Here is a 112,034-nt window from a genome sequence, read left to right on the forward strand (position 1 = left end):
GCTGGATCGGCAGCTTGGGCGCGTGGGTGTGGCGGTCGCGCAGCGGGTCGAAGGGCGAGCGGTTGTACAGCTCGCTCATCCAGTGATAGGCCGCCGCTGCCGTGCCCAGGCCGGCTTCGCGGGCGTAATGGAATACGCTGCGCTGGTTGGACAGGCGGTTGACGTTGTTGTGGACGATGCCGCTGTCGATCGGCGCGACACCGGTGAGGATGCATTCGTACAGCGGCCGCGACAACGACGGCAGCTCGCATTCGACCCGGTACAGCGCGGCGCGGTCGGCTTCGACATAAGCATGCAGATGGCCCATGGCGTGGTGCGCGACCTGATGGTTGAGGCCATCGAGCAGGACCAGGATGACGTTGTAGTTCATAGGGACTCCGCAATTGTGGCTGACCTCATCGCTGGCAAGCCAGCTCCCACAGGTACTGCATACACCGGACCTTGTGGGAGCTGGCTTGCCAGCGATCGGGGCGGCAGGGGCTGCCTGACACCCCCCAAAGGTTCACTCCATCTCGATGATCACTTGCTCCTGCCACTTCTGCGGCAGGGCCTTGGAGGTCGCTTCCCACGCCGCCGCATCCTTGATCGGCTGCACGGCGCGGTACTGCTCGTTAGGCAGCAGCTTGGCCTGAACCTCGGCCGGCAACTTCAGGTGCTCGGCACGGATCGGCCGGGCGTGACCTTCGGCCAGGTTGATCTGCCCGGCATCGCTGAAGATATACTCGCGGGTCAGTTTGGCGGCGTTGGGGTTTTTCGCGTACTTGTTGATGATCGTGGTGTAACCGGAGATCACCGAACCGTCAGACGGGATCAGCACCTCGAAGCGTTTCGGGTCGATCTGCTGGCGGTAGCTCAGGCCGTTGAAGTCCCAGACCACACCGACTTCGATCTCGCCCTTCTCCAGGGTCTGGATGGTCGGGTTGGCCAGCGACAGGCGCTTCTGCTGGGCCAGCTTGGTGAACAGCTGCAGGCCCGGTTCGATGTTCTTCTCGTCACCTTTGTAGGCAATGGCTGCGGCCAGTACGCCGTTGGCGGCCTGGGCGGCGGTGCCGACGTCACCGATGGCGACCTTGTACTTGCCTTTTTCCAGGTCATGCCAGGTTTTCGGCATGTCTTGTTCCTTCACCAGTTGCTTGTTGATGATGAAGGCGATGGTGCCGGTATAGGCCAGGGCCCAGTGGCCATCCTGGTCCTTGGCCCAGCCCGGGATCTGATCCCAGGTGCTCGGCTTGTACGGCTGGGTCACGCCCTTGGCCACGGCGATCGGGCCGAAGGCGGCGCCGACGTCACCGATGTCGGCACTGGCGTTGTCTTTTTCGGCATCGAACTTGGCCACTTCCTGGGCCGAGCTCATGTCGGTGTCCATGTGCTTGAGGCCGTATTTTTTCGCCAGGTCTTCCCAGGTGCCTTTCCAGTTGGCCCAGGCATCGGGCATGCCCACGCTGTTGACCGCGCCTTCCTTGCGAGCGGCGTCCTCGAGGGCCTTGAGGTCGGTGTCGGCGGCCATGGCCGTGGTGCACAGAGCGATGCTCGAGCCTAACAGTGACGCCAGAAAAAACTGTTTCATCCGAAGCTCCTTGATGGGTGCCTTGCAAAACGCTAATGGTGTTGTTGGACGTTGTTGCGGTTCGGTTGGTCTAGGTCAGCAATACCTGAGCCAAGGTAGGCCTGTTGCATGACAATTTGATGTCCAGGCGTGCTGCCAGCCAGGGCTCGCGCCCCTGAAAATCAAGCGTAGACCACCCTGGCTGTCATCTGGCATTCATCTGGAGTGCCTAGGCTTGCACTATTCTCATAGCCCTGAAGGCGCCAAATGTGGGCGCTGCCGGTGCTGGACTAGTCCAGATAGGTAACCTTTGATGCAGCCACTGCCGCCACGCGCAGTAACAGCCATCTGTCATGCCCTGCAGGAGCAGATCGAGCATGGCCTCCTGTCGCCCGGCTGCAAGCTGCCGGCCGAACGCAAGCTCAGCGAGGTGTTCGACACCACGCGCATTACTCTGCGTGAGGCGCTGGTGCAACTGGAGGCGCGCGGGCTGATTTACCGCGAGGAGCGGCGCGGCTGGTTTGTCGCGCCCGCACGGCTGACCTACGATCTGAACGAGCGCAGTCACTTCCATGCCATGGTCCGTGAGCAAGGGCGCGAGGCGCGCACCGAACTATTGTCGGCGCGCCTGCAGCCAGCGGCGGCAACGGTGTGCGCGCGGCTGCAACTGGCGCCGTTGTCGAGTGTGATCCAGGTCTGCCGGCTACGCCGGATTGACGGGCGCGCGGTGCTGTATGCCGAGCACTACCTGAACCCTGAATACTTTCCGAGCATTCTCGAGCATGACCTGAGCCAGTCGCTGACCGAGCTCTATGCCCGCCATTACGCCATCGAGTATGGCCGGGTGCGTTTCGAGATCCTGCCGACCGCCTTGCCGGTGGCGGCGGCGCTGGCGCTCAAGGTGTCGGCGGGCAGCCCCGGCCTGCACATCACCCGGGTCAACAGCGACCAGCACGGGCGGCTGATCGACTGTGACCTGGAGTATTGGCGCCATGATGCGATCCGCATCAAGGCCGAAGCCGGTTAGGCCTTGGTGGGCGTTTCGCTGAACGGCGTGCTGGCATCGGCGGTGATCACCTGCACGCTCAGGCGCGGGGTGGCCAGGTCCAGGCCGGCTTCATCGAGCTGACGCTTGAGCGCCAGGTTGAAGGCCCGCGACACTTCCCACTGTTTGATCGGCGCGGTCTTGAAACGCGCGCGCAGGATCGCCGAGCCCGACTCGAAGCTTTCCACGCCTTGCAGTTCAAGCGGCGACCAGATGTTGCGGCGCATCAGCGGGTCGTTGCGCATCTTCTGGCCGACATCGCGGATCAGGGTGATCGCCTGGTCGATGTTCATGCTGTGCGGGATGGCCACGCGGAAGATCGCGTAGCCGAACTCGCGCGAGTAGTTCTTGATGCTCTTGATCTCGCTGAACGGGATGGTGTGGACGATGCCGTCGATATCGCGCAGGCGCACGGTACGGATGGTCAGGCCTTCGACCGTGCCCAGGTGGCCGCCGACATCGACGTAGTCGTCGATGGCCAGGGAGTCTTCGATGATGATGAACAGCCCGGTGATCAGGTCGGCGACCAGCGATTGCGCGCCAAAACCGATGGCCAGGCCGATGACACCGGCACCGGCCAGCAGCGGGGTGACGTTCATGCCCATGTTGGCCAGGGCGACGATCACCGCAATGATGAAGATCGCCACGAACAGCACGTTGCGGATCAGCGGCATCATGGTTTGCGCGCGAGCATTGGCCAAGCCCTTGCGCGAGCGGGTCAGGGCGTGGTGCACGGCGGTGTCGGCGAGAATCCACACCAGCCAGGCGGCGATCAGGGTGCCGGCCAGGCCGAACAGGCGCACCGCCACTTCATGGCCTTCGCCTTCGGCAAATCCGATCAGCGAAAAGCCCCAGACGCGCAGGCCGAGTTCGATGAACACCAGCCAGATGGCCAGGTGCACCAGGGTGTAGGTAAAGCTCTTCAAGCGTTCCGAGTACACCGCCTGACGACGGTTGGCCCGCTGCGGCTTGAGCCCGTGGCGGCGCACCAGGCCGTTGATGACCATGCACAAAATCAGCAGCACCGTGCACATCAGTGACTGGCGCAGGGCGGTGCTGGTGTCGCCGGCGGAGATGAAGGTGGCGATCAGCGAGATCGCCACCAGCACCAGCGCCGGCAGGTACCAGAAGGTCCCGAGGATTTCGATGGTGTCGCTCAACGCCCGGCGGGTCAGGCGCCGTGACAGCGGCTGGTTGCGGATCAGGTGGGCGATGGGCCGGCGAAAGCGCAGGATGAACAACCCGGTAGACAGCCCGGCAAGGATATTGGCCAGGGTTGCCAGGGTGTGCGACAGGTGATCGCCCAGGGCGCTGGCCATGCGCGGGTCGTTCATGGCCTCGCCGAAGGCGGCGAAGCTGCCGATCAGCCACAGCGGGCGAAAGGCCTGGTGGCGGAGAATGTGCAGGGCGCGATGGCGGTGCGGGCCGTCGAGCAAAGAGAAGGCGATGACGCAGATCGCCGAGAAGCAGGTACCCACCACCAGCGCGTAGGCCAGGACCATGGCCATCGACTTGCCCAGTGACGAGGGCAGGGCGAAGCTCAGGTACACGGTGATCACCAGCGCCACCAGCCAGGGCCCGAGCTTGCGCAGGGCGAAGCGCACCAGGTCCCAGGTCCGTGGATGTTGTGGCAGTTCTTCGGTGAGGCCGAAGCGCAGGCGGACCTGGTGGCCGACCCAGTTCAGGGCGTAGGCCAGCAGACTCCACAGGGCAATGATCGCGGCAAAGCCGAAGAGGATCGGCGGCCACTCGTGCCAGGGCACCAGGCGGGCGTCGAGCTCGATCTGCGCCAGCTCCAGTTCGCGGGTCCAGCGGTTGAACGGGCTGGCCTCGCCGCTGAACTGTTTTTCCAGCTCGTTGAAGGTGCTGCCGATCAGGCCCAGCACGCCTTGTTCGGCACTGGGTTGCGCCTGCTTGGTGCTGTCGCGCAGCTTTTTCAGATCGGCCAGCAGCTTGGCCCGTTGCTGGTCGTTCTCCAGGCTCTTGATCACTTCGTCCAGTGACTGGCCCAGGGGTTCTGTGGCTTCGGGCTGGGCCTTGCTGCCGCCACCGAGCAGGCCCGGCAGGCCGGCGGCGTGCGCTGGCGCAACCAAGAACAAGGGCAGAAGCAGGAGAATAACGCGGAAAAAGACAGGCACCGGACAATCAACCTCAAAACGATCAATCGCCCGAGTGTAGTGTATTTGTCAGTTGAGTTTCTCGAGGATCTTCCAGCACATGATGCCGATCATGCCCAGGGTACCGACCCACATCATCAGTACACCGATATTGCGATCGCGCATGTTGAAGCCCACGGTCAGCAGGATCAGGCCGGCGATGACCGGAAGGAACAGAGAGGCAAAGGCTGACATGCGGCAAGGTCCTTACTTGAGAGTTATGGCTCAAGCATAGCGGGATTCGCCGGGGGGAGGGTTGATCGGGGTCAGGCTGGCGGGCCTCATCGCTGGCAAGCCAGCTCCCACAGGTTCGGCATGTGGGAGCTGGCTTGCCAGCGATGCAGGCGCCGCGCAGTTACGGCAGGTCGCGGCTGCGATAGAACGCCGTCAGCACCTTGACCAGGTGCGCCAGGTCATGGCTGCCGCACAGCTCGCGGATCGAGTGCATGGCGAAGGTCGGCAGGCCGATATCGACGGTGCGCACGCCCAGGTGGCTGGCGGTGATCGGGCCGATGGTCGAGCCGCAGCCCATGTCGCTGCGCACCACGAAGCTCTGCACCGGCACTTCCTCGGCCATGCACAGGTGGCGGAAGAAGCCGGCGGTTTCGCTGTTGGTGGCGTAGCGCTGGTTGTTGTTGACCTTGATCACCGGGCCGGCATTGAGCTTGGGGCCGTGATTGCCGTCGTGCTTGTCGGCGTAGTTGGGGTGCACGCCGTGGGCGTTGTCGGCCGAGACCAGCAGCGAGCGCTGGATCGCGCGGACAAAGTCGTCGCCGTCGGGCAGCAGGCGGCGCAGGGTCTGTTCGAGCATCGGGCCGTCGGCGCCACAGGCCGAGCAAGAGCCCACCTCTTCGTGGTCGTTGCACACCAGCACGCAGGTTTCATCGCTGTCGGCAGTGAGCAGTGCCTGCAGGCCGGCATAACAGGACAGCAGATTGTCCAGGCGGGCGCCGGCAATGAACTCGCCGTGCAGGCCGATCAGGGCGGCGCTCTGGGTATCGTAGAAACTCAGTTCGTAGTCCAGCACCACATCGGCGTTCAGGCCGTGCTCACGGGCCAGTTGGTCGGTAAGCAGGGCGCGGAAATCGACGCGCTCGTCACCGGCGACCTGGGCCAGGATCGGCGGCAGTTCGGTCTGCGGGTTGATCGCCCAGCCTTCGTTGGCGGTGCGGTTGAGGTGGATCGCCAGGTTCGGGATCACCGCGATCGGCAGCTTGAAATCGACCAGCTGGCTTTCGACTTTGCCGTCACGGCGGAAGGTTACCCGCCCGGCCAGCGACAGGTCACGGTCGAACCACGGTGCGAGCAGGGCGCCGCCGTAGACTTCCACGCCCAGTTGCCAGAAGCCCTGGCGTTGCAGCTCGGGCTGTGGCTTGACCCGCAGGCACGGGCTGTCGGTGTGGGCGCCGACCAGGCGGATACCGTCGAGCAGCGGCGAGTGACGGCCGAGCTTGAAGGCAATGATCGAGGAATCGTTGCGGGTCAGGTAGTAGCGACCGCCGGCCACGGTGGCCCAGCTGTCGCGCTCGTCCAGGCGCTGGTAACCGGCGGCATCGAGGCGCTGGGCCAGGGCGGCGGTGGCATGGAACGGCGTAGGGGAGGCCTTGAGGAAGTCGATCAGGCCTTGATTCAGTGCATCGCGCATAGGTCACTCCAGACAGCAGTGGCGGCATTTTAGCGGGTGAGCTGCAAGCTGCAAGCTGCAAGAGGCGGCGCAACTCGATGCAGGGTGACTGCTTGAAGCTTGAAGCTTGAAGCTTGAAGCTTGCCGCTGGCGCCGTCAGAACGGCGCCGGACACTCGAAGCGCAGCCGCTCCCCGGAAACCGGATGGGTAAAGCTCAGCATGCTCGCATGCAGGCACAGCCGCTCATGGGCCGCCAGCGCCTCGGGATAGGCATACAGGCGATCGCCCAGCAGCGGGTGACCGATCGACAGCATGTGTACACGCAACTGGTGCGAGCGCCCGGTGATCGGCGTCAGCTCAACCCGGCAATGATCGCCACAACGCTCGACGATGCGCCAGAAGGTCAGGGCATGCTTGCCTTGCTCATGGTCGACCACGTGCCGCGGCTTGGTCGGCGGGTCGTAGCGCAGCGGCAGGTCGATGCTGCCGCTGTCCAGCGCCGGCTGGCCCCAGCACAAGGCGGTGTAGGCCTTCTCGGTTTCGCGGTCGTGAAACTGGCGGGACAGTTCGCGGTGACTGTCGGCGTCGCGGGCCAGGAGGATGATCCCCGAGGTTTCCCAGTCCAGGCGGTGGACGATCAGGGCATCGGGGTAGCCGTTTTCCTGCAGGCGGGTGATCAGGCAATCCTTGTTGTCTTCGGCCCGGCCCGGCACGGACAGCAGCAGGGTCGGCTTGTTGACCACCAGGATGGCGTCATCTTCATGCAGGATGTGAACGTTGGACAGCGGCATTGCGTGTTCCAAAATAGTTGTGGGAGCGGGCTTGCCCCGCGATGCGATGTGACTGACAGATCGCTATCGCGGGGCAAGCCCGCTCCCACAGGGTGCCGGAAAACGCTATCAGCGATCGGGCAGGGTGATGTTGAGTTCCAGGATCGAGCAGCTGCCCTGGTTTTCCAGAGCGACCTGCACATCATCGGAGCCGATGTTGACGTACTTGCGGATCACTTCCACCAGTTCCTTCTGCAGGGCTGGCAGGTAGTCCGGAGTACTGCGCTGACCGCGCTCGTGCGCCACGATGATCTGTAGACGCTCTTTCGCGACCGAGGCGGTGCTTACTTTTTTGCTGGCACGAAAGAAGTCAAAAAGGTTCATTGGTTAGTTGCCTCCAAACAGGCGCTCGAAGAATCCCTTCTTCTTCACATCAAGGAACCGATGTTCCACGTTTTTGCCCAGCAGGCGGTCAACGGTATCGCTATAGGCCTGGCCAGCATCGCTCTGGTCGTCAAGAATCACCGGTACACCCTGGTTGGATGCCTTGAGCACCGCCTGGGATTCCGGAATAACACCCAGCAGGGCCACCGAGAGGATTTCCTTGACGTCTTCGACGCCGAGCATTTCGCCCTGGCTGACGCGCTCCGGGTGGTAGCGGGTGATCAGCAGGTGCTCCTTGATCGGGTCTTCGTTGCGTTCGGCGCGGCGCGATTTGCTCGCCAGCAGGCCCAGCATACGGTCCGAGTCACGTACCGAGGAGACTTCCGGGTTGGTCACGACGATCGCTTCGTCCGCGAAGTACATGGCCAGGTGGGCGCCTTTCTCGATACCGGCCGGCGAGTCGCAGACCACGTATTCGAAGTCCTCTTTGAGCTGCATCAGGACTTTTTCCACGCCTTCCTGGGTCAGCGCGTCCTTGTCGCGGGTCTGGCTGGCGGCCAGCACGTAGAGGTTCTCAAGGCGCTTGTCCTTGATCAGCGCTTGCTGCAGGTTGGCTTCGCCGTTGACCACGTTGACGAAGTCGTACACCACGCGGCGTTCGCAGCCCATGATCAGGTCAAGGTTACGCAGGCCGACGTCGAAGTCGACGATGACAGTCTTGTGGCCGCGCAGTGCGAGGCCGGTACCAATAGCGGCGCTGGTGGTGGTCTTACCCACACCACCCTTGCCGGATGTAACCACGAGAATCTTGGCCAAGGTGTTTCACCCCTAAAGAAAAGGACGTCGAGTCCCTAAAAATACAAAAAACGGCAACATCAAAAAAAGTTGCGCAGAAAATGGCGGCAAGTATCCGTTAAAGACGGGTGATGTTCAACACGTCACCGGACAGGCTGACCTGCACCCCGGCCCCCCACAGCGGATCGCGGCGCAAGTCCTCGGAGACCTTGTATTGCCCGGCGATCGAGACCATCTCGGCGGTCAGCTGCTGGCAGAAGATCCGCGCGCGGGTGTTGCCCTTGATCCCGGCCAGTGCCCGTCCTCGCATTGCACCGTACACATGGATGTTGCCATCGGCGAGAAGTTCCGCCCCCGGGCTGACCGACGACACCACGACCAGGTCGCCGCCCTGGGCGTAGATCTGCTGGCCACCACGTACTGGCGTGGTGATGATCTTGGTCGGGCGGATGGACGGTTCCGGCGGGGGCGGCGGTGCTGGCGCAGGCTCGGGCTTCTTCACTTCCGGCTCTGGCTCCAGCGGCCGCTCACGGGCGCCGGACGGTGGCAGCACCGGCAGGTCGATGGCGATCGCTGCGGCGATGTCTTCGATACGGCTGGCGCGGATGGCCAGGGTGCGCAGGCCGTGATGGCGGCAGACGCGCATCAGCCCGGGCAGGTCGACCGCGCCTTCGCCGGCCGGGAGCTTGTCCAGGGCCAGCACCAGCGGGGTGTTACTGAAGAAATTCGGTGCCTGGGCCACCTTGGCCGCCAACTGCCGGTCGAGGCCTTCGAGGTTGTTCCGGGCAAGCTCGAGCACGGTAATGGCGAGCATGCTGCCCTTGAGCTGGAACACGGGGTCTTGGTCTGGCGTTTGGGATTGGCTCATGGTCTGCATTAGGGCGGCTTGTTACGAAAAAGTGCCCAGACTTATAACGAGAACACCGGTTGGCCGCAACCCGTGCCGAACCGTTGTAGAATGCCCGGCCCTTGTCTTTCCGGAATCTTTAATGGATCGCCCGCGTTTTCGTCGTTACTTTCTGCACCCGCGCTTCTGGCTGCTGTGGCTGGGACTGGGCCTGCTGTGGCTGATCGTGCAGCTGCCGTACCGGGCATTGCTGGTGATCGGCCGTGCCCTGGGGGCGCTGATGTACCGGGTGGCCGGCGAGCGCCGCTACATTGCGGCGCGCAACCTGGAACTGTGTTTCCCCGAACTACCGTCCGTCGAACGGCAGCGTCTGCTCAAGGAAAATTTCGCTTCCACCGGCATCGCCTTCTTCGAAATGGCCATGAGCTGGTGGTGGCCAAAGGCCCGCTTGGCGCGCCTGGCGCACATCGAAGGGCTGGAACACCTGCAGGCTGCCCAGCGTGATGGCCAGGGTGCCATTCTCATGGCCCTGCACTTCACCACCCTGGAGATCGGCGCCGCACTGCTGGGCCAGGAACATACCATCGACGGCATGTACCGCGAGCACGGCAACCCGGTGTTCGATTTCATCCAGCGTCGGGGCCGCGAGCGGCACAACCTCGATTCGCTGGCGGTGGAGCGTGAGGACGTGCGCGGCATGCTCAAGCTGCTGCGCGCCGGACGCGCCATCTGGTACGCACCCGACCAGGACTACGGTGCCAAGCAGAGCCTGTTCGTGCCGCTGTTCGGTATCGAGGCGGCGACCGTTACCGCCACCACCAAGTTTGCCCGGCTGGGCAGGGCGCGGGTGATTCCCTTCACCCAGCAGCGCCTGGCCGACGGCAGCGGTTACCGGCTGGTGATTCATCCGCCGCTTGCGGACTTCCCCGGCGAGACCGAAGAGGCCGATTGCCTGCGCATCAATCAGTGGATTGAAGCTGCGCTGCGCGAGTGTCCGGAGCAGTACTTGTGGGCGCACCGGCGCTTCAAGTCGCGGCCCCCGGGGGCGCCCAAGCTCTACGAAAAACGGCGTTGAGGCTATCGCTGGCAAGCCAGCTCCCACAGGGTCGAGCCAGCCCTGAACCTGTGGGAGCCGGCCTTGCCGGCGATAGGGGCGACACAATTGGCGGGAGGAACCCATGGCAGCAAAACCGATCACCGGCTTGATCCTCTCCGGCGGTGGCGCCCGCGCTGCCTACCAGGTCGGTGTGCTGGCCGGCATCGCCGACCTGCTGCCGCCGGGCGCGGCCAATCCCTTCCCGGTGATCGTCGGCACCTCGGCGGGCGCCATCAATGCCGTGACCCTGGCCAGCGGCGCCTTGCACTTTGCCGACGCAATCCGCCGCCTGACCAGCTTCTGGCAGGGCTTTCGCAGCCATCAGGTGCTGCGCAGCGACTGGCCTGGGGTAATCCGCCAGGCCAGCCGCTTCGTCGGCCATAGCCTGCTCGGCCTCGGCGCACCGGTGCCGGTGGCGCTGCTCGACAGCTCACCCTTGCGCAAGCTGCTCAGCGAACACCTGGACATGAACGGCATCGGCCACGCCATCGAGCAACAGCACTTGCGTGCCGTGGCGGTGACGGCCTTCGGTTACGAATCCGGCCAGGCGGTGACCTTCTACCAGGGCAGAGGCGCCATCGACCCCTGGCTGCGCCACCGGCGTATCGGCCTGCCGACCCGCCTGAGCGTCGAGCACCTGCTGGCAAGTTCGGCGATCCCGTTGCTGTTCGCGCCGGTCAAGCTCGGTGAGGAGTTCTTCGGTGACGGTGCGGTGCGCCAGTCGGCGCCGATCAGCCCGGCGCTGCATCTAGGGGCCAGCCGGGTGCTGGTGGTCGGGGTCAGCGGCAACCCGCAGCGGCCCAATGAAGGCGAGATGCGCCAGCGCATCTTCAGCGGTCAGCAACCGAGCCTGGCGCAGATCGGCGGGCACATGCTCAACAGCACCTTCATTGACAGCCTGGAAGACGATATCGAACTGCTGCAGCGGCTCAATCATCTCAGCCACCTGATGCCCGAGCACCTGGAACGCCGGCGCCTGGGCCTGGCGCCGGTCGAGGTGCTGGTCGTCGCGCCCAGCCAGCCATTGGACGAGATCGCCGCCCGCCACCGGCGTGAATTGCCGGCCGCCCTGCGCCTGTTCCTGCGCGGCCCGGGAGCGACCAAAACCAGTGGCGCCGGGGTGCTCAGCTACCTGCTGTTCGAAGCCGGTTACTGCTGCGAGCTGATCGAGCTGGGGCGCCGCGACGCGCTGGCCAAGCGCCGCGAACTGTGTAGCTTTCTCGGCCTGCCGCCGCTTGCCTAGAACAGCTTACTCGGCGATCTGCAGCTTGCGCGCCTCGGTGTAGACGTAGCGCACCTTCTCGTACTCGAACGGCGAGTTCAGCTGGCCATAACGGAAGCTGGTGGTGTAGCGCTTGTCGACACCCCGCAATATCCAGACTTCCGGATGATTGCTGCTGACTTCGGCAACGTTGAGGAAGTTGATCCAGTTCTCGGCGCTGTAGTCCACCGCCAGGCCCCCGGTATCGCGCAGGTTCGACGGACCGAGGATCGGCAGCATCAGGTACGGGCCATCCGGCACGCCATAGAAACCCAGGGTCTGGCCGAAGTCTTCGCTCTGGTGCGGCAGGCCCATCTTGCTCGCCGGGTCCCACAGGCCGGCAACGCCGATGGTGGTGTTGAGCAGCAGCCGCGCGGTGATTTCCATCGAGCGTTTGCCCTTGAACTGCAACAGGCTGTTGAGCAGGTTGGGCACGTCGCCAACGTTGCTGAAGAAGTTGCTCACGCCGGTACGCACGAAGTGCGGGGTGATGTAGCGGTAGCCGTTGACTACCGGCAGGAATACCCATTGGTCAAAGCGGTAGTTGAAGTGATAAATCCTGCGGTTCATCGACTCGAGCGGGTCATAGACGTTCAGCGCCGCCAGGGTCGAGCGTTCGAATTCGCGCTGGTCCAGGCCCGGGTTGAATTTCAGTTCCTTGAGCGGTTCGGTGAAGCCATCGGTATCGACCTTGTCGGCTTCGATGACGCTGGCGCGCGGCGCGGTTTCTTCGGCTGCCTGGGCCAGGCCGCTGGCCAGCAGCGCGCTAATAATCAGTAGGCGTTTAACCACGGAAGAACTCCAGCATGTCGTCGCTGTTGACGCGGTAATTGAGGTTGCCGCAATGGCCGCCGTGAGGGTACAGGGTCAGGCGGTCGCCAAAGGCGCTACGCAGGAAGCCCAGGTCGCCAGGACCGAGGATGACGTCGTCGGCGTTGTGCATCACGGCGATTTTCGGGCTCTTCTGCAGGTAGTCCTTGAGCGCATAGAGGCTGACCTGATCGACCAGTTGCAGCAGGCTGCCGCCGTCAGTGCGGGCACGCCACATGGGGATCACCTGCTCCGTCAGGTAGCAGTCGAAGTCGCATTGCAGGGCACGCTTGAAGAACGGCGTGAGGCTGCTGCCTTCGGTGATCGGGTACTTGGGCGGAATGATCAGGCCACGGCGGTTGATCAGGTCGGAGGTAAAGGCGATATCGGCCGCCGAGAAGCGGAACGAGGTGCCGATGACCATCGCCATCTGTTCATTGGACAGGTGCTGGCGCGACTGCTGGAAGTCGTAGAGCAGCGCATCGTTGAGGTCGATGTAGCCTTTCTGCTGGAAGTAACGGGTCAGTTTGTTGAGTACCAGCTCATAAAAAGTCGTGCTGTTGTTGACGCCCTTGACCTCGGTCTGCACCAGCTTGTCGAGGTTGCTGATCGAGGTGTAGAGGTTGACCGGCGGGTTGAGCAGCAGCACGCGCTTGAAGTTGAAGCTGCGCCGGGTTTCGTCCAGGTGGCTTACGAAGGCTGCGTCCAGGGCGCCGAGGCTGTAACCGCTGAGGTAGTACTCGCTGACCGGCAGGCGCGGGTGCTGGGCACGCACACCCTGCATCACCCGGTAGAGGTCTTCGGCGTCTTCCTTGGTTACGCCTGGGGTGGCGTGGCGCGAGGCGGCGGTGATGAAGTCGAAGCTGGTCGGCGACGACAACTGCACTACGTGGTAGCCGGCCTTGTAGTAGAGCTTCTTCAGGTATTCGTTGATGCTGCTGGAGTAGGGCGCGCCGGTACCGGCGATCAGGAAGATCAGCGGCGCTTCGTGGTCCTGGCGGGCCAGGCGGTACTTGAGTTGTTTCACCGCCCAGAAGTTGTCCGGCAGGGTGAAGGCCCGCTCCGGACGCATGTTCAGGCTGTAGTCGGACTGGGTGATGTCGTCGTCGCTGGGCAGTTCCGGGCGTAGCTCCGGCGGCGTCGTGGCGATGGTCGCCTCGAACGGGTTGGTCAACGGATAGCCATAAGTGGCGGCGTCGATGGTTTGTGCCCAAGCGCACGCACTCGAGATAAAGCCACCCAACAGGGCAGCGAGGCGCAGAGAACGAAGCATGACGGATCCCCAAAAAAGCAGCAGCAAAGTGCGTTACGCAGGCTAGGACCATGGTGGCCCTGGCAAAGTTGCCTGGCGCTCCGGCATTTATCGTCCCAGATGTTGCCGCTGTCCCATGAGGGCTCGCAACAATTGGTTCCATTTCTCTATAGGACAAAGTAGCTGAGGCTGGCGCTTTTGCCTTGCATAGACGCCCCGGACGATTATGCTGGGCGCCGATTTCAAGTTTCTGGAGTGTCGCATGTCCCGCCGTTTACCGCTGATCGCTTTGCTGGTTTTTCTGCCCTTGTGGCTGGCGGCGAGCTATGGGCTGCGTTATGTGCTGATGGAAGATGCCCACTGGGTCGCTACCTGCGCCGACCAGGCGCAACTCTGGGGCTGCCAGGCGCGTTCGGTGATGGGCTTGATGATTCACTTCAGGGTGCTGGCGTGGTCGGCTTTGGGCCTGGCGTTGCTGGCCATGCTGGTGTCCGGACGCGCAGGCTGGCGCCTGGCGGTTGCGGCACTGGTGTGCGGCATTCCGGCGTTGGTGCTGTACACCGCGAGCATTGCCGTGTTTGCCGTGGTGCTGGCGGGGTTGCGCTTGGTGCGGCGCTCCAGCTGACATTGCGGCGCTGCCATCGCTGGCAAGCCAGCTCCCACAGGATCTGTTGTGGGAGCGGCGGTGCGACGCCTCGACTTGCCCCGCGATGGCTCACTGCTGAACCCGAACCCTCAGGCTGCGCCACAACGCCGCCACCATCAGTACACTGACCCCGGCCCAGACCAGCGCCTGCTGGTTGCTCAGCCCCTCAAGGAATAACTGCGGGGCAATGCCGCCACCAATGATCAACGCCAGCAAGGCCGCTTCAGCCCGTCGTGCCGCTACCGGCCGCAGCAGGTACACCACCGCCGGCAACAGCAAGGCCGGGCTCGGGAAACTGCGGTACCGCGGGTCGAACACCAGCGCCAGCATGCTCACCGACGCAGCAAAACCTGCCGCCAGCAACCACCAGCCCGCACGCGCTTCAAGCCAGGCAAACGCCCGTTCGCGCCAGCCCTGGCGCTGCGCCAATGCCAGCGCGGCATGGGCCAGCACCAGCAGGTTCAGCCCCACCAGCAGGATCGCCCAGAGCCACTCTCCGGCAAAACGGCTGTTGATTCGCACCATTTCGCCCCACAAGCCCAGGCTGGCTGCGCCCAGCGCTGCCAACAGCGGCAGCAGCAACGCAGCGCGGGTACCGCGCACACGCCCGGCCAGCAGCAGGGTGATGCCGAACAGCACGACACCGGCACCCAGCCATTGCGGCCAGAACGTCAGGTTGCTCACCGGCCCTTCAAGAATGCCCTTGTCCTGACGGTCGGCGTCATACAGGCCCCAGTAGCCACCCACGGCGCCTTCGCTGGCACGTTTCCACGGCTGGTCGAAGGCTTCGATCAGGTTGTACTTCCAGCTCTGTTGTTCGGCCATGGCGACGAAGCCACGGATAAACCGCGCCTCGTTGACCCGGCTGGGCAGGGCGGTCTCGCGCTGGCGGCCTTCGCTCGGCCAGCCGGTTTCGCCAATGACGATATCCTTGGGCGCGAAGCGGTTGCCGAACACCTGGCGAATCTCGCCGACGTGCACCAGGGCATCGTCGATGCTCTTCGGATCGTCTTCCCAGTAGGGCAGCAGGTGGATGGTCAAGAAGTCCACCGTCGGGGCGATCTCCGGGTGCTGCAGCCAGAATTCCCAGACATCGGCGTAGGTCACCGGCACGCTGACCTGGCTTTTCACCTGGTTGATCAGCGCCGCCAGTTGCGGGCCGGTGACTTCCTTGCGCAGCAGGGTTTCGTTGCCGACGATCACCGCCTTGACCACATCCGGGTTGGCGTTGGCCGAGGCGATCAGGGCCTTGACCTCTTTTTGCGAGTCCACCGGGTTGGCGTTGATCCAGGCGCCGAGCATCACCTTCAGGCCATGCTTGCGGGCCAGGTCCGGGATGGCCTCAAGGCCGGTCATCGAGTAGGTGCGAATGCACTCGAAACGCTGGGCCAGCAGGGCCAGGTCGGCGTCCATGCGCGCCGGGCGCAGCTGGAACGGTTGGTCGAACGGCGATTGGTCCTTGTCGAACGGGGTGTAGGAGGCGCATTGCAGCTTGTGCGAAGCGCTGGCCGCATCCGGCAGCACCACCGGCTTGCCCAGGCCGTACCACAGCCCTCCCAGGGCAAACAGGCCCAGCAGGCAGGCGAACAGGTAGGGTAGGAGCGGGAAGCGCGCAGTCGAGGGCATGGATCGGACCGTCTGGGAACAAAGCCGCCAATAGTACCCGCAAATGGCGCCGGCCAAAGCCTTGGGCTACAAACTTAGCCAGGGTGGGTGTTGCTTGATGTAACGATCTGCCTTGCTGGCGATGTGATGTCGTTTCTCGTTGCCTTGAGGTCGTTACCAGAGCAGGTCAGCGACCATGCGCGGTTGATGATGCAGCTTCCGTGACGTGACGAGGGGATGCTTGGATGAAAATGCGACGACTCCTGGGGGTGGGCACCGCCCTGGTAATGGCCATTGGCGCGGGGCACGCGCTGGCCAAGGAAGTGAGCATCGGCTATGTCGATGGCTGGTCCGACAGTGTGGCGACCACCAACGTCGCCGCCGAAGTCATCAGGCAGAAACTCGGCTATGACGTCAAACTGCAGGCCGTGGCCACCGGCATCATGTGGCAGGGGGTCGCCACCGGCAAGCTCGACGCCATGCTTTCGGCCTGGCTGCCGGTAACCCATGGCGAATACTGGACCAAGAACAAGGACAACGTGGTCGACTACGGCCCCAACTTCAAGGATGCCAAGATCGGCCTGATCGTCCCCGAGTACGTCAAGGCCAGTTCCCTGGCCGACCTCAAGACCGATGACAGCTTCAAGAAAAAAATCGTCGGCATCGACGCCGGCTCCGGCGTCATGCTCAAGACCGACCAGGCAATCAAGGACTACGACCTGGCCGGTTACAAGCTACAGGCCAGCTCCGGCGCAGCGATGACCGCAGAACTGGGCCGCGCCTATGCCAAGCAGCAATCGATCGCGGTGACCGGCTGGGTGCCGCACTGGATGTTCGCCAAGTGGAAGCTCAAGTTCCTCGAGGATCCCAAAGGCGTGTATGGCGCCGCGGAAACCGTCAACAGTATCGGTAGCAAGGACCTGGACAAGAAGGCGCCGGAAGTGGCGGCGTTCCTGAAGAAGTTCCAGTGGCAGTCCAAGGATGAAATCGGTGAGGTCATGTTGGCCATTCAAGAGGGCGCAAAACCCGAAGCCGCGGCCAAGGACTGGGTGGCCAAACACCCGGAACGCGTAGCGGAATGGACCGGCAAGTAATGGCTTAAAGCCTCTGTCTGGCACCTTCCAGGGCCGCGGCAGCGAAAACGCTGTCGCGGCCTTGTCGTTTCAGGCTGTTACCGAATCGGTAAAAGAGTTTTGCATCTAAGACTAAGGTCGTCTGGAGTGCGTTCGAAGGCAGCATAAAGTGGAGTGGGTTCTACCTAATCTGTGCTGCGAGGACAAAAACAATGAACGACAGCATTTACCTCTCGATACAAAACAGCCCGCGGTTCAAGGAGCTGGTATCAAAACGCGAACGCTTCGCCTGGATTCTCTCGGCGATCATGCTCGGTCTCTATTCCGCCTTCATCCTGTTGATTGCCTATGGCCCGCATGTATTGGGTGCCAAGCTCAGCCCTGACTCGTCGATCACCTGGGGTATTCCCCTCGGTGTTGGTCTGATCGTCTCGGCCTTCATCCTCACGGCCATCTACGTGCGTCGCGCCAACGGCGAGTTTGACGAGATGAACAAGGCGATCCTCAAGGAGGCTCAGCAATGATCCGGCGTCTACTGGCAACCCTGGCCTTCGGCGTTTTTGCACCCGCCGTCTGGGCCGCTGACGCCCTCACCGGCGCGGTGCAGAAACAACCGTTGAACGTGTCGGCGATCGTCATGTTCGTCGCCTTCGTCGGTGCCACCCTGTGCATCACCTATTGGGCTTCCAAACGTAACAAGTCCGCCTCCGACTACTATGCCGCCGGCGGGCGTATCACCGGTTTCCAGAACGGCCTGGCGATTGCCGGCGACTACATGTCGGCAGCCTCTTTCCTGGGTATTTCCGCCCTGGTGTTCACCTCTGGCTACGACGGCCTGATCTACTCGATCGGCTTCCTGGTCGGCTGGCCGATCATCCTCTTCCTGATCGCCGAACGCCTGCGCAACCTGGGTAAATACACGTTTGCCGATGTGGCCTCATACCGCCTCGGGCAGAAGGAAATCCGCACCCTGTCGGCCTCGGGTTCGCTGGTGGTGGTGGCCTTCTACCTGATCGCGCAGATGGTCGGTGCCGGCAAGCTGATCCAGCTGTTGTTCGGCCTCGACTACCACGTCGCGGTGATTCTGGTCGGCATCCTGATGTGCATGTACGTGCTGTTTGGCGGCATGCTCGCGACCACCTGGGTACAGATCATCAAGGCGGTGCTGCTGCTTTCCGGTGCCAGCTTCATGGCGCTGATGGTAATGAAGCACGTCAACTTCGACTTCAATGCGCTGTTCTCCGAGGCGATCAAGGTTCACCCCAAAGGTGAAGCGATCATGAGCCCGGGCGGCCTGGTCAAGGATCCGATCTCGGCGTTTTCGCTCGGCTTGGCGCTGATGTTCGGTACCGCTGGCCTGCCGCACATCCTGATGCGCTTCTTCACTGTCAGCGACGCCAAGGAAGCGCGCAAGAGCGTGCTGTACGCTACTGGCTTCATCGGCTACTTCTACATCCTGACTTTCATCATCGGCTTCGGCGCGATCCTGCTGGTCAGCACCAACCCTGAGTTCAAGGACGCTGCCGGCGCCCTGATCGGCGGCAACAACATGGCGGCGGTGCACCTGGCCGATGCCGTGGGTGGCAGCGTGTTCCTCGGCTTCATCTCGGCGGTAGCCTTCGCCACCATCCTGGCAGTGGTTGCCGGCCTGACCCTGGCCGGTGCCTCGGCGGTGTCCCACGACCTGTATGCCAGCGTGATCAAGAAGGGCAAGGCCAACGAGAAGGATGAAATCCGCGTCTCGAAGATCACCACCATCGCCCTCGCGGTGCTGGCGATCGGCCTGGGCATCCTGTTCGAAAGCCAGAACATTGCCTTCATGGTCGGCCTGGCATTCTCCATCGCCGCCAGCTGTAACTTCCCGGTTCTGCTGCTGTCGATGTACTGGAAGAAACTGACCACCCGTGGCGCCATGATCGGCGGCTGGATGGGCCTGATCAGTGCCGTGGCGCTGATGATCCTCGGCCCGACCATCTGGGTGCAGATCCTCGGTCACGAGAAGGCGATCTACCCGTACGAGTACCCGGCGCTGTTCTCGATGATCATTGCCTTTGCCGGTATCTGGTTCTTCTCGATCACCGACAAATCCAAGGCAGCCGACGATGAACGTGCGCTGTTCTTCCCGCAGTTCGTGCGCTCGCAGACTGGCCTGGGTGCCAGCGGTGCGGTGTCTCACTAAGTAAGTAAAAGGCAGCCTTTGGCTGCCTTTCCAGCTGCACGCTCCAAGCTACAAGCCGCCAGTTGAAGCCGTGCGCGTACTGCTTTGACTTGCGGCTTGCCGCTTATGGCTTGCAGCTTTTCTATATCTTGCCGAGCAACAACAGGATCAACAGGATGATCAGCACGGTACCGATGATGCCGGACGGCCCATAGCCCCAACTTCTGGAGTGCGGAAAGACGGGTAAGCCACCGATCAACAGCAGAATCAGGATGATGATAAGTATGGTGCCCATGGCAGTATCCTTGTTTGACTTGAGAAGTAGGCGTTACGGTGCAATCCATCTCTTCGGTCATGTGTTTCATGCCCGCCTGTTAATTCCGACTCCTGCCAGTGGCTAAAAGTTTTATTGCATCTTTACTCGGCACTTTCACCCTTGTTTGCCCTGGCCATTCAGCATCCTGATACTGCGTGGGTCGCGGCGTCGCCTTCGCTACACTGGCCTGAACTTTCCAGAACAGTACAAGGCAGCCTGCTATGCAAAAGCGCATGATGATCACCGGTGCCGGCTCGGGGCTTGGGCGCGAAATAGCCTTGCGCTGGGCGCGCGAGGGTTGGCAATTGGCCCTGGCCGATGTCAACGAGGCCGGCCTCAAGGAAACCTTGGCGCTGGTGCGTGAGGCTGGTGCCGACGGCTTCGTGCAGCGCTGCGATGTGCGCGATTACAGCCAGCTCACCGCCCTGGCCCAGGCTTGTGAAGAAAAACTCGGCGGTATCGATGTCATCGTCAACAACGCCGGGGTGGCCTCTGGCGGCTTTTTCGCCGAGCTGTCGCTGGAAGACTGGGACTGGCAGATCGCAATCAACCTGATGGGCGTGGTCAAGGGCTGCAAGGCCTTCCTGCCGTTGCTGGAGCGCAGCAAGGGCAAGATCATCAACATCGCTTCGATGGCAGCCTTGATGCAGGGCCCGGCGATGAGCAACTACAACGTCGCCAAGGCCGGGGTGCTGGCCCTGTCGGAAAGCCTGCTGATCGAGTTGCGCCAGCAGGAAGTGGCGGTGCACGTGGTATGCCCGTCGTTCTTCCAGACCAACCTGCTCGACTCGTTCCGCGGCCCGACCCCGGCGATGAAAGCCCAGGTTGGCAAGCTGCTGGAAAGCTCGCCGATCAGCGCCGCCGATATTGCCGACTACATCCACCAGCAAGTGGCCGCCGGCGAGTTCCTGATCCTGCCCCATGAGCAGGGCCGCGAAGCCTGGAACCTCAAGCAGCGCAACCCGCAGATGCTCTACGACGAAATGGCCAGCATGGCCGAGAAAATGCGCGCCAAGGCCCGGCCTTCCCAGGCGTGAGCGCCGGTGTCAGGTATTCTTGGCCATCCCTGAAACAGCCTTGAGTACCTGGTGTGATCAATTACCTGTGGTTTTTCCTCGCGGCGGTCTTCGAGATCGCCGGTTGCTATGCCTTCTACATGTGGCTGCGCCTGGGCAAGAGCGCGTGGTGGATTGCCCCGGCCTTGCTCAGCCTTACCCTGTTCGCCCTGATTCTCACCCGTGTCGAGGCCGCTTATGCCGGTCGCGCCTATGCCGCCTATGGCGGTATCTACATCGTCACGTCGCTGTTGTGGCTGGCGCTGGTCGAGCGTGCCCGGCCGCTGGGCAGTGACTGGATCGGCGCGCTGCTGTGTGTATTGGGCGCGAGCATCATCGTCCTGGGGCCACGCCTGCAGAGTGCTTGAATGAGCGAAAACCAAGGAAATCTGTAGGCAAAGTCGCTTGGGAAAGTGGGATTTGTCTAATTAGCCGCCGGAGCATTGAAGGCGTCCGGTACCCCGTGCAGTCTCCGGATTCCCTGATTTGTGGAGGAGCGGAGCATGTTGGTAATAGGCCGGGAAATAGGTGAAATCATCGCCATCGACGATCACATCAAGATCAAGGTGTTGTCGGTGGAAGGCAACACGGTGCGCTTCGGCATCAGCGCGCCACGGCACATCGAAGTGCACCGGGCGGAGATCTACAAACGCATCGTCGAACATCTGGCCAAGCAGGCGGGCTGAATCAGTCGAGCAGTTCCTTGGGAACGTCGTGCTTGGCCAGCAGCTGGCATTGCTGGCTGTCGAGATCGAAGAGGATGAACGCCTGTTTTTTTGCCAGCGCCTGGCGCACTCGCAGCACGCGGGTTTCCAGCGGGGTGTCGTCACCGTTGTCGGTGCCGTCGCGGGTGACGAAATCCTCGATCAGGCGGGTGAGGGTTTCGGCTTCCAGTTGGTCGTAGGGAATCAGCATGAACAGGACAGGTCTGGCGAAAAGGTACCGCCATGCTACGCGAAACCTGTCCTGGCTGTGTAGGCGCTAGTGCTTGTTGCCGACCAGGCTATCGACTGCCGGCACGCGGGTATCGCTTTCCATCTGCGTATCGTGCTCAAGCTGATGGCTGAAGCTTTCCAGCGAACTGCCGGTGGCTTGCGAGTCGCTGGCGAACACCGGCGGGCTGAGCAGGTAGGCGGTCAGCAGGCGGCTCAGCGCCGCCAGGCTGTCGATATGGGTGCGCTCGTAGCCGTGGGTGGCGTCGCAACCAAAGGCCAGCAGGGCGGTGCGGATGTCGTGGCCGGCGGTGATCGCCGAGTGCGCGTCGCTGAAGTAGTAGCGAAACAGGTCGCGTCGCGCCGGCAGCTCGTACTCGCGGGCAAGCTTGAGCAGGTGGCGGGACAGGTGGTAGTCGTAGGGGCCGGCGGAGTCCTGCATGGCCACGCTGACTGCATGCTCGCTGGAATGTTGCCCGGGCGCCACCGGGGCAATGTCGATGCCGACGAATTCACTGACGTCCCAAGGCAGGGCTGCGGCGGCGCCCGAGCCGGTCTCTTCGGTGATGGTGAACAGCGGGTGGCAGTCGATCAACGGCTGCGCGCCGCTTTCAACCACGGCCTTGAGCGATGCCAGCAGCGCTGCGACACCGGCCTTGTCATCCAGGTGGCGGGCGCTGATATGGCCGCTCTCGGTAAATTCCGGCAACGGGTCGAAGGCGACGAAGTCACCGATGCCAATGCCCAGCGACTCGCAATCGGCGCGGGTGGTGCAGTAGGCATCCAGGCGCAGTTCGATGTGCTCCCAACTGACCGGCATCTGGTCGATGGCGGTGTTGAACGCATGCCCGCTGGCCATCAGCGGCAACACGCTGCCGCGCAGCACGCCAGTGTCGGTGAAGACACTGACGCGGCTGCCTTCGGCAAAGCGGCTGGACCAGCAACCCACCGCTGCCAGCGACAGCCGGCCGTTGTCCTGGATCGCCCGCACGCTGGCGCCAATGGTGTCCAGGTGCGCGGACACCGCACGGTCCGGCGAGCTCTTGCGGCCCTTGAGGGTGGCGCGGATGGTGCCGCGGCGGGTCAGCTCGAAGGGGATGCCGAGCTCTTCCAGACGTTCGGCGACGTAGCGCACGATGGTGTCGGTGAAGCCGGTGGGGCTGGGGATGGCGAGCATTTCCAGCAGGACTTTCTGCAGGTAGTTGAGGTCCGGTTCGGGGATCTGTTCTGGCATGCGAACTCCTGTGCTCATGGCGCCGGTCGGCTGTGGGGGAACAACAGGTCGACGAAGCGCTCGGCAGTTGGTTGCGGTTCATGGTTGGCCAGGCCGACCCGCTCATTGGCTTCGATGAATACGTAGTCGGGCTGGTCGGCGGCCTTGACCATCAGGTCCAGGCCCACCACCGGAATGTCCAGGGCGCGGGCGGCGCGGATGGCGGCGTCCACCAGCACTGGGTGCAGGCGTTCGCTGACGTCCTCCAGGCAGCCTCCGGTGTGCAGGTTGGCAGTGCCGCGCACCACCAGGCGCTGGCCGGCGGGCAGCACGGTGTCGTAGTCGACGCCGGCGGCGTGCAGGGTGCGCTGGGTTTCGTGGTCCAGGGGGATGCGGCTTTCGCCGCCGGTCGCCGCCTGGCGCCGACGGCTCTGGGCTTCGATCAGGGCGCCGACGGCGTGCTGGCCGTCGCCGACGATCTGCGCCGGATGGCGGATGGCGGCGGCCACCACCTCGAAACCGATGACCACGATGCGCAGGTCGAGGCCGGCGTGGAAGCTTTCCAGCAGCACGCGGCTGTCGAATTGCCGGGCGGCCTCTACCGCTTCATTGATTTCCTCCAGGGTGGTCAGATTGACTGCCACGCCGTTGCCTTGTTCGCCGTCCAGCGGCTTGACCACCACCGCGCCGTGGTCTTCGAGGAAGGCCAGGTTGTCGTCGGCATTGCCGGCCAGTTGCTGCGCGGGGACTTGCAAGCCGGCGTTGGCGAGCACCTTGTGGGTCAGGCTTTTGTCCTGGCACAGGGTCATACTGACCGCCGTGGTCAGGTCGCTCAGCGACTCCCGGCAACGTACCCGCCGACCGCCATGGATAAGGGTGAACAGGCCGCCATCGGCATCGTCGACCTGCACCTCGATACCGCGCCGGTACGCCTCTTCGACGATGATCCGCGCATAGGGGTTGAGCCCGGTTTCAGGGCTTGGGCCGAGGAACAGCGGCTGGTTGATGCCGTTCTTGCGCTTGACCGCGAAGGTCGGCAGGTTGCGAAACCCCAGCTTGGCGTACAGGCGCTTGGCCTGGCGGTTGTCGTGCAGCACCGAGAGGTCGAGGCAGGTCAGGCCGCGGCTCATGAAGTGCTCGATCAAATGCCGCACCAGCACTTCGCCGACACCGGGACGGGTGCACTGTGGGTCCACCGCCAGGCACCAGAGGCTGCAGCCATGCTCCGGATCGGCGAAGGCCTTGTAATGATTCAGGCCCATGACGCTGCCAATGATCGCGCCGCTGTCTTCGTCTTCGGCCAGCCAGTAGACCGGCCCGCCATGGTGGCGCGGGGTCAGCAGCTCGGGGTCGATCGGCAGCATGCCGCGGGCCTGGTACAGGGCGTTGATGGCCTGCCAGTCGCTGTCGCTCTGCGCCCGGCGGATACGAAAGCCGCGAAACACCCGCTGCGCCGGACGGTAGTCGCTGAACCACAGGCGCAGGGTATCGGACGGGTCGAGGAACAGTTGCTGGGGCGCCTGAGCCAGCACTTGCTGCGGCGCCGCCACGTACAAGGCGATATCGCGCTCGCCGGGGCGTTCGTCGAGCAAGGCGCTGGCCAGGCTGGCCGGGTCAGGGTAGGTGTGGCCGATCAGCAGCCGACCCCAGCCGCAATGCAGCGAACGCGGCTGGTCGTGGGGCTGGCTGCCATCGCCGGCCAGTTGCGCCTGCAGTCGCTCATAGGACGGCACCTGGCCGCGCAGCAGGCGCTGGCCGTAAGGTGAGGCATGGGCTTTCATCGATCAGATTCCTTGTTCGCTGAGCCACAGGTTCAAGGCGGCCAGTTGCCAGAGCTTGGAGCCGCGCAGCGGCGTCAACTGACCATGGGGATCGCTGAGCAGGCGGTCGAGGGCGGCGGGGGTGAACAGGCCGCGGTCCTGGCTGGGATCGAGCAGCAGTTCACGCACCCAGTCCAGGGTTGCGCCCTGCAGGTGCTTGAGGCCCGGCACCGGGAAGTAGCCCTTTTTGCGGTCGATGACTTCGCTGGGGATGACCAGCCGCGCGGCTTCCTTGAGCACCTGCTTGCCGCCGTCGGGCAGCTTGAAGCGTGCCGGAATCCGCGCCGAGAGTTCGACCAGGCGGTAGTCGAGGAACGGCGTGCGCGCCTCCAGGCCCCAGGCCATGGTCATGTTGTCGACCCGTTTGACCGGGTCGTCGACCAGCATCACCGTGCTGTCCAGGCGCAGGGCTTTATCCACCGCATCGCTGGCCCCGGGCTGGGCGAAGTGCTGGCGGACGAAGTCGCCGGCAGCGTCGTGATCGAGCAGCCAGGACGGCTGCACGGTGGCGGCGTAGTCGTCGTAGCTGCGGTCGAAGAAGGCCTCGCGATAGGCCGCGAACGGATCGCGTGCGCCGTCGACCTGCGGGTACCAGTGATAACCGGCGAACAGCTCGTCGGCGCCCTGGCCGCTTTGCACCACTTTGCAGTGCTTGGCCACCTCCCGCGACAGCAGGTAGAAGGCAATGCAGTCGTGGCTGACCATCGGCTCGCTCATGGCGCGGAAAGCTGCCGGCAATTGCTCGATGACCTCCCGCTCGTCGATGCGCAACTGATGATGACGGGTGCCGTAATGGCGGGCGATCAGGTCGGAGTACTGGAACTCGTCGCCGCGTTCGCCGCCGGCATCCTCGAAGCCGATGGAGAAGGTCGACAGGTCGTCGACGCCGACCTCGCGCAGCAGGCCGACCAGCAGGCTCGAATCGACACCGCCGGAGAGCAGCACGCCGACATCCACGGCGGCGCGCTGACGAATCGCCACCGCCTCGCGGGTGCTGTCGAGTACACGATCGCGCCAGTCCTCCAGGCTCAGGTCCTGTTCATCGGTGCGCGGGCCGTAATGCAGTTGCCACCAGACCTGCTGCTCGCAGCGGCCCTGGGCGTCAATGCGCATCCAGCTGGCCGGTGGCAATTTCTCGACATTGGCCAGCAGGGTGCGCGGCGCCGGCACCACGGCGTGGAAGTTCAGGTAGTGGTTGAGCGCCAGCGGGTCGAGCACCGGGTTGATGTCGCCGCCTTTGAGCAGCGCCGGTAGGCTTGAGGCAAAGCGCAGGCGTTCGCCGGTGCGCGACAGGTACAGGGGTTTGACCCCGAGGCGGTCGCGGGCGAGGAACAGTTGCTGGCTGTCGCGCTCCCAGATCGCCAGGGCAAACATACCGTTCAGGCGCGGCAGCAGGTCGGCGCCCCAGGCGTGATAACCCTTGAGCAGCACTTCGGTATCACCGTCCGAATAGAAGGCATAACCGAGGCTTTCCAGCTCGCTGCGTAGCTCGGGGAAGTTATAGATGGCACCGTTGAAGGCCAGCGACAGGCCCAACGGATTATCGACCATGGGCTGGGCCGAGCCGTCGGACAGGTCCATGATTTTCAGTCGGCGATGGCCGAGGGCAATCGGCCCCTGGCTATAAAAGCCCCAGGCGTCGGGGCCGCGAGGTGCCAGGTGATGGGTGATCCGCTCGACTGCGGCGAGGTCCGCCGGGCGTGGTGGGTGGGCAACAGGGGTGAAACGAAACTCTCCAGCTAATCCGCACATAAGTCCTTACCGGTTTTGCCGTTGGGGAAAGTGCCCGAACCGCGGGCACATGGAAACTGACCGGTGCGGATAGCGAGAGTTTTAGATCAATCGGTTATAAGCTGTAGCTGCAAGCGACAAGCTTCAAGCTGCAAGAGGGCGCCGGGTCAATCAGCTTTTAGTGTGTGGCTTGCCGCTTGCCGCTGCTTTTTTCCCCCTGATCAACTCCCGCAACATGAAGCGATTCGGGTGGCAGGCTTCGGCCACCGCGCGGGGCACTGGCAGGGGGGCGTTGTCGGCCCAGGCGGCGATCAATTCGCCTGAAAGCGGCGCGGTGATCAGCCCGCGCGAGCCATGGCCGCTGTTGATGAACAGGCCTTCGAGCCAGGGGCAGGGGGTGGCGGGAATTTGCCGGGCATCCCGGGCCAGTACCGCGTAGTCCTGGTTGAACTGCGCCTGGTCAGCCAGCGGGCCGACAATCGGCAAGTAGTCGGGGCTGGTGCAGCGAAAGGCGGCGCGCCCTTGCAGGGCATGCGGGTCGAGGCTGTGGGCACCCAGGCGTTCGGCCAGGTCGCTGGAGATCTCTTCGAGCAAGCCGAGGTTGCCGACGTGCTCGCCGGTGGTGGGCGTGAGGTCGGTATTGTGGAAGTCGAAGCTGGCGCCGAGGGTGTGTTCACCGTTGCGTGGCGGTGCTACATAGCCGTCGGCGCAGACCACCGTGGCCAGCGCCTGGCTTTGCCCAGTGACCGGCAGGCGGGTGATCTGCCCGCGAATGCGCTTGAGCGGCAGGCCGGCGCAAGGCTCGAAACGCTGGATTTCTGCGGCTGTAGCCAGTATCACCAGCGGCGCGCTGGCCAGCAGTTTGTCGCTTTCCCAGGCCTGCCACTGGCCATCGGCCTTGCGCAGTTGCAGCACTTGATGATGGGGCAGCAAGGTGATGTTCGGGTGTTGCAGTTGCGCCTGGCACAGCGCTGGCGGATGCACCCAGCCGCCTTCGGGGTAGAACAGCCCGCCACTGCCCAGGGCAACCCCGGCCAGTTGTTCAGCCTGCTCACGGTCCAGGCGTTGCAGCAATTGCGGATCGAAAGCCTCGGCCAGTTGTTGCTGGCGTTGGTCTTCCTTGGCGTCGAAGGCCAGTTGCAGTACCCCGCAGCCATCCCAATCCTGCCCGCGCTGCAGGCGTTCGAGCAGTCGCCGGGTGTAGCCGAAACCGCTGAGGATCAAGCGCGACAACGCCGTGCCGTGAGCGGACAACTTGAGGTACAGCACCCCTTGCGGGTTACCCGAGGCTTCTGCTGCCGGCGTGGCATGGCGTTCCAGCACCTTCACCTGCCAACCGCGGGCAGCAAGGCTGGCGGCGCTGGCGCAACCGGCAAGGCCGGCGCCGATCACCAGCGCCTGGCGCGGCCCGGGCACTGCGGGCGGGCGGGCAAACCACGGCGCGCTGGCGGGCGGCAGCGGTTGTTCGGCCGGCCAACCGTTGAAGGTGCCGCGCAGGATCTCCCATTTCTTGCCGATGCCAGGAATGCGCTTCATGGTAAAGCCCACGGCAATCAGGCCGCGGCGTACCCAGCCGGTACTGGTGAAGGTGCCGAGGGTGGCGGTGGGCGATGACAGCCGGCCGATCTGGGCGAACAATTCCGGGGTCCACATTTCCGGATTCTTGGCCGGGGCAAAACCGTCGAGAAACCAGGCGTCGACTTCGGCATCGAGCTGCGGCAATTGCTCCAGCACATCACCGATCATCAAGGTCAGGCGCACCCGGCCCTGTTCGAACTCGAACGGCTGGAAGCCTTCGTGCACCGCCACATATTGGGCCAGCAACTGGCTGCTGAACGGCGCCAGCGCCGGCCACAGGGCCAGGGCGCGGCTGAGGTCGGCGCGGGTCAGGGGGTATTTTTCGACGCTGATGAAATGCAGCCGCGCATCGGCCGGGGCGCACTCGGCAAACAGCTGCCAGGCGCAGAAGAAATTCAAGCCGGTGCCGAAGCCGGTTTCGCCGATCACCAGGCACTGGCCCGGCCCCAGCGCGCTGAAACGCTGGCGCAGGTCGTTCTGGTCGATGAACACATGACGGGTTTCCTCCAGGCTCTGCTCCTTGGAGAAATAGATGTCGTCGTATTGGCGCGAGTGCGGTCGGCCCTGGTCATCCCAGTCGATCTGGGCGTATTGGGTTACTTCGGTCATGTTCGGCTCAGCATTGGCAAGAGGGCCATTTTAGCTGATCGGCGCCAGGCTGTTTGACCTGTGGCAGGCTTTGTTTTGTGCCGACAAAGGTTTCGACAATCCGCTAGTCTTGCTTATCCAAGTAGGGAGCCTGGTATGTTCGAATCCGCTGAAATTGGTCACGCCATCGACAAAGACACCTATGAAGCCGAGGTCCCGGCGCTGCGTGAAGCGCTGCTCGAGGCCCAGTTCGAACTCAAGCAGCAGGCGCGGTTCCCGGTGATCGTGCTGATCAACGGCATCGAAGGCGCGGGCAAGGGCGAGACGGTCAAGCTGCTCAATGAATGGATGGACCCGCGCCTGATCGAGGTGCGCACTTTCGACCAGCAGACCGACGAAGAACTCGCTCGCCCCCCCGCCTGGCGTTACTGGCGGGCGCTGCCGGCCAAGGGGCGGATGGGCGTGTTTTTCGGCAACTGGTACAGCCAGATGCTTCAGGGGCGGGTGCACGGCCAGTTCAAGGATGCCGTGCTCGACCAGGCTATCCGCGGCGCCGAGCGCCTGGAGGAGATGCTCTGCGATGAAGGTGCGCTGATCTTCAAGTTCTGGTTCCACCTGTCAAAGAAGCAGATGAAAGCCCGGCTCAAGGCGCTCCAGGACGACCCGCTGCACAGCTGGCGGATCAGCCCGCTGGACTGGCAACAGTCGGAAACCTACGACCGTTTCGTGCGTTTTGGTGAGCGGGTGCTGCGGCAAACCAGCCGGGACTACGCGCCCTGGCATGTGATCGAAGGCGTCGATCCGCATTACCGCAGCCTGGCCGTGGGCAAGATTCTGCTGGAAGGGCTGCAGACCGCGCTCAAGGTCAATCATGCGCCGATTCACCAGGCCAACATCGCCCCGCTGGGCGAAAGCATCGACCAGCGCAGCTTGCTCGGCAGCCTCGACCTGAGTCTGCGTCTGGACAAGAACGACTACCAGGAACAACTGATTACCGAACAGGCACGCCTGGCCGGCTTGTTGCGTGACAAGCGCATGCGCCGGCATGCCTTGATTGCCGTGTTTGAGGGCAACGACGCGGCGGGCAAGGGCGGCGCCATTCGCCGGGTGGCGGCAGCGCTCGACCCACGCCAGTACCGCATCGTGCCGGTTGCCGCGCCCACCGACGAGGAGCGTGCGCAGCCGTACCTGTGGCGCTTCTGGCGGCATATTCCGGCGCGTGGCAAGTTCACCGTGTTCGACCGTTCCTGGTACGGCCGGGTGCTGGTCGAGCGGGTCGAAGGCTTTTGCAGCCAGGCCGACTGGATGCGCGCCTATGGCGAAATCAACGACTTTGAAGAACAGCTGAGCAACGCGGGTGTGGTGGTGGTGAAGTTCTGGTTGTCGATTGACGAGCAGACCCAGCTCGAACGCTTCCAGGAGCGCGAGCAGATCCCGTTCAAGCGCTTCAAGATCACCGAAGAAGACTGGCGCAACCGCGACAAGTGGGGGCAGTACGCGGAGGCGGTGGGCGACATGGTCGACCGGACCAGCACCGAGATCGCGCCCTGGACCCTGGTCGAAGCCAATGACAAGCGCTGGGCGCGGGTCAAGGTGTTGCGCACTATCAATGAGGCGCTGGAGGCGGCGTTCAAGAAGCACAAGAAATAGGACCTCATCGCTGGCAAGCCAGCTCCCACAGAAATGGTGCAAACCTGGCCTTGTGGGAGCCGGCCTTGCCGGCGATGGGGCGCGTAGCGGCCCCAGCAGGAACTCAGGGAATGAAGTACTGAATTCTTTTCCGCAATCGCGCCTGTCTCCCCATCAGCCCACCCCGTAGAATCCGGTTTCCCCCCACCAAAGGGCTATCGAGGCTGGTTATGCATATTTCTTCCGGACGCTGGGTCTACGGTCTGTCCTTGTCACTGTTGACCGCCGTGCTCTGGGGCATCCTGCCGATCAAGCTCAAACAGGTGCTGCAGGTGATGGACCCGATCACCGTGACCTGGTTTCGCCTGCTGGTTTCCGGTGGTCTGCTGCTGGCCTGGCTGGCGGCGAGCAAGCGCCTGCCGTCGTTCAAAACCCTCGGGCGCAAGGGCTGGGGATTGGTATTGCTGGCCACCTGCGGCCTGGTCGGCAACTACGTCCTCTACCTGGTCGGGCTCAAGCTTCTCAGCCCCGGGACTGCGCAACTGGTGGTGCAGATGGGCCCGGTGCTGTTGCTGGTGGCCAGTGTGTTCCTGTTCAAGGAACGCTTCAGCCTGGGGCAGGGCGTGGGCCTGGTGATCCTGCTGATGGGCTTCGGCCTGTTCTTCAATCAGCGCCTGGATGAGTTGCTCACCTCCCTGAGCGTCTACACCACCGGCGTGCTGACCATCCTGCTGGCGACCACCATCTGGGTGTTTTATGCGCTGAGCCAGAAGCAGCTATTGACGGTGTGGAATTCGGTGCAGGTGATGATGGTGATCTACCTGTTTTGCGCGGCGTTGCTGACGCCCTGGGTGCATCCGTCCGAGGCGCTGGAACTGAGCCCGCTGCAAGGCTGGCTGCTGCTCGCCTGCTGCCTGAACACCCTGGTGGCCTATGGCGCTTTTGCCGAAGCCCTGGCGCACTGGGAAGCCTCCAAGGTCAGTGCGACCTTGGCGATCACTCCGCTGATTACCTTTGTCGCGGTGGCCCTGGCAGCCTGGTTCTGGCCTGACTACGTGCACGCCGAGCAGATCAACACCCTGGGTTACATCGGGGCGCTGGTGGTGGTGCTGGGCTCGGTACTGACCGCCCTGGGCCCGTCGATCATGGCCGGCTGGCGGGCCAGGCGCGTACGCCTGGCCCGGTGACTCAGCCTTTGCCGCCCGGTTCGAGCATTTTTTCCGGGCGCACCCACTGGTCGAACTGCTCGTTGGTCAGGTAGCCCAGGGTCAGCGCCGCCTCGCGCAGGGTGGTGCCTTCGCTGTAGGCCTTCTTGGCGATTTCGGCGGCCTTGTCGTAGCCGATGTGCGGGTTGAGTGCGGTCACCAGCATCAGCCCGCGCTCCAGGTGCGCGGCCATCTGTTCGGGGTCCGGTTCGATGCCGGCAATGCAGTGCTGCTGGAAGTTACTGCAACCGTCAGCCAGCAGTTCGATGGACTGCAGCAGGTTGTGGATGATCACCGGCTTGAACACGTTCAATTGCAAGTGCCCCTGGCTTGCGGCAAAGCCGATCGCAGTGTCGTTGCCCAGCACCTGGCAGGCCAGCATCGACAGGGCCTCGCACTGGGTCGGGTTGACCTTGCCGGGCATGATCGAGCTGCCCGGCTCGTTGGCCGGCAGGCGTACTTCGGCAATGCCGCCGCGTGGCCCGGAGCCGAGCAGGCGCAGGTCGTTGGCCAGTTTCATCAGGGCCACGGCCAGGGTTTTCAGGCCGCCGGCGAGGGTGGTCAGCGGCTCATGGCCGGCGAGGGCTGCGAACTTGTTCGGCGCGGTAATAAAAGGCAGGCCGGAAAGGGCGGCAAGCTCTGCGGCGATGGCTTCGGCAAAACCGTGCGGGGCGTTCAACCCGGTGCCCACGGCGGTGCCGCCCTGGGCCAGCTCGCACACCGCCGGCAAGGCCGAGCGAATGGCGCGCTGGGCGTAGTCGAGCTGGGCGACATAAGCCGAGAGTTCCTGGCCGAAGGTGATCGGCGTGGCATCCATCATATGGGTGCGGCCGGTTTTCACCAGGTGTTGATGGCGCACTGCCAATTCGGCCAGCCCCGAAGACAGCTCGATGATCGCCGGCAGCAGCTTGTGCTGTACCGCCTGGGCAGCCGCGATGTGCATGGCGGTGGGGAAGCAGTCGTTGGAGCTCTGCGAGCGGTTGACGTGATCGTTGGGGTGCACTGGCGCTTTGCCGCCACGGCCCTTGCCGGCCAGTTCGTTGGCCCGACCGGCGATCACTTCGTTGACGTTCATGTTGCTTTGAGTGCCACTGCCGGTCTGCCAGACGACGAGTGGAAACTGGTCGTCCAGTTGCCCGTCGAGCACTTCGTCGGCGGCCTGTTCGATCAGTCGGGCGATATCCGCCGGAAGGTCTCCGTTGCGGTTGTTGACCCGGGCTGCGGCTTTTTTGATCAGTGCCAGGGCATGCAAAACCGCCAGCGGCATGCGCTCCTTGCCGATGGCAAAGTTGATCAGCGAGCGTTGCGTCTGGGCACCCCAGTAGGCCTGGTCAGGAACTTCGACCTGCCCCAGGCTGTCAGTTTCGATACGGCTCATGCTGCGCTCACTCCCTTGTGGTCTGAATTCGCAGTTTAGGTCCTTATTTGGCGTAGCGGTTCCATCGCACGTCGCCCTACTTGAGCACTGTGCCACTGTCGGCGCAGAATGCTCTACTCTGGGGTACTACCTCCTCTGTCTATTGAAGGAATTCCGATGACCCGTCTTCGCGCCCTCTGCACTGCTGTAGCGCTGGTCTGCGCCAGCGGCCAGGTGCTTGCAGATACCGCCAGTCACAACGCCAGTGCTGAAAAATTCCTCATGATGGCGCATGCCGACAAGCTCGGTACTCCGGTCTACATGCAGGTGCAGCAGATGTTTGCCCAGCGTTTCGAACAAACCAAGGCCCCAGCCTCGAAGAAATCCGTGCTCGACAGCTACCAGGCCAAGGCCAATGCCGCCCTGGACCAGGCCATCGGCTGGAACAAGCTCAAGCCGGACATGGTCAAGCTCTACACCAGCACTTTCACCGAAAGCGAACTGAAGGACCTGGTAGCCTTCTACCAGTCGCCACTGGGCAAGAAAGTCCTGGAAAAGATGCCGCAAGTGACCCAGCAATCGGCCCAGCTGACCCAGCAGAAACTGGAAAGCGCGGTACCGGTGGTCAACAAGCTGCTGGCTGACATGACCAAGGAACTCGACCCGAACGCCGGCAAGGCCGCGCCGGCCAAGAAGTAACGAGCGGAGCCTGACATGACCATGCAGCAACAGATCGAGCAAAGCCTGCAAGCGCTGGCACCTCAGCACCTGCAGGTGCTCGACGAAAGCCACATGCACAGCCGCGGTCAGCAGACCCACTACAAGGCCGTGCTGGTGAGCGAGCAGTTCGAGGGGCTGAACAGCGTCAAGCGCCACCAGAAAGTCTACGCCACCCTTGGCGACTTGATGGGCCAGTTCCATGCCCTGGCGCTGCACACCTACACGCCGCAGGAATGGCAAAAAGTAGGGGTCGCTCCGGCGTCGCCTACCTGTGCCGGTGGCAGCAAGCACTGATTTCCTCGCCAGGTTTTTGCTAGAATAAAAAACGCGCCGCTCGTCGGCGCGTTTTTTTTGTTATCCGGTCCGCCCTTTGCGAGGGTGACCACCTGGAGATTTACTGCATGTCCCAAGCTATCGTCGTCGCGGCGTTGTACAAATTCGTCACCCTGAAAGATTACGTCGAGCTGCGCGAACCGCTGCTCGAGGCCATGGAAAAGAATGGCGTCAAAGGCACCCTGCTGTTGGCCGAAGAAGGCATCAACGGCACCGTGTCGGCTTCCCGTGAAGGTATCGACGGCCTGCTGGCCTGGTTGCGCAGCGATGCGCGCCTGGTCGATATCGACCATAAAGAATCCTACTGCGACGAACAGCCGTTCTACCGCACCAAGGTCAAGCTCAAGAAAGAGATCGTCACCCTTGGCGTGCCGGGCGTGGACCCGAACCACAAGGTCGGCACCTACGTCGAACCCCAGGACTGGAACGCGCTGATCAGCGATCCTGAAGTGCTGCTGATCGACACCCGCAACGACTACGAAGTGGCGATCGGTACCTTCGAGGGTGCGATCGACCCGAAGACCACCACCTTCCGCGAGTTCCCCGAGTACATCAAGGCCAATTTCGACCCGGCCAAACACAAGAAAGTGGCGATGTTCTGCACCGGCGGCATCCGTTGCGAGAAAGCCTCCAGCTATATGCTCGGCGAGGGTTTTGAAGAGGTCTATCATCTTAAGGGCGGGATCCTCAAATACCTCGAAGAGGTGCCACAGGATGAAAGCCGCTGGCAGGGCGACTGCTTCGTGTTCGACAACCGGGTCACCGTGCGTCACGACCTGACCGAGGGCGATTACGACCAGTGCCATGCCTGCCGCACCCCGATCAGTGTGGAAGAACGTGCGTCCGAGCACTATTCGCCAGGCATCAGCTGTCCGCATTGCTGGGACAGCCTGAGCGAAAAGACCCGTCGCAGCGCCATTGACCGGCAGAAGCAGATCGAGCTGGCCAAGGCACGCAATCAGCCTCACCCGATCGGTCATAACTACCGCAAAGCTGCCGAGGCCTGATTGATGTCCGCACGCCTGCTCTATGTGATGGACCCGATGTGTTCCTGGTGCTGGGGCTTTGCTCCCGTCGCCGAGGCCCTGATCGCCCAGGCTCAGGCTGCGGGCGTGCCGACCCAGGTAGTGCTTGGCGGCCTGCGTTCCGGCAGCCGGGCGCTGGATGCCTCGACGCGCGGTTACATCCTCGATCATTGGCAGGCGGTGCACGACGCCACCGGGCAGGATTTTCAGTTCGAAGGTGCGCTGCCAGACGGTTTTGTCTACGACACCGAGCCTGCCTGCCGGGCCCTGGTCACCGCGCGCAGCCTTGACCCGCAGCGTGTCGGCGCTTTGCTCAAGCTGATCCAGCAAGCCTTCTACCAGCGTGGCGAAGATGTTACTCGCGCGCCGATGCTGGTGGAGCTCGCCGAGCAGGCCGGTTACGACCGCACAGCCTTTGCCGACGCCTTTACTAGCGCCGAACAACGCTCGGCCACGGCGGCAGACTTCACCTGGGTCCAGGACCTGGGCATCGCCGGTTTCCCGACCCTGCTGGCCGAGCGCAATGGCCAGCTGGCCTTGCTGACCAACGGCTACCAGACCCTCGAATCCCTCGAACCGCTGCTCGGCCGCTGGCTGAAGCAGGCCGCCTGTGCTTGACCTGCCGGGTTCACCCGACCCGGTACCAGGGCCGGGCCCTGTGCATGCTGATCGCTTGAGCTGGGCAGAAATCCGCCGCCTGGCCTTGCGTCATAAAAAAGCCCTGTGGATCGCCAATGGCGTGGCCGTGCTGGCGGCATTGTGCAGTGTGCCGATCCCCTTGCTGCTGCCGTTGCTGGTCGACGAAGTACTACTCGGCCATGGCGATGCCGCACTGAAGTGGATGAACCAGTTCCTGCCCGGTAACTGGCAGGTTGCTGCTGGCTACATCGGCCTGATGCTGCTGTTCACCCTGACCCTGCGCTGCGCCGCCCTGGCCTTCAACGTGGTGCAGGCCAAGCTGTTCGCGGGCCTGGCCAAGGACATCGTCTACCGCTTGCGCATTCGCCTGATCGAGCGCCTCAAGCGCATCTCCCTCAGCGAGTACGAGAGCCTCGGTAGCGGTACCGTGACCACCCACCTGGTCACCGACCTGGACACCCTCGACAAGTTTGTCGGCGAAACCCTCAGCCGCTTTCTGGTGGCCATGCTGACCCTGACCGGTACCGCCGCCATCCTGATGTGGATGCACTGGAAGCTGGCGCTGCTGATTCTGCTGTTCAACCCGTTGGTGATCTTCGCCACGGTGCAATTGGGCAAGCGGGTCAAGCACCTGAAGAAGCTGGAGAACGACAGCACCTCGCGCTTCACCCAGGCGCTGACCGAAACCCTCGATGCCATCCAGGAAATCCGCGCCAGTAACCGCCAGGGCTATTTCCTCGGTCGCCTCGGCCTGCGCGCCCAGGAGGTGCGTAACTACGCCGTCGCCTCGCAATGGAAAAGCGATGCCAGCGGGCGTGCCAGTGGCTTGCTGTTCCAGTTCGGTATCGATATTTTCCGCGCGGCGGCGATGCTCACGGTGCTGTTCTCCGATTTGTCGATCGGGCAGATGCTGGCGGTGTTCAGCTACCTGTGGTTCATGATCGGCCCGGTCGAGCAACTGCTGAACCTGCAATACGCCTATTACGCCGCCGGCGGCGCCCTGAGCCGGCTCAACGAGCTGCTGGCGCGTGCCGACGAGCCGCAGTATCCCGGCGGCATCGACCCGTTCAAGGGCCGCGACACCGTCGGCATCGAAGTGCAGGGTTTACGCTTTGCCTACAACGACGAGCCGGTGCTCGATCAGCTCAACCTGTCGATCGCCCCGGGCGAGAAGGTCGCCATCGTCGGCGCCAGCGGCGGCGGCAAGAGCACCCTGGTGCAACTGCTGCTGGGCTTGTACAGCGCCCAGGCCGGGACCATCCGCTTTGGTGGCTCGACCCTGCAGGAAATCGGCCTGGAAACCCTGCGCGAGCATGTCGCGGTCGTGCTGCAGCACCCGTCACTGTTCAACGACACGGTGCGCGCCAACCTGACCATGGGCCGCGACTGCAGCGATGATGCCTGCTGGCAGGCGCTGAACATCGCCCAGCTCGACGCCACCATCGCCGCCTTGCCGCAAGGCCTGGACAGCGTGGTTGGCCGCTCCGGGGTGCGTTTGTCCGGTGGCCAGCGCCAGCGCCTGGCGATTGCGCGGATGGTCCTGGCCGAACCCAAGGTGGTGATCCTCGACGAGGCCACCTCGGCGCTGGACGCGGCCACCGAATACAACCTGCATCAGGCCCTGACCCGCTTTCTCAGCGCCCGTACCACCCTGATCATTGCCCATCGCCTATCTGCAGTGAAGCAGGCCGACCGGGTGCTGGTGTTCGACGGCGGCCATGTCGCCGAGGACGGCGATCACCAGCAACTGATCGCCGATGGTGGCTTGTACGCCAAGCTGTACGGCCATTTGCAACAGAGTTAGGGCAAATTGGTGTGCAAGTGAGAAAAGCTCTGCAGTATTAATGGCAAATAGCCTAGGCTGTGCTTTGGTAGGTGGGATTCATCCGGCTCTGTTGCAAGGGACCTCATGAAGCGAAAACGGACTCTCGAAGCGCCAAAGTTGTTGGGCATTATCTGGCCATTTGTTGCTGTGGTGCTGTTTCAGGCCTTGCTCGGGAGCATCAGCCTGTACGCGCTGTCGGCAGTGCGTGGTTATGTGGCGGGGGAGAGCCTGTGGTCCAAGGGCCAGAAAGACGCCATCTATTACCTCAACCAGTACGCTGACAGCCGCGACGAGGCGGCCTTTCAGAAGTATCGCAAGGCGATTGCCGTGCCCCAGGGCGGGCATGACCTGCGCGTGGCCCTCGACCTGCCGACCCCGGATATCGACGCCGCACGCCGTGGCATCCTCCAGGGCGGCAACCATCCCGACGACGTTTCCAGTGTGATCTGGCTGTACCTGAACTTTCATCAGGTCAGCTATATGCAGAAGGCCATCGAGCTGTGGGCGGTCGGTGACGGATTTTTGCGCCAGCTGGATGAAGTGGCCGAGCAGATGTACAGCGGTTTTCGTGCTGGCCGTGCCGATGCCCGTAGCGTCGCGGGCTGGAAGGCGCAGATTGCTTCGATCAACGATGCCGTGACCCCGGCTGCCCGGGCGTTCAGCGATGCCCTGGGTGAAGGGTCGCGGATGTTGCTGCGGGTATTGCTGGTCACCAACCTGGCCACTGCGCTGTTCCTGATTGCCCTGGCCTGGATGCGTTCGAGCAAGCTGCTGGCTCAGCGCCAGGCCTTTGCCAATGCCCTCGAAGTGGAGAAGGAGCGGGCGCAGATCACCCTTGAGTCGATCGGCGATGGCGTCATCACCACCGATGTCGAAGGCTGCATCGCCTACATGAACCCGGCCGCCGAACAGTTGACCCACTGGCATGCGGCCCAGGCCCAGGGCTTGCCCTTGGCTGCGCTGTTCAGCCTGCTCGACGAGAATGCCGAAAAGGACAGCCTGACCCTGGTCGAGCGCGTGCTCGAAGGTGGCCTCAAGGGCGGCAGTGAACATACCAAGCTGATCCAGCGCCTGGACGGCAGCACCGTGTCGGTCACCCTGGTAGGTGCGCCGATCATGGCTGAGGGTAAGATCAGCGGCATCGTCCTGGTGCTGCACGACATGACCCAGGAGCGTCAGTACATCGCCAACCTGTCCTGGCAGGCGACCCACGACGCCCTGACCGGCCTGGCCAACCGCCGCGAATTCGAATACCGCCTGGAACTGGCGCTCAACGCCATGGCGCGCAAACCGGCGCGCCACTCCTTGATGTTCCTTGACCTGGACCAGTTCAAGCTGGTCAACGACACCTGCGGTCATGCCGCCGGCGATGAGTTGCTGCGGCATATCTGTGCTGTGCTCCAGGCCGGCCTACGCGAAGGCGACACCCTGGCGCGGCTGGGTGGTGACGAGTTCGGTATCCTTCTGGAGAACTGCCCCCAGGAGCAGGCCGAGCGCATTGCCGAGAGCCTGCGCCAGGCCGTGCAGAGCCTGCACTTCGTGTGGAAAGGGCGGCCGTTCATGACCACCGTCAGCCTGGGCCTGGTGCATATTGCCCAAGGGCCGACCACCCTCGAAGCCTCGCTGCGGGCCGCCGACATGGCTTGCTACATGGCCAAGGAGAAGGGCCGCAACCGCGTGCAGGTGTATCACGCCGATGACAGCGAGCTGTCCATGCGCTTTGGCGAGATGGCTTGGATCCAGCGCCTGCACGTGGCCCTGGAAGAAAACCGTTTCTGCCTCTATGCCCAGGAAATTGCCGCCCTTGGACCCCATGAAGGCGCCGGGCATATCGAGATCCTCCTGCGCCTGCACGACGAGGGCGGCCGCATCATCCTCCCTGACAGCTTCATTCCCGCCGCCGAGCGCTATGGCCTGATGACCGCGCTGGACCGCTGGGTGGTGCGCAGTGTATTCAAGGTCATCCGCCAGTGCCTGGACGAACAGCGCGATGGCCCGTTGGCCATGTGCGCGATCAACCTGTCGGGCAGCAGCATCGGTGATGACAAGTTCCTCGAGTACCTGCAGCGGCTGTTCAGCGAGTTCGCCATCCCGCCGCACATGATTTGTTTCGAAATCACCGAAACCAGCGCGATCGCCAACCTCGGCAGTGCCATCCGCTTTATCAACGAGCTCAAGGGCCTAGGTTGCCGGTTCTCGCTGGATGACTTTTGCGCCGGTATGTCGTCGTTCGCTTATTTGAAGCATTTGCCTGTAGACTTTCTGAAAATCGACGGGAGTTTCGTCAAGGACATGCTCGATGACCCGATCAACCGGGCCATGGTAGAGGTGATCAATCACATCGGTCACGTGATGGGCAAACGCACCATCGCCGAGTTCGTCGAAACCCCGTTGATCGAGCAGGCCCTGCAGGAAATAGGCGTGGACTACGCCCAGGGATACCTGATCGAGCGGCCACAGGTGTTCACCTGTGACAGCTTGCAGCGCAAACGGATTGCTGCAAGGCCCCTGTTGTTCAAGGCGCCGGGGACCTTTCGCTGAGATCCACCGATAATCACAAGGAACAAGGAGCTGACAGTGATTGACGCGTTTATTCGTACTGGTCCATTGATGGACCCCAGCAGTTACCCGCTTTGGGCCCAGCAGTTGATCAAGGACTGCAGCGAGAGCAAGCGTCGGGTGGTGGAGCACGAGCTTTATCAACGCATGCGCGATGGCCGCCTCAGTGGCCGGACCATGCGCCAGTACCTGATCGGCGGTTGGCCGGTGGTCGAGCAGTTTTCCCTGTACATGGCCAAGAACCTCACCAAGACCCAGTACGCCCGCCACCCCGGCGAAGACATGGCGCGGCGCTGGCTGATGCGCAACATTCGCGTCGAACTCAACCATGCCGATTACTGGCTGTTCTGGGCCCAGGCCCATGGCGTCAGCCTCGAAGACCTGCAGGCGCAGGAAGTACCTAGCGAACTCAACGCCCTCAGCGACTGGTGCTGGCATACCTGCGCGACCGATTCGCTGGTGGTTGCCATTGCTGCCACCAACTACGCCATCGAAGGCGCAACCGGTGAGTGGTCGGCGGTGGTTTGCTCGACTGGCGTCTACGCCCAGGGCTTCCCGGAAGAAGGCCGCAAGCGCGCGATGAAGTGGCTGAAGATGCACGCCCAGTACGATGACGCACACCCTTGGGAGGCCTTGGAGATCGTCTGCACCCTGGCCGGCAATAACCCGTCGGTGGCGCTGCAAACCGAATTGCGCCGGGCCATCTGCAAGAGCTATGACTATATGTTCCTGTTCCTTGAGCGCTGCATGCAGCAAGAGCAGGAACAGCGCCAGCAGCCCGCCCGGGCCCGGGCGGAGCTGGCCGAGGGCTGAGCTTACTGGGCGTTGAACGCCTGGCCGTTGATGCCGGTGCTGTCTGGACCCATCAGGTACAGGTAGACCGGCATGATCTGCTCTGGCAGCGGATTGTTTTCCGGTGTTTCCGCAGGGTAGGCCTGGGCGCGCATGCTGGTACGGGTGGCGCCCGGGTTGACACTGTTGGCACGCACCGGCGCCACACCTTCAAGCTCGTCGGCGAGGGTCTGCATCAGGCCCTCGGTGGCGAACTTCGACACTCCATAGGCACCCCAGTAGGCCCGGCCTTTGCGCCCGACGCTGCTGGAGGTGAAGATCACCGAACCATCCGCCGACAGCTTGAGCAACGGCAGCAGGGTGCTGGTGAGCATGAACATGGCATTGACGTTGACCTGCATCACGCGCATGAAGTTGTCGCCCGAAAGCTGCTCCAGCGGCGTGCGCGGGCCAATGATCGAGGCGTTGTGCAGCAGGCCGTCGATATGGCCGAACTCGGCTTCGATCATCGCTGCCAGCTCGTCGTACTGATGTGGCAGGGCAGTCTCCAGGTTGAACGGGATGACCGCGGGTTTCGGGTGGCCGGCCGCTTCGATCTCGTCGTAGACCTGGCTCAGGTTGGCTTCGGTCTTGCCCAGCAGCAAGACGGTGGCGCCATGGGCGGCATAGCTCTTGGCCGCAGCCGCGCCGATGCCGCGACCGGCGCCGGTGACCAGGATGGTCCGGCCTTTGAGCAGGTCGGGGCGGGCAGAGTAATCGAACATGGGGTTACCTCTAGGTAGGTGATGGCTTCATCGCTGGCAAGCCAGCTCCCACAAGGTTGATGGTGGCCTGTGGGAGCCGGCCTTGCCGGCGATGCAAGGCAAAGCCTTGCCAGTACGAAGGTTTCAGCAGCCGCAAAGCGCGTTATCGAGCACCTTGCGCAGCTCCAGCGGATGATCGACCACGACATCCGCGCCCCAGTTGTTGGGGTTGTCATCTGGATGAATGTAGCCGTAGCGCACTGCCGCAGTGCGGGTGCCGGCATCGCGGCCCGACTCGATGTCGCGCAGGTCGTCGCCGACGAACAGCACGCTGGCCGGGTCCAGGTTGAGGGTCTTGCAGGCGAGGATCAGCGGCTCGGGGTCCGGCTTGCTGTTCTTCACGTGGTCCGGGCAGATCAACAGCGCCGAACGCTCGCTCAGGCCCAGCTGCTGCATGATCGGCTCGGCGAAACGCACCGGCTTGTTGGTGACCACGCCCCAGATCAGGTTGCTTTTCTCGATGTCGGCCAGCAGTTCGGCCATGCCGTCGTAAAGCTTGCTGTGCACCGCGCAACCTTGCTGGTAGCGCTCGAGGAATTCCAGGCGCAGAGCCTCGAAGCCTTCGGCTTCAGGGTCGAGGTTGAAGGTCACCGAGACCATGGCCTTGGCGCCGCCGGAGACCACGTCGCGGATTTTCTGGTCCTCGATGGCCGGTAGGCCGCGCTCGGCGAGCATGGCCTGGCAGATGGCGATGAAGTCCGGCGCCGTGTCGAGCAGGGTGCCGTCCATGTCGAAAAGTACCGCTCGCAAACGCATGCTTATTCCTCGCGCAGGGTCTGGATCATGTAGTTGACGTCAACGTCGTTGGCCAGCTTGTAGTGCTTGGTCAGCGGGTTGTAGGTCAGGCCGATGATGTCCTTGACGGTCAGGCCGGCGTCGCGGCTCCAGGCACCAAGTTCGGACGGGCGGATGAATTTCTTGAAGTCATGGGTGCCGCGCGGCAGCAGTTTCATGATGTATTCGGCGCCAATGATGGCGAACAGATAAGCCTTGGGGTTGCGGTTGATGGTCGAGAAGAACACCTGGCCACCCGGCTTGACCATGCGGAAGCAGGCGCGGATCACCGAGGACGGGTCTGGCACATGCTCGAGCATCTCAAGGCAGGTGACCACGTCGAACTGCTCGGGCAGCTCTTCGGCCAGGGCCTCGGCGGTGATCTGCCGGTACTCGACGTTGACCCCGGATTCGAGCTGGTGCAGCTGGGCCACGGCCAGTGGCGCTTCACCCATGTCGATGCCGGTGACGGTGGCGCCACGCAGGGCCATGGCTTCACTGAGGATGCCGCCGCCGCAGCCGACATCGAGGACCTTCTTGCCGGCCAGCTTGACCCGCTCGTCGATCCAGTTGACCCGCAGCGGGTTGATGTCGTGCAGCGGCTTGAACTCGCTCTCGCGGTCCCACCAGCGGTGGGCCAGGGCTTCGAACTTGGCGATTTCGGCGTGGTCGACGTTGCTCATGGAACAGTCCTCTGAAACTTGGATAATTTGCTCTTGCCCGCCAGCACTGGCTGCCGGGCGCTTATTCGTTGTGCTCGCCGATCCGCTGGCCCCAGGCGCAGGCGGTGGCGTGCAGGGCCTGTTCGTCCAGGCGGGTCAGGCGCCGGTCGTCAAGCAGTGGCTTGCCGGCGACCCAGACGTGCTTCACGCAGTCCCGGCCGCTGGCGTAGATCAGTTGCGAAACCGGGTCATACACCGGCTGCTGGGCCAGGCCCGAAAGATCGAAGGCGACCAGGTCGGCAGCCTTGCCCAGCTCCAGCGAGCCGGTAATCGCCTCAAGGCCCAGGGCCCGGGCGCCGTTGAGGGTTGCCATGCGCAGCGCCCGATGGGCATCCAGGGCACTTGCCGAGCCGGCCACGGCCTTGGCCAGCAGGGCAGCGGTACGGGTTTCGCCGAGCAGGTCGAGGTCATTGTTGCTGGCCGCACCGTCGGTACCAACGGCAACGTTGATGCCGGCCTGCCACAAGCGCTCGACCGGGCAGAAGCCGCTGGCCAGCTTGAGGTTGGACTCCGGGCAGTGCACCACACTGGTGTTGCTTTCTACCAGCAGGGCCAGATCCTCGTCGCTGACCTGGGTCATGTGAACCGCCTGCAAGCGCGGGCCGAGCAAGCCGAGGCGGGCAAGCCGGGCCAGGGGGCGCTCGCCGCGGGTCTGCAGCGATTGCTCGACCTCGAAGGCGGTTTCATGGATGTGCATGTGGATCGGCGCGTCCAGCTCTTCGGCGATGACGCGGATCTTTTCCAGGTTGTCGTCGCTCACCGTGTACGGCGCATGCGGGCCCAGGGCCACGGTGATGCGCGGGTGGTGGCGCAGGTCACCGAATAGCTCGATGCCCAGTTGCAGGGCTTCTTCGGTGCTGCGCGCGCCGGGGATCGGGAAATCCAGCAGGGGCACGGCGATCTGCGCACGGATGCCGCTGTGGTGCACGCGCTCGCTGGCCACCTTGGGGTAGAAATACATGTCGCTGAAGCAGGTGATGCCGCCCTTGACCTGCTCGGCGATGGCCAGGTCGGTACCATCACGGACGAAGTCTTCATCGACCCAGCGCCCTTCGGCCGGCCAGATGTGCTCTTCGAGCCAGGTCATCAGCGGCAAGTCATCGGCCAGGCCGCGGAACAGGGTCATCGCCGCATGGCCGTGGGCGTTGACCAGCCCCGGGCTGAGCAGGCAGCCCGGCAGTTCGCGGGTTTCGCCAGCGATGAACGCCTGGGCCTGGCTGCGCGGGCCGATGAACACGATCTGCCCGTCGCGGATGCCCAGGGCATGATCCTTCAAAACCACTCCGGCAGGTTCGACCGGCACCAGCCAGGTAGGCAGGAGCAGCAGGTCGAGCGGCGTAGCGGGTTTGGGCATGACAGGTTTCCCTGGGCGACTGAAGGTGAGGGCGAAGTATACCCGAGCGTCCGCGCCTGGGGCTCGCTATAATCGTCCGCTTTTGATGTCCGAATGATGGGGTGAGGCATGCGCGATCGACTAATGGCTGCAGAGAAGGTGAAAGCCATCGATTGGCGGGATGGCACCCTTTATCTGCTCGACCAGCGCGCGCTGCCGGGCACGCAGGTCTGGCTGGCCTGCAGCGATGCCGCCGCAGTGGCCGAGGCCATTCGTTCGATGGTGGTGCGCGGTGCGCCGGCCATTGGCATCAGCGCCGCCTATGGCCTGGCCCTGGCGATTCGTCAGCGCCTGGCCGCCGGTGGTGACTGGGAGATGGCCCTGGAAGAGGATTTCGAGCTGCTGGTGCATGCCCGGCCGACCGGCGCCAACCTGTTCTGGGCCCTGAACCGCATGCGCGAGCGCTTGCTGCGGCTCAAGGAAGGTGATGACGTGCTGGCCATCATGGAGGCCGAAGCCATGGCCATCCATGAAAGCGACCGCGAAGCCAACCTGACCATGGCACAGCTGGGTGTCGACCTGATCCGCAAGCACCAGGGTAACGAGCAGGCAGTCCTTACCCACGGCAATACCGGCGCCCTGGCCACCGGCGGCTTCGGCACTGCCCTCGGGGTGGTGCGCGCCGCTTACCTGGAGGGCATGATCGAGCGCGTCTATGTCGATGAAACCCGCCCGTGGCTACAGGGTTCGCGCCTGAGTGCCTGGGAACTGGCAGGCGAGGGCATCCCGGCAACCATTACCGCCGATTCCGCCGCCGCCCACCTGATGAAAACCAAAGGCATCACCTGGGTGATCGTCGGCGCCGACCGCATCACCGCCAATGGCGATGTGGCGAGCAAGATCGGTACCTACCAGCTGGCGGTCAATGCCATGCACCACGGCGTGCGTTTCATGGTCGTGGCGCCGAGTTCGAGCATCGACATGAACCTGGAGAGCGGCGACGACATCCTCCTCGAAGAGCGCAGCGCCAGCGAGTTGCTGGCGCTTGGCGGCGAGCCGCTGGGCGCTGCTTTCGAGGCGTTCAACCCGGTGTTCGACGTGACCCCGGCCGACCTGATCGACGTGATCGTCACCGAGAAAGGCATCGTCGAGCGCCCGGACACGGTGAAGATGGCGCAACTGATGTGTCGCAAGCGTTTGCATTGAGACTTTGCCCCCGTCTGCGGCCTGCTGTAGCGGCTAACGGGCGTTCTCGACGAGCAGTAGGGTAGTAGTGCCGCAGCCTACTCCCACCCTCTGGGCGATTGTGGTAACATCCGACGGTTTCCAAGGCTGCCCCGCGGGGCTGCCTTTACTGCGCAGATCCATGGCATAACTCGTTGATTTGTCGTAAGTCGTTGCAAGGAGTCACTTTGCAGCGGCGAGCTTCGTTCGTCCCATATGGATGTGACGAGGTTTCACCAGAAAAAGGAATCAGGCTTCTCATGGGCGAACTGGCCAAAGAAATCCTCCCGGTCAATATCGAAGACGAACTGAGACAGTCCTACCTCGACTACGCGATGAGCGTCATTGTCGGGCGTGCACTGCCCGATGCGCGTGATGGCTTGAAGCCCGTGCATCGCCGCGTTCTGTATGCGATGAGCGAACTGGGTAACGACTGGAACAAACCGTACAAGAAATCCGCCCGTGTGGTCGGTGACGTGATCGGTAAGTACCACCCGCATGGTGATACCGCCGTTTACGACACCATCGTACGCATGGCCCAGCCGTTCTCGCTGCGTTACCTGCTGGTCGACGGCCAGGGTAACTTCGGTTCGGTCGACGGCGACAACGCCGCCGCCATGCGATACACCGAAGTCCGCATGACCAAGCTGGCCCACGAACTGCTGGCCGACCTGCATAAAGAGACGGTCGACTGGGTACCCAACTACGACGGTACCGAGCAGATCCCGGCGGTCATGCCGACCAAGATCCCCAACCTGCTGGTCAACGGTTCCAGCGGTATCGCCGTGGGCATGGCGACCAACATTCCGCCACACAACCTCGGTGAAGTCATCGATGGTTGCCTGGCACTGATCGACAACGCCGACATCACCATCGATGAGCTGATGCAGTTCATCCCGGGCCCCGACTTCCCGACCGCCGCGATCATCAACGGCCGCCAGGGCATCATCGAGGCCTACCGCACCGGTCGCGGCCGCATCTACATGCGCGCCCGCTCGATGGTCGAAGACATCGACAAGGTCGGTGGCCGCCAGCAGATCGTCGTCACCGAGCTGCCGTACCAGCTGAACAAGGCGCGTCTGATCGAGAAGATCGCCGAGCTGGTCAAGGAGAAGAAACTCGAAGGCATCACCGAGCTGCGCGACGAGTCCGACAAGGACGGTATGCGCATCGTCATCGAACTGCGTCGTGGCGAAGTGCCGGAGGTGATCCTCAACAACCTCTACGCCCAGACCCAGCTGCAGAGCGTTTTCGGCATCAACGTGGTTGCGCTGATCGACGGCCGTCCGCGGGTGCTGAACCTCAAGGATCTGCTCGAAGCCTTCGTTCGTCACCGTCGTGAGGTGGTCACCCGTCGTACCGTGTTCGAACTGCGCAAGGCGCGTGAGCGCGGGCACATCCTTGAAGGCCAGGCGGTTGCCCTGTCCAACATCGACCCGGTAATTGCCCTGATCAAGGCCTCGCCGACGCCTTCCGAGGCCAAGGAAGCGCTGATCAGCACGCCGTGGGAATCCAGCGCCGTGCAGGTGATGGTCGAGCGCGCTGGCGCCGACTCCTGCCGCCCGGAAAACCTCGATCCGCAGTTCGGTCTGCGCGACGGCAAGTACTTCCTGTCGCCGGAGCAGGCCCAGGCCATTCTCGACCTGCGCCTGCACCGCCTGACCGGTCTTGAGCACGAGAAGCTGCTGGCCGAGTACCAGGAGATCCTCAACCAGATCGGCGAGCTGATCCGCATCCTCAACAGCGCCGAGCGCCTGATGGAAGTGATCCGCGAAGAGCTGGAACTGATCCGTGCCGAATACGGCGACGTGCGCCGCACCGAGATCCTCGATGCACGCCTGGACCTGACCCTGGGTGACATGATTCCGGAAGAAGACCGGGTCGTGACCATCTCCCATGGCGGCTACGCCAAGACCCAGCCGCTGGCCGCCTACCAGGCCCAGCGTCGCGGTGGTAAAGGCAAGTCGGCTACCGGCGTCAAGGACGAGGACTACATCTCGCACCTGCTGGTCGCCAACAGCCACACCACCCTGCTGCTGTTCTCCAGCAAGGGCAAGGTGTATTGGCTCAAGACCTATGAAATTCCCGAGGCCTCCCGTGCCGCGCGCGGTCGACCGCTGGTCAACCTGCTGCCGCTGGACGAGGGCGAGTACATTTCGACCATGTTGCCGGTCGAGGAGTACACCGAAGGTCACTTCATCTTCATGGCGACCGCCAACGGCACCGTGAAGAAGACCCCGCTGGAATCCTTCAGCCGTCAGCGCAGCGTCGGCCTGATCGCCCTGGAGCTGGACGAAGGCGACGTGTTGATTTCCGCGGCCATCACCGATGGCGAGCGTGAGGTCATGCTGTTCTCCGACGCCGGCAAGGTCACCCGCTTCAAGGAATCCGACGTTCGCGCCATGGGCCGTACCGCCCGCGGTGTACGCGGCATGCGTCTGACCGAAGGGCAGAAGCTGATCTCCATGATCATCCCGGAAGAAGGCAGCCAGATCCTTACCGCTTCCGAGCGTGGTTACGGCAAGCGTACCGAAATCGCCGAGTTCCCCGAGTACAAACGTGGCGGTCAGGGCGTTATCGCCATGGTCAGCAACGAGCGTAACGGTCGCCTGGTGGGTGCAGTGCAGGTGCAGGATGGCGAGGAAATCATGCTGATTTCCGACCAGGGCACCCTGGTGCGTACCCGTGTCGGTGAAGTCTCCAGTCTGGGTCGTAACACCCAGGGTGTGACCCTCATCAAACTGGCCAGCGACGAGACCCTGGTGGGGCTGGAGCGGGTCCAGGAGCCATCCGAAGAGGAAGGCGACGAGGACTTCGACGCCGAGGTGGATGGCGCTGAAGTGGACGCCGATGCGGCACCACAGGCCGACGCCGCTGCCGACGAAGAGGCACAGCCGGAATAAATTAGTAGCGCAACCCTGGTGGGGGAAGGCCGCGGCAGTCGAGCACAGCTCGCTGCCCGGCCGGCTCCTGCGGACATCGAGAGCAGAGCGAGAGTGGATGTGAGCAAACGAGCCTTTAACTTCTGCGCAGGCCCTGCTGCGCTCCCTGACGCTGTACTGCAGCGCGCCCAGGCTGAAATGCTGAACTGGCGTGGCAAAGGCCTGTCGGTGATGGAGATGAGTCACCGTAGCGACGACTACGTGGCGATCGCCGAGAAGGCCGAGCAGGATCTGCGCGACCTGATGTCCATTCCTTCCAATTACAAGGTGCTGTTCCTGCAGGGCGGCGCGAGCCAGCAATTCGCTGAAATCCCGCTCAACCTGCTGCCTGAAGACGGCACTGCCGACTATATCGAAACCGGTATCTGGTCGAAAAAGGCCATCGAGGAAGCCCGTCGCTACGGCAACATCAACGTTGCTGCCAGCGCCAAGGCTTACGACTACCTGGCCATCCCTGGCCAGAACGAATGGAACCTGAGCAAGAGCGCCGCCTATGTGCACTACGCCTCGAACGAGACCATCGGTGGTCTGGAGTTCGACTGGGTGCCGCAGACCGGTGACGTACCGCTGGTGGTCGACATGTCGTCGGACATCCTCTCGCGTCCGGTTGACGTCTCCGACTTCGGCCTGATCTATGCGGGTGCCCAGAAGAACATCGGTCCGAGCGGCCTGGTGGTGGTGATCGTCCGTGAAGACCTGCTCGGCCGTGCCCGCAGCAGCTGCCCGACCATGCTCGACTACAAGGTCGCGGCCGACAACGGCTCGATGTACAACACTCCGGCGACCTATTCCTGGTACCTGTCCGGGCTGGTCTTCGAGTGGCTGAAAGAGCAGGGCGGCGTCGAGGCCATGGAGCAGCGCAACCGGGCCAAGAAGGACCGTCTGTACGGCTTCATCGACAACAGCGACTTCTACACCAACCCGATCAGCGTCAACGCCCGTTCGTGGATGAACGTGCCGTTCCGCCTGGCTGACGAGCGTCTGGACAAAGCCTTCCTCGCTGGCGCCGATGCCCGTGGCCTGCTCAACCTCAAGGGTCACCGTTCGGTTGGCGGCATGCGCGCCTCGATCTACAACGCCCTGGGCCTGGACGCCGTCGAAGCGCTGGTTGCCTACATGGCTGAATTCGAGAAGGAGCACGGCTGATGTCGGAGCAGGAACTCAAGGCGCTGCGGGTGCGCATTGACAGCCTCGACGAGAAGATCCTCGAGCTGATCAGTGACCGCGCCCGTTGCGCGCAGGAAGTGGCGCGGGTCAAGACCGCGACCCTGGCCGAAGGCGAGACGCCGGTGTTCTACCGCCCCGAGCGGGAGGCGCAGGTGCTCAAGCGCGTCATGCAGCGCAACCAGGGGCCACTGGGCAACGAAGAGATGGCGCGCTTGTTCCGCGAAATCATGTCGTCGTGCCTGGCTCTGGAGCAGCCGCTCAAGATCGCTTACCTCGGCCCTGAGGGTACCTTTACCCAGGCTGCGGCAATGAAGCATTTCGGCCATGCGGTGATCAGCAAGCCGATGGCGGCGATCGACGAAGTGTTCCGTGAAGTGGCGGCCGGTGCCGTCAACTTTGGCGTGGTGCCGGTGGAAAATTCCACCGAAGGTGCGGTCAACCACACCCTCGACAGCTTCCTCGAGCATGACATGGTGATCTGCGGCGAAGTCGAGCTGCGCATTCACCACCACCTGCTGGTGGGTGAGAACACCAAGACCGACAGCATCAGCCGTATCTACTCCCACGCCCAGTCGCTGGCCCAGTGCCGCAAGTGGCTGGATGCCCACTACCCGAATGTCGAGCGCGTGGCGGTGTCGAGCAACGCCGAAGCGGCCAAGCGGGTCAAGGGCGAGTGGAACTCGGCGGCCATCGCCGGCGACATGGCGGCGGGCCTGTACGGCCTGAGCCGTCTGGCCGAGAAGATCGAGGACCGTCCGGACAACTCCACGCGCTTCCTGATGATCGGTAACCAGGAAGTACCGCCGACCGGCGACGACAAGACCTCGATCATTGTCTCCATGAGCAACAAGCCGGGCGCTTTGCACGAGTTGCTGGTGCCGTTCCACGAGAACGGTATCGACCTGACCCGTATCGAGACCCGTCCGTCGCGCAGCGGCAAATGGACCTACGTGTTCTTCATCGATTTCGTCGGCCACCACCGCGATCCGCTGATCAAGGCCGTGCTCGAGCAGATCAGCCAGGAAGCCGTGGCCCTGAAGGTGCTGGGTTCCTACCCGAAAGCGGTACTCTGAGGCTATGAATGGCGTGCATGCAGTTTTGAACAGGGTCCAGCTCCGTGGGTGAAGTCGTGGTAAACAAGCCTGGGCCGGTCATCGGTCGCCTGGTGGTAGTCGGGTTGGGCCTGATTGGCGGGTCCTTCGCCAAAGGCTTGCGTGAAAGCGGCCTGTGCCGCGAAGTAGTCGGTGTCGACCTTGACCCGCAGTCGCGCAAGCTGGCGGTGGAACTGGGCGTGGTCGACCGCTGCGAAGAAGATCTCGCCGTCGCCTGCGTCGGCGCCGATGTCATTCAGCTTGCCGTGCCGATCCTGGCCATGGAAAAACTCCTCACCCGCCTGGCTCGGCTCGATCTGGGGCAGGCGGTGCTGACCGACGTCGGCAGTGCCAAGGGCAATGTCGTGCGCGCAGCCCGCGAGGCCCTTGCCGGGCGTTTGCCGCGTTTCGTGCCTGGCCATCCGATTGCCGGCTCCGAGCAGAGCGGGGTGGAGGCTTCCAATGCTTCTCTGTTCCGCCGCCACAAAGTCATTCTTACACCGCTGGCCGAAACCGATCCGGCTGCCCTGGCGCTGGTCGATCAGCTCTGGCGTGCGCTGGAGGCCGATGTCGAGCACATGCAGGTCGAGCGCCATGACGAAGTCCTGGCCGCTACCAGCCACTTGCCACACCTGCTGGCCTTCGGCTTGGTCGATTCCCTGGCCAAGCGCAATGAAAACCTCGATATCTTCCGTTACGCTGCCGGAGGCTTCCGCGATTTCACGAGAATCGCCGGAAGCGACCCGGTCATGTGGCACGACATCTTTCTCGCCAACCGCGAAGCTGTCCTGCGCACACTCGATACATTTCGCAGCGATCTCGACGCCTTGCGCGACGCGGTCGATGCAGGGGATGGGCATCAACTGCTGGGCGTCTTCACTCGCGCCCGTGTTGCCCGCGAGCATTTCAGTAAAATCCTGGCCCGCCGGGCCTATGTGGACGCTATGAACTCCAACGACCTGATTTTCCTGGCAAATCCTGGTGGCCGCGTGTCTGGCCGTATTCGTGTACCAGGTGACAAATCGATTTCCCATCGCTCGATCATGCTCGGCTCCCTGGCCGAAGGCACCACCGAAGTGGAAGGTTTCCTCGAGGGCGAAGACGCCCTGGCGACCCTGCAGGCCTTCCGTGACATGGGTGTGGTCATCGAAGGCCCGCACCATGGCCGGGTGACCATCCACGGCGTTGGCCTTAATGGTCTGAAGCCGCCACCGGGCCCGATCTACCTGGGCAACTCCGGTACCTCGATGCGCCTGCTCTCCGGCCTGCTGGCCGCGCAGCCGTTTGACACCGTGTTGACTGGCGATGCCTCGCTGTCCAAGCGGCCGATGAATCGCGTGGCCAACCCGCTGCGGGAAATGGGCGCAGTGATCGAAACCGCCGCTGAAGGTCGTCCGCCGATGACCATCCGTGGCGGCCACACGCTCAAGGCCTTGACCTACACGTTGCCGATGGCCAGTGCCCAGGTCAAATCCTGCCTGCTGCTGGCCGGCCTGTATGCCCAGGGCAAGACCACTGTCACCGAGCCTGCGCCAACCCGTGACCACACCGAGCGCATGCTCCGCGGTTTCGGCTACAGCGTTAAAGTCGACGGTCCTACGGCTTCGCTGGAATCCGGCGGCAAGCTGACGGCAACTCATATCGAAGTGCCAGCGGACATTTCCTCGGCAGCTTTCTTCCTGGTGGCGGCGTCGATCGCCGAAGGTTCCGAGCTGCTGCTCGAGCACGTCGGCATCAACCCGACCCGCACCGGCGTCATCGACATCCTGCGCCTGATGGGCGGCGACATCACCCTGGAGAACCAGCGTGAGGTCGGCGGCGAGCCAGTGGCTGACCTGCGCGTGTGCGGGGCTAAACTCAAGGGTATCGAGATCCCCGAGCATCTGGTGCCGCTGGCCATCGACGAGTTCCCGGTGCTGTTCGTCGCTGCCGCCTGTGCCGAAGGCCGTACCGTGCTGCGCGGCGCCGAAGAGCTGCGGGTCAAGGAATCCGATCGCATCCAGGTCATGGCCGACGGCCTGCTGGCCCTGGGCGTGAAGTGCGAGCCGACCCCGGACGGTATCATCATCGACGGCGGCGTGATCGGTGGCGGTGAAGTGCACGGTCATGGCGACCATCGCATTTCCATGGCTTTCAGCGTTGCCTCGTTGCGCGCTACGGCACCGATCCGTATCCATGACTGCGCCAACGTCGCGACCTCGTTCCCGAACTTCCTCGCCCTGTGCGCCGAAGTCGGTATCCGCGTGGCAGAAGAGGGCAAGTCGTGAACTCCAACGCACCGGTCATCACCATCGACGGACCAAGCGGTTCGGGCAAGGGTACCGTTGCCGGCCTGCTGGCTCGGGAGCTTCGGTGGAAGCTGCTGGATTCGGGCGCGCTATACCGCTTGCTGGCCTTTGCCGCCAGCAACCACGGTGTCGACCTGACCAATGAAGAGCTGCTGGTCAAGATCGCTGCCCACCTGGATGTGCAGTTCATCGCCGCCGAGCCGGGCAAGCTGCAGCAGATCATTCTTGAAGGCGAGGATGTCAGCAATGTCATCCGTACCGAAACCGTGGGTGCCGGCGCCTCCATGGTCGCCTCGCTGCCGGCGGTGCGCGAAGCCCTGCTGCAACGCCAGCGGGCGTTCCAGGAAGCGCCGGGGCTGATTGCCGATGGTCGCGACATGGGCACCGTGGTGTTCCCGGACGCACCGCTCAAGGTATTTCTGACCGCCAGCGCCGAGGAACGTGCCCGTCGCCGTTACTTGCAGTTGAAGGCCAAGGGCGAAGATGTTAGTCTGTCGAGTCTGCTAGATGAGATTCGTGCGCGTGATGAGCGCGACACCCAGCGCGCAGTGGCCCCGCTCAAACCGGCGGCCGATGCGATCCAGCTGGATTCCACGGAGTTGTCCATCGAGCAGGTGTTGCAACGCATCAAGAGCGAGATCGCCCTGCGCGATATCGCCTGATGACCAGGAAGGCAGGCAGGGGCACCAGTCAACGTCCTGTCGGCTTTCCTTTATATGAACGAAACCCACATTGTCTGGAATGTGGCTGATGGGCGTATGTCCCGCCCTAATCTACAGGAATTAAAATGAGCGAAAGCTTTGCAGAACTCTTTGAAGAAAGCCTGAAAACCCTCAATCTTCAGCCGGGTGCGATCATCACCGGTATCGTTGTCGACATCGACGGCGACTGGGTTACCGTACATGCTGGCCTGAAGTCCGAGGGCGTCATCCCGCTCGAGCAGTTCTACAACGAAGCTGGCGAGCTGACCATCAAGGTCGGTGACGAAGTTCACGTTGCGCTGGACGCGGTCGAAGACGGCTTTGGCGAAACCAAACTGTCCCGTGAAAAAGCCAAGCGCGCCGAGTGCTGGATTGTTCTGGAAGCAGCTTTCGCCGCCGAAGAAGTGGTCAAGGGCGTTATCAACGGTAAGGTTAAAGGCGGCTTCACTGTCGACGTTAACGGTATCCGTGCGTTCCTGCCTGGTTCCCTGGTTGATGTCCGCCCAGTGCGCGACACCACCCACCTGGAAGGCAAAGAGCTGGAATTCAAGGTCATCAAACTGGACCAGAAGCGCAACAACGTTGTCGTTTCCCGTCGCAGCGTCCTGGAAGCCGAGAACAGCGCCGAGCGCGAAGCTCTGCTGGAATCCCTGCAGGAAGGCCAGCAAGTCAAAGGTATCGTCAAGAACCTCACCGACTACGGCGCATTCGTTGACCTGGGCGGCGTTGATGGTCTGCTGCACATCACCGACATGGCTTGGAAGCGTATCAAGCACCCATCGGAAATCGTCAACGTTGGCGACGAGATCGATGTCAAGGTTCTGAAGTACGATCGCGAGCGTAACCGTGTATCCCTGGGTCTGAAGCAACTGGGTGAAGACCCATGGGTTGCTATCAAGGCTCGTTACCCAGAAAGCACCCGCGTCATGGCGCGTGTTACCAACCTGACCGACTACGGCTGCTTCGCAGAGCTGGAAGAAGGCGTGGAAGGCCTGGTACACGTTTCCGAAATGGACTGGACCAACAAGAACATCCACCCTTCGAAAGTCGTACAAGTCGGCGACGAAGTGGAAGTCATGGTTCTGGACATCGACGAAGAGCGTCGTCGTATCTCCCTGGGCATCAAACAGTGCAAGTCCAACCCATGGGAAGACTTCTCTGGCCAGTTCAACAAGGGCGACAAGATCTCCGGCACCATCAAGTCGATCACCGATTTCGGTATCTTCATTGGTCTGGACGGCGGCATCGACGGCCTGGTTCACCTGTCGGACATCTCCTGGAACGAAGTCGGCGAAGAAGCCGTACGTCGCTTCAAGAAGGGCGACGAGCTGGACACCGTCATCCTGTCTGTTGACCCAGAGCGCGAGCGCATCTCCCTGGGTATCAAGCAGCTGGAAAGCGATCCGTTCTCCGAGTACGTTGCTGCTAACGACAAGGGTGCAATCGTTAAGGGTGTTGTAAAAGAAGTTGACGCCAAAGGCGCCATCATCACCCTGGCCGACGACATCGAAGCCACTCTGAAAGCTTCTGAAATCAGCCGTGACCGCGTTGAAGACGCGCGTAACGTCCTGAAAGAAGGCGAAGAGATCGAAGCGAAGATCATCAGCGTTGACCGCAAATCGCGCGTCATCCAGCTGTCGATCAAGTCGAAAGACGACGCTGAAGAGAAAGAAGCTATCCAGAGCCTGAAAGAAGCTCCTGCGGAAGCTGCTGACACCACCATGGCTGCGCTGCTGCGTCAGGCAATGGCCAAACAGAACTAAGTTCTGCTGGTGTTTAAAAAAGGGCGACTTCGGTCGCCCTTTTTTGTGCCTGCGATTTCTTGTTGCGGCTGGAACCCTTGTGCCAGCGCGCTTTGCCGGGGGCAGTGGTAAAGCGCCACTATACATTTGTCCTACGCCCATTTTTTGAGAATCCGATTAAGTCAAGAACCGCCCTGTTCAAATCCCTCAGGTCGTGCTAAAAACAACGAAGCAATGATCTAGCTGCTTGATAAAGAAGGGAAAAATATGACGAAGTCGGAGCTGATCGAACGTATTGTCACCCATCAAGGGCTGCTCTCATCCAAGGATGTCGAGCTGGCCATCAAGACCATGCTTGAGCAGATGTCCCAATGCCTGGCTACTGGCGACCGCATTGAAATCCGCGGCTTCGGCAGCTTCTCCCTGCATTACCGCGCCCCCCGCGTAGGCCGCAACCCGAAAACCGGCCAGTCCGTCAGCCTGGATGGCAAGTTTGTGCCACACTTCAAGCCAGGCAAGGAGTTGCGGGATCGGGTGAATGAGGAAGAAGGGCACGTTTAGGTTGTCGGATGAGAGGAAGTCGCTGTGCGGAACTTTAAACTCTTGGTTTTGGTCGTATTCTTGCTATTGATCATGGCGGTGGTGGTGGTGTTTGTGTTGGAAAATCAGCAGTTAATTCCGCTTAAATTTATCGGGTGGGAATTACCACAGTTGCCTTTATCGGTTTTGGTTCTTGTTCCCCTGATGGTCGGGCTCGGAATAGGTCCTTTGCTAACGCTGGGTGTGCGATTCTTTTCAAGAAGGAATTCTGGGGTGTACGCAAGCTCAAAAAATTTAATTTAGTCCTTGTGGAAATATTTGAATGGCCTGGTGCTTTGTAGTGGGAAGTGTCTTGCTCTAGCTTTTGCTTAATGTGAATCGCCTGGCTAAAATATGACGTAAGCTATTTTTTGAAGCGCTGGAATAAGAAGGCAGTACAGCCGAATAGGACAGATTATAAATGTATAGAAATGCCAGTGGTTCTAGGCCTGATGATGTTGATCTCTTTGAGGTGCTTCGTGGGTTGTACGCGCAAAAATGGTTGATCCTGTTCGTAACAACCATTTTTATTGTGATCGCGGCTGTTTATGTTTTTTTTGCCAAGCCGGTTTATGAGGTCAAGCTATTTGTTATTCCGCCAACAGCCAGTGGGATCGCCAATTTTAACTATGGTCGAACCGAGGGGTCAGGGCTGGAGCCTTATACAGTTAAAGATGTATATGATGTTTTTTTGCGGAGCTTGCAGGCTGAGTCGCTTCGGTCAGATTTTTTTGAAGCGTACTACCTCCCTGCGTTAGCGGAGGGGAGGCGGAATAAGGCAAGAGAGAAGCTGTATGATGACTTTTCGGATGACGTGTTTGTTAGTCAAAAAAGTAAGCAGTCCCCCGACCTGTATGTGCTGACTGTGCGTAATACTGACCCTGCGACTGCGGTGGCATGGGCTCGTACTTATGCTGAAAAAGCGAAGGATGTCGCTACATTGGAGCTGATAAAAAATGTAATTGACGAAGCAGCCGTCCGTGCTCGCAATTTACGTCAGCAGATTAATACAGTGCGTGAAAGTGGCCAGAAAACTCGAGAGAATTTGATCATTCAGCTTAAAGAAGCGTTGCGCGTGGCTGAGGCTGTCGGCCTGGAAAAGCCACCCATTATAGGTGGGGCGCTATCAGCTGAGTTGACAGCAAGTATGAGCGGGCAGTTGGTCTATATGCGAGGCGCACAGGCATTACGTGCCGAGATCCATAATCTGGAACAGAGAAAATCGGATGATCCTTTCCTGGAGAGTCTCCGTGGACTTCAAGAGAGGTACGCATTTTATAAGGGCTTGGATGTCGTTCCCAAAGATGTGTCTGTTTATCGGGTGGATGGAAGCATCGAGCAACCTAGTAGTCCGGTAAAGCCGCGAGTAAGTCTTCTTCTTGCGCTTGGCCTCTTGGTCGGCTTTATTGTGGGGGTGGCGTGTGCACTTGCCCGGTACTTCTATAGAAAAAGGCTGGTTATAGCAGGCTAGGTCTGCAACGAGTGCGGGCAGGAGAGAGGATTCGCTGTTGTAACCAAGAGGGCCGATGGCAAGAAGGACTTCGGTCTCGATTGTTAGTAGACGACTGATACGCCCCTGGCGTTTAAAAGTAGGGGCGATTCATGGAAAAAATAATAATTTTAGTTGCTCAACTGGCGATTATTAGTTCTTGGTTACAGTATGCCTCGGTTTGAATGGTCCCCCCCCCCCCGTCACCCGTTGTGCGTTCGGATGAGTTGGGGGCTTGGTAGGGGCCGTCGGGTGCAAAAAACACTATTGTGTTGTTTGTGATTACGAAATCAAGGGCTGATAAAGCACTCGGTGAAGCAGTGGGTCGGAGTTGATCGAGTGTCGATCGTGATGCCTTAAATTGGATTCGCTCAAGGCTAATGTATAGAGCAGGGGCGTTATTTAAGGATGTAAATTAAGTTAAAGTTTCTTAGTTTGAGAAATGGAGTGAGTTGTAGTGCCTGGAGGCTCTGAAATATCCGGGTATTTCCCGGCTGGCGAGCCGTCAGCATTTCTCAGAAACAAGGCATGTCGAAATTTCACCTGTCTCCTTCATTTTCACGATTCTTGGTCGCGTCAAGGTGCTCTGTAGTAGCCATTTCCCGAATTACAGGTGCGCCTCTCCTGTGCTCGACAGCAAATGTCGACACGCCATCCACGGGGTCGACAGGGCGAACAGCGTTACAATCGGCGCAGTGTTCTTGGTCAACCCCCCGAAAGTGTATCTCTATCCTAGGCCCGTGGGCTTTTGAAAGTCCATCGACGGCTTGGCTGCTCTGGTTGAGTTGGATATCGAAGTCGCAGTGTTCGACCCGGTGCTTTTTGTTTTCCTGAGTCACCACCGCAACCGGGTGAAAATCCTCTACTGGGAGCGCAACGGCTTCTGTCTTTGGCTCAAGTGCTTGGAGTCTGGGCGTGTTAAACATCACCCGATGCCGCCTCCGAGGCCATTGTGTAGGCGGTCAAGGAACTGAGCTGGTTGCTCGATGGCCTTGGCCTCTGGCGCAACCGGCCTCATCTAGGATTGACTCCAAGGCTCGTCGCCTGAACGGTATGCCAACGCCCAAATCTACAGTCTGGTCAAGATAGCCAAGGTCAACTGCCAGGAGCCCCGTAGGGTGGCTGCACCATGCACTGGAGCGATTACCGCATGCTCTCGGGTGTTGGCTATGAAGCGTTGCTGTCGTGTAACTGCTCACCAGAAATGCCGGAGTAAACAGGAAGCAAATCTGGCGATAGGTGAGGTTCATGGCTCGGATACTCCACTGCTCCCGATTTGCCTGCAGGCTGGGAGCGGCTAAAAGCTCATGACAAGAATATAAAAATGCCGCTAAGCACGGTATAATTTCTCGTCATGCACCATGGTCGAGAGCTGCTGCTTGAAAGGAGGCTCACAATGCCGGAAGGATTCTGCGTCGGCTGCCTGAGTTTCTATTAGCTAGCTTCCTGGCTGCGGTTTTTCCTCCATCGCCCCCGATTCTTGTCAGGCCTGGGCTCGTGTTGATATCTGGGCATGGGACGGTGTGCGGCAGTGATACGTTTACAAACACAGTTCTGCATTGGCACCGGTTAGCTGGCCGAGCTCAGGATGTTCTAGAGGAACAATGAATGATACCGTTTAATAAACCACCCTACACTGGAAATGAAGACGATTATGTGCTTGCCGCGATGCGCAGCGACAAGATGTCGGGGGATGGTGAGTTCAGTAGGCGTTGCCAGCAGTGGTTTGAAAAACGCTTCAATTGTCAGAAAACGTTGTTGACGCCTTCGTGTACTCAGGCGTTGGAAATGGCCGCGCTATTGATTGATATCCGGCCGGGTGATGAAGTGATCATGCCTAGCTATACATTCGTGAGTACCGCGAATGCGTTTGTGCTGCGCGGAGCCAATATTGTATTTGTGGATATCCGTAAAGATACTATGAATATGGATGAGAAGCTTGTCGAGGCTGCTATTACAGATAAAACTAAAGCTATTGTGCCTGTACATTACGCTGGTGTTTCCTGTGACATGGATGTCATCATGGACATCGCAGAGCGGCACAATCTATATGTTATCGAAGATGCGGCCCAGGGCATGATGTCGACCTATAAAGGGAGACCGCTAGGGACGATTGGGCATATGGCCGCGTTTAGCTTTCATGAAACAAAGAACTATACAAGTGGTGGTGAGGGTGGACTGCTTTTGATTAATGACCCGTCGTTCATTGAGCGAGCGGAGGTTATTAGGGAAAAGGGAACCAATCGTAGTCAATTCTTTCGTGGCATGATCGACAAGTATACTTGGGTTGATGTGGGTAGCAGCTACTTGCCAGGTGAATTACAGGCAGCCTATCTGTTTGGTCAGTTAGAAAAAGCGGATGTTATCAACGAGGCGCGCCAATCTATTTGGCAGCGCTATTACACTGGGCTGACTGCGCTGTGTGAAGAAAATCTGATTGAGATGCCAATCGTTCCCACAGATTGCGTGGCGAACGCTCATATGTTTTACATCAAGGTCAAGGACATCGACTGTCGTACCCAAGTCATTGATTTGCTTAAAAAACAAGGCGTTGGTGCGGTTTTTCACTATATCCCCTTGCACTCGGCACCCGCGGGTAAAGATTTGGGAAGATTTCACGGCTCTGATCGACATACCACTAATGAGAGCGAGCGGTTAGTTCGTCTGCCGATTTGGTTTGGGATGTCGGATAAAGAGGTCTCATGCGTCATAGACTGTGTAAAAAACGCGGTTTTTGAATCTTGTCGTGATACCAAGTAAGATGTCGTCAATCTCTTCTCGCCGACGTTTGATTTATCGTGTCGCATTGACGTCCGTCGCACATCTTTCGAAGATCGCCATCGGTTTTATTTTTTTAAAATTGGTGGCTGTCTATTTAGGTGTTGATGGAATGGGGCAGCTGGGTAACTTCATGAGTGCAGTTACCTTTCTTGCGCTGTTAGCAGGAGGAGGGATCGTCAATGGTGTCATAAAATACGTTGCAGAGTATCGGCTTCGACCGCATGCGCTGGTGAGATTTATTACAGCGGCAAAAACCTACTCATTGTTTATGTGTTTGTTGGTTTTTGTTGTGGGCGTGCTGTTCTCAAAACCCATATCTGGTTACGTCTTCAAGCAGGAGGGTTACTACTGGATTATATTGATCCTTTCTGTGGCGCAGTTTGGGTTTGCCTTCAGTAACCTTGTTACCGGTACCTCCAACGGACTACATGATACCAAGACCTATGCACTCATTCAGGTTATTGGTAATCTCTTGGTTATCCCTCTTGCCTGGGTTCTTATCCGCTACTTCCAGTTTGCGGGCGCTGCAATCTCTGTGGTGCTGTTCTATTTAGTTTACAGTTTTCCTGCACTGTTTTTCTATTACCGTTTTTCCCTTAAGCAACACATAAGGGGATGGTCTTTTGATAGAGGGCAGTTCAAATCGCTCATGTCATTTTCTATGATGGCTTGTGTGGGTGCGATAAGTGTTCCGTTGGTTGAAATCGTTGTTCGAAGTGCGCTTGTCCATGAGGTGGGCTATGCGGCAGCTGGCATATGGCAGGCGTCTATAAAATTGGCAAGTGCCTACATGGGCTTTTTTGTGGTGTTTTTTGCAGCGTACTTTATGCCGTTGGTTTCAGCGCAGAAAGATAGCGCTTATATAGGGGGGCTGGTATTCAAGTTTATGCGCATCGCTGCGGGCGTCTTCCTTGTGGGGGGGGGGGCATTCTATGTGCTGCGGGATAACTTGATTCCCTTGTTCCTGTCGCCAGAGTTCTTTGAGTTGTCAGACCTGATAGGTTATCAACTGGCCGGCGATTTTTTTCGTGTGGTTAGCTACGTTATTGCCTTCGTCATTGTGGCTAAGGCGTCGCTAAAGCTGTATTTAATTAGTGAAATCACACAGGGCCTTATGTTCTGCTCGCTTAGCCTGTTAGCTATTAACGTGGGGTGGGGGGTTAAGGGAGTATTTTACGCTCATGTGGTAATGAATATCATCTACTTTCTTTGTATGTTGATTGGTTTTTTTGTCTATTTAAAAAGACGCGAGGCTTCTCATGCTGTCGGCTAGTGTAGTGGTGTCCTGTTATAATCAGGAAGATTATATTGAAGAGTGTCTGGACAGTATTCTAGGGCAGCAGGTCGACTTTGAATTTGATATTATTGTTTCGGATGACTGTTCGAAAGATACTACGCAACAGATTCTTCGGGACTATTGCAGGCGCCACCCGGGGCGTATTGATTTAATATTGCGTGACGAAAATGTGGGGGCCGCACTCAATTATCATGGTGTCCATGCGGCGGCAACAGGTGACATTATTTTTCATTTTGATGGCGATGATATTATGGAGCCGGGAAAGTTGCAGGCTCAGTATGATATTTTTTCGAATCATGATGATGTCAATATCGTTTTCCATAAAGCTACCTATTTTTCGGATGATCGCTCGTATTGCTCCGAGACGCTATACCCCGGCACAACGAACGAAGCGTTCTCCTTTTTTTCGTTGTCGCAACTTGCGCGCTGGGGTACGACGGCGGTGCATAGCTCCTATGCATACAGGAAGTCTTCACGGCGGGCAAAAATTGAACGAGAGTTTATGGAGTGGTTTTTTGCGATCGACTCGTTGATTCCAGCCGGGCGAGGTGTCTACATAAATAAAAGTTTAGTCATGTATCGTTGTAACACTTCTGGTGCTTCCTATTTGTCGAGTCGTGCGGGAAAGTACAAGTCTTATAATCTCTATTTTGGTGATATTTATCACTATTTTGAGCAGTGTCCTGAGTTGCGAAGTGACCTGTATTCAAATTTCCTTGTTACGTTCCTTGCGATGCTTAAATCCATAAGGATGACTAATTTCGTTGCGGTAAAATTCTTGTTCAAGAATGTTCGTTTTTTTAGGATTCGCAGCTTTCTGGATGCTGTATCGGTGCGCAAGTTGGTCGGGCCTGCGATCAGGGTGCGATAGAATTCGTTCGCTATCTGAAGGCGCGTAGGTCGTCGATTGGCAAGGTGGTGGAAAGTGTCTATTAAAAATATTCGTATCGCCCGAGTGTCTACGGTTCCATTCTTTGTGATCACTCAGCTGAGTGCTCAATTGAAGGAATTACATGACGCGGGGGCTTCGGTCAGCGTTGTAGCCAGCAACGATGAGCAGAGCAGTAATTTGAAAGCTTTGGCGGAGGTTCGATTTCTCCCTGTCGACATTTCCAGGGAGATCAACTTGGCTAAAGATTTGCTTAGCTTGTTCAGGTTGATAGTGCTCTTTCGTCGAGAAAAGTTTGACATCGTTCACTCTACGACGCCAAAAGCAGGGTTGCTCTGCGCTATCGCAGGTTGGGTGGCACGTACGCCAGTACGCCTGCATACATATACTGGTCAACCTTGGGTAACGATGACTGGGCTGAAAAGGCGTATTCTCAAGGCCTGTGACACGCTGACATCGTACTTGAATACACATAATTACACCGATAGCAAGAGTCAGCGGGATTTTCTTGTAGGCTCTGGTGTTATTCGAAGCGAAAAGCTCTCGGTTATAGGTGAAGGCTCATTGGCAGGAGTTGACACCAAACGCTTTAGTATCGGCCGCTACACGGATGCGGAGCGTTTAGTAATACGTAATGAGCTCGCTATACCTCCTGAAGCAAATGTTCTGCTTTTTGTGGGGCGTGTGACTCCAGAAAAAGGTATTCATGAGTTGCTAGGGGCTTTCGAAAAGGTTCTTCAGTCAGTTGCTAATACCTATTTGCTGATTGTGGGGCCCTTGGAAGATGAAAGGTTGTCCGGCGTCTTGAAAACATCGAAGAGTCGTGCCTTCATTCGAATTGTTGGCTTCTCGAACGAGCCAGAAAAATACATGGCAGTTTCGGACTTGCTCTGTTTGCCAAGTTATAGAGAAGGGTTTGGAACAGTAGTGATCGAGGCGGCTGCGATGGGCATTCCAACGGTGGGCAGTGATATATATGGCCTCTCGGATGCAATTGTCGACGGTGAAACTGGGCTTCTGGTGCCGGTGATGGATGAAGAGCGACTTGCACAGGCTGTTATTTCATTGCTTAACGACAAGGCCCGTTTGGGCGTAATGTCGGTGCAGGCTAAACAGCGCGCGCAGGCACAATTTGATTCGTTGGTATGCTCTAAACTGCTTATTCAGAAATACGAGAGTTTTCTCAAGTAGGAGGGGCGCAAATGGATGAAAGACTCAACGTGTTAGTCACGGGAGCCAGCGGCTTTGTTGGAAGTTCGTTGGTAAAGATGTTGTCAGCCTCGACGAAGTATCGTCCTCTTGCTGTTTATCGAGGGGCGCCAGCGTCATTACCTTCCAGGGTAGACAGTATTTTTGTTCGTAACCTTTCCGAGCTTGCCGGGCAATCGGCCGTTCTCAGTGGCGTTGATGTTGTTATTCATGCTGCGGCACGCGTACATGTCATGAGCGAAGTCGCCACCGATCCACTTTCAGAATTTCGTAAGGTTAATGTCGAAGATACGATGAATTTGGCCCGGCAGGCTGCGTCGGCTGGCGTAAGGCGTTTTATTTTCATCAGTTCGATAAAGGTAAATGGGGAGTTTACCCTTCCTGGTAAGCCGTTCACGGCGGATGCTGTTCCCGCGCCTATGGACCCGTACGGTGTGTCGAAGTTTGAAGCAGAGCAAGCACTGCTTGAGCTGGCGACAAGGTCGAATATGGAAATAGTCATCATCAGGCCAACATTGATTTACGGTCCAGGCGTCAAAGCCAACTTTCAATCCATGATGAACTGGCTGTACAAGCGCATTCCTCTGCCGTTTGGTTCAATAGATAATAAACGTAGTCTGGTTTCGTTGGGTAATCTGTCTGACTTGGTTTGGATTTGTATGCAGCATCCAGCTGCTGCTAACCAGGTTTTTCTTGTCAGTGATGGAGAAAGTCTTTCGACAACACAGTTGCTACGCAGAACCGCTAGTGCATTAGGTCGAAAGGCATTGTTGGTGCCCGTACCAATGGCCTTCCTTGTTTTTGCAGCTCGATTGTTGAGAAAGCCCGCTCTCTCGCAACGTCTTTGCGGCTCTCTCGAGGTAGATATTAATAAGACAAGAAATCTACTAAACTGGGAACCTCCAGTTTCTGTTGATGACGCTTTGCGCGAGACTGCAAGGCACTTTATGGACAAAAAAGAAAAATGAGCTTCTGGTATCTTTTTCCTGCGGTTTTCGCGTTGACCTACCTGCTGACTAAACTATTGCGCCGTTATGCTTTGGCCGCCAGCATGATTGATGTTCCAAATGCCAGGAGTTCTCATTCCACTCCTACGCCTCGCGGTGGAGGGCTTTCAATCGTCCTGGTATCTCTCCTCGCGCTGCCGCTGCTTGGATGGTACGAGTTCCTGAGTTGGTCCGAAGTGATGGCTTTCTCTGGGACGGGGGCGGTTGTCGCAGTCATTGGCTTTCTTGATGATCACGGTCACATCCCTGCGCGTTGGCGTCTAATCGGCCATTTTTCAGCTGCCATTTGGGGGCTGGTGTGGATTGGGGGGCTTCCGCCGCTGATATTGTTTGGATTTTCTGTAGACCTTTCGTGGTTAGGGCATGTACTGGCAGCGGTCTATCTGGTTTGGGTGCTGAATTTATACAATTTCATGGACGGTATCGACGGGCTTGCCAGTGTCGAAGCGATCTTCGTCTGCTTGGGCGGAGCTCTGCTGTACGGGATAGCCGGAATGAACGAGAATATCTGGTTGCCGGCAACAGTTGCTTGTGCGGTGGCCGGGTTCCTTGTTTGGAACTTTCCCCCAGCGAAGATTTTCATGGGGGATGCGGGAAGCGGCTACCTCGGTATCGTGCTTGGGCTTATGGCGTTGCAAGCGGCATGGGTTTCTCCACAGTTTTTTTGGAGCTGGTTGATTTTTCTGGGCATTTTTGTCGTTGATGCGACGTTGACGCTGTTGCGCCGGTTGCTTCGCGGAGAGAAAGTGTATGAGGCCCATCGAAGCCACGCTTACCAGTTTGCGTCGCGTCAGTATGGGCGCCATCTGCCTGTGACGTTGTGGGTGACAGCAATCAATCTGTTCTGGCTACTGCCGGTGGGGTTGCTTGTCGGGATGGGGATGCTGGATGGTTGTGTAGGGCTGTTGGTCGCATATCTACCATTGAGTATTCTGGCCGTTAAGTTCAGGGCGGGCAGCAAAGAAGCCTGAAAGTATGGGCGCGACTTGATATAGCTGCTGCTCGCTAAATCGCTTATAGTGTTTTTGGTTATATAGAAAAGGTAAACGGTCATGATGCGTAACTGGTTACTCCAGCTGCCCCGTCCGCAAAAGCGACTTCTTCAGGTCGTTGCGGACGTTTTCCTGGTCTGGTTAGCACTGTACTTGGCGTTTTTGATCCGTCTTGGCGTGGAGGAGATGATCACTCCGCTCGGTAGCCATTTGTGGCTGTTTATCTGCGCTCCGATCGTTGCCATACCGTTGTTTGTCCGTTTTGGCATGTACCGTGCGGTAATGCGGTACTTTGGTAATGACGCGCTCATTGCTATTGGCAAAGCGGTCTCGCTTTCCGCCCTTATTCTCGCGTTGGTGGTGTATTGGTACAGTAACCATCAAAACGTTGTGCCGCGATCGATCATTTTCAACTATTGGTGGTTGAGCCTTGTTTTGATCGGAGGCCTGCGCTTGGCGATGCGGCATTACTTTCTGGGTGACTGGTTTGCTGCCGCTCAGCATGTCCCATTTACACGGCGTGATGATGGCCTGCTCAAAGTTGCTGTCTATGGCGCAGGGGCGGCAGGTAATCAGTTAGTTGCGGCTTTACGCCTGGCCAAGGTAATGAGGCCTGTGGCGTTTATCGATGATGACGTCAGTATTGCGGATCGTGTCATTTCCGGCCTGCACGTATTTGCACCCAAGGATATTCAGCAGATGCTGGATTTGACCGGCGCTCAAGAGGTGCTGCTGGCGATTCCGTCATCAGCTCGTGGTCGTCGACGTGAAATTTTGGACTTCCTTGAGCGTTTTCCCATTCATGTACGCAGTGTTCCGGGTTTTATGGATCTGGCGAGTGGGCGAGTCAAAGTAGACGATATTCAAGAGGTAGATGTTGCCGACTTGCTCGGACGTGACCCGGTCCCAGCGCAACCTGAGTTGCTGCAACGTTGCATCGCAGGGCAGACGATACTTGTTACCGGAGCAGGAGGTTCCATTGGTTCGGAGCTGTGCAGGCAAATTCTTATGCTTGGTCCGATCACTCTTATTCTCTTCGAACACAGCGAATACAACCTTTATTCTATCTTGAGTGAACTCGAGCAGCGTGTCTCGCGCGAGTCACTTTCAGTGCGCTTGTTGCCTATTCTTGGTTCGGTGAGAAATCAACATCAGCTCTATGAAGTCATGCGAACTTGGCATGTAGACACTGTCTATCATGCCGCAGCCTATAAGCATGTCCCCATGGTAGAGCACAACATTGCAGAAGGCGTGCTCAACAATGTGATTGGCACATTGAACACTGCTCAGGCTGCGCTGCAGGTCGGCGTTTCGAATTTCGTGCTTATCTCTACAGATAAAGCCGTTCGGCCGACAAATGTCATGGGAAGTACCAAGCGCCTGGCTGAAATGACATTGCAGGCTCTCAGTTGTGAATTGGCACCTGTATTGTTTGGGGATTCGCACAAGGTTTCCCAAGTCAATAAAACACGATTCACGATGGTCCGTTTTGGCAATGTGCTGGGCTCTTCGGGCTCGGTTATCCCTCTTTTTCACAAGCAGATCAAGGCGGGCGGTCCGCTGACGGTTACCCATCCTAAGATAACCCGGTACTTCATGACTATTCCTGAAGCGGCTCAATTGGTGATCCAGGCTGGGTCTATGGGCCGCGGCGGTGACGTCTTTGTGCTGGACATGGGGGAGCCGGTCAGGATTGTTGAGCTGGCAGAAAAAATGATTCATCTGTCGGGGCTGAGCGTTCGCTCCGAAAAGAGCCCACGGGGTGACATCGCTATCGAGTTCAGTGGTTTACGTCCTGGGGAAAAGCTCTATGAGGAGTTGCTGATCGGGGATAACGTCGTGGCAACTCAGCATCCAATGATCATGAGCGCGAATGAAGACTATCTTGTGTGGGATGTCTTGAAAGAGCGGCTTACAGAGATTTTGGCTGCAGTCGAGGCTGATGACTATGGTCGTGTTCGACAGCTGCTTCGTGAGACGGTCAGCGGTTACGCTCCCGATGGGGAGATTGTTGACTGGATCTATCAGCAGCAGCGGCTGGATCCTTGAAAAATTGATGCTGAAGAGCCCAAGGTTCGTTAGCGGACCTTGGGTTATTTGAAATGGATGGTAAGGGGCTGTGGGTTTGTCAGACAAAAGCGAGGGGCAGCAGGTTGAGGTAAGCGAAAGTATGTCGTTAACCGTAGCTGTAGCTGTGTTGTTGTTGGTCATTGGCTTTCCTCGTGTATACGGTACGGAAGTGCCCATGGCTATTTTCTTGATTCCTTTTTTTTTGCTTGGTTTCGTACGATACTTGGCAAGAAAGGGCACCTTCACGGTTCTATTGTTGATCTTGTTTGGCGGGTGGCTGGTAGGAGGCGCGCTGATCTCTTTATCCGGTACATCGGCAGATCTGTTTTTTCATTTGGTTGTCTCGATAAAGCTCTTGCTTAATGTTTTTTTCGGTTACGTTGTTTATCGGGTTGTCAAATTGCGACCCAATGCTCTTCTCGTCTGGCTGGCATTGCAAAGTGTTGTGATCCTAGTGTCGATTTTTAATCAGGGTTTTTATAATTTCCTGTTAGGGTTTATCTCGCCACGCTCTGCTGATGTATTTCAGCATGTATTCGGATTGCGTGGTCTGGGATTCGGCTTGTTTCATATCGATGGTGCGTTGACTTTAATCATTGCAGTTTTCTATTTCCTGCTGGTGACACCTGCTGGATTTGGGAAGAACATTGTCTTGATCATGATGTTTCCAGTTGCTATGGCGGTTGCCAGGAGTGCAATTATTCCCTTTAGCATATTTGGCGCCGCTCGCAAAGGGATCGGCTTCAAAGCGGTGCTGGTGTTGGCAGTAGTTGCAATGATAGGGCTGAGTTTTTATGTAACCGAAGGTCCATTCTACGAGGCAACTGAGGTTTTTAGGAACCTGCTGAGTCATGGCGAGTTGCGCAGTGCCAGTGTGAACTCATTGGCCGAAATGTATGCTTTGCCCAGTACAGTTGATACTTACCTTTTTGGGGACGGTAGATACTACTCTGAGGATGAGTCTGAACTTGGGTTCTATATGGGAACGGACGTGGGGTACCTGCGGCTTCTCTATTTTTCAGGTGTAGGGTCGGTTGCGGTATTTCTAGTCTTGAATACCTATTTCCTTTTCGGTGTTCTGCTATCAGGGAAATATATTGGTAGTAAAGATATAAAGATTTTTGCGCTTTCTCTGTTGGCGGTGTTTTTTATTATCAACTTTAAAGGGCTGCAAATTATGCCGCTGTTTGCGATGGCGGTTTATATGTATGCGGAGGAAAAAAGACATAAGCAGCAGGCCTGAAGATGAGGTGTGTTGACTTATGATATCTTTGAAGCGCTGTTCGCCCCCAAGTGGGTCAGGAGAAACGTTTTCTGAGTTTTATCAAAGGAAGAAGACGTACTCCGGCTAGTCGTCCACTTCCGCATACGACGGTTGGCAAACCATCATTAATGAAAATCACTTTTCCATCAGTGACGAAGCCAGCGAGCAGTTGGGCGCAAGGCTTGATTGTTCAGCGATACGCTCAAGGGCGCCACCGCCAGTGCACAGAACTACAGCCTGATCGAGACCGCTAAGAGCAACGGCCAAGAGCCCTATAGGCGGCTGCGCCACGTGCTGGAGTGGTTACCACACGTACGAAGCACTGCTGCCGTGGAACTGCTCGCCAGAGATGCCACGGTAAACCGGGTCCCCATCGTGCAGCAGGAGGGGTTCATGTATCGCATTCCTCCTTACTGTCAGATAGCTTTCGAGCCACAACTAATCGTGATCCACCTAGCGACAGGTTGATGCCCCGGCGAATCATCGCCAGTTCAAAGTTCAGCACCCACTCAAAACACCTGTTTAGGGCAGGGTTGATGCGCAATTCCGCCATCTCATCCGGCTTCACGCCAGCCGCATCTTTTTGCATCAAGCGCGATAGGTACATGGCGGGCAGTAAAGTACTGACAAAGGACGTGCTGCGAACAATTTCAAATCCGGCTCGGATGACTTTGTCGTGAAGTTCGGTGGCTTCATATCGCCGAGCATGGCAGGCATGCACATCCACCGCGCTCCACAGCCAGCGGTGCTGAGGGACAGTGATGAACAACATGCCATTGGGGGCAAGGGCCTTGGAGACCTGCTGAAGGACCACTTCGTCTTCTTCAATGTGTTCGAGCACATCAAAGGCCCCTATGACGTCTGGAGCTGAGTCGAAACTTATCTGTCTGGCATCCATTTGTTTGAAGTCGATGTCGGGAAGCCGTTGGCGCGCGTAAAACAAGCCTTCGTTGAAATACTCGCTGCCCGACAGGTCTGCATCAGGAAACTCGCGGGCAACAGCAGAGATTACGAATCCGGTGCCGCAGCCAATCTCATGAAATGAGGTGAGGTGTGGGGTGTATTTTTTCAGCGCCCACACGATAATTCTATTTCTGGCGCGGAACCAAAAATTATTGGCTTCCAAGGCGGCCAGTTCCTGATAGAAATCTACCCTAAAACCCGTTTTCATTTCGAACCGCCACTAAATACAAAATACTTGCATGCCAAGAAACCATAGAGTGCAACCACTGCAATGGCGACTGCCTGTACTGCTTGGTGAGGATAACCGAGTAGGTCAGAGAAAATGAGCAAGAGTAGAAAATTCAGCAGGTAACCGATCACATGCATTTGCACATATCGAAGCACCGCGCCGCGGTTTATGCCCGACATGAATGTCCAATTATGGTTAGCAAAGAACCCAAACGCAGCGCCGATCAGGTACATGAATGTCATCGAGAGTTTCTTACCGCTTCCGGCATTGATCATGAGCAAATAACCAAGGTAGATCAAGCCGTTGCTAGTCACGCCGACAATGCCGTAGCGAATGAATTGGGTAAGGGATGGAAGGCTGGGAGCTCTCACCTTGAAACGCCTCAGAATGTTTTTCGCCCGACGATGTACAACGGTCGCTTTTTGGTTTCGTCAAAAGTTTTACCTATGTAGATGCCAACAACGCCCTGAATGGAAATAATCACACCGCCAATAAAGAATAGCGAGACCATCAGGCTGGTCCAGCCAGGAACGACCGCACCATGCAGCAACGTGGTAGCGAGTAGGTAGGCTCCATAGATAAATGACAGGAAAGCCATGGAGAACCCAAGCTTTACCGCCAGTCGCAGGGGTTTGTCCGAGTAGGCAATGATAGTTTCCATCGCCAGACCCCAGAGCTTTGAAAAGGTATAGGTGCTCTGGCCGTGTAAGCGCTCGGAATGTTCAACCGGTATGCCTGCGGTGGTGAACCCCATCCAATGAACCAGGGCACCAAAAAAACGTAGCTGCTCACGCATTTGGCACAGATTGTCGACTACTTTTCGGGAAACAATTCGAAAATTACCACTGTCGCCATCATAGTCAAAATCAGCCAGATAACTGAACATTTTGTAGAATAGCCAGGAGGTAAGTCGTTTGAGTGGAGCGTCGCGGCGCTTACCGCGCAACGCGAGGACAATGTCGAACCCTTCCTGGGCTTTGGCATACAAGCGTGGGATTTCCTCAGGACGATCCTGCAGGTCGCAGTCCATGACAATGACCCACTGCCCTCGGCAGCAATCCAGACCTGCAGTAATGCCATAGTGCTGGCCAAAGTTTCGACTTAACTGAATACCTCGGATACGTGAGTCGGCTGCTGCGAGCCGTTCTATAATCTCCCAGGAGCGATCGCCACCACAGTCTTCGACCAAAAGGATCTCAAAATTTGGAGATATCGTTTCCAGTGAAGCCTTTAACCGGTTGTATAATTCATCAAGCGATTTTTCGGCTTTGTAAACCGGTATCACAACTGAAACATGAGGTTCTGCAGTCTGTAGTGGCATCTTGTTCTATGACTTCTATTCTTAATAAAATTGGTTTACCAGTACTGCATGTAACCAAAAAGTAGTTCCTGCCGATAATAGAAAATTCCGCAGGTGGTGTGTGCAAAGAAAACGGCTATGCAGAGTCCAAATTTTATCTTGTCGAGTAACGTGGTGGTCAGGGATTTCATGTTGCCAAGCAAAAAGGTCAAGCTGAATAGGAAAGCTAGATACAGGCCGATCTGTCCGCTCCACCAGAAGTTTCCGGCATACATTCTATAGCCACTCTCGGCGAAGAAGTACGTAAGGATCATGCCCATCAATAGACAGAGAAAAGCTAAAATCAAGGCCTTGTTTTTTGCGCTCGCTTTCGGATAAAAGAGAAGTACAAGAAGCGGGAAGGCAATGGACAGAAATAACTTGCCGATCAAGAAGCCGGAGTAGTGTGAGAACGTTTCGAAAGGGAGGAAAAGAACATGACTTTCCTCATGGCCAGTGCCGACGGAGAGGCCTTGAAAAAAATACGTGTGGAAGAACTGAAGGCTCAGTACCAGTAAGGTCGGAAGAAAGAAGGCACCGTATATATATGGGCGTTGCATCGTGGAGGCCAGCTGCTGAGTAATCAGCAGAAAAAGAACAAATGCAGGCAGGATGATCAGCAGGAAATTCGGTTTGGAAATACCACAGATGAACACCGCAAATGCAAAGGCCATGGCATGAAGTCGCTGGCCTTCTGCCGGACGGTCCGCTGCTTTCAAGGCATAGCAGAATACAATTAACGACAAGGGTTTGAGCAACAACATGGTGGGACTGTGGTAAACCGTGATCCCGATGTAACCGAAGTACAAGTGGTTATCGGCAACGAAAAACGCTTGCAGTGGGGTCACCAGAAGCAGGCAAACTGAAAACAGGATGGCGGTGGGCATTGATACGCTGGTAGCGAGGATTCGGTAGTTCAAGATGGCCAGCAGGGAAATGGCCAGAAGGATCACCAGCGTTGAAGCCGCGACATAGTCGATGGTCAGTAGATTTTTCGCAAAAATGACCAGAATGTGATAGAGCGGGTGTGGCAAAATAAGCTTACCATACTCTTCAATTTCGCTTGCCCATTTCAAGTGAGCAACGTAGTCGCCACCAATGGTGGATAGCTTGTTGATCAACGGTTCAAATATAACGACGCTGATGACCAGCAGCGTGAGGTACGCCGCTAGTTCGGTCAAGCGACTGGATGTTGTGCTCGTACGGATCCAGCTTTTAGTTATCATCGGCTCCCCCTGCCTTTGATGATCGGTTCTATTGTTTGTGACACGGCCACAATCTTCGGGGTAGTGTACCGTGCAGCGAATTCAATTATCTATTTTTAATCGCGGCCTGCTTTGCTTTATGCACCGTGCAGACCATGGTTTCAGTCGTTTTTCCATTTGAATGCTTGTGCTGAGTGCTCGTGGTGGGCCTCCCTGAATTGACGGATGCCCGTTTCCAGCTCCGCGACTCCGGTTCACCGTTCCAGTTGAACGAACCAGCTTCCTCGGCGTTAAGCCAGGAAAGCTGGTAGGCGTGGTTTACATGTAGCATCGGCAGCGGCATCAGCGGACACGCCGGATGATCACCTTCGCCTTTTGCATCAGGTGACTCGTTCACAGCGATCAACACCTTCGGTGGCACGACCTGATCCCTTTCAATCAGGAGCAACTCTTTACCTGTCTGCTTGCGTTTATCGGCGTATTCGGCGTCGGCAAAGGTCATCTGCTACATCAGGCGTTGAGCGTTTGAGGTCATGCATTTTGCCAAATCTGGAGGTCTGCTCCAGCGGTTGCGTCGCGGTCTTTTTGGTGGGAAATTTCCTACAAACACTGCTCGTGCAGTGGTTTGACTTCGCCAAAGATGTCACAATGCTGGCCTTCATCATCTGATGGTAGGGAAGTTTCTCCAGGATCGGGTCAATGGGGTATGGAACGCTCCCTATTAAGGATTTTGGTGACGCTTTGCCTTTCGTTGGAGCCATTGATACTCGACCAGGCAGGCATGTGCGTGACCAGCATTTCCCGTGTACTTCCCGTAGTCCCAAGTAGCGACATCGATTTGTTAACCGTGCTTCAAAGCCTTTGGAAGCAGAAGTTTTTGATTGCTGCTTTTTCTCTGGCGGTAGGGGCTTTGGCGGGAATCTATGCCTTGCTCACCACTCCAGAGTACAAAGTCAGCACCACGCTGCGGCCTGCCGCACTCAATGATCTAGATGCCCTTAACCGCTCCGGCGTTTATTCGCTGCCGCGCGAAAAGGCGTTGATCAGCGTAGGCGCTGCGCTGGATTCCTACGATGTACGTCTAGGCTACTTCCGCGCCAACCCGGGGCTATTTGCCCCTATGCGTGAGGATGGGCAGACGGACGAACAAGCCTTCGAAGAATTCAACCGCAATTCCATCAAACTGGTGCTGCCTAACGCCAAGAAGGAGCTTGATCTGATAAGCGCCTATATCGGCCTGGAGTTGCGCTATCCAAAGAATGTCGATGGTGTGGAAATTCTCAATGGCTTCGTTAAATACGCCATTGAAACTGAGCGGCAGCAAATGGCTGCGGACTTGTCGGTCATCATCAAGAACCGTTTGAACGAGCTTGACGGCAAGTTGGATGCTGCCCGTGCTGCCTATGAAGCGGAGAAGGCGTCAAGAGTCGCCACGCTGCTGGAGAAGGACAATCTCGATCGCGCACAATTGCAAGATGAGCTTCGGGCGTTGCGTGTTCAACTAAAGTCGCGGCGTGCCGAGCGAATTGCCCAGTTGAACGAAGCCATCACGATCGCTCGGTCCTTGGGGTTGAAGAAGCCTACTACCCCCTCATCCATGGCCAGCGAAGGCGAATCGGGTGGCAACGTAATCCGCACGGAGGTCAACAATCAGCAAATCCCGCTGTACTTCATGGGTACCGATGCTCTGGAAGCCGAGCGCAATGCCCTTCGCCAGCGCACCTCCGATGACTTTACCGAGCCACAGGTGGCACAGATTAATAAAGCGCTCATGCTGCTGAAGAATAATCGTCTTATTGAATCATTGAAGCAGCGCGAAAATGAAGACGTGTTCTTGCAGAATATCGAGCCTTTGCGTGCTGAAATGGCGCGGTTGAACAAACTTGATTTTGATGTGACGCGTTTGAACCTGGTGACTATCGACAAATATGCGTTGCAACCTCTTAAGCCGATTTGGCCGAAAACATCCCTGATGATTATCACTGGTCTGATGCTGGGTGCTATGTTAGGGATCTTGGTGGCGATCATTCTGCATGCAGTTGCTCAGCGTGGCAGAGACCTTGAACGTTTTACCAAGAACGCTTGATCGGCAACCCTCTGTTACTTTCAGTACTCCGAAAAAAGTCGCCAATGGGCGACTTTTTTCATGGTGTCATCGTATACGCCCTCGCGCGTACTGTGTTCGGACTTTTTTAGTAAAATAATCCGCGTTGAATACATTTGCGCCGACACTCCTGCCGGTCTAGGTTTCGGTAGCAGCCAAGGAAATGCTGCTCTGCAAATCATAACCAAGGAGTTTCAGTCATGCGCAACACGGTCCTGTCGTATCTCTTTCTGCCCCTGTTCAGCGCGGTCTCGCTTTCGGCAATGGCGGCTCAACCGCACGTCGAGCCGGCGGCCGCCATGGTGACTCTGAACGCAGCCAAGCTCAACTTGAACCAAGCCGACGCTACAACCCTGCAATCAACCCTGGTCGGCATCGGCAAGACCAAGGCCGAAGCCATCGTCGCCTACCGTGATGAGCACGGTGCCTTCACCTCGGTGGATGAGCTGCTCGAGATCAAAGGCATCGGCAAGGCCTTGCTGGATCGCAATCGGGACAAGCTCAGGGTCAATTGATCATCGTCAGGGAAGGGGCCGGTCATTGACCGGCTTTTTCATTGCTGCGTGATGCCGCTGGTGGTCACCGTCATGCATAGCGCGACGGCTCAGCGATCCTGCGCATCCTTGGCATCCATCTCGGCATTGCGTTCATGTACACGTTTTAGCTGTTCCTCGGTCAGGGGCAGCTTTTTCGCAGTATCGCGCAGCAGCATCAGGCCACCGACGATGGAGCCGATTGCAAGCACTAGAATCAACCAGGCATACCAGGGCATGAAATTCTCCTTTTAAACAGCAAATGACGCTGCTTCTTTAATTTGGAGCAAACACATCATTCATTGGTTCAATTATAGGGGCAAGGATGAGGCACGGCCATTTCGCGATCATCGGCCCCCCACGGGCCGCCGCTTCGTTTACAATGCGCGCCGTTCAAGACTTGCCAAGAGACCCGCCCATGTCCGCCTGCCAGACGCCCATCATCGTCGCCCTGGATTTCCCTACCCGTGACGCCGCCCTGAAGCTGGCCGATCAGCTCGATCCTGCACTGTGCCGGGTCAAGGTCGGCAAGGAGCTGTTCACCAGCAGCGCATCGGGCATTGTCGAAACCCTGGTCGAGAAGGGCTTCGAAGTGTTCCTCGACCTGAAATTCCACGATATCCCCAACACCACCGCCATGGCCGTCAAGGCCGCCGCGGAGATGGGCGTGTGGATGGTCAACGTGCATTGCTCCGGTGGCCTGCGCATGATGGCGGCCTGCCGTGAGGTGCTGGCCCAGCGCAGCGGCCCGCAGCCGTTGCTGATCGGCGTGACCGTGCTGACCAGCATGGAGCGTGAAGACCTGGCCGGCATCGGCCTGGATATCGAGCCGCAAGAGCAGGTGCTGCGCCTGGCGGCACTGGCCGAGAAGGCCGGCATGGACGGGCTGGTGTGCTCGGCGCTGGAAGCGCCGGCACTGAAGGCCGCGCACCCGTCGCTGCAACTGGTCACCCCGGGGATCCGCCCGGCCGGCAGCGCCCAGGACGACCAGCGTCGCATCCTGACCCCGCGCCAGGCCCTGGATGCCGGCTCCGACTACTTGGTGATCGGTCGTCCGATCAGCCAGGCTGCCGATCCCGCCCAGGCGCTGGCGGCGGTGGTCGCCGAGATCAGGGCTTAAGCACCAGCTTGCCGAAATTTTCCCCGCTGAACAGCTTCAACAGTGTCTCGGGGAAGGTTTCCAGCCCTTCGACCACATCCTCCTTGCTCTTCACCTTGCCGGTTGCCAGCCAGCCGGCGATCTCTTGCGCCGCCTTGCCATAGTTGGCGGCATGGTCCATCACTACAAAGCCTTCCATGCGCGCACGGTTGACCAGCAGTGACAGGTAGTTGGCCGGGCCTTTGACCGCCTGCTTGTTGTTGTACTGGCTGATGGCGCCGCAAATGACTACCCGCGCCTTGAAGTTAAGGCGACTGAGCACGGTGTCGAGAATGTCGCCGCCGACGTTGTCGAAGTAGACATCGACCCCTTTCGGGCACTCGCGCTTGAGGCCTTGCAGGACATCTTCGGCCTTGTAGTCGATGACCCCGTCAAAGCCCAGGTCATCCTTGAGGTACTGGCACTTCTCGGCGCCGCCGGCGATACCCACCACGCGACAACCCTTGAGCTTGGCGATCTGCCCGGCAATGCTGCCGACGGCGCCCGCGGCACCGGAGATCACCACGGTTTCTCCTTCTTTGGGTGCACCAACCTCGAGCAGGGCGAAGTAGGCGGTCATGCCGGTCATGCCGAGGGCGGACAGGTAACGCGGCAGCGGCGCCAGTTTCGGATCGATCTTGTAGAAGCCCTGGGGCTCGCCGACGAAATAGTCCTGGATGCCCAGTGCGCCGTTGACGTGATCGCCGACGGCATAGCCCGGGTGTTTCGAGGCAACCACCTCGCCGACGCCCAGGGCGCGCATCACCTGGCCGAGGCCCACCGGCGGGATGTACGACTTGCCTTCGTTCATCCAGCCGCGCATGGCCGGGTCCAGGGACAGATAGAGGTTTTTCACCAGAATCTGACCTTCAACCGGTTCTGCCACCGGCACCTGTTCATAGCTGAAGTCGTCGCGGGTGACGGCGCCGGTCGGGCGTTTGGCGAGGAGGAAGCGGCGGTTGGTCTGGGCAGTCATGGCAAGGCTCTCGTTTGAAGGGCAATGCTTGTTGATAGACCCTGATTGGCCAGTCGGCAAGGTTTACCCGCTTGGCGAATGCACGGTAATCCACTGCGCTGATTGATCCTGGCCAACACAATCACCCACGCCGATAGTGCTTCAACCGGCGCCCTGATGATGCTGCCCAACGCCGCGGATCGCTGCCTAGACTCCTGATCACTGACCTCACTTTGTTGCAGGAGCTAGCGATGAGCATGAGTTTTTCCGGCCAGGTTGCCCTGGTCACCGGTGGTGCTGCGGGGATTGGCCGGGCGACGGCACTGGCATTTGCCGCCGAGGGTTTGAAAGTGGTGGTGGCCGACCTTGATGCCGCCGGTGGCGAAGGCACGGTCGAGCTGATCCGCAATAACGGCGGCGAGGCCTTGTTCGTCAGCTGCAACGTCACCCGCGAGGCGGATGTGCGGCAGCTGATGGGGCGCACGGTCGAGGCCTACGGGCGTCTGGATTACGCCTTCAACAACGCCGGTATCGAGATCGAGCAGGGCCGCCTGGCCGAAGGCAGCGAGGCTGAGTTCGACGCGATCATGGGCGTCAACGTCAAGGGTGTGTGGTTGTGCATGAAGTACCAGTTGCCATTGATGCTGGCCCAGGGTGGCGGCGCCATCGTCAATACGGCATCGGTGGCTGGTCTTGGGGCCGCGCCGAAGATGAGTATCTACAGCGCTTCCAAGCATGCGGTGATCGGCCTGAGCAAATCGGCGGCCATCGAGTACGCCAAGAAGAAGATCCGTGTTAACGCCGTGTGCCCGGCGGTGATCGACACCGACATGTTCCGCCGCGCCTATGAGGCTGACCCGCGCAAGGCTGAATTCGCCGCAGCCATGCACCCGGTCGGGCGTATTGGCAAGGTCGAGGAAATTGCCAGTGCCGTGCTTTACCTGTGCAGCGATGGCGCTGCGTTCACCACCGGCCAGGCCCTGGCAGTCGATGGCGGCGCCACGGCTATTTGACGGTTGCCAGCGTCGGCACGGCAAGCGCCTTGTGGCTGCGTGCCAGGGCCAGGCCAACCAGCAGGCAACCGGCCAGCAGCACCAGGCCGAATAGCAGCAGGGCGGTGCCCGGGCCGAGGCGGTCGACCAACAGCCCGGTGAGGATCACCGGCAGGCTGAAGCCCATGTAGGCCAAGAGGAAGAAGCCGGCGCTGGCGCGGGTTTTTTCCTCACCGGCCAAGGTGTTCACCGCCGACAATCCACCCAGGTAAACAAAGCCATAGCAGGCGCTGCTGGCGGCGATGGTGCCCAGCAGCACGGCAGCCAGCGCGCCGCTGTCCGCGCCCCAGGCCAGCAGCGCATAGCTGCAGGGCAATATCACCAGGCCAATGGCCGTGGCGCGCACCGGTGCCAGGCGCTTGGCCAGTGGCTGGAACAGTAATCCGCAGCTGATCACGCAAAAAGTCGAAAACCCCGACCAACTGGCCAGGCCATGCTGTTTGAGGATCGACGGCAGCAAGGCGATCACCAGGCCGACACAGGCCCAGGCCAGCAGGATCGCCAGGCCATAGGGCAGGCTGCCGGTTGGGTAGTAGGGCAGGCGCAACAGGGCGGCGGGATTGTCCAGGCGCCGGTCGGGCAGCTGCCATACCGCCAGCATCGCCAGGCAGGCCAGCGCTAAATGCAGGTAAAAACTGCCCGGTGTCAGGCTTGGACCACTGAGCAGGAACAGGCTGGTCAGCGCCGCACCCAGGCCGAAACCCAGCGAGGTGCTGGCGGTGACCCAGGTGGCGGCGTGACGGTTGTCGCCGCTGTGCATCAGTTCGCTCATGTAGGCGGTGCCGGTGGCCGACGCCAGTGCGGTGCCGATGCCGAGCAGCAGGCGCGCCAGGCCCAGGGTTTCAAGGCCAGGGGCCAACAGCATCAACAGGGTGGCGAACATCGACAAGGCCAGGGCGACGAGGATCAGCGGGCGACGCCCGACCCGATCGGCCAGGCCGCCAAGCAACAGCAACACCGGAATCACCCCCAGTACATACCCGGAGAACGCCATTGCCGTGGCCCCGGCGCCATAACCGGAAAGCTCGGCGTAAGCGGTGTACAGCGGTGCCTGCAGGTTGACCGCAAAGGTGATCAGGCACAGGGCAAAAGCCAGTAGGGCAGGGTGGCGCTGGGTGGGCATGGTCGGCTCCTTGTCGATGGGCCGACTATCCGGTGATCAGCAGGGCCTCACAAGGCACACTGGCAAGGGTTTTGTGATTAACTGTTCGGACAAAATCTGCGAACACTTTGCCATGCACCTCAGCCTTGATCGTCACTCCGCCATCCCACTGGTACAGCAATTGACTGGGCAACTGCAGGCCTGGATCGAAGGCCAGCGCTTGCGTCCCGGTAGCCGCTTGCCGTCGATACGTCAGTTGGCCCGGGAGCAGGGCGTCAGCCAGTCCTGCGTGATCGAAGCCTACGACCGGCTGGTGGCAGCAGGCTGGCTGGAGGCGCGCCATGGCGCCGGATTTTTTGTCGCTGAACAGCGCCTCAAGACACCTCTGGTCGATCAGCCGATCCGCGACGAAGCGTTCGACAGCCGCTGGCAGCAATTCACGGACGATCCGGGCGAGCTGCTCAAGCTGTGCTGTGGCTGGGTGCCCTCCAGCTGGCGCGCCACCGAGGCGATTGCCCAGGCAGTGCGTCAGGTCAGCCGTGGCGCGGTCGATGAGCTGATCGACTATTGCCCGCCACTGGGCCTGGCCAGCCTGCGTACCCAATTGCACAAGGGCCTGGGGCAGATCGGCATCCACGCCGCGCCCGAGCAGATCCTCACCACTCAGGGCGCCAGCCACGCCCTCGACCTGCTGGTGCGCACCCTGCTCAAGCCAGGTGACAAGGTGCTGGTGGAAAGCCCGGGTTACTACAACCTGTACAGCCTGTTGCGCCAGCATCAAGTCGACATGCTCGAAGTGCCGCGTACCCCGCACGGTCCCGATCTGCAGGTGCTGGAGGACCTGCTCAAGCAGCACCGCCCGCGCTGCCTGTACATCAACAGCCTGTACCAGAACCCCACCGGCAGCAGCCTGTCGCCCAAGGTCGCCTATCGCTTGCTGGAACTGGCCCGTGAACATGACCTGCTGATCATCGAGGACGACATCTACGCGGACTTTCAGGACGGTACAGTCACGCGTCTGGCAACCCTGGATGCCGAGCAGCGGGTGATCTACCTGGCCAGTTTCTCCAAGACCCTGAGCAGTTCGCTACGGGTCGGCTACCTGGTGGCCGGGCCTGAGCTGGTCGCCCGCCTGGCAGAACTGAAAATGGTCAGCGGGCTGGGGACTTCGCGCTTTACCGAGCAGGTGGTGGCGCAGATGCTTGGCAACGGCAGCTACCGAAAAAGCACGGCACGCCTGCGCCTGCGCCTGGCCCAGCACATGGCCAAGGCCCTGGGGCAACTGGAGGCCAACGGCTGGGAAGTGTTCACCGAGCCCTATGGCGGCATGTTCGTCTGGGCCCGTTGCCCGGGGCGCAGTTTTGCCGAGCTCAACCACGAGGCGCAGGCCTGTTCGGTGCTGTTGGCGCCGGGCAGTGCCTTCGATCCCCTGGGCGCTGCCTGCGACTGGTTGCGGATCAATGTCGCCTATGCCCAGGACCAACGGGCACAGACGTTCTTCCAGCGCGCCGGGCGACCTCGGCTGTCCTGAAAACGACGCAACTGTAGCTTTTTGCCATTATTCCGACGCCGGGATCTTGTGCCACCAGCCACGCCATTGCCACTCTTCACGCTTGATGCATTTGCGGGCAGCAGGGGGAAGTGCGATGAGTTCGGCCAAGCGTGTTTTTTTCGCCAACCTGGGCATGGCCCGCAAGCTCGGGCTGGGGTTTGCCCTGGTCTTGCTGCTGACTGCCGTGGTGGCGGCAGCGGGAGTTGCCGCCCTGCATAGCGTCGGGCAACGCTTCGACGGTTTGAAGCAGATGGCGGCGCTCAATACCGCGCTGCTCGACACTCGCTTGCAGGAACAGGCATTCGCCCTGCGCTCCGATCCCAAGGCGGTAGAAGCAGTGCACCAGCGCCTCGAAGCCCTGCAAGAGCAAGCACGGGCGCTGCCGCAACTGAGCGGCGTCGAGCAGGCGCTGAACGATTACCGCCAGGCCTTCGACCAGTTCGTCGAGCTGACCCAGGCCAAGGAGCTGGCGCTGGACATGGCCAGTTGGTCAGTCTCCAGTGTTGCCAACAACCTCGATGTGCTGCAGTCGGGGCTGGCCGATGACGGCACCTATACCCTCAAGGACACCCAGGGCCAGCAGGGCGCCGAGTTCGTAGAGCAGGCCGGGCAAGTCGCTCAGGTTGCCCGCTTGATGTTGCAGGCCATGGATGAGGCGCGGGTGCGCCTGGAGCAGAACCGCAAGGGCGCCGAAGATGCGCGCCAGGGGCGCATCGAACAGACTGAACAAGCCGCTGCCCTGGTCGAGCAGTTGAAGGCTGCGGTAACCGACGCCGGCTATCAAACCGTGCTTGGCGAAGTCAGCACGCATATCGCCAGTTTCAGCGAGAAGCTTGCCGAGTACACCGATCTGCTTGGCCGTGAGCAGCAGCTCAAGCAGCAATTGCAGGCGCGGGCCGAGCAGGTCACCCGTCAGGTCGATCAAGCCTATCTCGCTGAAGACCAGGCCATGCAAGGCGAGTTGCAGCGCAACGCCGTGCTGATCCTCGCTGCCTCGCTGCTGGCATTGCTGGCGGGCGTGCTGGCGGCCTGGTTGATCACCCGCGCGGTGGTCGGGCCGTTGCGGCAGGTAATGGGCCGGGCCCAGCAGATTGCCGCCGGCGACCTGCGCGGCGAAATCAGTATCGATCGGCGTGACGAGGTCGGCCAGCTGATGCTGGCCATGCAGCAGATGGGCACAGGCTTGAGCGCGATCGTCAGTGGCCTGCAAAACGGTATCGAACAACTGGCCAGCAACGCCCAGTCGCTGTCGGCGGTCACCGAGCAGACCAATCGCGAGGTCAACAGTCAGAAGGACGAGACCGAGCAGGTGGCCACCGCCATGCAGCAGATGACCGCCACCGTGCATGATGTTGCACGCAACGCCGAAGAAGCCGCCTTGGCGGCGCAAACGGCGGATGACAAGGTCGAGAGCGGCCAGCAGGTGGTGCGCCAGAGCATGCAGCGAATCGAGCAGTTGGCCAGTTCCGCCGAGTCGGCCAGCCAGAGCATCGACAACCTCAGCAGCGAAGTGCAGAACATCGGTCAGGTGCTGGAGGTGATCAAGAGCGTCGCCGAGCAGACCAACCTGCTGGCGCTCAACGCCGCCATCGAAGCTGCACGGGCCGGCGAGCAGGGCCGGGGCTTTGCCGTGGTTGCCGACGAGGTGCGGGCACTGGCGCGGCGCACCCAGCAATCGACCGAGGAGATCGAGCGCCTGGTCAGCAGCTTGCGCAGCGGTGCCCAGGCTTCGGTAGCGCAGATCCAGGGCAGTGCCGAGCTGGTCAAGTTGGCCGTCAGCGATGCCCTGCACACTGAAAGCGCACTGGGCAGCATTGCCGCAGCGGTGTCGTTGATCCAGCAGATGAACCAGCAGATTGCTGCGGCAGCGCAGCAGCAGAGCTCGGTGGCCGAGGAAATCAACCGCAGCGTCACCCAGATCCGCAGCAGCGCCGATCAGTCGGCATTGGCCATGCAAGGCAACGCCAGCTCAAGTATCGAGCTGGCGCAGCTGGGCAACGACTTGAAGGGCATGGTCGGGCATTTTCGCCTGTAGGAGCGGCGCTGGGGTGCCCCGACTTGCCCCGCGATTTGCCTACGCCGATTTACGCCAGTTGAGGATCATCAAGGTCAGCACCCCGGCGACAATCCCCCAGAACGCCGAACCGATCGAGAACAGGGTAAAGCCAGACGCTGTGACCATGAAGGTAATCAGCGCTGCTTCCCGCTCTTTGGCTTCGTTCATCGCCACGGTCAGGCCGTTCATGATCGAGCCGAACAGCGCCAGGGCAGCGATCGACAGCACCAGCTCCTTGGGCAGGGCTGCGAACAGCGCCGCGAGGGTGGCGCCGAAAACGCCAGCGATACCGTAGAAGATCCCGCACCAGACCGCCGCGGTGTAACGCTTGCTCGGGTCTTCATGGGCGTGCGGCCCGGTGCAGATCGCCGCGCTGATGGCCGCCAGGTTGATGCCGTGGGAGCCGAACGGCGCCAGCACCAGCGAAGCCAGGCCGGTTACCGAGATCAGTGGCGAGGCGGGTACCTGGTAGCCATCCGCACGCAGTACGGCGACACCGGGCATGTTCTGCGAAGTCATGGCAACCACGAACAGCGGAATGCCGATGCTGATAGTGGCGGCCAGGGAGAAGCTTGGCGTGGTCCACACCGGGGTGGCCACTTCCAGGCTGAAACCGCTGAAATCAAGCAGGCCCATGGCGCCGGAAAGGGCGGTACCCACGACCAAAGCGGCCAGCACCGAGTACCGCGGCGACACGCGCTTGATCAGCAGGTAGCTGAAGAACATCCCCAGCACCAACGCGGTCCGATGCTGGGCGGCAATGAAGATTTCGCTGCCGATCTTGAACAGGATCCCGGCCAGCAGCGCCGAGGCCAATGATGCCGGAATGCGTTTGACCAGGCGCTCGAAGCTGCCGGTCATTCCGCAGATCACCACCAGCACCGCACAGGTGATGTAAGCGCCGATGGCTTCGCCGTAGCTGACCCCGCCCAGGCTGGTGATCAGCAACGCCGCCCCGGGGGTCGACCAGGCAACGGTGATCGGCGTGCGATAGCGCAGCGACAGGCCGATGCTGCATATCGCCATGCCGATCGACAGCGCCCAGATCCAGGAGGAGATTTGCGCGGTGGTCAAGCCGGCTGCCTGGCCGGCCTGAAACATCAGCACCAGCGAGCTGGTGTAGCCGGTGAGCATGGCGATGAAGCCGGCCACGACCGCGGAAGGGGATGAGTCGGCCAAAGGGCGCAATTGCGCAGACGTGGCGTCGGACATGGGGCTTTCCTTGTTCTGGGTGTAAGCAGTTTTTTCAGACTAACGCGCAGACTGTTGATCTTTGCCATACAGCAGGCATTGCAATTAGCCGTACAGTCGCCAACTATGGGCGCGGGTTCGATTCAGCATTACGAAGAGGGGGAGCGATGTACAAGGTTTACGGCGACTACCAGTCGGGCAACTGCTACAAGATCAAACTCATGCTGCACCTGCTTGACCTGCCTTACGAATGGCACTCGGTGGATATCCTCAAGGGCGAGACGGAAACCCCGGCGTTCCTGGCCATGAACCCCAACGGCAAGGTGCCGGTACTGGAGCTCGAGGATGGCACCTATCTGTGGGAATCCAATGCGATTCTCAACTTCCTCGCCGATGGCAGCGAATTCCTGCCTACCGAACCGCGCTTGCGCACCCAGGTGCTGCAATGGCAGTTCTTCGAGCAGTACAGTCATGAGCCGTACATTGCCGTAGCACGCTTCATCCAGTTCTACCTGGGGCTGCCGCAAGACCGGCTGGAGGAGTACAAGACGTTGCACAAGGGCGGCTACAAGGCCCTGCGGGTGATGGAGAAACAGCTGCAGCTAACGCCGTACCTGGTGGGCGATACCTACTCGATCGCCGATGTGGCGCTGTACGCCTACACCCATGTCGCCCATCAGGGTGGGTTCGACCTCAATGAATACCCGGGCGTTCAGGCATGGCTGGAGCGTGTGGCCAGCCATCCCCGTCACGTGACCATGCTCGGTTGAGCGATCAGGCGGCAAAACGCTTGTTGAGGTAGTCGATGATCACCTTGGATTCATACATCCAGGTGGTCTTGCCGTCTTCCTCGATGCGCAGGCATGGCACCTTGATCTTGCCACCTTCGGCGAGCAGGGTCTGGCGATCCTGTTCGTTGTTCTTGGCATCACGCAGCGCCACCGGCACGTTCAGGCGGTGCAGGGTGCGGCGGGTTTTCACGCAGAACGGGCAGGCGTGAAACTGATACAGGCTCAGGCCGCTGGCTTGCTGTTCGACCTGGGCCTGGGCGGCCGGGTCGCGCTTGAGCTTGGCTGGGCGGCTGATCCAGTCACCGAACACAATCAACTGGCCAAGGCCCACACGCAGTGCTTTGACGATCATGGCAACTCCTCAGAATAAAAAAAGCCGACCACGACAGGTCGGCTTGCAGTCTGGCCCGATTACTTGATCAGGCTGAGAAACTCGCTGCGGGTCGCGGCGTTTTCGCGGAATTCGCCGAGCATCACCGAAGTGATCATGGTCGAGTTCTGTTTTTCCACACCGCGCATCATCATGCACATGTGCTTGGCCTCGATGACCACCGCCACGCCCAGGGCGCCGGTGACCTGCTGGATCGCTTCGGCGATCTGGCGGCTGAGGTTTTCCTGGATCTGCAGGCGACGGGCGTACATGTCGACGATCCGCGCCACCTTGGACAATCCCAGGACCTTGCCGTCAGGGATGTAGGCAACATGGGCCTTGCCGATGAACGGCAGCATGTGGTGCTCGCACAGCGAGTACAGCTCGATGTCCTTGACCAGGACCATTTCGCTGTTATCGGAGCTGAACAGGGCGCCGTTGGTCACTTCTTCCAGGGTTTGCTCATAACCGCGGCAAAGGTACTGCATGGCCTTCGCAGCCCGCTTGGGCGTGTCGAGCAGGCCCTCGCGGGAGACATCCTCGCCAAGCTGGCCAAGGATCGCGGTGTAGTTCTGTTCCAGTGTCACAGGGGCTGATTCCATAAGGGTTTCAGAGGGGTACTGTTTCAGACTGTACCGATTTTGTACCAATCAGTTTGCTAGCTTCCCGAACGCGCTCCAATCCGCGCTGGAGTGATCCATGGAGCGTAGATCGACAAAAGCATCTGCACGCGATGACCCAACTGACTGGCTATAAATGCAGGGCTCATACTCGCCATGAGGCACATAGTAGCGTATGTGAGCGTGCACTTGCATTGCTCTCGGAGGCGAATGTTCTGTTGCCAGGCACCGTTGTGAGTTTGATGGCATCTCGCCCAGGCTTTGAGTGGACACCTGAACGCTGAGTGAGGTGTATATGACCTAGCTGAAGCGCACCCTGAATTTGGCGAGCGGCAACAGGCTTTGGCAATCGGCATCATTGATGCACGAAGTGATTTTCAATAGCCCACTTGCGCAGACAACTACAGGTAGGCCGTCATCCACGAAAATCACTTTACCAGGCGTTCTGTTCTCGATCCGAACGTCCTCAACTTCCGTGGCCTGCAGAATTCTGGCTGCTACACCGTCGACCCGGCAGAAGGCGCCTTTGTAAGGGTGCCCCAGCGCATCGATTGTGCGCCGGATAGTCTCTGCAGACTGATTCCAGTCGATATGATAATCCGCATCGTCCCGCCATAAACTATAAGACGCCAACGCTTCGTCTTGAGCCGTGGCATTCAAGGGTGCGCCGCTTGCCAGCTGGGTCAATACTGCAGTGCCTGTATTCAGATAGCACGTGTTCACCAGGGTAATAGCCTGGCTAATGGTGATGGGATAATCGATTTCAACAGCTGATTGATGAATGATGTCCCCCCGATCATATTCACTGGCACCGAACAGGGCGGAGACACCGACGGATTTCTCGCCATTGATCAAGGCATTCACAAGTGGGGCGAAACCGCGGTAACGCGGCAAAAGCGAGTCGTGAAAAACGATGAGTTTTTCGGCTGGATGATGAATCAGCCACCGCCATGAAATGGTCATGGCATATTCAGACGTGATCTTTTCGAAGTCTTTCCTGAAGCTGTGCTTAACCCCTGCCGTGGCGCAGATTCTTGCAATGTTCGCAGAGAAATCATCGATAACGGAGGGATCCTGACCGATTACGACTTCTGCAATAATGTCCTTGAAGCGCATCACGGCGAGTTCGGTAAAGGCCAAGCCTTTTTCGGTCATGACAAAAAGCGTTAACAATTTAAATTTGCTCTTGTTGGCGTTCATGGGGAGGACAAAAAATCAGGCGGCGTTACTCGTCACGGCCTTCGAGCATGGTTCGCTTGAGCATGACATACACCGCGCCCGTACCGCCATGGCGGGCCTGGCACGAAGTAAAGCCGAGTACTTGCGGGTGCTGGCGCAGCCAGGTGTTGACGTGGCTCTTGATCATCGGCCGCTTGCCATCCAGGCGTACCGCCTTGCCGTGGGTGACGCGCACGCAGCGCACTTCGAAGCGGGTGGCCTCGGCGAGGAAGGCCCAGAGGGTTTCCCGGGCTTTTTCGACGGTCATGCCATGCAGGTCGAGGCTGCCTTCAAAGCCGATCTGGCCGAGCTTGAGCTTGCGCATCTGGCTTTCCTGGACGCCGTCACGGCTCCAATGCAGGTCGTCTTCGGGGCCGACATCAATGACAAACTGGTCCGACAGGCCGTCGACCACGGTCTGGTCGCTGCGCACTGTCGCGGCCTGGCGCAGGCTCGCCAGTTTTTTGCGGTCGGCCTTGGGTTTGCCGACCTCGGCGCGATCATGCGTGATCGGCTTGACGCCGCACATCTCGCTTTTGAACAGGGAAAATTCGTCGTCTTGCATGTAAGCCTCCGCCTGGGCGGCGTAGTTTACGCGACTCCCCTAAGGCGTGCAGTCAATCGTGTTTTTTCATCAGGTGCGGTGACAGGTTGAGCTCGCGGCTGCGGCGCAGACGCAAGCGGCTGCGGCGCCAGAACCAGATGCCCAGGTACAGCAGTAACAGGCCAAGGCCGAGCAAGATGCTGGCGCCAGCCGGGTTGGCATTGAGCTCGCCCAGGGCCGCGGGGCGGCCCAGCAGGCTGGCGGCGCCGGCCATGGCCAGCAGCACGCCGGCAGTTGCCAGTAACGCCGAAAACGCCGCAGCCAGGCGCATGCCCCAGTTACGGGGCGTGCGGGGGCGCAAGCGCTTGGCATCAAAACCATCGGATATTTTCATTCCGATTTCCTCTATGGATATCCGGCGTTGGACCGAAAAGCCGTGAGGTGGTTCCGCCCGGCTGCCGGGCGGTCGCTCAGATCAGGCTGGTAGTCGGCGCCACACAGGCAAAGTTGTCGGCCATGATCGCCATTTCGCTCTGCTGGATCTGCGCCGCAGGGATGACGCCATCCTTGAACGGAAGGTCGCGGGTGGCGCAGGCATCTTCGATCAGGGTGCAACGGTAGCCGTAATCCTTGGCCCGGCGCACGGTGGTGCTGACGCTGGAGTGACTCATGAAGCCGCAGACGATCAGGTCCAGGTGGCCGTATTTCTGCAGGGTCTCATGCAGGGTGGTGTTCTTGAAGGCGTTGGGCATGCGCTTTTCGATGATCACTTCGTCACCCTGTGGCTCCAGGCCCGGGATGAATTCACCGCGTGGGCCCTGCGGGTCGAACATGCCGCCGACGGTACCCAGGTGACGCACGTGGATGATCGGGCGCCCGGCCTTGCGGGCCGCCTCGAGCATTTTAGCGATGTTGGCCACGGCCGCGTCCATGCCCGAGAGCGCCAGAGGACCGCTGAGGTACTCCTTTTGCGCATCGATAATCACCAGGCTGGCGTTGTTCAGCTTGGCCGGCGGATAACCGCGACCGCTGAGGTGGAACATCGTCGTTGGAACAGACATCAAGGGCTCCTTTGGATAGGGCTTTTACCCTATTGTCCCCTGCCTGAGCACTTATGTGAATCGCTTCGCGTACAACCAGCGTCGTTAGTGGCCTGCAGCCACCTTGGCGATATCCTTACAAGGTGTTTTTGCCGATCATTTCTTTGGCCGGGCTGTTAGAATCGCAGGTCGTCTTTCAAGGAGTCTGTTGTGATCACTTCTCGCTTGCGCACCCTGCGCGATCATATCCGTTGGGCCGTCAGCCGTTTCCACGAGCATGGCCTGTTTTTCGGTCATGGCGCCGACAACGCCTGGGATGAAGCGCGGCTGCTGGTGCTGGGCTCGGTGCACCTGCCCTGGGAAGTCGCCGACGCCTACCTCGACTGCCAGCTGGAAGACGATGAGCTGGTCAACCTGCAGCGTATGCTCAAGCGCCGTATCGAAGACCGCGTGCCCACGGCTTACTTGCTGGGTGAAGCCTGGTTCTGCGGCTTGTCGTTCATTGTCGATGAGCGCGTGCTGATCCCGCGCTCGCCGATTGGCGAGCTGATCGAAAAGCGCTTCGAGCCATGGCTGGCCGGTGAGCCGGCACGCATCCTCGACCTGTGCACCGGCTCCGGTTGCATCGGTATCGTCAGTGCCGAAGTATTCCCCGAGGCTGAGGTGGTGCTCGCCGACCTGTCCTTCGAGGCGCTGGAAGTCGCCAACCAGAACATCGAACGTCACGGCCTGGAGGAACGCGTCTATACCGTGCAGGGCGATGGTTTCGCCGGTCTGCCGGGTCAGCGTTTCGACCTGATCCTGTCCAACCCGCCGTATGTCGATGCCGAAGACTTTGCCGACATGCCCGAGGAATACCACCACGAGCCGGAGCTGGGCCTGGCGTGCGGCAATGACGGCCTGGACCTGGTGCGGCGGATGCTGGCCGAAGCAGCGGATCACCTGACCGAGAAGGGCTTGTTGATTGTCGAGGTGGGCAACAGCCAGGTGCATGTCGAGGCGCTTTATCCGCAAGTGGATTTCGCCTGGCTGGAGTTCGAGCGGGGCGGGCACGGGGTGTTCATGCTCACGGCTGAGCAGTGCCGTCAGCACCAGGGGTTGTTTGCCTCGAAGGTGTAAGGCTTCAGGTTTGCAGTGAATCTATCGCTGGCAAGCCAGCTCCCACAATTGCCCTTGTGGGAGCTGGCTTGCCAGCGATGCTTTTTAGCGGTGAGTCGCAATCCAGATCAACAACCCCGCCTGAAACACCGCAAAGGCCACCAGGCAGGTGATGGTAAAACGCAGCCCACTGTCTTCACGGCGGTACTTGCTGACCCGCTCATCACGCTCGCGCAGTTGCGCCTCTTTTTCCTGCAAGCTCTGCTCGGCCTGTTGCAGCATCTGCGCGGCATCGAGAATCTCGACCCGCTGCAGCTTGTCACTGTTCCAGCCGCCCTTGAGTTCACCGACCTGCACATCGACAAAGCGCCCCTTCAGGTGCTGGGCATCGGCGTACTCGACCTCCAGGCCATGGCTGCGCAGCACATGGTCACGGCGCAGGCGGGTGTCTTCGTTGAGGGCGTCCTTGCTTGGCAGGGCAGCACCTTCGACTCGGTAATGCGGCCACTTGCGCTGCGCCCATTGCACTGCCTGGTTCAGCAGGAAGCGCCCCAGGCCACGGTTCAGCGGCTCGATCTGCAGGCCTGAATCGGGGGTGAAAGTTACGCGTTTTTCTTCATGGTCGACCCACACATCCAGGTGGTTCTGTTCCTTGCGCACCTTTTGCGCCGGCAGCTGGATAGCCATGCGCAGCAGGCTGGTCTGCTTGTTGTGGCGTTCGGCATAGCCGTACTGGACAAAGCGCAGCGGCCGCGCACCGCTGTTGCGGTCGGTCGGCAACGGCGCCAGGCGCAGCATCTGGAAGTGTTCGGGGGCAACATCGGCCCAGGGCAGTGGGGCGGCCTCCGGTGCTGCCTGCTCGGCAGTCGTCTCGGCGGTGTCCTGGGGGGCGGCTTCGGTCATCACGGCAATCCTCATGTGCGCAGCGGGCTGGTCGCATTGACGATGCCAGCACCGCTATATCGGCAGGATTGTCCTGGGCTGGAGGCGTAATTTCTGCGATTTGGCCTCAGCTGGCAGGCAACCGCTGAATGAAGTCGATAACGCGCTGGCCCAGTTCGGCCGCTTGCGGCAGTTGCGGATCAAGATAGCTGTCACGTTGCTGGCTGATTTCCTCGGGGGCAATGCGCAGCATGTGGTTCATGCCCTTGATCACTGCAAGCTCGGCATCCGGCTTGGCGGCCTTGAGGATTTCGGCGTTGTCGACATTGACCTGGAAGTCATGGGTGCCCTGGATGATCAGTGCCGGTACCTTGACCTTGGCAAAGGCATCCGCCGGGTCCTGGCGGAACAGCGAAATCAGGTAGGGCTGCACGCTCGGGCGCAGTACGTCCTGCAGGGGCAGGGGCACCCGGGAGGAGGTCTTGCCGTTTTTAAGGCGATCGAGGATGTCCCCGGCACTGGCCATGTAGCGCCCGGGTACCCGCTCAAAGATCTGTGCACGCAACGCCTTGTCGATCGGCCAGCCGCTGCCGGCGATGCTGATTACGGCACTGGCGCCGCTTTGCTCGGCGGCCAGGCTGGCGATCAGCGCACCTTCGCTGTGGCCAAGCAGGATCAGGCGGCCGAAGCGCGGGTCGGCCTTGATCTTCTGGCTCCAGGCCACCGCGTCGGCGACGTAGCGCTCCACCGTCAGGTCGCGTTCATCCGGGGTGGCCGCCAGGCTCGCAGCGACGCCGCGCTTGTCGTAGCGCACGCTGGCGATATTGTTTTTCGCCAGGGTCAGGGCCAGTTGCTTGAGGTTGTCGGTGTTGCCGCCGTAAGGATTGTTGCCGTCGCGGTCGGTGGGCCCCGAGCCGGCAATGATCAGCACCACCGGTGGCGGCTGCTCGGTGCGCGGCAACAGCAGGCTGCCATGTAACACGCCGCTGCCGGTGTCGAGGCTGACCGGGCGCTGGAATACGGTGGGGGCAGCAGCCTGGACCAGGCCGCTGAACAGCAGGGCGATTACTGCAACAATACGCAACATCATCAGGCCACTATCGAGAGAGTGCGGTTTGGACCGGGCCGGGCGCAGAAGGTTCGCCGTCAGGGATGAACTGAATGGTTAGCCTGCGTATACTGGCGGCCTTGTTCAAATCTGGCTGATTCGCGGAGCGTCCTGCATGTCCGGCAATACCTACGGCAAGCTGTTCACTGTCACCACCGCTGGCGAAAGCCATGGTCCGGCGTTGGTCGCCATTGTCGATGGCTGCCCGCCGGGCCTGGAAATTTCCCTGGCCGACCTGCAGCACGACCTGGATCGGCGCAAGCCCGGCACCAGCCGCCACACCACCCAGCGCCAGGAAGCCGACGAAGTCGAAATCCTCTCGGGAGTGTTCGAAGGCCGCACCACTGGCTGCTCCATCGGCCTGCTGATTCGCAACACCGACCAGAAGTCCAAGGACTACTCGGCGATCAAGGACCTGTTCCGACCGGCCCACGCCGACTACACCTATCACCACAAGTATGGTGAGCGTGACTACCGCGGCGGTGGCCGCAGCTCGGCGCGGGAAACCGCCATGCGCGTGGCCGCCGGCGCCATCGCCAAGAAGTACCTGGCCAGCCAGGGCATCCGCATCCGTGGCTACATGAGCCAGCTCGGCCCGATCGAAATCCCTTTCAAGACCTGGGACTCGGTGGAGCAGAACGCCTTCTTCAGCCCTGACCCGGACAAGGTCCCGGAGCTTGAGGCGTACATGGACCAGCTGCGCCGCGACCAGGATTCGGTCGGGGCGAAGATCACCGTGGTGGCCGAAGGCGTCATGCCTGGCCTGGGCGAGCCGATCTTTGATCGCCTGGATGCCGAGCTGGCCCACGCGCTGATGAGCATCAACGCGGTCAAGGGCGTGGAAATCGGTGCAGGCTTTGCCAGCGTCGCCCAGCGCGGTACCGAGCACCGTGACGAGCTGACCCCGGAAGGTTTCCTCAGCAACAACGCCGGCGGCATTCTCGGCGGTATTTCCTCCGGTCAGCCAATCGTTGCCCACCTGGCCCTCAAGCCGACCTCTAGCATCACCACCCCGGGCCGTTCCATCGACGTCGATGGCAACCCGGTTGAAGTGATCACCAAAGGCCGTCACGACCCGTGCGTGGGTATCCGTGCCACGCCAATCGCCGAAGCAATGATGGCTATCGTGCTGATGGATCACCTGCTGCGTCACCGCGGGCAGAACGCCGACGTGCGAGTGAAGACGCCGGTGCTGGGCCAGCTGTAATGCTGGCACCTGCCATTCGCGCTGCGGCTCGCTGAGCCGTGGCGCCGATTCCCTACTGGCGGCTGTCCAGTTTCTACCTCTTTTACTTCGCCTTGCTCGGCTCGACAGCGCCGTTTCTGGCGTTGTATTTCGATCACCTGGGTTTTTCCAGTGCGCGCATCGGCGAGCTGGTCGCCATTCCCATGCTGATGCGTTGCGTGGCCCCCAACCTGTGGGGCTGGCTGGGTGACCGCAGTGGCCAGCGCTTGCTGATCGTGCGCGTGGGCGCCGTGTCGACCCTGGCGACCTTTTCGTTGATCTTTTTCGGCAAAAGCTATGCCTGGCTGGCGCTGGTGATGGCCCTGCATGCGTTCTTCTGGCATGCGGTATTACCGCAGTTCGAGGTCATCACCCTGGCCCACCTGCAAGGGCAGACCGCACGCTACAGCCAGATCCGTCTGTGGGGCTCGATCGGCTTCATCCTCACCGTGGTCGGCCTTGGCCGGCTGTTCGACGGCTTGAGCCTGGATATCTACCCGGTCACGCTGGTGATCATCATGGCCGGTATCGTCCTGGCCAGCGTCTGGGTGCCCAATGCCCAGCCACCGGGGCAGAATGATCGTACCGCCAGCGGCGGTTTTCTCAAGCAACTGGCCAGCCCCGGTGTTGCCGCGTTTTACCTGTGCGTGGCATTGATGCAACTGAGCCACGGCCCGTACTACACCTTTCTGACTCTGCACCTTGAGCACCTGGGTTACAGCCGCGGCACCATCGGCATGCTCTGGGCGCTGGGGGTGGTGGCCGAGGTGCTGATGTTCCTGGCCATGAGCTGGATCCTGGCGCGGGTGTCGCTGCGCCGGGTGCTGCTCGCCAGTTTTGCCCTGGCGGCAGTGCGCTGGGCGTTGCTGGGCAACTTTGCCGAGCACCTGGGCGTGCTGTTGCTCGCCCAGGTCTTGCATGCGGCCACCTTCGGCAGCTTTCACGCTGCCGCCATCGCCTTCGTGCAACGCAGCTTCGGCGCCCGCCAGCAAGGCCAGGGGCAAGCGCTGTATGCAGCGCTCGCCGGCACCGGCGGCGCCTTGGGCGCCTTGTACTCGGGGTACAGCTGGAACCTGCTGGGGCCGGCTACCACCTTTAGTATTGCCAGCGTCGCAGCCCTGGCTGCAGCCGTTATCATTGCACTTCGAATGAAAGAGGACAGGGCATGAGCCTTGGCCGTAAACCGGTAGTAAGGAGTTGCCCCGATGAGCAGCCTTAGCGTGTATCACCAGTCCACCCCGGACATTCCCAACAAGGTACTGACTCACCTGGAGGATATCGCCGCGACCCTGGCCGAGCAGGGCGTGCGTTTCGAGCGTTGGCAGGCAGCCGCGCCCATCCAGGCGGGCGCCAGCGATCAGCAACTGATCGGCGCTTATCAGCCTGGTATCGATGCGCTGAAGGCCGAGACCGGTTACGCCAGTGTCGAGGTGACCCGCGAAGCGGACGCCAGCTTGCTCGCCGAACATACCTGTGACGAAGATCGACTGCACTTTTTCGCCGCCGGGCGCGGGCTGGTCAGCCTGCGGATCGAGGACTACATCTATGCGGTGTTGTGCGAGAAGGGCGATTTGATCGGCGTGCCGGCAGGGGTTCGGCACTGGCTCGACATGGGCGAGGAGCCGCGGTTCGTGGCGATCCGGGTGTTCAACCGGCCGGAAGGTGGGCTTGCACAGTTTACTGGCGATTCGATTGCCAAGAATTTCCCGCGGCTTGACGACTGACAAACGCCATCGCGGGGCAAGCCCGCTCCTACAGGTAGGAGCGGGCTTGCCCCGCGAAGTTACCGATAAGTCGGCAAGGCAAACCGCTGCTGGCTCTGCAACAGCGAAATCACCGGCAACTCGCTGGCCTGTTCAGCCAGGTCGCGGCGAATCGCACTGATCGCCCACGACAGCTGTTCGGCACTGTGCAGTTGTGCATAAGAAATCGAGCGCTTGGTCTGGGTACCGTCCGTTGCCCGCAGGGTCAGCAGAATTCCACCGTCGGGGCGCGCCTGGGTGGTGACGTCGTAGGCGGAGAATACCGAGGCGAATTTTTCCTGGATAAGGTCCATATCAGCTCCTGACTGTTAGTGGCAGACATGGAGTGACAGGTGCAGCGACTGTGCCAGCTTTTGTTTTAAATAAAACTATTATTAATCAATGGTTTATAAATTTCATTGAAGCGCTCCGCCGTGCATTCTGCATGGTCGTGCATTTTGCACAGTGCATTTTGCAGTGCTGCCTCGGCCAATAGATTTCTTCTGTCATGGCCATGACTTATCCCCAGTTGACCCCGCGCGCTCCCTGACAAAGACTTGGGCCTTTCCGATAGCCAGGAGGTTCCCCATGTCTGACCAACGTAGCCCCACGCCCATGAACGACGACGAGGCTGCGGCGTTCGCCGAAGAGGTGTTCGACCGGGCGCGCAAGGGCGACGCGGTAATGCTCGGGCGCTTGCTGGAAAACGGCCTGCCGGTGAACCTGCGCAATGGCAATGGCGACACCTTGCTGATGCTTGCCAGTTACCACGGGCATCTGGATGCCGTCGCGGTGTTGCTCGAGTACGGTGCCGATCCGCAGATTGCCAATGACAAGGGACAGCTGCCCATTGCCGGCGCCGCGTTCAAGGGCAACCTGGAGATGGTCCAGCTGCTGGTGGATAGAGGCGCCGAGGTCGATGGCACTTCCGCTGATGGGCGCACCGCGCTGATGATGGCGGCGATGTTCAACCGCACCGTGATCGTCGATTACCTGCTGGCCAAGGGCGCCAACCCACGCCATCGTGACGCCCGTGGCGCCGATGCCCTGGGCGCTGCGCAAACCATGGGGGCTCCCGAGACTACCGAGCAGTTGCTCAAGCTGCTCGGCTAACCCTCCGGGGCCTTTTACGGCTATCCTTGGCGACTTTTTTCACCGTCGCAGGGCCCCTTCATGAAATCCCAACTGGTCGAACTCATCGGCAAAATCAGCGCTGGCTGCATGCGCGAAGAAGACATTGCGCGCATCGCCGACGAAGCCGCCCAGGCCTATGCCGACCCGCAGGCGTTCCTCGCCGCCAACCCGGACATCAACTACGACGACAGCTTCCCGATCCCGCTGGGTGAATGGATTGTCGTCGGCAGCCTGCCCGATACCGTGTTGTTCCAGGCCGATACCTACCAGGACCTGTTCGCCCAGATCGTCGACTCCTTTGACAAGACCGTGCCGTTCAACCTCAAGCCCAAGCAGTTGGCCAAGGTCGAGCCGCTGACCGCACTCAACCGCATCCAGGTGCAGATGGGGGCGATGAACAAGGAAGCCGGCGGCTATGTGCTGATGAACTTCAGCCAGTTGCTCGACGATGAGCTGCAGATGGTACTGGTTGGCAACGACGACCTGCCGCGAGTGCTGGAGCTGTGCGCTGAAGTCGGCATCGCCGCAGCGCCGGCCCTGGAAGCGCTGCGGGTTGCCGTGCACGTTTAACCGAGAGCGGTATCGAGGAACATCATCACTGCAAAGCCGCCCATCAGGCCCAGGGTTGCCGAGGTCTGGTGGCCATTGCGGTGGGTTTCCGGGATCACTTCGTGGGATACCACGAAGATCATCGCCCCGGCAGCCAGGCCCATGCTCACCGGGTAGGCAATGGCAAAGCCGGTGGAAATGCCCAGGCCGATCACGGCGCCAATGGGCTCCATCAGGCCCGAGCCGATCGCCACCAGCGCCGCCTTGAAGGTCGAAAGACCGGTTGCGCGCAGCGCCAGAGCCACAGCGAGGCCTTCGGGAATATCCTGGATAGCGATGGCGCTGGTCAGCGGCAGGCCGACATTGAGGTCGCCGCTGGCAAAGCTGACGCCAATGGCCATGCCCTCGGGCAGGTTGTGCAGGGTGATCGCCAGCACGAACAGCCACACGCGGTTGATCCGGTCCGCCTGCGGGCCGCACGGGCCGGTGCTTTCGTGTTCGTGCGGGGTGAAGCGGTCGAGGCCGAGCATCAGCAGCACGCCCAGGCCCATGCCGATCACCACCGTCAGTGCCGCGTAAGGGCCGTTGCCGGTGATCTCCCGGGCTGCGTCGAGGCCCGGCAGGATCAGCGAGAACGAACTGGCGGCGAGCATCATGCCTGCGGCAAACCCGAGCATCACATCCTGGGTGCGCGCGCTGATTTCACGCAGCACCACGGCCATGACCGCGCCCAGTGCGGTGGCGGCAAACCCGGCGAGGCCGCCGAGCATGGCCATGTGCAGGTTTTGCTGGTGGTCGCCATGCACGGCATTCCAGGCACTGGCGATCAGCAGACCGAGCACCACCAGCAAACTCAGGCCCAGGCCTGCGCTAAGCCACGGGGTACTTTGTGCCTGTTGCAGCCAGGCGTTCCACAGTGGGACGGGGGCGGGGCTGCTGTGGCTGTGGGCGGGTGGCATAGGGACCTCTCTGGCGCAATTCGATGAAACGAGTGTAACCAGCGCTACAGGGCCGCGGCGAACGATTCGCCTCTATGGGGCTGATAGCCAGCTATCCTGAGGGGCAGGCTCGATCAAGGGAGCAACACCATGGGTTCTACTTTCAATAGCCTGGTTGGGCTGATCATCCTCGCCCTGGACATCTGGGCGATCATCAATGTGATCAAGAGCGGTGCCAGTGGTGGCGCCAAGATTCTCTGGATCCTGCTGATTCTGCTGCTGCCGGTACTGGGCCTGATCATCTGGGCGATCGCCGGGCCGCGGGGCAATGTGCGGCTGTAGCTCTGTGGGAGCGGGCTTGCCCCGCGATAATCTTCAGATCAACCAGGTCCCCTCCAGTTCCAACAGGATCTGCTTGCGCTCGATGCCCCCGGCAAACCCGGTGAGGGTGCCATTGCTGCCAATCACTCGATGGCAGGGGATGATGATTGCAATCGGGTTGGCACCATTGGCAGTGCCCACTGCCCGCACCGATCTGGGGTTGCCAATAGCCTGGGCAAGCTCGCCGTAGCTGCAGGTGGTGCCATAGGGAATACGCTGCAGGGCCTGCCACACCTCGCGCTGGAACGGCGTACCCTGGGGGGCCAGGCGCACTTCGAATTGTTCGCGCTGACGGGCAAAGTACTGGTCCAGCTGGCGCGCCACATCGTCCAGCTGGTTGCTGGCCGGCTGCCAGTCCTCGGCCAGTTCCCAGGGTTGGGCGGCGTCCATGTGCAGCATGCGCAGGCCCTGATCGTCACCTGCCAATAGCAGCGGGCCAAGCGGGCTTGGGAGGTAGCGATAAAACATGGCGTAATGATCTCTTTGCGGATAACCCTGATTCTATTACGAAATTTTCACAATCGATTGCCGACAATTTGCGCGCGCAATTATCCGTTCGCCGAATGGCCGTGCAACGCGCTCGCGTTTAGGGCACATTTGCCGATTCGTTTTACCGCCTTCCTCGAACCTGAACCCTAGGGATCTTCCAATTCATGGCTACCACGGACGCCTTGAGTCAACAGCGGGCTGCATCGCGCCCGTTGCAAACGACGCTGAAATCGCATCTGGCCTACACCCTGCTGTGCGGTCTGGTGATCATGCTGATGCTCAGCCTGGTTCGCCTGGCCCTGCTGGTCTACAACAACGACATGATCGGCGACACGCCGATGTCGACCGTGGCCGAGGGTTTCCTCAATGGCCTGCGCTTCGACCTGCGGGTTGTGGTGTACCTTAGCATTCCGCTGCTGCTGGCAATCCTCAGCACCCGGGCGATGGCCGCGCGCGGCTTGTTCCGGGCCTGGCTGACCATCGCCTCGAGCATCGTCATGTTCCTCGGCCTGATGGAGATGGACTTCTATCGCGAGTTCCACCAGCGCCTCAACGGCCTGGTGTTCCAGTACGTCAAGGAAGACCCGAAAACCGTCCTGAGCATGCTCTGGTACGGCTTCCCGGTGGTGCGCTACCTGCTGGCCTGGGCCTTTGGCACCTGGCTGCTGAGCCTGCTGTTCAAGGGCATCGACCGCCTGACCCGGCCTAATGACGTGTATGAAAGCCAGATGGCCAGCGCAGCGCCCTGGTATGTGCGTGGCGTGGTGTTCTTCATGATCCTGCTGGTGGCGGTCATCGCTGCCCGCGGCACCCTGCGCCAGGGCCCGCCCATGCGTTGGGGCGATGCCTTCACCACCGACTCGAACTTCGTCAACCAGCTGGGCCTGAACGGCACCCTGACCCTGATCGACGCCGCCAAGAGCCGTTTTGGCGAGGACCGCGCCAACATCTGGAAGTCGACCATCGAGCAGGGCCTGGCTACCCAGACCGTGCGCGACATGCTGCTGACTGGCAACGACAAGCTGGTCGATGCCGACAGCGCTGCGGTGCGCCGTGATTTCATCCCGCCAGCGGACAACACCCTGCCGATCAAGAACGTCGTGGTGATCCTCATGGAGAGCTTCGCCGGTCATTCGGTAGGCGCCCTGGGCAGCCCGAACAACATCACCCCGTACTTCGACAAACTGGCGAAAGAGGGCTTGCTGTTCGACCGCTTCTTCTCCAACGGCACCCACACCCACCAGGGTATGTTCGCCACCATGGCCTGCTACCCGAACCTGCCGGGCTTCGAGTACCTGATGCAGACCCCGGAAGGCGGCCACAAGCTTTCGGGCCTGCCGGCGCTGCTCAGCGCCCGTGACTACGACGACGTCTACGTCTACAACGGTGACTTTGCCTGGGACAACCAGTCCGGTTTCTTCGGCAACCAGGGCATGACCACCTTCATCGGCCGTAACGACTTCGTCGATCCGGTGTTCTCCGACCCGACCTGGGGCGTGTCCGACCAGGACATGTTCGACCGCGGTAACGAAGAGCTGGCCCGGCACGATGGCAAGAAGCCGATCTACGCGCTGCTGCAGACCCTGTCCAACCATACGCCGTATGCGCTGCCGAAGGATCTGCCGGTCGAGAAGGTCACAGGCCAGGGCCGCCTGGACGAGCACCTGACCGCCATGCGCTACTCCGACTGGGCCCTGGGCCAGTTCTTCGAGAAGGCGCGCAAGGAGCCTTACTTCAAGGAAACCCTGTTCGTCATCGTTGGCGACCATGGCTTCGGCAACCACCAGCAGGTCACCGAGCTCGACCTCGGGCGCTTCAACGTGCCGCTGCTGCTGATTGCCCCGGGCATCCAGGACAAGTTCGGTGCGGTCAACCACACCGTGGGTACCCAGATCGACATCGTGCCGACCATCATGGGCCGCCTGGGCGGCGAAACCCGTCACCAGTGCTGGGGCCGTGACCTGCTCAACCTGCCGGCCGGTGATCCGGGCTTCGGCATGATCAAACCATCGGGCAGCGAGCAGATCGTCGGCCTGGTCAAGGGCGATCGCATCCTGATCGAGGCCAAGGACATGTCGCCACGCATGTACCGCTACGAGCTGGGCGCCAACTTCAAGGCCGAGCTGATCGAAGCCCCGGACCAGAAGGACCTGACTCACAAGCTCGAGTCGTTCATCCAGACGGCGACCAAGAGCTTGCTGGACAACACCGCGGGTGTAGTGCACGGCACCCCGGAATAACGTCGTTGCTAGCGCTGTAAACAGGACCCCGGCTTGCCGGGGTCTTGGCTTTTTGTGCCATGGATGCTCAAATTGCGCGCCTCGGGAAGCGGGGGCTGGAATGGCGCCCATCAAAAAAGGATTTTTGCGTGCGAGTGTTCGTGTTGTTTGCCTGCCTGTGCCATTCACTGTTGGCGGTGGCCGATGTTGCCTCAGCGGATTACCAGACGCCCCCCGGCTGGCGCACCGAATGCTTGGGCCGGGTGCAGTTCGATGTACCCCAGGACATTGCCTGGCACGTTTCCAGTGGTTACTGGCAATACTACAATTTCGATCTCCCCGACCCCACGATCACCCCTGGGGACAAGCAGATTGCCTACGGCGAAGGGTTGACCGGCGAGCTGCCCTTTCTGGTCGACATCGAGGTCAGCCCGTTGACCACCCGTGCACTCTACGAACAGATCCGCTATGTGCAGAGCCTCACCCGTGGCCCGGCGCAGGAGCGGGTGGTGAAGGCGCAGATGGAGGCGCTGGATGCTGCCATCTCTGCGAGCCGTGACGATGAAGCGCGCTACAGGGCCCTGAGTGATCAGTACTACGACTTGCGTGAAAAGCTCCAGCGCATAGGCTATGTGACTTCGCAGCTGGTGGTGCTTGACGACATGATCAAGCAATTTACTGCCGAGGGGCGGCCGGTGGCGAAGCTGCAGGTCGAGCGCGATGCCTTCTTCGCGGAGCAGGCACAATGGCCGACCGATGTAGAGTACGAGCATGAGCGCTTTATCGAGCTGGGTGTGCCGGACGCCTCTGCAAACTGGTATGAAGGTAATCTGACTGCCTACCTGTGGCGCGATCAACGCATCTACCGATTCAAATTCTACAGTGGCGCCAATACGGCTACAGACACCGCTGCGCTGGCCCGGCTGGAGCCCAGGGCGCGCGCTGTGCTGGCCGCGTTCCGCACCCGCAAGCAATACGAAATTCCCCAGGACAACGGCTTCTGTGTGCCCTTCGGCTTCATTGCCGACGATGGCACACCGCGGCATGCCATCACCCTGGGCCTCAACCCTGCAGACAACCCGAAACTGCTGCACCGCCTGAGCATGAGCAGTGACAGCGACAAGGCCGTCGAGATGGTGCCGATGCTGCTGGATCGACTGATTGTCAACCCGTTTCCGATGCATATCAGTGTCGATAAGTTCGGGCCCTCAAGCGTGCGGATCGGTGCCGCCAAGGGCAGGTTCGGTGGCGCACGCTTTCGCGTCTATGAGCCTGACAGTCTCAAGCCGGCGGCCACTGAAACGTTCAGGATGGTCGCTGGCGCCGTGAGCTCCGGCTACCAGCCCACCGTGGTACTGGGAGTGACCGATGAACACTCCGAGCCGCCGCTGGAGTTCGAGCCCTCCAGGGACCAATTCCTGCGCACGCTGCAAAGCATACGTGCGCTGCCGGGCGGCCATCGCTTTGAGCCGCAAGTCGACTGAACAACCACCCCGCGGCGAGGTCAACGGAAGGTAGGCCAGATTCACCCTGAACATCGGTACAGAGGAGAGTCCAATGAAAGACTGGGTCATTACTTTTGTTGATCAGAAGGGCGAGCGTACCTCGCTGCCTCTCACCGCAGAGCTTGAGCCGAGCATCGAAGAGGCTGCGCGGCTTATTCGTACCCATCTGTTTCCGGTCATGGACGAACTGGACCTCACTGATTTCGAGGGCCGCACACCCTCACCGACGGCCAAATGGCTGAAAGAGCAGAACGGGGTAGAGATCACCGCCATCACTGAAGCCCCCTGAACCCGCTTGCTGGCTGGCACGCCGGGCAATCAGGCGCTACGCTGCAGACAAGGTCGGGCAGTTTCTTCTGATTGTCCGGGCTTGCCGATCCACGTCACGCAACAGCTCGAATTGCCCCCGCACGTCTTGTGTGGCGGGCAGGTGCGTTTTGCACTGAAAGTCTATCCATCGGTAATGAGGAGGACGATTCATGAGCAGCCAATACGAGGACATCAGCAGCACGGTCTTGCGTCGGATGAAAGAAGGGGGGTTCAACTTCGCGCAGATTCATCCCATCGAGTTTTATGCGGTATTTCCGGACGAGGCACGGGCGCGGCGAGCGGCAGGAAAGTTTCGCGGCGAATCACTCAGTGCCCAAGTGCATGAGCGCGATGATGGCGCCTGGCATCTGGAACTGAGCAAGGTGATGTTTGCAACCTATGGCGGTATCGGCGAATTCGAACAGGATTTCGAGGCGGTGATTGCCCCGCTGGGTGGAGAAATAGAAGGCTGGGGCGTCAAGCAGGAGCGTCAGCTGGCCTGATCAAACGGTCCCACAGGGCGGCTCTGGCCGTCTGCCGTGGGCCGCTCGGCGCTTCGCAATGAAGCGCTGCCGTCAAAGCAACCGGGGCGGTTGCACAGATCTGGTGCGGCCGTTCTTCGCTTAAAACGCAACTTATTGAATAACAAGGAATTATGCCGCTGGCACGGGGCTTGCGATGGCTCGGGTGCACGGGTGACAAGGAGTTCGGCATGATCCGCACCTTTTATGACGAAATGTACGCCGCTGACGGCCAGGTCCGTCCGCACTACCGGGAGTTCGCCCGCTGGCTGGCCGAAACCCCGCCGGAACTGCTGGCCCAGCGTCGACGTGAAGCCGACCTGCTGTTCCACCGCGCCGGCATTACCTTCACCCTCTATGGCGACGAGCAGGGCACCGAGCGCCTGATTCCTTTCGATACCATCCCACGCAGCATCCCGGCCAGTGAATGGCGGGTGGTGGAGCGTGGCTGCATTCAGCGGGTGAAGGCGCTGAACCTGTTTCTCGCCGACCTGTACCACGACCAGCGCATCATCCGCGCCGGGATCATCCCGGCCGAGCAGGTCCTGGCCAACGACCAGTACCAGCTGGCGATGCAGGGCCTGGACCTGCACCGCAACATCTATTCGCATATTTCCGGGGTCGACCTGGTGCGTGACAGCGATGGCAGCTATTACGTGCTCGAAGACAACCTGCGTACCCCCAGCGGCGTCAGCTACATGCTCGAAGACCGCAAGATGATGATGCGCTTGTTCCCCGAGCTGTTTGCCGCCCAGCGCATCGCCCCCATCGATCATTACCCCAACCTGTTGCTCGATACCCTCAAGAGTTCCAGCCCGCTGGATAACCCCAGCGTGGTGGTGCTGACGCCCGGGCGTTTCAACAGCGCGTTCTTCGAGCACGCCTTCCTCGCCCGCGAGATGGGCGTCGAGCTGGTCGAGGGCGCCGACCTGTTCGTGCGGGATGAGCGGGTGTTCATGCGCACCACCGATGGTCCCAAGGCGGTGGATGTGATCTACCGGCGCCTGGACGATGCCTTCCTCGACCCGCTGGCGTTCAACCCCGATTCGATGCTTGGTGTGCCCGGGCTGCTGGCGGCCTATCGCTGTGGCAACGTGGTGCTGGCCAATGCCATTGGCACTGGCGTGGCCGACGACAAGTCGATCTACCCCTATGTCACCGACATGATCCGCTTTTATCTCGACGAGGAGCCGATCCTGAAGAACGTGCCGACCTGGCAGTGCCGCAAACCTGAAGAACTTTCCCACGTGCTGGCGCACCTGCCGGAACTGGTGGTCAAGGAAACCCAGGGTTCCGGCGGCTACGGCATGCTGGTCGGTCCGGCGGCCACCCGTGCCGAGATCGAGGCGTTTGCCGCACGGATCAAGGCCCGGCCGGCGGCCTACATCGCCCAGCCAACGCTGTCGCTGTCGACCTGCCCGACCTTTGTCGAGAACGGCATTGCCCCGCGGCATATCGACCTGCGGCCTTTCGTGCTGTCCGGGCGCGAGACCCGGGTGGTGCCTGGCGGCCTGACCCGGGTCGCCCTGCGTGAAGGTTCGCTGGTGGTCAACTCGTCCCAGGGCGGCGGTACCAAGGACACCTGGGTGGTTGAGGATTAAGTCATGTTGAGTAGAACTGCCTCCGATTTGTACTGGATGTCGCGTTACCTGGAGCGGGCGGAAAACCTCGCACGGATGCTCGATGTCAGCTATTCGCTGTCGCTGATGCCGCAGGACGGCCGCGGCGACGGCCTGGATGAAATGGCCATGCCGCTGCTGATCACCGGCACCCTCGACGATTACCTGGAGCGCCACGGCCAGTTGCATGCCGAGCGCCTGCTGCACTTCTTTGCCCTGGACCCGGAAAACCCGGCGAGCATCTACAGTTGCCTCGGCGCCGCGCGGGCCAGTGCCCATGCAGTACGTGGGCGGATTACCGCCGACATGTGGGAAAACATCAACGCCACCTGGCTCGAGATTCGCGGTATTGCCGAGCAGGGCCTGGGCCGCTATGGCATGAGCCGTTTCTGCGAGTGGATCAAGGAACGCTCGCACCTGTTCCGGGGGGCCACCTACGGCACCATCATGCGCAACGACGCCTTTCGCTTCATTCGCCTGGGCACCTTCATCGAGCGTGCCGACAACACCCTGCGCCTGCTCGATGCCCGCTACGAAATGCTCGGCGACGAGGCCGAGGCGGTCAGCGACAGTTCGGCGCGGGGTTACTACCAATGGAGCGCCTTGCTGCGTGCGCTGTCGTCGTTCGAGGCCTACACCGAGATCTACCGTGATGCACCGGCCGCCCGCCATGTTGCCGAGCTGCTGCTGTTGCGCGCCGACGTGCCGCGCTCGCTGCGTGCCTGCACCGAGGAAATCGACCTGATCCTCGCCAGCCTGCCCGGTGGCAACGGCCGCCCGGCCCAGCGCCTGGCCGCCGAGGTGGACGCACGCCTGCGCTACACCTCGATTGATGAAATCCTCGCCGAGGGCCTGCACCCCTGGTTGACCCATTACATTCCGCTGGTGCGTGAGTTGGGTAATGCCATTCACAGTGCCTACCTGGAGGCCGTATGAGACTGACCATTAGCCACGAAACCGCCTACCACTACGAAGACCAGGTTCGCGCCAGCATCCAGTACCTGCGCCTGACTCCCCACGACAGCGAGCGCCAGCAGGTGCTCAGTTGGCAGCTGGACCTGCCGCGGCCGGTGCGGGCGCAACTGGACCCGTTCGGCAACATCCTGCATGTGCTGAGCCTGGAGGAGCCGCATTCGGACCTGGTCATCGGCGCTCGCGGGCTGGTGGACATCGATGAACGCCGTGAGGCTGAACACGAACTGCAATCGCCGCTGCCGTTCCTGCGCTTCACCCGTCTGACCGAGGCCGACGAAGCGCTGCGCGCCTTCGCCAGCCAGCAATGCCGCAAGCGGCGTGACCGCTCGGCGTTGATCGAATTGATGAATGCCTTGAATCAGCGCATGGCCTACCGGCCCGGCAGTACCGCTGTAGACACCAGTGCAGCACAGGCTTTCGCCGGCGGGGCAGGGGTCTGCCAGGATCACACCCATGCCTTTCTGGCGTGCGTGCGCAGCCTGGGTGTACCGGCGCGTTACGTGTCCGGCTACCTGTTCGACAGCAACAGCCAGCAAATGGCCAGCCACGCCTGGGCCGAAGCCTGGCTGGAGGATGCCTGGTACAGCTTTGATGTCACCAACCAACTGGCCCGGCCCGAACGGCACCTGAAGCTGGCGGTGGGCCTGGACTACCTGGATGCCTGTCCGGTGCGCGGCATGCGCCGGGGCGGCGGTTTCGAGCAAATGCACGCCAAGGTGCTGGTGACCCCGACCCTCAACGCCCAGCAGCAGTGAGCCTCAGGGTTTGCGCGTGGCCATGTGGCTCAGGTACGCAAGCAGCGCGTCCAGCTCGCCGTCGCTGATGACCGCTTCGGTAAACCCGGGCATCTTCGCCTGGGGCCACTGGCGCAGGCTTTGCGGGTCACGGATATAGCGCTGGAGAAAATCGGCCTGGAAGTACTCGGTCGGGTTGTGCGGCAGGTTCAGGTCCGGTCCGAACTGGGCGTCACCGGCGCCGTTGAGGCGATGGCAGGCCAGGCAGTTCTTCTGGAACACGGCAAAGCCTTGACTGATCGGGTCATTGGCCGCCAGGCCGGGCGCCGGGCGCATGGCCGGGAAGCGCTCGGCTACTGCGGCCAGGCGGCGAATGCTGGCAACCTGGAAAGGCCACTGCTCGGGGCTGATGCGCCCGGCTTGCGGGTTACTCCAGACCAGATAGAAGGGCCCGGCGCCGGGTTTGCCCTTGGCCAGTGGTGGCCAGGGCTGTGCGGGGTCTTCAATGGCCAGCCAGGCCCGGGCGGGACCGTCCTGGAGCAAAGGCGCGGCCGGCATCTCGGCGGCGAAGCCATCCAGCGCTACCGCTTGCAGGTGATCCTCAGCCTGGACACCCTGCAGCAAGGCAGCCAGCGGCACTGCGCGGTAATGCATGGTCCTTTTGTAGGAAACATCGTTGTCGATCTGAATGTCCTGCGCCAGCGGGTGTCTGAGTAACTCGGCGCTTTGCCATTGACGGCTGCCAGTGCCCAGGTCCAGGGTCAGTTGCGCCGCCTGCAGGGGCAGGCAGAGCAGGGCAAGCAGCAAGGTAAGGCAATGGCGCATGGGCAGTCTCCAACCATCAAGGTCGGCAGATTACCTGCACACAACCGGCTTGTGCCAGGCACAAACCATGGGAGGAGGGCATGTCGCTCAGCCGAACAGGCGTGAAAGGTTCGGCAGGATCAACAGCAGCGTGGTGGCGAAAAGAATGAGCCCGGCTTGACGTACTTTGTGTTGTTTGAACATGGCTGACCGCCTTTTTGTTGTTATTCCTGAGTGCCCAGAGGCTTCCTTGTCATTGATCTGGCGAACATGATTTGACGCAGCGAAGCATTAAGACGCGAACCGTTGCTAATGGGTATACAGCTAACCTTAGGGTCAACGTCACCCGTGTTTTAGAACGCTTTAATCTGTACTTATTCAGTTACAAGTTGTTTTGGCTATGAGGCCTTTGGCCATCCTGCAGCATTCCCCTTGCTAGACGCTTGCAGCACATCAGCAAGTGGATCCACAACTGATGACCGTTCGTCCGAGCATCATACTTGCCTGCGCGCCTTATTCGGGGCAGGCTTTACGGGGCAATCCCGCCTTTGTCGTTCAGGACTATTTATATGTCGCTACGCATCTGCATCCTGGAAACCGACGTCCTGCGACCGGAGCTGGTCGAGCAGTATCAGGGCTACGGACGGATGTTCGAGCAGCTGTTCAGCCGCCAGCCAATCGCCGCCGAGTTTCGCGTCTACAACGTGTTGAACGACGAGTACCCCGATGATGACCAGGTGTTCGATGCCTACCTGGTCACTGGCAGCAAGGCCGACTCGTTCGGTGATGATCCGTGGATTCAGAAGCTCAAGACGTTCCTGTTGGAGCGCTACCAGCGTGGCGACAAATTACTCGGCGTTTGTTTTGGTCATCAGTTGCTGGCGCTGCTGCTGGGCGGCAAGAGCGAGCGCGCGCACCAGGGCTGGGGGGTGGGTACCCACCGTTATGTGATGAACGCCAAGGCACCGTGGATGAGCCCACAGGTTGAAGAACTGACCCTGCTGATCAGCCATCAGGACCAGGTCACCCGCTTGCCGGAAAACGCCACGGTGATTGCCTCCAGCGATTTCTGTCCCAACGCGGCCTATCACATCGGTGACCAGGTGCTGTGCTTCCAGGGCCACCCGGAATTCATTCACGACTATTCGCGGGCGCTGCTCGAGCTGCGCCAGCACAACCTTGGCCAGGAGGTGTACCGCAAGGGCATCGACAGCCTGGCGCACGAGCACCAGGGCAGCACGGTGGCCGAATGGATGATGCGCTTTGTGGCGCACAAACCTCAGGGCAGCTCGGCCTGAGGCCTGCCGTTACAGCCAGCCGGAGCGCTTGAAGCTGGCATACAGCGCCGTGCAGCCCACGGCGATCCCGCCCAGCACGGCAAAGTAGCCGTAATGCCAGGTCAGTTCCGGCATGTTCTGGAAGTTCATCCCGTAGATCCCCGCCACCGCCGTGGGAAATGCCAGGATCGCCGCCCAGGCGGCGAACTTGCGCTGCACGATGCTCTGGCGTGACGACTCCAGCAACATGCCGATCTCGATGGTCTGGCTGGCGATATCGCGAATCCCGGCCAGGTCTTCCATCTGTCGGGTGACGTGGATCTGCACATCGCGAAAATACGGGCGCATGTTCTTGTCGATGAAGGGGAAGGTCAGGCGCTGCAGCTCTTCGCTGACCTCGACCATCGGTGCCACGTAGCGGCGCAGGCGCAGGATGTCGCGGCGCAGGCTGTGGATGCGCTGGATGTCCTCTTCCTTGAGCGAACCGCTGAGCACGCTTTGCTCCAGCTCCTCGATCTCGCCATGAATGGCTTCGCTGACCGGTTGGTAGTTCTCGGTGACGAAGTCGAGCAGGGCGTAGAGCACGAAGTCCTCACCGTGTTCGAGCAGCAGCGGCCGCGCTTCGCAGCGCTGGCGCACCAGGGCATAGGATTTCGAGTGACCGTTACGCGCGGTGATGATGTAGCCATTGCCGGCGAAGATATGGGTTTCGATGAACTCCAGTTTGCCTTCGTGGCGCACCGGCGAGTAGGTGACGATGAACAGGGCGTCGCCGAAGGTCTCGAGCTTGGGCCGGCTGTGCTTTTCCAGCGCGTCCTCGATGGCCAGTTCATGCAGGTTGAACTGGCGCTGCAGGTTGGCCAGCTCCTGGGCGTTGGGCTCTTCCAGGCCGATCCAGACGAAATGACCGGGTTTGCTTGCCCATTGGCTGCCTTCATCGAGGCTGATATTGGTGACTTTTCTGCCGGCGCTGTACACCGCCGCCGCAACGACTCGACCCATGGTTGTCCACTTCTTCTGTTAACCGTGCCAGTAGCTTGGTCTGACCGGCACGATTCGGCAACCGTTCACGCCTGGGCCAGTTCACCTTCCATGCGATCGATGCAGTGTTGCATCTGCAGGCGGCACTGCTCGGCCAGGGCCGGCACATCCTGCTGGGTCAGGCCGCTGGTGGCGATCGGCGCCAGCGAACGGATGATCACCTTGCTGCGACGCCAGCCGTTGAGCTTAAGACGGCTGGCATAGCGGCTGACGCACACCGGCACGATCGGCACACCCGCCTCGACGGCCATGTGGAAGGCCCCCTTCTTGAAGGTGATCAGGTGCTCGCCGGCATTGCGCGTGCCTTCGGGGAACACCCAGATCGAGGTGTCGTCTTCGCTCAGGGTGCGGGTGGTGGTCTGCATTGCCCGGCGCGCCTGGTAGGCGTTGCCGCGGTCGACCAGCACGTTGCCGCCCAGCCAGAACAACTGGCCGAACAGGGGGACCCATTTCAGGCTCTTTTTGCCGATGCACACGGTGCGCCGCGGCACCACATGACCCAGCACGAACAGGTCGTAGTTGGACTGGTGGTTGGCGATGATCACGCAGCCCGGCGGCTGATCGAACAGTGGGCCGACCTCGGCCTTGATCTCGAGGCGCATCAGCCAGGTGGCGGGCAGCCCATAAAGGCGTGCACAGATTCGGCTGTTGTCCGGGTTGAACGGTCGGCACAAGCCAACCAGCACACCGAGAACACCGGCCAGGAGAAAATGCAGCCCCAACAGGAACATGCGGATAATAAAAAGCATCGTACGACTCACACCAGGCAAACGCGGCGCAGTGTACGGGTGTGCACTTCTATCGGCAAACGCTCATTGGGGCGGTGTAGGCCTGATTACACAAATAGTTGCAATCAGGCCTTGGTAGGGGGTCAGCCCAGGTGTTCCTGGTCGCGGATGATGGCGTCGTCGAGGATGTCGAGCAGCGCTTTGCGCACTTTGAGCTTGGTGTGCTTGTGGGCGTTCATGTTGATCTTCTTCAACTGGCGGGCCGCTGTCAGCGCAGCTTCCTGCAGCTGTTCGACCGGCACTACCTTGTCGAGGAAACCGGCGTCGACGGCGCTGGCCGGGTCGAACATCTCGGCATTGATCACCGAACGGTGGAACGCCGAGCGGCGCAGGCGATCGCGGGCCAGTTCGATGCCGGCGTGGTGCATGGTCATGCCGATCTGCACTTCATTGAGGCCAATGCTGAACGGGCCTTCGACGCCGATGCGGTAGTCGGCCGAGAGCAGCAGGAATGCGCCTTTGGCCACCGCGTGGCCCGGGCAGGCAACGATGACCGGGAACGGGTGCGAGAGCATGCGTCGGGCCAGGGTGGAGCCTGCGGTGACCAGGCTGACGGCTTCTTTCGGGCCTGCGGTCATGACCTTCAGGTCGTAGCCGCCGGAGAGAATGCCCGGCTGGCCGGTGATGATTACCACCGCGCGGTCCTGCGCGGCCTGGTCGAGGGCGGCATTGAAGGCCTTGATGACGTCGGGCGAGATAGCGTTGACCTTGCCGTTGTTCAGGGTCAGGGTCGCAATGCCGTCTTCGAGGTGGTAGGTAATCAGCTCACTCATGACAGGGTTCCTTAAGGGGGAGTGGGGCAGACGTTACTCAGGCAAGTGCCCGAGGTAAAGCGCTGTGACTGACTGACCGGTCAGCTTGCAGGTCCGCTTGCTCGTCCTGACGGGAGTGCGTTAATCCGGGCTGCCAAAGCACGCCAGAGAATGGCGGCTTTGCCCTCTGTGCCGGGGTTTTTTGATTAAATGGCTTAAGCGCATGAATATTCTGAAAAAAACCTTTGCCATCAGAACCTCTTTCGACTACATTAGCGCGCCTCGACAGGCTGAACTGCTTGGCGAGAACCGGTGAAGTGTCCGAGTGGCTGAAGGAGCACGCCTGGAAAGTGTGTATACAGGAAACTGTATCAAGGGTTCGAATCCCTTCTTCACCGCCACATCTAGAAAAGCCCCCGACCTGAACAAGGCCGGGGGCTTTTTGTTTTGCCCATGAAAAAGGATGTTTCAGATGCTCAAAGAAGTATTCAGCAAGCAGCAGATTCTCGCCGCCGAGCAGTTGTTGGCCCTGATCAGCCCATCGGCCGAGATGACCCGCCAGCACATTCAGGCGCTGCGCGAAATCGAGCTGGATGAAGATGAGGTCGAAGAGTTCGAGGACGACCCGCAGCAGTTGATGTGGATCGTCAAGGATGTGGCTGACTGGGAATCGGTGTATTTCGTCGACTGGAAGGACACCGAGTCGTTTGTGCAGAGCGTGCGGCAGTTGGCCGAGGCGCGTGATGCCGAGGTTACCTTCGGTGTTGAAGATGCGGAGGATGAAGACTTCCTCGACGACACCACGGTGCCCGAGCTGATGGTCACGGCCCACGACGAACTGCACAAGCAGGGCCTGGTGCTGTGGAACTGGTCCACCGACAGTGACTGCTACAGTGGCTTCATCACCACCAGGGACGTGGCGGCGCAGCTGGTTGCGTTGGGTGAGGTGCTGGAAGTGGAAATTCGCGAGGGTAGCGAACCATTCTGACGGCGGTGCTTGGTGGGAGCTGGCTTGCCAGCGATGAGGTCAGTGCAGTCAGCACATCAGGTGCTGCCTGGACTACGACCGCTTCGCGCAGCTCCCACAGGTCCGGCGGCGTACGCAGATTCATTGTGGGAGCTGGCTTGCCAGCGATGGCGCCAGGGCAGTCAGCGCGCCCGGTGTTGCCTGAGTTGCGACCGCTTCGCGCTC

The 112,034-nt window shown here is 60.4% G+C and carries 106 protein-coding genes, 1 tRNA gene and 4 pseudogenes (1 of these 111 only partly in view); 63 read left to right on the top strand and 48 right to left on the bottom strand.

Annotation, left to right across the window (positions count from 1 at the left end):
* Window positions 1-370: the 5' end (the start) of an alkaline phosphatase family protein gene (locus CCOS864_RS07735; protein WP_115085788.1), read on the bottom strand. Its footprint begins 437 nt before the window's first position; 370 of the gene's 807 nt are visible here — the first part of the coding sequence; it begins with the start codon at window positions 368-370; its stop codon lies off the left edge, out of view.
* A 132-nt stretch (window positions 371-502) separates the two neighbouring features.
* Window positions 503-1,567 (bottom strand): ABC transporter substrate-binding protein, encoded by a 1,065-nt coding sequence (locus tag CCOS864_RS07740; RefSeq protein ID WP_115085789.1) that lies wholly within the window; start codon window positions 1,565-1,567, stop codon window positions 503-505.
* 292 nt (window positions 1,568-1,859) lie between these two features.
* Between CCOS864_RS07740 and phnR the strand changes: the two genes are divergently transcribed.
* Window positions 1,860-2,573, top strand: coding sequence for a phosphonate utilization transcriptional regulator PhnR (phnR, locus tag CCOS864_RS07745; protein WP_115085790.1), 714 nt, complete (start codon window positions 1,860-1,862; stop codon window positions 2,571-2,573).
* On the opposite strand, the gene CCOS864_RS07750 is transcribed toward phnR, so the two are convergent.
* The 7 genes from CCOS864_RS07750 to minC all read right to left on the bottom strand — a co-directional run bounded on the left by CCOS864_RS07750 (window position 2,570) and on the right by minC (window position 9,189).
* On the bottom strand, window positions 2,570-4,729 hold the full coding sequence (locus CCOS864_RS07750) for a mechanosensitive ion channel family protein (protein WP_115085791.1): 2,160 nt from the start codon (window positions 4,727-4,729) through the stop codon (window positions 2,570-2,572). The two genes, phnR and CCOS864_RS07750, sit on opposite strands and share 4 nt — an antisense overlap.
* A 48-nt stretch (window positions 4,730-4,777) precedes the next feature.
* Window positions 4,778-4,942 (bottom strand): hypothetical protein, encoded by a 165-nt coding sequence (locus CCOS864_RS28185; RefSeq protein ID WP_166675657.1) that lies wholly within the window; start codon window positions 4,940-4,942, stop codon window positions 4,778-4,780.
* 160 nt (window positions 4,943-5,102) lie between these two features.
* On the bottom strand, window positions 5,103-6,392 hold the full coding sequence (locus CCOS864_RS07755) for a M18 family aminopeptidase (RefSeq protein WP_115085792.1): 1,290 nt from the start codon (window positions 6,390-6,392) through the stop codon (window positions 5,103-5,105).
* Between the two features lie 135 nt (window positions 6,393-6,527).
* Window positions 6,528-7,163 carry an RluA family pseudouridine synthase gene (locus CCOS864_RS07760; RefSeq protein WP_115085793.1) on the bottom strand — a complete coding sequence of 212 codons (636 nt, stop codon included), beginning with the start codon at window positions 7,161-7,163 and terminating at the stop codon, window positions 6,528-6,530.
* A 108-nt stretch (window positions 7,164-7,271) separates the two neighbouring features.
* Window positions 7,272-7,526, bottom strand: a complete 255-nt coding sequence (gene minE, locus CCOS864_RS07765; protein WP_010224188.1) for a cell division topological specificity factor MinE — start codon at window positions 7,524-7,526, stop codon at window positions 7,272-7,274.
* A 3-nt stretch (window positions 7,527-7,529) separates the two neighbouring features.
* Window positions 7,530-8,342, bottom strand: a complete 813-nt coding sequence (gene minD / locus CCOS864_RS07770) for a septum site-determining protein MinD (protein ID WP_045195453.1) — start codon at window positions 8,340-8,342, stop codon at window positions 7,530-7,532.
* 97 nt (window positions 8,343-8,439) lie between these two features.
* Window positions 8,440-9,189, bottom strand: coding sequence for a septum site-determining protein MinC (minC, locus tag CCOS864_RS07775; RefSeq protein WP_415842499.1), 750 nt, complete (start codon window positions 9,187-9,189; stop codon window positions 8,440-8,442).
* A 121-nt stretch (window positions 9,190-9,310) separates the two neighbouring features.
* On the opposite strand from minC, the gene CCOS864_RS07780 reads away from it, so the two are divergent.
* Both CCOS864_RS07780 and CCOS864_RS07785 read left to right on the top strand, forming a co-directional pair.
* Window positions 9,311-10,243, top strand: a complete 933-nt coding sequence (locus tag CCOS864_RS07780; RefSeq protein ID WP_115085795.1) for a lipid A biosynthesis lauroyl acyltransferase — start codon at window positions 9,311-9,313, stop codon at window positions 10,241-10,243.
* A gap of 103 nt (window positions 10,244-10,346) precedes the next feature.
* Complete coding sequence (locus tag CCOS864_RS07785; protein WP_115085796.1) at window positions 10,347-11,507, top strand: patatin-like phospholipase family protein; 1,161 nt, start codon at window positions 10,347-10,349, stop codon at window positions 11,505-11,507.
* Between the two features lie 6 nt (window positions 11,508-11,513).
* Here CCOS864_RS07785 and CCOS864_RS07790 read toward each other — a convergent pair whose 3' ends face one another.
* Both CCOS864_RS07790 and CCOS864_RS07795 read right to left on the bottom strand, forming a co-directional pair.
* Complete coding sequence (locus tag CCOS864_RS07790; protein WP_115085797.1) at window positions 11,514-12,317, bottom strand: MlaA family lipoprotein; 804 nt, start codon at window positions 12,315-12,317, stop codon at window positions 11,514-11,516.
* A complete protein-coding gene (locus CCOS864_RS07795) occupies window positions 12,310-13,608 on the bottom strand; it encodes a serine/threonine protein kinase (RefSeq protein WP_115085798.1) in 1,299 nt (432 codons plus the stop codon). The genes CCOS864_RS07790 and CCOS864_RS07795 overlap by 8 nt, the downstream gene beginning before the upstream one ends.
* 241 nt (window positions 13,609-13,849) lie before the next feature.
* Between CCOS864_RS07795 and CCOS864_RS07800 the strand changes: the two genes are divergently transcribed.
* Window positions 13,850-14,212, top strand: coding sequence for a hypothetical protein (locus tag CCOS864_RS07800; protein WP_115085970.1), 363 nt, complete (start codon window positions 13,850-13,852; stop codon window positions 14,210-14,212).
* Window positions 14,213-14,302: 90 nt separating this feature from the next.
* Here the strand turns inward: CCOS864_RS07800 and CCOS864_RS07805 are convergent, their stop codons facing one another.
* Window positions 14,303-15,859, bottom strand: coding sequence for a glycoside hydrolase family 17 protein (locus CCOS864_RS07805; protein WP_115085799.1), 1,557 nt, complete (start codon window positions 15,857-15,859; stop codon window positions 14,303-14,305).
* 224 nt (window positions 15,860-16,083) lie between these two features.
* Between CCOS864_RS07805 and CCOS864_RS07810 the strand changes: the two genes are divergently transcribed.
* The 3 genes from CCOS864_RS07810 (at window position 16,084) to CCOS864_RS07820 (ending at window position 19,090) form a co-directional block, all read left to right on the top strand.
* Window positions 16,084-16,932: a glycine betaine ABC transporter substrate-binding protein gene (locus CCOS864_RS07810; protein ID WP_115085800.1), complete on the top strand. Its 849-nt coding sequence runs from the start codon at window positions 16,084-16,086 to the stop codon at window positions 16,930-16,932.
* A gap of 191 nt (window positions 16,933-17,123) precedes the next feature.
* Entirely contained in the window at window positions 17,124-17,435 is a 312-nt protein-coding gene (locus tag CCOS864_RS07815) for a DUF485 domain-containing protein (RefSeq protein ID WP_010224173.1), read from the top strand.
* Window positions 17,432-19,090 (top strand): cation acetate symporter, encoded by a 1,659-nt coding sequence (locus tag CCOS864_RS07820; RefSeq protein ID WP_115085801.1) that lies wholly within the window; start codon window positions 17,432-17,434, stop codon window positions 19,088-19,090. The genes CCOS864_RS07815 and CCOS864_RS07820 overlap by 4 nt, the downstream gene beginning before the upstream one ends.
* A 121-nt stretch (window positions 19,091-19,211) precedes the next feature.
* On the opposite strand, the gene CCOS864_RS07825 is transcribed toward CCOS864_RS07820, so the two are convergent.
* Window positions 19,212-19,364: a DUF3309 family protein gene (locus CCOS864_RS07825; RefSeq protein WP_010224169.1), complete on the bottom strand. Its 153-nt coding sequence runs from the start codon at window positions 19,362-19,364 to the stop codon at window positions 19,212-19,214.
* A 242-nt stretch (window positions 19,365-19,606) separates the two neighbouring features.
* On the opposite strand from CCOS864_RS07825, the gene CCOS864_RS07830 reads away from it, so the two are divergent.
* From CCOS864_RS07830 to csrA, 3 genes are all read left to right on the top strand, one after another.
* Window positions 19,607-20,422, top strand: a complete 816-nt coding sequence (locus CCOS864_RS07830; RefSeq protein WP_115085802.1) for an SDR family oxidoreductase — start codon at window positions 19,607-19,609, stop codon at window positions 20,420-20,422.
* Window positions 20,423-20,475: 53 nt separating this feature from the next.
* Window positions 20,476-20,808 (top strand): YnfA family protein, encoded by a 333-nt coding sequence (locus tag CCOS864_RS07835; RefSeq protein WP_115085803.1) that lies wholly within the window; start codon window positions 20,476-20,478, stop codon window positions 20,806-20,808.
* A 135-nt stretch (window positions 20,809-20,943) separates the two neighbouring features.
* Complete coding sequence (csrA, locus tag CCOS864_RS07840) at window positions 20,944-21,126, top strand: carbon storage regulator CsrA (protein ID WP_115085804.1); 183 nt, start codon at window positions 20,944-20,946, stop codon at window positions 21,124-21,126.
* A 1-nt stretch (window position 21,127) separates the two neighbouring features.
* Here csrA and CCOS864_RS07845 read toward each other — a convergent pair whose 3' ends face one another.
* From CCOS864_RS07845 to mnmC, 5 genes are all read right to left on the bottom strand, one after another.
* Window positions 21,128-21,355 (bottom strand): YheU family protein, encoded by a 228-nt coding sequence (locus CCOS864_RS07845; RefSeq protein ID WP_115085805.1) that lies wholly within the window; start codon window positions 21,353-21,355, stop codon window positions 21,128-21,130.
* A 66-nt stretch (window positions 21,356-21,421) separates the two neighbouring features.
* Entirely contained in the window at window positions 21,422-22,606 is a 1,185-nt protein-coding gene (locus tag CCOS864_RS07850; protein ID WP_115085806.1) for an osmoprotectant NAGGN system M42 family peptidase, read from the bottom strand.
* A 14-nt stretch (window positions 22,607-22,620) separates the two neighbouring features.
* Entirely contained in the window at window positions 22,621-24,366 is a 1,746-nt protein-coding gene (ngg, locus tag CCOS864_RS07855; RefSeq protein ID WP_115085807.1) for an N-acetylglutaminylglutamine synthetase, read from the bottom strand.
* Window positions 24,367-24,369: 3 nt separating this feature from the next.
* Window positions 24,370-26,157, bottom strand: coding sequence for an N-acetylglutaminylglutamine amidotransferase (locus tag CCOS864_RS07860; protein WP_115085808.1), 1,788 nt, complete (start codon window positions 26,155-26,157; stop codon window positions 24,370-24,372).
* A 150-nt stretch (window positions 26,158-26,307) separates the two neighbouring features.
* Entirely contained in the window at window positions 26,308-28,323 is a 2,016-nt protein-coding gene (gene mnmC, locus CCOS864_RS07865) for a bifunctional tRNA (5-methylaminomethyl-2-thiouridine)(34)-methyltransferase MnmC2/FAD-dependent 5-carboxymethylaminomethyl-2-thiouridine(34) oxidoreductase MnmC1 (protein WP_115085809.1), read from the bottom strand.
* 135 nt (window positions 28,324-28,458) lie between these two features.
* Between mnmC and pap the strand changes: the two genes are divergently transcribed.
* Window positions 28,459-29,952, top strand: a complete 1,494-nt coding sequence (pap, locus tag CCOS864_RS07870; RefSeq protein ID WP_115085810.1) for a polyphosphate:AMP phosphotransferase — start codon at window positions 28,459-28,461, stop codon at window positions 29,950-29,952.
* 209 nt (window positions 29,953-30,161) lie between these two features.
* Complete coding sequence (locus CCOS864_RS07875; protein ID WP_115085811.1) at window positions 30,162-31,118, top strand: DMT family transporter; 957 nt, start codon at window positions 30,162-30,164, stop codon at window positions 31,116-31,118.
* A 1-nt stretch (window position 31,119) separates the two neighbouring features.
* On the opposite strand, the gene CCOS864_RS07880 is transcribed toward CCOS864_RS07875, so the two are convergent.
* Window positions 31,120-32,514 carry a class II fumarate hydratase gene (locus tag CCOS864_RS07880; RefSeq protein ID WP_115085812.1) on the bottom strand — a complete coding sequence of 465 codons (1,395 nt, stop codon included), beginning with the start codon at window positions 32,512-32,514 and terminating at the stop codon, window positions 31,120-31,122.
* A 156-nt stretch (window positions 32,515-32,670) separates the two neighbouring features.
* Here CCOS864_RS07880 and CCOS864_RS07885 point away from each other — a divergent pair, with 156 nt between their 5' ends.
* From CCOS864_RS07885 to CCOS864_RS07915, 7 genes are all read left to right on the top strand, one after another.
* Complete coding sequence (locus CCOS864_RS07885) at window positions 32,671-33,192, top strand: DUF2059 domain-containing protein (protein ID WP_038994023.1); 522 nt, start codon at window positions 32,671-32,673, stop codon at window positions 33,190-33,192.
* Window positions 33,193-33,207: 15 nt separating this feature from the next.
* The gene (locus CCOS864_RS07890; RefSeq protein ID WP_115085813.1) at window positions 33,208-33,507 is read left to right on the top strand and encodes a BolA family protein; all 300 of its coding nucleotides are present in this window, start codon (window positions 33,208-33,210) and stop codon (window positions 33,505-33,507) included.
* A gap of 107 nt (window positions 33,508-33,614) precedes the next feature.
* The gene (gene trhO / locus CCOS864_RS07895) at window positions 33,615-34,553 is read left to right on the top strand and encodes an oxygen-dependent tRNA uridine(34) hydroxylase TrhO (protein ID WP_115085814.1); all 939 of its coding nucleotides are present in this window, start codon (window positions 33,615-33,617) and stop codon (window positions 34,551-34,553) included.
* Between the two features lie 3 nt (window positions 34,554-34,556).
* Window positions 34,557-35,189 (top strand): DsbA family protein, encoded by a 633-nt coding sequence (locus CCOS864_RS07900; protein WP_115085815.1) that lies wholly within the window; start codon window positions 34,557-34,559, stop codon window positions 35,187-35,189.
* Window positions 35,182-37,014: an ABC transporter ATP-binding protein gene (locus CCOS864_RS07905; protein ID WP_115085816.1), complete on the top strand. Its 1,833-nt coding sequence runs from the start codon at window positions 35,182-35,184 to the stop codon at window positions 37,012-37,014. Before CCOS864_RS07900 ends, CCOS864_RS07905 begins: the two co-directional genes overlap by 8 nt.
* Before the next feature lie 105 nt (window positions 37,015-37,119).
* Window positions 37,120-39,576 (top strand): EAL domain-containing protein, encoded by a 2,457-nt coding sequence (locus CCOS864_RS07910; protein ID WP_115085817.1) that lies wholly within the window; start codon window positions 37,120-37,122, stop codon window positions 39,574-39,576.
* A gap of 36 nt (window positions 39,577-39,612) precedes the next feature.
* Window positions 39,613-40,407 (top strand): iron-containing redox enzyme family protein, encoded by a 795-nt coding sequence (locus CCOS864_RS07915; RefSeq protein WP_115085818.1) that lies wholly within the window; start codon window positions 39,613-39,615, stop codon window positions 40,405-40,407.
* 2 nt (window positions 40,408-40,409) lie between these two features.
* Here the strand turns inward: CCOS864_RS07915 and CCOS864_RS07920 are convergent, their stop codons facing one another.
* The 4 genes from CCOS864_RS07920 to CCOS864_RS07935 form a co-directional block, all read right to left on the bottom strand.
* Window positions 40,410-41,150: a YciK family oxidoreductase gene (locus CCOS864_RS07920; RefSeq protein ID WP_010224149.1), complete on the bottom strand. Its 741-nt coding sequence runs from the start codon at window positions 41,148-41,150 to the stop codon at window positions 40,410-40,412.
* 123 nt (window positions 41,151-41,273) lie between these two features.
* Window positions 41,274-41,945 (bottom strand): N-acetylmuramic acid 6-phosphate phosphatase MupP, encoded by a 672-nt coding sequence (mupP, locus tag CCOS864_RS07925; RefSeq protein WP_115085819.1) that lies wholly within the window; start codon window positions 41,943-41,945, stop codon window positions 41,274-41,276.
* Window positions 41,946-41,947: 2 nt separating this feature from the next.
* On the bottom strand, window positions 41,948-42,646 hold the full coding sequence (gene ubiG, locus CCOS864_RS07930) for a bifunctional 2-polyprenyl-6-hydroxyphenol methylase/3-demethylubiquinol 3-O-methyltransferase UbiG (RefSeq protein WP_115085820.1): 699 nt from the start codon (window positions 42,644-42,646) through the stop codon (window positions 41,948-41,950).
* Between the two features lie 61 nt (window positions 42,647-42,707).
* Window positions 42,708-44,039 carry a TRZ/ATZ family hydrolase gene (locus tag CCOS864_RS07935; protein ID WP_115085821.1) on the bottom strand — a complete coding sequence of 444 codons (1,332 nt, stop codon included), beginning with the start codon at window positions 44,037-44,039 and terminating at the stop codon, window positions 42,708-42,710.
* 108 nt (window positions 44,040-44,147) lie between these two features.
* Here CCOS864_RS07935 and mtnA point away from each other — a divergent pair, with 108 nt between their 5' ends.
* From mtnA to CCOS864_RS07985, 9 genes are all read left to right on the top strand, one after another.
* Window positions 44,148-45,224: an S-methyl-5-thioribose-1-phosphate isomerase gene (gene mtnA / locus CCOS864_RS07940; RefSeq protein ID WP_115085822.1), complete on the top strand. Its 1,077-nt coding sequence runs from the start codon at window positions 44,148-44,150 to the stop codon at window positions 45,222-45,224.
* Between the two features lie 278 nt (window positions 45,225-45,502).
* Window positions 45,503-48,145 carry a DNA gyrase subunit A gene (gene gyrA, locus CCOS864_RS07945; protein WP_115085823.1) on the top strand — a complete coding sequence of 881 codons (2,643 nt, stop codon included), beginning with the start codon at window positions 45,503-45,505 and terminating at the stop codon, window positions 48,143-48,145.
* Window positions 48,146-48,244: 99 nt separating this feature from the next.
* Window positions 48,245-49,330, top strand: coding sequence for a 3-phosphoserine/phosphohydroxythreonine transaminase (gene serC, locus CCOS864_RS07950; RefSeq protein WP_167458867.1), 1,086 nt, complete (start codon window positions 48,245-48,247; stop codon window positions 49,328-49,330).
* Window positions 49,330-50,424: a prephenate dehydratase gene (gene pheA, locus CCOS864_RS07955; RefSeq protein ID WP_115085825.1), complete on the top strand. Its 1,095-nt coding sequence runs from the start codon at window positions 49,330-49,332 to the stop codon at window positions 50,422-50,424. The genes serC and pheA overlap by 1 nt, the downstream gene beginning before the upstream one ends.
* Window positions 50,425-50,468: 44 nt before the next feature.
* Window positions 50,469-52,709 carry a bifunctional prephenate dehydrogenase/3-phosphoshikimate 1-carboxyvinyltransferase gene (locus tag CCOS864_RS07960; protein ID WP_208644360.1) on the top strand — a complete coding sequence of 747 codons (2,241 nt, stop codon included), beginning with the start codon at window positions 50,469-50,471 and terminating at the stop codon, window positions 52,707-52,709.
* On the top strand, window positions 52,706-53,392 hold the full coding sequence (gene cmk / locus CCOS864_RS07965; RefSeq protein ID WP_115085826.1) for a (d)CMP kinase: 687 nt from the start codon (window positions 52,706-52,708) through the stop codon (window positions 53,390-53,392). Before CCOS864_RS07960 ends, cmk begins: the two co-directional genes overlap by 4 nt.
* A 125-nt stretch (window positions 53,393-53,517) precedes the next feature.
* A complete protein-coding gene (rpsA, locus tag CCOS864_RS07970; protein ID WP_115085827.1) occupies window positions 53,518-55,194 on the top strand; it encodes a 30S ribosomal protein S1 in 1,677 nt (558 codons plus the stop codon).
* A gap of 246 nt (window positions 55,195-55,440) precedes the next feature.
* Complete coding sequence (ihfB, locus tag CCOS864_RS07975) at window positions 55,441-55,734, top strand: integration host factor subunit beta (RefSeq protein ID WP_115085828.1); 294 nt, start codon at window positions 55,441-55,443, stop codon at window positions 55,732-55,734.
* A gap of 439 nt (window positions 55,735-56,173) precedes the next feature.
* Window positions 56,174-57,223, top strand: a complete 1,050-nt coding sequence (locus CCOS864_RS07985) for an LPS O-antigen chain length determinant protein WzzB (protein WP_115085830.1) — start codon at window positions 56,174-56,176, stop codon at window positions 57,221-57,223.
* A 625-nt stretch (window positions 57,224-57,848) separates the two neighbouring features.
* On the opposite strand, the pseudogene CCOS864_RS28370 reads toward CCOS864_RS07985, so the two are convergent.
* Window positions 57,849-57,959: pseudogene (locus CCOS864_RS28370) on the bottom strand (IS5/IS1182 family transposase); the annotation flags it as partial.
* A gap of 85 nt (window positions 57,960-58,044) precedes the next feature.
* Between CCOS864_RS28370 and tnpB the strand changes: the two are divergent.
* From tnpB to CCOS864_RS08035, 10 genes and pseudogenes are all read left to right on the top strand, one after another.
* Window positions 58,045-58,215 (top strand): IS66 family insertion sequence element accessory protein TnpB, encoded by a 171-nt coding sequence (tnpB, locus tag CCOS864_RS28375; protein WP_338068369.1) that lies wholly within the window; start codon window positions 58,045-58,047, stop codon window positions 58,213-58,215.
* 634 nt (window positions 58,216-58,849) lie between these two features.
* Complete coding sequence (gene rffA / locus CCOS864_RS07995; RefSeq protein ID WP_115085831.1) at window positions 58,850-60,001, top strand: dTDP-4-amino-4,6-dideoxygalactose transaminase; 1,152 nt, start codon at window positions 58,850-58,852, stop codon at window positions 59,999-60,001.
* A gap of 1 nt (window position 60,002) precedes the next feature.
* A complete protein-coding gene (locus CCOS864_RS08000) occupies window positions 60,003-61,295 on the top strand; it encodes an O-antigen translocase (RefSeq protein ID WP_115085832.1) in 1,293 nt (430 codons plus the stop codon).
* Window positions 61,282-62,190, top strand: a complete 909-nt coding sequence (locus tag CCOS864_RS08005; RefSeq protein WP_115085833.1) for a glycosyltransferase — start codon at window positions 61,282-61,284, stop codon at window positions 62,188-62,190. Before CCOS864_RS08000 ends, CCOS864_RS08005 begins: the two co-directional genes overlap by 14 nt.
* A gap of 54 nt (window positions 62,191-62,244) precedes the next feature.
* Entirely contained in the window at window positions 62,245-63,399 is a 1,155-nt protein-coding gene (locus tag CCOS864_RS08010) for a glycosyltransferase family 4 protein (RefSeq protein WP_115085834.1), read from the top strand.
* Window positions 63,400-63,410: 11 nt separating this feature from the next.
* Window positions 63,411-64,385: a UDP-glucose 4-epimerase family protein gene (locus CCOS864_RS08015; RefSeq protein ID WP_115085835.1), complete on the top strand. Its 975-nt coding sequence runs from the start codon at window positions 63,411-63,413 to the stop codon at window positions 64,383-64,385.
* Complete coding sequence (locus tag CCOS864_RS08020; RefSeq protein WP_115085836.1) at window positions 64,382-65,395, top strand: MraY family glycosyltransferase; 1,014 nt, start codon at window positions 64,382-64,384, stop codon at window positions 65,393-65,395. The genes CCOS864_RS08015 and CCOS864_RS08020 overlap by 4 nt, the downstream gene beginning before the upstream one ends.
* Window positions 65,396-65,476: 81 nt before the next feature.
* A complete protein-coding gene (locus tag CCOS864_RS08025; protein WP_115085837.1) occupies window positions 65,477-67,465 on the top strand; it encodes a polysaccharide biosynthesis protein in 1,989 nt (662 codons plus the stop codon).
* 76 nt (window positions 67,466-67,541) lie between these two features.
* Complete coding sequence (locus tag CCOS864_RS08030) at window positions 67,542-68,729, top strand: hypothetical protein (RefSeq protein WP_148708519.1); 1,188 nt, start codon at window positions 67,542-67,544, stop codon at window positions 68,727-68,729.
* A gap of 207 nt (window positions 68,730-68,936) precedes the next feature.
* Window positions 68,937-69,111, top strand: a pseudogene (locus CCOS864_RS08035) (transposase domain-containing protein); the annotation flags it as partial.
* A gap of 30 nt (window positions 69,112-69,141) precedes the next feature.
* On the opposite strand, the gene CCOS864_RS08040 reads toward CCOS864_RS08035, so the two are convergent.
* The 5 genes and pseudogenes from CCOS864_RS08040 to CCOS864_RS28385 form a co-directional block, all read right to left on the bottom strand.
* The gene (locus CCOS864_RS08040; RefSeq protein WP_115085839.1) at window positions 69,142-69,921 is read right to left on the bottom strand and encodes a class I SAM-dependent methyltransferase; all 780 of its coding nucleotides are present in this window, start codon (window positions 69,919-69,921) and stop codon (window positions 69,142-69,144) included.
* Window positions 69,918-70,313: a GtrA family protein gene (locus CCOS864_RS08045; protein WP_115085840.1), complete on the bottom strand. Its 396-nt coding sequence runs from the start codon at window positions 70,311-70,313 to the stop codon at window positions 69,918-69,920. The genes CCOS864_RS08040 and CCOS864_RS08045 overlap by 4 nt, the downstream gene beginning before the upstream one ends.
* An 11-nt stretch (window positions 70,314-70,324) precedes the next feature.
* A complete protein-coding gene (locus CCOS864_RS08050; protein ID WP_115085841.1) occupies window positions 70,325-71,263 on the bottom strand; it encodes a glycosyltransferase family 2 protein in 939 nt (312 codons plus the stop codon).
* 35 nt (window positions 71,264-71,298) lie between these two features.
* Window positions 71,299-72,462 (bottom strand): hypothetical protein, encoded by a 1,164-nt coding sequence (locus CCOS864_RS08055; RefSeq protein WP_208644361.1) that lies wholly within the window; start codon window positions 72,460-72,462, stop codon window positions 71,299-71,301.
* A 343-nt stretch (window positions 72,463-72,805) separates the two neighbouring features.
* Window positions 72,806-72,988: pseudogene (locus tag CCOS864_RS28385) on the bottom strand (IS5/IS1182 family transposase); the annotation flags it as partial.
* 204 nt (window positions 72,989-73,192) lie between these two features.
* On the opposite strand from CCOS864_RS28385, the gene CCOS864_RS08065 reads away from it, so the two are divergent.
* Together CCOS864_RS08065 and CCOS864_RS08070 are read left to right on the top strand one after the other, a co-directional pair.
* A complete protein-coding gene (locus tag CCOS864_RS08065; protein WP_244211886.1) occupies window positions 73,193-74,572 on the top strand; it encodes a Wzz/FepE/Etk N-terminal domain-containing protein in 1,380 nt (459 codons plus the stop codon).
* Between the two features lie 218 nt (window positions 74,573-74,790).
* A complete protein-coding gene (locus CCOS864_RS08070) occupies window positions 74,791-75,105 on the top strand; it encodes a ComEA family DNA-binding protein (RefSeq protein ID WP_115085844.1) in 315 nt (104 codons plus the stop codon).
* Window positions 75,106-75,194: 89 nt separating this feature from the next.
* Here CCOS864_RS08070 and CCOS864_RS08075 read toward each other — a convergent pair whose 3' ends face one another.
* Window positions 75,195-75,362 carry a DUF2897 family protein gene (locus CCOS864_RS08075; protein WP_010224101.1) on the bottom strand — a complete coding sequence of 56 codons (168 nt, stop codon included), beginning with the start codon at window positions 75,360-75,362 and terminating at the stop codon, window positions 75,195-75,197.
* A gap of 179 nt (window positions 75,363-75,541) precedes the next feature.
* Between CCOS864_RS08075 and pyrF the strand changes: the two genes are divergently transcribed.
* Window positions 75,542-76,243, top strand: a complete 702-nt coding sequence (gene pyrF / locus CCOS864_RS08080) for an orotidine-5'-phosphate decarboxylase (protein ID WP_115085845.1) — start codon at window positions 75,542-75,544, stop codon at window positions 76,241-76,243.
* Here pyrF and CCOS864_RS08085 read toward each other — a convergent pair.
* Window positions 76,233-77,237 carry an NADP-dependent oxidoreductase gene (locus CCOS864_RS08085; protein ID WP_115085846.1) on the bottom strand — a complete coding sequence of 335 codons (1,005 nt, stop codon included), beginning with the start codon at window positions 77,235-77,237 and terminating at the stop codon, window positions 76,233-76,235. The two genes, pyrF and CCOS864_RS08085, sit on opposite strands and share 11 nt — an antisense overlap.
* Before the next feature lie 230 nt (window positions 77,238-77,467).
* On the opposite strand from CCOS864_RS08085, the gene CCOS864_RS08090 reads away from it, so the two are divergent.
* Window positions 77,468-78,229, top strand: coding sequence for an SDR family oxidoreductase (locus tag CCOS864_RS08090; RefSeq protein ID WP_115085847.1), 762 nt, complete (start codon window positions 77,468-77,470; stop codon window positions 78,227-78,229).
* On the opposite strand, the gene CCOS864_RS08095 is transcribed toward CCOS864_RS08090, so the two are convergent.
* The gene (locus CCOS864_RS08095) at window positions 78,222-79,391 is read right to left on the bottom strand and encodes an MFS transporter (protein ID WP_115085848.1); all 1,170 of its coding nucleotides are present in this window, start codon (window positions 79,389-79,391) and stop codon (window positions 78,222-78,224) included. The two genes, CCOS864_RS08090 and CCOS864_RS08095, sit on opposite strands and share 8 nt — an antisense overlap.
* A gap of 112 nt (window positions 79,392-79,503) precedes the next feature.
* On the opposite strand from CCOS864_RS08095, the gene CCOS864_RS08100 reads away from it, so the two are divergent.
* The 3 genes and pseudogenes from CCOS864_RS08100 (at window position 79,504) to CCOS864_RS28685 (ending at window position 82,957) form a co-directional block, all read left to right on the top strand.
* Window positions 79,504-80,901 (top strand): aminotransferase-like domain-containing protein, encoded by a 1,398-nt coding sequence (locus tag CCOS864_RS08100; protein WP_115085973.1) that lies wholly within the window; start codon window positions 79,504-79,506, stop codon window positions 80,899-80,901.
* 970 nt (window positions 80,902-81,871) lie between these two features.
* Window positions 81,872-82,096, top strand: a pseudogene (locus tag CCOS864_RS28680) (HAMP domain-containing protein); the annotation flags it as partial.
* Window positions 82,094-82,957 carry a methyl-accepting chemotaxis protein gene (locus tag CCOS864_RS28685; RefSeq protein ID WP_415842506.1) on the top strand — a complete coding sequence of 288 codons (864 nt, stop codon included), beginning with the start codon at window positions 82,094-82,096 and terminating at the stop codon, window positions 82,955-82,957. The pseudogene CCOS864_RS28680 and the gene CCOS864_RS28685, both read left to right, overlap by 3 nt.
* Before the next feature lie 39 nt (window positions 82,958-82,996).
* Here CCOS864_RS28685 and CCOS864_RS08110 read toward each other — a convergent pair whose 3' ends face one another.
* On the bottom strand, window positions 82,997-84,190 hold the full coding sequence (locus tag CCOS864_RS08110; protein ID WP_115085850.1) for a benzoate/H(+) symporter BenE family transporter: 1,194 nt from the start codon (window positions 84,188-84,190) through the stop codon (window positions 82,997-82,999).
* A 146-nt stretch (window positions 84,191-84,336) separates the two neighbouring features.
* Between CCOS864_RS08110 and CCOS864_RS08115 the strand changes: the two genes are divergently transcribed.
* A complete protein-coding gene (locus tag CCOS864_RS08115) occupies window positions 84,337-84,939 on the top strand; it encodes a glutathione S-transferase family protein (protein ID WP_115085851.1) in 603 nt (200 codons plus the stop codon).
* A 4-nt stretch (window positions 84,940-84,943) separates the two neighbouring features.
* Here CCOS864_RS08115 and CCOS864_RS08120 read toward each other — a convergent pair whose 3' ends face one another.
* The 6 genes from CCOS864_RS08120 to CCOS864_RS08150 all read right to left on the bottom strand — a co-directional run bounded on the left by CCOS864_RS08120 (window position 84,944) and on the right by CCOS864_RS08150 (window position 88,773).
* Complete coding sequence (locus CCOS864_RS08120; protein ID WP_115085852.1) at window positions 84,944-85,312, bottom strand: glutathione S-transferase N-terminal domain-containing protein; 369 nt, start codon at window positions 85,310-85,312, stop codon at window positions 84,944-84,946.
* Between the two features lie 59 nt (window positions 85,313-85,371).
* The gene (gene folE / locus CCOS864_RS08125) at window positions 85,372-85,917 is read right to left on the bottom strand and encodes a GTP cyclohydrolase I FolE (RefSeq protein ID WP_208644362.1); all 546 of its coding nucleotides are present in this window, start codon (window positions 85,915-85,917) and stop codon (window positions 85,372-85,374) included.
* Window positions 85,918-86,250: 333 nt separating this feature from the next.
* Window positions 86,251-87,150, bottom strand: coding sequence for a formyltransferase family protein (locus CCOS864_RS08135; RefSeq protein ID WP_115085855.1), 900 nt, complete (start codon window positions 87,148-87,150; stop codon window positions 86,251-86,253).
* 25 nt (window positions 87,151-87,175) lie between these two features.
* The gene (locus CCOS864_RS08140; protein ID WP_115085856.1) at window positions 87,176-87,733 is read right to left on the bottom strand and encodes a Smr/MutS family protein; all 558 of its coding nucleotides are present in this window, start codon (window positions 87,731-87,733) and stop codon (window positions 87,176-87,178) included.
* 52 nt (window positions 87,734-87,785) lie between these two features.
* Entirely contained in the window at window positions 87,786-88,106 is a 321-nt protein-coding gene (locus CCOS864_RS08145; RefSeq protein WP_115085857.1) for a hypothetical protein, read from the bottom strand.
* 76 nt (window positions 88,107-88,182) lie between these two features.
* The gene (locus CCOS864_RS08150; protein WP_010224084.1) at window positions 88,183-88,773 is read right to left on the bottom strand and encodes a cysteine hydrolase family protein; all 591 of its coding nucleotides are present in this window, start codon (window positions 88,771-88,773) and stop codon (window positions 88,183-88,185) included.
* A 189-nt stretch (window positions 88,774-88,962) separates the two neighbouring features.
* Between CCOS864_RS08150 and prmB the strand changes: the two genes are divergently transcribed.
* Window positions 88,963-89,871, top strand: a complete 909-nt coding sequence (gene prmB, locus CCOS864_RS08155) for a 50S ribosomal protein L3 N(5)-glutamine methyltransferase (protein ID WP_115085858.1) — start codon at window positions 88,963-88,965, stop codon at window positions 89,869-89,871.
* Window positions 89,872-89,955: 84 nt separating this feature from the next.
* On the opposite strand, the gene CCOS864_RS08160 is transcribed toward prmB, so the two are convergent.
* Window positions 89,956-90,753, bottom strand: a complete 798-nt coding sequence (locus tag CCOS864_RS08160) for a hypothetical protein (RefSeq protein WP_115085859.1) — start codon at window positions 90,751-90,753, stop codon at window positions 89,956-89,958.
* Window positions 90,754-90,859: 106 nt separating this feature from the next.
* Entirely contained in the window at window positions 90,860-91,822 is a 963-nt protein-coding gene (locus tag CCOS864_RS08165) for an alpha/beta hydrolase (RefSeq protein ID WP_115085860.1), read from the bottom strand.
* 133 nt (window positions 91,823-91,955) lie between these two features.
* On the opposite strand from CCOS864_RS08165, the gene aroC reads away from it, so the two are divergent.
* Genes aroC through CCOS864_RS08180 form a run of 3 tightly spaced genes read left to right on the top strand, consistent with a single transcriptional unit; the run spans window position 91,956 to window position 94,789 of the window.
* Entirely contained in the window at window positions 91,956-93,047 is a 1,092-nt protein-coding gene (gene aroC, locus CCOS864_RS08170; protein WP_038994078.1) for a chorismate synthase, read from the top strand.
* 38 nt (window positions 93,048-93,085) lie between these two features.
* A complete protein-coding gene (locus CCOS864_RS08175; protein WP_115085861.1) occupies window positions 93,086-94,234 on the top strand; it encodes an MFS transporter in 1,149 nt (382 codons plus the stop codon).
* A gap of 36 nt (window positions 94,235-94,270) precedes the next feature.
* Window positions 94,271-94,789, top strand: coding sequence for a 1,2-dihydroxy-3-keto-5-methylthiopentene dioxygenase (locus CCOS864_RS08180; protein ID WP_115085862.1), 519 nt, complete (start codon window positions 94,271-94,273; stop codon window positions 94,787-94,789).
* Between the two features lie 59 nt (window positions 94,790-94,848).
* Here CCOS864_RS08180 and CCOS864_RS08185 read toward each other — a convergent pair whose 3' ends face one another.
* Window positions 94,849-95,121, bottom strand: coding sequence for a DUF3509 domain-containing protein (locus CCOS864_RS08185; RefSeq protein ID WP_115085863.1), 273 nt, complete (start codon window positions 95,119-95,121; stop codon window positions 94,849-94,851).
* Between the two features lie 274 nt (window positions 95,122-95,395).
* Here CCOS864_RS08185 and CCOS864_RS08190 point away from each other — a divergent pair, with 274 nt between their 5' ends.
* Complete coding sequence (locus CCOS864_RS08190) at window positions 95,396-95,920, top strand: ankyrin repeat domain-containing protein (protein ID WP_115085864.1); 525 nt, start codon at window positions 95,396-95,398, stop codon at window positions 95,918-95,920.
* A 60-nt stretch (window positions 95,921-95,980) separates the two neighbouring features.
* A complete protein-coding gene (locus tag CCOS864_RS08195) occupies window positions 95,981-96,511 on the top strand; it encodes a hypothetical protein (protein ID WP_115085865.1) in 531 nt (176 codons plus the stop codon).
* Here the strand turns inward: CCOS864_RS08195 and CCOS864_RS08200 are convergent.
* On the bottom strand, window positions 96,508-97,449 hold the full coding sequence (locus CCOS864_RS08200) for a ZIP family metal transporter (protein ID WP_115085866.1): 942 nt from the start codon (window positions 97,447-97,449) through the stop codon (window positions 96,508-96,510). The genes CCOS864_RS08195 and CCOS864_RS08200 overlap by 4 nt on opposite strands.
* Window positions 97,450-97,578: 129 nt before the next feature.
* Between CCOS864_RS08200 and CCOS864_RS08205 the strand changes: the two genes are divergently transcribed.
* Window positions 97,579-97,770 (top strand): PLDc N-terminal domain-containing protein, encoded by a 192-nt coding sequence (locus CCOS864_RS08205; RefSeq protein ID WP_045195289.1) that lies wholly within the window; start codon window positions 97,579-97,581, stop codon window positions 97,768-97,770.
* A 33-nt stretch (window positions 97,771-97,803) separates the two neighbouring features.
* On the opposite strand, the gene CCOS864_RS08210 is transcribed toward CCOS864_RS08205, so the two are convergent.
* Entirely contained in the window at window positions 97,804-98,277 is a 474-nt protein-coding gene (locus CCOS864_RS08210) for a methylated-DNA--[protein]-cysteine S-methyltransferase (protein ID WP_115085867.1), read from the bottom strand.
* A gap of 185 nt (window positions 98,278-98,462) precedes the next feature.
* Between CCOS864_RS08210 and CCOS864_RS08215 the strand changes: the two genes are divergently transcribed.
* The 7 genes from CCOS864_RS08215 (at window position 98,463) to CCOS864_RS08245 (ending at window position 106,201) form a co-directional block, all read left to right on the top strand.
* On the top strand, window positions 98,463-100,538 hold the full coding sequence (locus CCOS864_RS08215; protein ID WP_115085868.1) for an LTA synthase family protein: 2,076 nt from the start codon (window positions 98,463-98,465) through the stop codon (window positions 100,536-100,538).
* Window positions 100,539-100,597: 59 nt separating this feature from the next.
* The gene (locus CCOS864_RS08220; protein WP_148708520.1) at window positions 100,598-102,001 is read left to right on the top strand and encodes a hypothetical protein; all 1,404 of its coding nucleotides are present in this window, start codon (window positions 100,598-100,600) and stop codon (window positions 101,999-102,001) included.
* 73 nt (window positions 102,002-102,074) lie between these two features.
* Window positions 102,075-102,311 carry a hypothetical protein gene (locus CCOS864_RS08225; RefSeq protein ID WP_115085870.1) on the top strand — a complete coding sequence of 79 codons (237 nt, stop codon included), beginning with the start codon at window positions 102,075-102,077 and terminating at the stop codon, window positions 102,309-102,311.
* Between the two features lie 190 nt (window positions 102,312-102,501).
* The gene (locus tag CCOS864_RS08230) at window positions 102,502-102,834 is read left to right on the top strand and encodes a ribonuclease E inhibitor RraB (RefSeq protein WP_010226349.1); all 333 of its coding nucleotides are present in this window, start codon (window positions 102,502-102,504) and stop codon (window positions 102,832-102,834) included.
* A gap of 209 nt (window positions 102,835-103,043) precedes the next feature.
* Complete coding sequence (locus CCOS864_RS08235) at window positions 103,044-104,453, top strand: circularly permuted type 2 ATP-grasp protein (protein WP_115085871.1); 1,410 nt, start codon at window positions 103,044-103,046, stop codon at window positions 104,451-104,453.
* Between the two features lie 3 nt (window positions 104,454-104,456).
* Window positions 104,457-105,407 carry an alpha-E domain-containing protein gene (locus tag CCOS864_RS08240; RefSeq protein ID WP_045195278.1) on the top strand — a complete coding sequence of 317 codons (951 nt, stop codon included), beginning with the start codon at window positions 104,457-104,459 and terminating at the stop codon, window positions 105,405-105,407.
* Window positions 105,404-106,201, top strand: coding sequence for a transglutaminase family protein (locus tag CCOS864_RS08245; RefSeq protein WP_115085872.1), 798 nt, complete (start codon window positions 105,404-105,406; stop codon window positions 106,199-106,201). The genes CCOS864_RS08240 and CCOS864_RS08245 overlap by 4 nt, the downstream gene beginning before the upstream one ends.
* Window positions 106,202-106,204: 3 nt before the next feature.
* Here CCOS864_RS08245 and CCOS864_RS08250 read toward each other — a convergent pair whose 3' ends face one another.
* On the bottom strand, window positions 106,205-107,005 hold the full coding sequence (locus CCOS864_RS08250; protein WP_115085873.1) for a cytochrome c: 801 nt from the start codon (window positions 107,003-107,005) through the stop codon (window positions 106,205-106,207).
* 548 nt (window positions 107,006-107,553) lie between these two features.
* Between CCOS864_RS08250 and CCOS864_RS08255 the strand changes: the two genes are divergently transcribed.
* Complete coding sequence (locus CCOS864_RS08255; RefSeq protein WP_115085874.1) at window positions 107,554-108,282, top strand: amidotransferase; 729 nt, start codon at window positions 107,554-107,556, stop codon at window positions 108,280-108,282.
* 9 nt (window positions 108,283-108,291) lie between these two features.
* On the opposite strand, the gene CCOS864_RS08260 is transcribed toward CCOS864_RS08255, so the two are convergent.
* The 3 genes from CCOS864_RS08260 to CCOS864_RS08270 all read right to left on the bottom strand — a co-directional run bounded on the left by CCOS864_RS08260 (window position 108,292) and on the right by CCOS864_RS08270 (window position 110,863).
* Window positions 108,292-109,263, bottom strand: coding sequence for a magnesium and cobalt transport protein CorA (locus CCOS864_RS08260; RefSeq protein WP_115085875.1), 972 nt, complete (start codon window positions 109,261-109,263; stop codon window positions 108,292-108,294).
* A 65-nt stretch (window positions 109,264-109,328) separates the two neighbouring features.
* On the bottom strand, window positions 109,329-110,051 hold the full coding sequence (locus tag CCOS864_RS08265) for a lysophospholipid acyltransferase family protein (RefSeq protein ID WP_115085876.1): 723 nt from the start codon (window positions 110,049-110,051) through the stop codon (window positions 109,329-109,331).
* Window positions 110,052-110,173: 122 nt separating this feature from the next.
* Window positions 110,174-110,863: a crotonase/enoyl-CoA hydratase family protein gene (locus CCOS864_RS08270; RefSeq protein ID WP_115085877.1), complete on the bottom strand. Its 690-nt coding sequence runs from the start codon at window positions 110,861-110,863 to the stop codon at window positions 110,174-110,176.
* A 290-nt stretch (window positions 110,864-111,153) separates the two neighbouring features.
* On the opposite strand from CCOS864_RS08270, the gene CCOS864_RS08275 reads away from it, so the two are divergent.
* A tRNA-Ser gene (locus tag CCOS864_RS08275) sits at window positions 111,154-111,243 on the top strand.
* Window positions 111,244-111,314: 71 nt separating this feature from the next.
* Window positions 111,315-111,830, top strand: a complete 516-nt coding sequence (locus tag CCOS864_RS08280; protein ID WP_115085878.1) for a DUF6630 family protein — start codon at window positions 111,315-111,317, stop codon at window positions 111,828-111,830.
* Window positions 111,831-112,034 lie beyond the last annotated feature (204 nt).

Origin of the sequence: Pseudomonas wadenswilerensis (assembly GCF_900497695.1) — a bacterium.
Classification (GTDB): Bacteria; Pseudomonadota; Gammaproteobacteria; order Pseudomonadales; family Pseudomonadaceae; genus Aquipseudomonas; species Aquipseudomonas wadenswilerensis.

Excerpts from the sequence above, each read along its gene's own strand:
- CCOS864_RS07860 (WP_115085808.1), bottom strand. The coding sequence starts at position 26,157 with ATGTGCGGATTAGCTGGAGAGTTTCGTTTCACCCCTGTTGCCCACCCA.
- rpsA (WP_115085827.1), top strand. The coding sequence starts at position 53,518 with ATGAGCGAAAGCTTTGCAGAACTCTTTGAAGAAAGCCTGAAAACCCTC.
- CCOS864_RS07845 (WP_115085805.1), bottom strand. The coding sequence starts at position 21,355 with ATGCTGATTCCCTACGACCAACTGGAAGCCGAAACCCTCACCCGCCTG.
- CCOS864_RS08260 (WP_115085875.1), bottom strand. The coding sequence starts at position 109,263 with ATGGGTCGAGTCGTTGCGGCGGCGGTGTACAGCGCCGGCAGAAAAGTC.
- CCOS864_RS08210 (WP_115085867.1), bottom strand. The coding sequence starts at position 98,277 with ATGTTTTATCGCTACCTCCCAAGCCCGCTTGGCCCGCTGCTATTGGCA.
- CCOS864_RS08115 (WP_115085851.1), top strand. The coding sequence starts at position 84,337 with ATGTACAAGGTTTACGGCGACTACCAGTCGGGCAACTGCTACAAGATC.
- CCOS864_RS08100 (WP_115085973.1), top strand. The coding sequence starts at position 79,504 with ATGCACCTCAGCCTTGATCGTCACTCCGCCATCCCACTGGTACAGCAA.
- CCOS864_RS08200 (WP_115085866.1), bottom strand. The coding sequence starts at position 97,449 with ATGCCACCCGCCCACAGCCACAGCAGCCCCGCCCCCGTCCCACTGTGG.
- CCOS864_RS07880 (WP_115085812.1), bottom strand. The coding sequence starts at position 32,514 with ATGAGCCGTATCGAAACTGACAGCCTGGGGCAGGTCGAAGTTCCTGAC.
- CCOS864_RS07910 (WP_115085817.1), top strand. The coding sequence starts at position 37,120 with ATGAAGCGAAAACGGACTCTCGAAGCGCCAAAGTTGTTGGGCATTATC.
- CCOS864_RS07785 (WP_115085796.1), top strand. The coding sequence starts at position 10,347 with ATGGCAGCAAAACCGATCACCGGCTTGATCCTCTCCGGCGGTGGCGCC.
- minC (WP_415842499.1), bottom strand. The coding sequence starts at position 9,189 with ATGAGCCAATCCCAAACGCCAGACCAAGACCCCGTGTTCCAGCTCAAG.
- trhO (WP_115085814.1), top strand. The coding sequence starts at position 33,615 with ATGTCCCAAGCTATCGTCGTCGCGGCGTTGTACAAATTCGTCACCCTG.
- mtnA (WP_115085822.1), top strand. The coding sequence starts at position 44,148 with ATGCGCGATCGACTAATGGCTGCAGAGAAGGTGAAAGCCATCGATTGG.
- CCOS864_RS07810 (WP_115085800.1), top strand. The coding sequence starts at position 16,084 with ATGAAAATGCGACGACTCCTGGGGGTGGGCACCGCCCTGGTAATGGCC.
- CCOS864_RS07825 (WP_010224169.1), bottom strand. The coding sequence starts at position 19,364 with ATGGGCACCATACTTATCATCATCCTGATTCTGCTGTTGATCGGTGGC.
- CCOS864_RS08005 (WP_115085833.1), top strand. The coding sequence starts at position 61,282 with ATGCTGTCGGCTAGTGTAGTGGTGTCCTGTTATAATCAGGAAGATTAT.
- CCOS864_RS08270 (WP_115085877.1), bottom strand. The coding sequence starts at position 110,863 with ATGAGTGAGCTGATTACCTACCACCTCGAAGACGGCATTGCGACCCTG.
- rffA (WP_115085831.1), top strand. The coding sequence starts at position 58,850 with ATGATACCGTTTAATAAACCACCCTACACTGGAAATGAAGACGATTAT.
- CCOS864_RS28185 (WP_166675657.1), bottom strand. The coding sequence starts at position 4,942 with ATGTCAGCCTTTGCCTCTCTGTTCCTTCCGGTCATCGCCGGCCTGATC.
- CCOS864_RS07780 (WP_115085795.1), top strand. The coding sequence starts at position 9,311 with ATGGATCGCCCGCGTTTTCGTCGTTACTTTCTGCACCCGCGCTTCTGG.
- CCOS864_RS08180 (WP_115085862.1), top strand. The coding sequence starts at position 94,271 with ATGAGCAGCCTTAGCGTGTATCACCAGTCCACCCCGGACATTCCCAAC.
- CCOS864_RS08205 (WP_045195289.1), top strand. The coding sequence starts at position 97,579 with ATGGGTTCTACTTTCAATAGCCTGGTTGGGCTGATCATCCTCGCCCTG.
- CCOS864_RS07985 (WP_115085830.1), top strand. The coding sequence starts at position 56,174 with ATGTATAGAAATGCCAGTGGTTCTAGGCCTGATGATGTTGATCTCTTT.
- CCOS864_RS08025 (WP_115085837.1), top strand. The coding sequence starts at position 65,477 with ATGATGCGTAACTGGTTACTCCAGCTGCCCCGTCCGCAAAAGCGACTT.
- csrA (WP_115085804.1), top strand. The coding sequence starts at position 20,944 with ATGTTGGTAATAGGCCGGGAAATAGGTGAAATCATCGCCATCGACGAT.
- CCOS864_RS07875 (WP_115085811.1), top strand. The coding sequence starts at position 30,162 with ATGCATATTTCTTCCGGACGCTGGGTCTACGGTCTGTCCTTGTCACTG.
- CCOS864_RS08225 (WP_115085870.1), top strand. The coding sequence starts at position 102,075 with ATGAAAGACTGGGTCATTACTTTTGTTGATCAGAAGGGCGAGCGTACC.
- CCOS864_RS07760 (WP_115085793.1), bottom strand. The coding sequence starts at position 7,163 with ATGCCGCTGTCCAACGTTCACATCCTGCATGAAGATGACGCCATCCTG.
- CCOS864_RS08040 (WP_115085839.1), bottom strand. The coding sequence starts at position 69,921 with ATGAAAACGGGTTTTAGGGTAGATTTCTATCAGGAACTGGCCGCCTTG.
- CCOS864_RS08085 (WP_115085846.1), bottom strand. The coding sequence starts at position 77,237 with ATGACTGCCCAGACCAACCGCCGCTTCCTCCTCGCCAAACGCCCGACC.
- CCOS864_RS08250 (WP_115085873.1), bottom strand. The coding sequence starts at position 107,005 with ATGCGCCATTGCCTTACCTTGCTGCTTGCCCTGCTCTGCCTGCCCCTG.
- CCOS864_RS08230 (WP_010226349.1), top strand. The coding sequence starts at position 102,502 with ATGAGCAGCCAATACGAGGACATCAGCAGCACGGTCTTGCGTCGGATG.
- CCOS864_RS08195 (WP_115085865.1), top strand. The coding sequence starts at position 95,981 with ATGAAATCCCAACTGGTCGAACTCATCGGCAAAATCAGCGCTGGCTGC.
- CCOS864_RS07820 (WP_115085801.1), top strand. The coding sequence starts at position 17,432 with ATGATCCGGCGTCTACTGGCAACCCTGGCCTTCGGCGTTTTTGCACCC.
- CCOS864_RS08120 (WP_115085852.1), bottom strand. The coding sequence starts at position 85,312 with ATGATCGTCAAAGCACTGCGTGTGGGCCTTGGCCAGTTGATTGTGTTC.
- CCOS864_RS08185 (WP_115085863.1), bottom strand. The coding sequence starts at position 95,121 with ATGGACCTTATCCAGGAAAAATTCGCCTCGGTATTCTCCGCCTACGAC.
- CCOS864_RS08075 (WP_010224101.1), bottom strand. The coding sequence starts at position 75,362 with ATGCCCTGGTATGCCTGGTTGATTCTAGTGCTTGCAATCGGCTCCATC.
- CCOS864_RS07935 (WP_115085821.1), bottom strand. The coding sequence starts at position 44,039 with ATGCCCAAACCCGCTACGCCGCTCGACCTGCTGCTCCTGCCTACCTGG.
- phnR (WP_115085790.1), top strand. The coding sequence starts at position 1,860 with ATGCAGCCACTGCCGCCACGCGCAGTAACAGCCATCTGTCATGCCCTG.
- CCOS864_RS07740 (WP_115085789.1), bottom strand. The coding sequence starts at position 1,567 with ATGAAACAGTTTTTTCTGGCGTCACTGTTAGGCTCGAGCATCGCTCTG.
- CCOS864_RS07920 (WP_010224149.1), bottom strand. The coding sequence starts at position 41,150 with ATGTTCGATTACTCTGCCCGCCCCGACCTGCTCAAAGGCCGGACCATC.
- ihfB (WP_115085828.1), top strand. The coding sequence starts at position 55,441 with ATGACGAAGTCGGAGCTGATCGAACGTATTGTCACCCATCAAGGGCTG.
- CCOS864_RS07830 (WP_115085802.1), top strand. The coding sequence starts at position 19,607 with ATGCAAAAGCGCATGATGATCACCGGTGCCGGCTCGGGGCTTGGGCGC.
- ngg (WP_115085807.1), bottom strand. The coding sequence starts at position 24,366 with ATGAAAGCCCATGCCTCACCTTACGGCCAGCGCCTGCTGCGCGGCCAG.
- CCOS864_RS08245 (WP_115085872.1), top strand. The coding sequence starts at position 105,404 with ATGAGACTGACCATTAGCCACGAAACCGCCTACCACTACGAAGACCAG.
- CCOS864_RS08160 (WP_115085859.1), bottom strand. The coding sequence starts at position 90,753 with ATGACCGAAGCCGCCCCCCAGGACACCGCCGAGACGACTGCCGAGCAG.
- mnmC (WP_115085809.1), bottom strand. The coding sequence starts at position 28,323 with ATGACCGAAGTAACCCAATACGCCCAGATCGACTGGGATGACCAGGGC.
- gyrA (WP_115085823.1), top strand. The coding sequence starts at position 45,503 with ATGGGCGAACTGGCCAAAGAAATCCTCCCGGTCAATATCGAAGACGAA.
- aroC (WP_038994078.1), top strand. The coding sequence starts at position 91,956 with ATGTCCGGCAATACCTACGGCAAGCTGTTCACTGTCACCACCGCTGGC.
- CCOS864_RS08090 (WP_115085847.1), top strand. The coding sequence starts at position 77,468 with ATGAGCATGAGTTTTTCCGGCCAGGTTGCCCTGGTCACCGGTGGTGCT.
- CCOS864_RS08050 (WP_115085841.1), bottom strand. The coding sequence starts at position 71,263 with ATGCCACTACAGACTGCAGAACCTCATGTTTCAGTTGTGATACCGGTT.
- CCOS864_RS07800 (WP_115085970.1), top strand. The coding sequence starts at position 13,850 with ATGTCCCGCCGTTTACCGCTGATCGCTTTGCTGGTTTTTCTGCCCTTG.
- CCOS864_RS07900 (WP_115085815.1), top strand. The coding sequence starts at position 34,557 with ATGTCCGCACGCCTGCTCTATGTGATGGACCCGATGTGTTCCTGGTGC.
- CCOS864_RS08140 (WP_115085856.1), bottom strand. The coding sequence starts at position 87,733 with ATGCAAGACGACGAATTTTCCCTGTTCAAAAGCGAGATGTGCGGCGTC.
- CCOS864_RS08135 (WP_115085855.1), bottom strand. The coding sequence starts at position 87,150 with ATGAACGCCAACAAGAGCAAATTTAAATTGTTAACGCTTTTTGTCATG.
- pheA (WP_115085825.1), top strand. The coding sequence starts at position 49,330 with ATGTCGGAGCAGGAACTCAAGGCGCTGCGGGTGCGCATTGACAGCCTC.
- CCOS864_RS08220 (WP_148708520.1), top strand. The coding sequence starts at position 100,598 with ATGGATGCTCAAATTGCGCGCCTCGGGAAGCGGGGGCTGGAATGGCGC.
- CCOS864_RS08255 (WP_115085874.1), top strand. The coding sequence starts at position 107,554 with ATGTCGCTACGCATCTGCATCCTGGAAACCGACGTCCTGCGACCGGAG.
- mupP (WP_115085819.1), bottom strand. The coding sequence starts at position 41,945 with ATGCGTTTGCGAGCGGTACTTTTCGACATGGACGGCACCCTGCTCGAC.
- ubiG (WP_115085820.1), bottom strand. The coding sequence starts at position 42,646 with ATGAGCAACGTCGACCACGCCGAAATCGCCAAGTTCGAAGCCCTGGCC.
- minE (WP_010224188.1), bottom strand. The coding sequence starts at position 7,526 with ATGAACCTTTTTGACTTCTTTCGTGCCAGCAAAAAAGTAAGCACCGCC.
- CCOS864_RS08215 (WP_115085868.1), top strand. The coding sequence starts at position 98,463 with ATGGCTACCACGGACGCCTTGAGTCAACAGCGGGCTGCATCGCGCCCG.
- CCOS864_RS08015 (WP_115085835.1), top strand. The coding sequence starts at position 63,411 with ATGGATGAAAGACTCAACGTGTTAGTCACGGGAGCCAGCGGCTTTGTT.
- CCOS864_RS08240 (WP_045195278.1), top strand. The coding sequence starts at position 104,457 with ATGTTGAGTAGAACTGCCTCCGATTTGTACTGGATGTCGCGTTACCTG.
- pyrF (WP_115085845.1), top strand. The coding sequence starts at position 75,542 with ATGTCCGCCTGCCAGACGCCCATCATCGTCGCCCTGGATTTCCCTACC.
- CCOS864_RS08265 (WP_115085876.1), bottom strand. The coding sequence starts at position 110,051 with ATGCTTTTTATTATCCGCATGTTCCTGTTGGGGCTGCATTTTCTCCTG.
- CCOS864_RS08065 (WP_244211886.1), top strand. The coding sequence starts at position 73,193 with ATGGAACGCTCCCTATTAAGGATTTTGGTGACGCTTTGCCTTTCGTTG.
- CCOS864_RS07805 (WP_115085799.1), bottom strand. The coding sequence starts at position 15,859 with ATGCCCTCGACTGCGCGCTTCCCGCTCCTACCCTACCTGTTCGCCTGC.
- CCOS864_RS07885 (WP_038994023.1), top strand. The coding sequence starts at position 32,671 with ATGACCCGTCTTCGCGCCCTCTGCACTGCTGTAGCGCTGGTCTGCGCC.
- CCOS864_RS08110 (WP_115085850.1), bottom strand. The coding sequence starts at position 84,190 with ATGTCCGACGCCACGTCTGCGCAATTGCGCCCTTTGGCCGACTCATCC.
- CCOS864_RS08095 (WP_115085848.1), bottom strand. The coding sequence starts at position 79,391 with ATGCCCACCCAGCGCCACCCTGCCCTACTGGCTTTTGCCCTGTGCCTG.
- CCOS864_RS07755 (WP_115085792.1), bottom strand. The coding sequence starts at position 6,392 with ATGCGCGATGCACTGAATCAAGGCCTGATCGACTTCCTCAAGGCCTCC.
- pap (WP_115085810.1), top strand. The coding sequence starts at position 28,459 with ATGTTCGAATCCGCTGAAATTGGTCACGCCATCGACAAAGACACCTAT.
- CCOS864_RS08145 (WP_115085857.1), bottom strand. The coding sequence starts at position 88,106 with ATGAAAATATCCGATGGTTTTGATGCCAAGCGCTTGCGCCCCCGCACG.
- CCOS864_RS28685 (WP_415842506.1), top strand. The coding sequence starts at position 82,094 with ATGGGCACAGGCTTGAGCGCGATCGTCAGTGGCCTGCAAAACGGTATC.
- CCOS864_RS08020 (WP_115085836.1), top strand. The coding sequence starts at position 64,382 with ATGAGCTTCTGGTATCTTTTTCCTGCGGTTTTCGCGTTGACCTACCTG.
- CCOS864_RS08165 (WP_115085860.1), bottom strand. The coding sequence starts at position 91,822 with ATGATGTTGCGTATTGTTGCAGTAATCGCCCTGCTGTTCAGCGGCCTG.
- CCOS864_RS07890 (WP_115085813.1), top strand. The coding sequence starts at position 33,208 with ATGACCATGCAGCAACAGATCGAGCAAAGCCTGCAAGCGCTGGCACCT.
- CCOS864_RS07850 (WP_115085806.1), bottom strand. The coding sequence starts at position 22,606 with ATGCCAGAACAGATCCCCGAACCGGACCTCAACTACCTGCAGAAAGTC.
- CCOS864_RS07795 (WP_115085798.1), bottom strand. The coding sequence starts at position 13,608 with ATGCTTCGTTCTCTGCGCCTCGCTGCCCTGTTGGGTGGCTTTATCTCG.
- CCOS864_RS08280 (WP_115085878.1), top strand. The coding sequence starts at position 111,315 with ATGCTCAAAGAAGTATTCAGCAAGCAGCAGATTCTCGCCGCCGAGCAG.
- CCOS864_RS07815 (WP_010224173.1), top strand. The coding sequence starts at position 17,124 with ATGAACGACAGCATTTACCTCTCGATACAAAACAGCCCGCGGTTCAAG.
- CCOS864_RS08235 (WP_115085871.1), top strand. The coding sequence starts at position 103,044 with ATGATCCGCACCTTTTATGACGAAATGTACGCCGCTGACGGCCAGGTC.
- CCOS864_RS08190 (WP_115085864.1), top strand. The coding sequence starts at position 95,396 with ATGTCTGACCAACGTAGCCCCACGCCCATGAACGACGACGAGGCTGCG.
- CCOS864_RS08000 (WP_115085832.1), top strand. The coding sequence starts at position 60,003 with ATGTCGTCAATCTCTTCTCGCCGACGTTTGATTTATCGTGTCGCATTG.
- CCOS864_RS08150 (WP_010224084.1), bottom strand. The coding sequence starts at position 88,773 with ATGTCTGTTCCAACGACGATGTTCCACCTCAGCGGTCGCGGTTATCCG.
- CCOS864_RS08070 (WP_115085844.1), top strand. The coding sequence starts at position 74,791 with ATGCGCAACACGGTCCTGTCGTATCTCTTTCTGCCCCTGTTCAGCGCG.